Source organism: Ferrimonas sp. SCSIO 43195 (genome assembly GCF_023716685.1).
Classification (GTDB): Bacteria; Pseudomonadota; Gammaproteobacteria; order Enterobacterales; family Shewanellaceae; genus Ferrimonas; species Ferrimonas kyonanensis.
On the sequence record NZ_CP072679.1, the window covers coordinates 3,551,882 to 3,667,224 of the forward strand.

General features: G+C 57.2%; 92 protein-coding genes, 4 tRNA genes, 1 pseudogene and 1 riboswitch (2 of these 98 running past the window's edge). Of the genes and pseudogenes, 44 read left to right on the plus strand and 53 right to left on the minus strand.

The window, feature by feature from the left end; translation table 11 throughout:
* Window positions 1-1,029, minus strand: the 5' portion of a protein-coding gene (locus J8Z22_RS16460) for a DUF885 family protein (protein ID WP_252007113.1). It extends 810 nt beyond the left edge of the window; 1,029 of the gene's 1,839 nt are visible here — the first part of the coding sequence; it begins with the start codon at window positions 1,027-1,029; its stop codon lies beyond the left edge, outside the window.
* Window positions 1,030-1,163: 134 nt separating this feature from the next.
* Window positions 1,164-2,930, minus strand: a complete 1,767-nt coding sequence (locus J8Z22_RS16465; protein ID WP_252007114.1) for an alkaline phosphatase — start codon at window positions 2,928-2,930, stop codon at window positions 1,164-1,166.
* Between the two features lie 451 nt (window positions 2,931-3,381).
* Here J8Z22_RS16465 and J8Z22_RS16470 point away from each other — a divergent pair, with 451 nt between their 5' ends.
* The 3 genes from J8Z22_RS16470 to J8Z22_RS16480 are packed head-to-tail and all read left to right on the plus strand — an operon-like array spanning window position 3,382 to window position 9,070.
* The gene (locus J8Z22_RS16470) at window positions 3,382-4,527 is read left to right on the plus strand and encodes an efflux RND transporter periplasmic adaptor subunit (protein WP_245595631.1); all 1,146 of its coding nucleotides are present in this window, start codon (window positions 3,382-3,384) and stop codon (window positions 4,525-4,527) included.
* Entirely contained in the window at window positions 4,527-7,661 is a 3,135-nt protein-coding gene (locus J8Z22_RS16475) for an efflux RND transporter permease subunit (protein ID WP_028114592.1), read from the plus strand. The genes J8Z22_RS16470 and J8Z22_RS16475 overlap by 1 nt, the downstream gene beginning before the upstream one ends.
* Entirely contained in the window at window positions 7,658-9,070 is a 1,413-nt protein-coding gene (locus J8Z22_RS16480) for an efflux transporter outer membrane subunit (protein WP_252007115.1), read from the plus strand. The genes J8Z22_RS16475 and J8Z22_RS16480 overlap by 4 nt, the downstream gene beginning before the upstream one ends.
* Window position 9,071: 1 nt before the next feature.
* Here the strand turns inward: J8Z22_RS16480 and J8Z22_RS16485 are convergent, their stop codons facing one another.
* The 3 genes from J8Z22_RS16485 to J8Z22_RS16495 all read right to left on the minus strand — a co-directional run bounded on the left by J8Z22_RS16485 (window position 9,072) and on the right by J8Z22_RS16495 (window position 11,795).
* Entirely contained in the window at window positions 9,072-10,277 is a 1,206-nt protein-coding gene (locus tag J8Z22_RS16485) for an MFS transporter (RefSeq protein WP_252007116.1), read from the minus strand.
* A gap of 60 nt (window positions 10,278-10,337) precedes the next feature.
* On the minus strand, window positions 10,338-10,559 hold the full coding sequence (locus J8Z22_RS16490) for a hypothetical protein (protein WP_252007117.1): 222 nt from the start codon (window positions 10,557-10,559) through the stop codon (window positions 10,338-10,340).
* A gap of 114 nt (window positions 10,560-10,673) precedes the next feature.
* A complete protein-coding gene (locus J8Z22_RS16495; protein ID WP_252007118.1) occupies window positions 10,674-11,795 on the minus strand; it encodes an endonuclease/exonuclease/phosphatase family protein in 1,122 nt (373 codons plus the stop codon).
* Between the two features lie 667 nt (window positions 11,796-12,462).
* Between J8Z22_RS16495 and J8Z22_RS16500 the strand changes: the two genes are divergently transcribed.
* Window positions 12,463-14,031 carry an ABC-F family ATPase gene (locus tag J8Z22_RS16500; protein ID WP_371878140.1) on the plus strand — a complete coding sequence of 523 codons (1,569 nt, stop codon included), beginning with the start codon at window positions 12,463-12,465 and terminating at the stop codon, window positions 14,029-14,031.
* A 48-nt stretch (window positions 14,032-14,079) separates the two neighbouring features.
* On the opposite strand, the gene J8Z22_RS16505 is transcribed toward J8Z22_RS16500, so the two are convergent.
* Window positions 14,080-14,979, minus strand: a complete 900-nt coding sequence (locus J8Z22_RS16505) for a LysR family transcriptional regulator (RefSeq protein WP_252007120.1) — start codon at window positions 14,977-14,979, stop codon at window positions 14,080-14,082.
* A gap of 82 nt (window positions 14,980-15,061) precedes the next feature.
* Here J8Z22_RS16505 and J8Z22_RS16510 point away from each other — a divergent pair, with 82 nt between their 5' ends.
* The gene (locus J8Z22_RS16510; RefSeq protein ID WP_252007121.1) at window positions 15,062-15,487 is read left to right on the plus strand and encodes a PACE efflux transporter; all 426 of its coding nucleotides are present in this window, start codon (window positions 15,062-15,064) and stop codon (window positions 15,485-15,487) included.
* Window positions 15,488-16,091: 604 nt separating this feature from the next.
* Complete coding sequence (locus J8Z22_RS16515; RefSeq protein WP_252010489.1) at window positions 16,092-16,703, plus strand: chromophore lyase CpcT/CpeT; 612 nt, start codon at window positions 16,092-16,094, stop codon at window positions 16,701-16,703.
* 27 nt (window positions 16,704-16,730) lie between these two features.
* Here J8Z22_RS16515 and J8Z22_RS16520 read toward each other — a convergent pair whose 3' ends face one another.
* Entirely contained in the window at window positions 16,731-17,336 is a 606-nt protein-coding gene (locus tag J8Z22_RS16520; RefSeq protein WP_371878141.1) for a response regulator transcription factor, read from the minus strand.
* A 158-nt stretch (window positions 17,337-17,494) separates the two neighbouring features.
* On the opposite strand from J8Z22_RS16520, the gene J8Z22_RS16525 reads away from it, so the two are divergent.
* From J8Z22_RS16525 to J8Z22_RS16570, 10 genes are all read left to right on the plus strand, one after another.
* Entirely contained in the window at window positions 17,495-19,303 is a 1,809-nt protein-coding gene (locus tag J8Z22_RS16525) for a sensor histidine kinase (RefSeq protein ID WP_252007122.1), read from the plus strand.
* Between the two features lie 428 nt (window positions 19,304-19,731).
* Window positions 19,732-20,025, plus strand: coding sequence for a DUF3144 domain-containing protein (locus J8Z22_RS16530; RefSeq protein WP_028114602.1), 294 nt, complete (start codon window positions 19,732-19,734; stop codon window positions 20,023-20,025).
* A 475-nt stretch (window positions 20,026-20,500) separates the two neighbouring features.
* Window positions 20,501-21,052: a hypothetical protein gene (locus J8Z22_RS16535; RefSeq protein ID WP_252007123.1), complete on the plus strand. Its 552-nt coding sequence runs from the start codon at window positions 20,501-20,503 to the stop codon at window positions 21,050-21,052.
* Between the two features lie 179 nt (window positions 21,053-21,231).
* Entirely contained in the window at window positions 21,232-23,637 is a 2,406-nt protein-coding gene (locus J8Z22_RS16540) for a hypothetical protein (protein WP_252007124.1), read from the plus strand.
* 94 nt (window positions 23,638-23,731) lie between these two features.
* Entirely contained in the window at window positions 23,732-24,418 is a 687-nt protein-coding gene (locus tag J8Z22_RS16545) for a TetR/AcrR family transcriptional regulator (protein ID WP_252007125.1), read from the plus strand.
* A gap of 357 nt (window positions 24,419-24,775) precedes the next feature.
* Window positions 24,776-27,055, plus strand: a complete 2,280-nt coding sequence (gene phsA / locus J8Z22_RS16550; protein ID WP_028114605.1) for a thiosulfate reductase PhsA — start codon at window positions 24,776-24,778, stop codon at window positions 27,053-27,055.
* Between the two features lie 12 nt (window positions 27,056-27,067).
* Entirely contained in the window at window positions 27,068-27,640 is a 573-nt protein-coding gene (locus J8Z22_RS16555; protein WP_035416328.1) for a 4Fe-4S dicluster domain-containing protein, read from the plus strand.
* Window positions 27,637-28,584: an NrfD/PsrC family molybdoenzyme membrane anchor subunit gene (gene nrfD, locus J8Z22_RS16560; RefSeq protein ID WP_028114606.1), complete on the plus strand. Its 948-nt coding sequence runs from the start codon at window positions 27,637-27,639 to the stop codon at window positions 28,582-28,584. Before J8Z22_RS16555 ends, nrfD begins: the two co-directional genes overlap by 4 nt.
* 138 nt (window positions 28,585-28,722) lie before the next feature.
* The gene (locus J8Z22_RS16565; RefSeq protein WP_028114607.1) at window positions 28,723-29,031 is read left to right on the plus strand and encodes an NGG1p interacting factor 3 protein, NIF3; all 309 of its coding nucleotides are present in this window, start codon (window positions 28,723-28,725) and stop codon (window positions 29,029-29,031) included.
* Window positions 29,032-29,131: 100 nt separating this feature from the next.
* Window positions 29,132-30,511 (plus strand): FAD-binding oxidoreductase, encoded by a 1,380-nt coding sequence (locus tag J8Z22_RS16570; protein WP_252007126.1) that lies wholly within the window; start codon window positions 29,132-29,134, stop codon window positions 30,509-30,511.
* A gap of 6 nt (window positions 30,512-30,517) precedes the next feature.
* Here the strand turns inward: J8Z22_RS16570 and J8Z22_RS16575 are convergent, their stop codons facing one another.
* On the minus strand, window positions 30,518-31,018 hold the full coding sequence (locus tag J8Z22_RS16575) for a CBS domain-containing protein (RefSeq protein ID WP_028114609.1): 501 nt from the start codon (window positions 31,016-31,018) through the stop codon (window positions 30,518-30,520).
* A 233-nt stretch (window positions 31,019-31,251) separates the two neighbouring features.
* On the opposite strand from J8Z22_RS16575, the gene J8Z22_RS16580 reads away from it, so the two are divergent.
* Window positions 31,252-32,157, plus strand: coding sequence for a LysR substrate-binding domain-containing protein (locus J8Z22_RS16580; RefSeq protein WP_028114610.1), 906 nt, complete (start codon window positions 31,252-31,254; stop codon window positions 32,155-32,157).
* Window positions 32,158-32,469: 312 nt separating this feature from the next.
* Window positions 32,470-33,300 carry an ammonia-dependent NAD(+) synthetase gene (nadE, locus tag J8Z22_RS16585; protein WP_028114611.1) on the plus strand — a complete coding sequence of 277 codons (831 nt, stop codon included), beginning with the start codon at window positions 32,470-32,472 and terminating at the stop codon, window positions 33,298-33,300.
* Window positions 33,301-33,353: 53 nt separating this feature from the next.
* On the opposite strand, the gene lysA is transcribed toward nadE, so the two are convergent.
* A complete protein-coding gene (lysA, locus tag J8Z22_RS16590; RefSeq protein ID WP_252007127.1) occupies window positions 33,354-34,604 on the minus strand; it encodes a diaminopimelate decarboxylase in 1,251 nt (416 codons plus the stop codon).
* Between the two features lie 60 nt (window positions 34,605-34,664).
* Window positions 34,665-36,245, minus strand: coding sequence for a Na+/H+ antiporter NhaC family protein (locus J8Z22_RS16595; protein WP_252007128.1), 1,581 nt, complete (start codon window positions 36,243-36,245; stop codon window positions 34,665-34,667).
* Between the two features lie 80 nt (window positions 36,246-36,325).
* Window positions 36,326-36,524: riboswitch (Lysine riboswitch) on the minus strand.
* 266 nt (window positions 36,525-36,790) lie between these two features.
* On the opposite strand from J8Z22_RS16595, the gene J8Z22_RS16600 reads away from it, so the two are divergent.
* Window positions 36,791-37,735 (plus strand): YeiH family protein, encoded by a 945-nt coding sequence (locus J8Z22_RS16600; protein WP_252007129.1) that lies wholly within the window; start codon window positions 36,791-36,793, stop codon window positions 37,733-37,735.
* On the opposite strand, the gene J8Z22_RS16605 is transcribed toward J8Z22_RS16600, so the two are convergent.
* Entirely contained in the window at window positions 37,703-37,876 is a 174-nt protein-coding gene (locus tag J8Z22_RS16605) for a hypothetical protein (RefSeq protein ID WP_156897123.1), read from the minus strand. The two genes, J8Z22_RS16600 and J8Z22_RS16605, sit on opposite strands and share 33 nt — an antisense overlap.
* A 274-nt stretch (window positions 37,877-38,150) precedes the next feature.
* On the opposite strand from J8Z22_RS16605, the gene J8Z22_RS16610 reads away from it, so the two are divergent.
* Complete coding sequence (locus J8Z22_RS16610; protein ID WP_252007130.1) at window positions 38,151-39,056, plus strand: manganese-dependent inorganic pyrophosphatase; 906 nt, start codon at window positions 38,151-38,153, stop codon at window positions 39,054-39,056.
* Window positions 39,057-39,112: 56 nt separating this feature from the next.
* Here the strand turns inward: J8Z22_RS16610 and J8Z22_RS16615 are convergent, their stop codons facing one another.
* Window positions 39,113-39,973 carry a hypothetical protein gene (locus J8Z22_RS16615; protein ID WP_252007131.1) on the minus strand — a complete coding sequence of 287 codons (861 nt, stop codon included), beginning with the start codon at window positions 39,971-39,973 and terminating at the stop codon, window positions 39,113-39,115.
* A 166-nt stretch (window positions 39,974-40,139) separates the two neighbouring features.
* Between J8Z22_RS16615 and J8Z22_RS16620 the strand changes: the two genes are divergently transcribed.
* Together J8Z22_RS16620 and J8Z22_RS16625 are read left to right on the plus strand one after the other, a co-directional pair.
* Complete coding sequence (locus J8Z22_RS16620; protein ID WP_028114616.1) at window positions 40,140-40,535, plus strand: group I intron-associated PD-(D/E)XK endonuclease; 396 nt, start codon at window positions 40,140-40,142, stop codon at window positions 40,533-40,535.
* A 168-nt stretch (window positions 40,536-40,703) separates the two neighbouring features.
* On the plus strand, window positions 40,704-41,981 hold the full coding sequence (locus J8Z22_RS16625) for an O-acetylhomoserine aminocarboxypropyltransferase/cysteine synthase family protein (protein WP_252007132.1): 1,278 nt from the start codon (window positions 40,704-40,706) through the stop codon (window positions 41,979-41,981).
* A gap of 33 nt (window positions 41,982-42,014) precedes the next feature.
* On the opposite strand, the gene J8Z22_RS16630 is transcribed toward J8Z22_RS16625, so the two are convergent.
* Entirely contained in the window at window positions 42,015-42,227 is a 213-nt protein-coding gene (locus J8Z22_RS16630) for a hypothetical protein (RefSeq protein WP_028114618.1), read from the minus strand.
* A 98-nt stretch (window positions 42,228-42,325) separates the two neighbouring features.
* Window positions 42,326-43,069, minus strand: a complete 744-nt coding sequence (locus tag J8Z22_RS16635) for an outer membrane protein OmpK (RefSeq protein WP_252007133.1) — start codon at window positions 43,067-43,069, stop codon at window positions 42,326-42,328.
* A 934-nt stretch (window positions 43,070-44,003) separates the two neighbouring features.
* Here J8Z22_RS16635 and J8Z22_RS16640 point away from each other — a divergent pair.
* Both J8Z22_RS16640 and J8Z22_RS16645 read left to right on the plus strand, forming a co-directional pair.
* Complete coding sequence (locus J8Z22_RS16640; protein ID WP_252007134.1) at window positions 44,004-45,149, plus strand: efflux RND transporter periplasmic adaptor subunit; 1,146 nt, start codon at window positions 44,004-44,006, stop codon at window positions 45,147-45,149.
* A 12-nt stretch (window positions 45,150-45,161) separates the two neighbouring features.
* Window positions 45,162-48,314 (plus strand): efflux RND transporter permease subunit, encoded by a 3,153-nt coding sequence (locus J8Z22_RS16645; protein WP_252007135.1) that lies wholly within the window; start codon window positions 45,162-45,164, stop codon window positions 48,312-48,314.
* 70 nt (window positions 48,315-48,384) lie between these two features.
* Here J8Z22_RS16645 and J8Z22_RS16650 read toward each other — a convergent pair whose 3' ends face one another.
* Complete coding sequence (locus tag J8Z22_RS16650) at window positions 48,385-49,080, minus strand: tellurite resistance TerB family protein (protein WP_028114625.1); 696 nt, start codon at window positions 49,078-49,080, stop codon at window positions 48,385-48,387.
* A gap of 404 nt (window positions 49,081-49,484) precedes the next feature.
* On the opposite strand from J8Z22_RS16650, the gene J8Z22_RS16655 reads away from it, so the two are divergent.
* Window positions 49,485-51,218, plus strand: coding sequence for a hydrogenase maturation protein (locus J8Z22_RS16655; RefSeq protein ID WP_252007136.1), 1,734 nt, complete (start codon window positions 49,485-49,487; stop codon window positions 51,216-51,218).
* Between the two features lie 84 nt (window positions 51,219-51,302).
* A complete protein-coding gene (locus J8Z22_RS16660; protein WP_028114627.1) occupies window positions 51,303-51,683 on the plus strand; it encodes a DUF2127 domain-containing protein in 381 nt (126 codons plus the stop codon).
* Here the strand turns inward: J8Z22_RS16660 and J8Z22_RS16665 are convergent.
* The 6 genes from J8Z22_RS16665 to J8Z22_RS16690 all read right to left on the minus strand — a co-directional run bounded on the left by J8Z22_RS16665 (window position 51,680) and on the right by J8Z22_RS16690 (window position 59,356).
* Window positions 51,680-52,306, minus strand: coding sequence for a PolC-type DNA polymerase III (locus J8Z22_RS16665; RefSeq protein ID WP_252007137.1), 627 nt, complete (start codon window positions 52,304-52,306; stop codon window positions 51,680-51,682). The two genes, J8Z22_RS16660 and J8Z22_RS16665, sit on opposite strands and share 4 nt — an antisense overlap.
* 51 nt (window positions 52,307-52,357) lie before the next feature.
* Complete coding sequence (locus tag J8Z22_RS16670) at window positions 52,358-53,278, minus strand: YjjW family glycine radical enzyme activase (protein ID WP_252007138.1); 921 nt, start codon at window positions 53,276-53,278, stop codon at window positions 52,358-52,360.
* On the minus strand, window positions 53,269-54,819 hold the full coding sequence (locus tag J8Z22_RS16675) for a YjjI family glycine radical enzyme (RefSeq protein WP_252007139.1): 1,551 nt from the start codon (window positions 54,817-54,819) through the stop codon (window positions 53,269-53,271). The genes J8Z22_RS16670 and J8Z22_RS16675 overlap by 10 nt, the downstream gene beginning before the upstream one ends.
* Window positions 54,820-54,957: 138 nt before the next feature.
* Window positions 54,958-56,922 (minus strand): DNA topoisomerase III, encoded by a 1,965-nt coding sequence (locus J8Z22_RS16680; RefSeq protein ID WP_252007140.1) that lies wholly within the window; start codon window positions 56,920-56,922, stop codon window positions 54,958-54,960.
* A 153-nt stretch (window positions 56,923-57,075) separates the two neighbouring features.
* Entirely contained in the window at window positions 57,076-59,061 is a 1,986-nt protein-coding gene (locus tag J8Z22_RS16685; protein ID WP_252007141.1) for a hypothetical protein, read from the minus strand.
* Complete coding sequence (locus tag J8Z22_RS16690) at window positions 59,045-59,356, minus strand: LuxR C-terminal-related transcriptional regulator (protein ID WP_252007142.1); 312 nt, start codon at window positions 59,354-59,356, stop codon at window positions 59,045-59,047. The genes J8Z22_RS16685 and J8Z22_RS16690 overlap by 17 nt, the downstream gene beginning before the upstream one ends.
* A 340-nt stretch (window positions 59,357-59,696) precedes the next feature.
* Here J8Z22_RS16690 and J8Z22_RS16695 point away from each other — a divergent pair, with 340 nt between their 5' ends.
* On the plus strand, window positions 59,697-60,554 hold the full coding sequence (locus tag J8Z22_RS16695; RefSeq protein ID WP_252007143.1) for a TetR/AcrR family transcriptional regulator: 858 nt from the start codon (window positions 59,697-59,699) through the stop codon (window positions 60,552-60,554).
* A 57-nt stretch (window positions 60,555-60,611) separates the two neighbouring features.
* Here the strand turns inward: J8Z22_RS16695 and J8Z22_RS16700 are convergent, their stop codons facing one another.
* Window positions 60,612-61,382: a TetR/AcrR family transcriptional regulator gene (locus tag J8Z22_RS16700; RefSeq protein ID WP_252007144.1), complete on the minus strand. Its 771-nt coding sequence runs from the start codon at window positions 61,380-61,382 to the stop codon at window positions 60,612-60,614.
* A 257-nt stretch (window positions 61,383-61,639) separates the two neighbouring features.
* On the opposite strand from J8Z22_RS16700, the gene J8Z22_RS16705 reads away from it, so the two are divergent.
* From J8Z22_RS16705 to J8Z22_RS16720, 4 genes are all read left to right on the plus strand, one after another.
* Complete coding sequence (locus J8Z22_RS16705; RefSeq protein WP_252007145.1) at window positions 61,640-63,163, plus strand: flavocytochrome c; 1,524 nt, start codon at window positions 61,640-61,642, stop codon at window positions 63,161-63,163.
* A gap of 8 nt (window positions 63,164-63,171) precedes the next feature.
* On the plus strand, window positions 63,172-63,546 hold the full coding sequence (locus tag J8Z22_RS16710; protein ID WP_252007146.1) for a cytochrome c3 family protein: 375 nt from the start codon (window positions 63,172-63,174) through the stop codon (window positions 63,544-63,546).
* Between the two features lie 214 nt (window positions 63,547-63,760).
* Entirely contained in the window at window positions 63,761-64,477 is a 717-nt protein-coding gene (locus tag J8Z22_RS16715; protein WP_028114634.1) for a cupin domain-containing protein, read from the plus strand.
* Window positions 64,478-64,499: 22 nt separating this feature from the next.
* Window positions 64,500-65,633, plus strand: a complete 1,134-nt coding sequence (locus tag J8Z22_RS16720) for a hypothetical protein (protein WP_035416338.1) — start codon at window positions 64,500-64,502, stop codon at window positions 65,631-65,633.
* A gap of 206 nt (window positions 65,634-65,839) precedes the next feature.
* Here the strand turns inward: J8Z22_RS16720 and J8Z22_RS16725 are convergent, their stop codons facing one another.
* A complete protein-coding gene (locus J8Z22_RS16725; protein ID WP_252007147.1) occupies window positions 65,840-67,477 on the minus strand; it encodes a methyl-accepting chemotaxis protein in 1,638 nt (545 codons plus the stop codon).
* A gap of 457 nt (window positions 67,478-67,934) precedes the next feature.
* On the opposite strand from J8Z22_RS16725, the gene J8Z22_RS16730 reads away from it, so the two are divergent.
* The 3 genes from J8Z22_RS16730 to J8Z22_RS16740 all read left to right on the plus strand — a co-directional run bounded on the left by J8Z22_RS16730 (window position 67,935) and on the right by J8Z22_RS16740 (window position 72,755).
* Window positions 67,935-69,338, plus strand: coding sequence for a wax ester/triacylglycerol synthase family O-acyltransferase (locus J8Z22_RS16730; protein WP_252007148.1), 1,404 nt, complete (start codon window positions 67,935-67,937; stop codon window positions 69,336-69,338).
* 99 nt (window positions 69,339-69,437) lie between these two features.
* Complete coding sequence (locus tag J8Z22_RS16735; protein ID WP_252007149.1) at window positions 69,438-72,266, plus strand: hypothetical protein; 2,829 nt, start codon at window positions 69,438-69,440, stop codon at window positions 72,264-72,266.
* Window positions 72,267-72,305: 39 nt separating this feature from the next.
* Window positions 72,306-72,755 carry a hypothetical protein gene (locus J8Z22_RS16740; protein ID WP_252007150.1) on the plus strand — a complete coding sequence of 150 codons (450 nt, stop codon included), beginning with the start codon at window positions 72,306-72,308 and terminating at the stop codon, window positions 72,753-72,755.
* Window positions 72,756-72,794: 39 nt separating this feature from the next.
* On the opposite strand, the gene fabV is transcribed toward J8Z22_RS16740, so the two are convergent.
* The 8 genes from fabV to tig form a co-directional block, all read right to left on the minus strand.
* Entirely contained in the window at window positions 72,795-73,997 is a 1,203-nt protein-coding gene (gene fabV, locus J8Z22_RS16745; RefSeq protein ID WP_252007151.1) for an enoyl-ACP reductase FabV, read from the minus strand.
* 215 nt (window positions 73,998-74,212) lie between these two features.
* A complete protein-coding gene (locus J8Z22_RS16750; RefSeq protein ID WP_252007152.1) occupies window positions 74,213-76,072 on the minus strand; it encodes a SurA N-terminal domain-containing protein in 1,860 nt (619 codons plus the stop codon).
* Between the two features lie 99 nt (window positions 76,073-76,171).
* A tRNA-Asp gene (locus J8Z22_RS16755) sits at window positions 76,172-76,248 on the minus strand.
* Window positions 76,249-76,296: 48 nt separating this feature from the next.
* Window positions 76,297-76,569 carry a nucleoid-associated protein HU-beta gene (gene hupB, locus J8Z22_RS16760; RefSeq protein WP_028114642.1) on the minus strand — a complete coding sequence of 91 codons (273 nt, stop codon included), beginning with the start codon at window positions 76,567-76,569 and terminating at the stop codon, window positions 76,297-76,299.
* Between the two features lie 291 nt (window positions 76,570-76,860).
* Window positions 76,861-79,209, minus strand: a complete 2,349-nt coding sequence (gene lon / locus J8Z22_RS16765) for an endopeptidase La (RefSeq protein ID WP_028114643.1) — start codon at window positions 79,207-79,209, stop codon at window positions 76,861-76,863.
* A gap of 151 nt (window positions 79,210-79,360) precedes the next feature.
* Window positions 79,361-80,641, minus strand: coding sequence for an ATP-dependent protease ATP-binding subunit ClpX (clpX, locus tag J8Z22_RS16770; protein ID WP_028114644.1), 1,281 nt, complete (start codon window positions 80,639-80,641; stop codon window positions 79,361-79,363).
* 71 nt (window positions 80,642-80,712) lie between these two features.
* The gene (gene clpP / locus J8Z22_RS16775; RefSeq protein ID WP_028114645.1) at window positions 80,713-81,330 is read right to left on the minus strand and encodes an ATP-dependent Clp endopeptidase proteolytic subunit ClpP; all 618 of its coding nucleotides are present in this window, start codon (window positions 81,328-81,330) and stop codon (window positions 80,713-80,715) included.
* Between the two features lie 91 nt (window positions 81,331-81,421).
* A complete protein-coding gene (gene tig / locus J8Z22_RS16780) occupies window positions 81,422-82,732 on the minus strand; it encodes a trigger factor (protein WP_028114646.1) in 1,311 nt (436 codons plus the stop codon).
* A 408-nt stretch (window positions 82,733-83,140) separates the two neighbouring features.
* On the opposite strand from tig, the gene J8Z22_RS16785 reads away from it, so the two are divergent.
* Window positions 83,141-83,425, plus strand: coding sequence for a hypothetical protein (locus J8Z22_RS16785; RefSeq protein WP_252007153.1), 285 nt, complete (start codon window positions 83,141-83,143; stop codon window positions 83,423-83,425).
* 71 nt (window positions 83,426-83,496) lie between these two features.
* On the opposite strand, the gene J8Z22_RS16790 is transcribed toward J8Z22_RS16785, so the two are convergent.
* From J8Z22_RS16790 to J8Z22_RS16800, 3 genes are all read right to left on the minus strand, one after another.
* Window positions 83,497-83,572 (minus strand) — tRNA-His (locus J8Z22_RS16790).
* Between the two features lie 7 nt (window positions 83,573-83,579).
* Window positions 83,580-83,656: transfer RNA gene (locus J8Z22_RS16795), tRNA-Arg, on the minus strand.
* Window positions 83,657-83,731: 75 nt separating this feature from the next.
* A tRNA-Pro gene (locus tag J8Z22_RS16800) sits at window positions 83,732-83,808 on the minus strand.
* Window positions 83,809-84,224: 416 nt separating this feature from the next.
* Between J8Z22_RS16800 and folD the strand changes: the two genes are divergently transcribed.
* Both folD and J8Z22_RS16810 read left to right on the plus strand, forming a co-directional pair.
* Window positions 84,225-85,079 carry a bifunctional methylenetetrahydrofolate dehydrogenase/methenyltetrahydrofolate cyclohydrolase FolD gene (gene folD, locus J8Z22_RS16805; RefSeq protein WP_028114648.1) on the plus strand — a complete coding sequence of 285 codons (855 nt, stop codon included), beginning with the start codon at window positions 84,225-84,227 and terminating at the stop codon, window positions 85,077-85,079.
* A gap of 155 nt (window positions 85,080-85,234) precedes the next feature.
* Window positions 85,235-86,427: pseudogene (locus J8Z22_RS16810) on the plus strand (ISL3 family transposase).
* Between the two features lie 47 nt (window positions 86,428-86,474).
* Here the strand turns inward: J8Z22_RS16810 and cysS are convergent.
* Window positions 86,475-87,845: a cysteine--tRNA ligase gene (gene cysS / locus J8Z22_RS16815; RefSeq protein WP_028114649.1), complete on the minus strand. Its 1,371-nt coding sequence runs from the start codon at window positions 87,843-87,845 to the stop codon at window positions 86,475-86,477.
* A gap of 204 nt (window positions 87,846-88,049) precedes the next feature.
* On the opposite strand from cysS, the gene J8Z22_RS16820 reads away from it, so the two are divergent.
* The 3 genes from J8Z22_RS16820 to J8Z22_RS16830 all read left to right on the plus strand — a co-directional run bounded on the left by J8Z22_RS16820 (window position 88,050) and on the right by J8Z22_RS16830 (window position 90,162).
* A complete protein-coding gene (locus J8Z22_RS16820; protein WP_252007154.1) occupies window positions 88,050-88,544 on the plus strand; it encodes a peptidylprolyl isomerase in 495 nt (164 codons plus the stop codon).
* A complete protein-coding gene (locus J8Z22_RS16825; RefSeq protein ID WP_051252912.1) occupies window positions 88,534-89,292 on the plus strand; it encodes a UDP-2,3-diacylglucosamine diphosphatase in 759 nt (252 codons plus the stop codon). The genes J8Z22_RS16820 and J8Z22_RS16825 overlap by 11 nt, the downstream gene beginning before the upstream one ends.
* A 270-nt stretch (window positions 89,293-89,562) precedes the next feature.
* Window positions 89,563-90,162 carry a Yip1 family protein gene (locus J8Z22_RS16830; protein WP_028114652.1) on the plus strand — a complete coding sequence of 200 codons (600 nt, stop codon included), beginning with the start codon at window positions 89,563-89,565 and terminating at the stop codon, window positions 90,160-90,162.
* A gap of 82 nt (window positions 90,163-90,244) precedes the next feature.
* On the opposite strand, the gene purF is transcribed toward J8Z22_RS16830, so the two are convergent.
* From purF to fabB, 10 genes are all read right to left on the minus strand, one after another.
* Window positions 90,245-91,759, minus strand: a complete 1,515-nt coding sequence (purF, locus tag J8Z22_RS16835) for an amidophosphoribosyltransferase (RefSeq protein WP_028114653.1) — start codon at window positions 91,757-91,759, stop codon at window positions 90,245-90,247.
* A 54-nt stretch (window positions 91,760-91,813) separates the two neighbouring features.
* Entirely contained in the window at window positions 91,814-92,302 is a 489-nt protein-coding gene (locus J8Z22_RS16840) for a CvpA family protein (RefSeq protein WP_028114654.1), read from the minus strand.
* A gap of 135 nt (window positions 92,303-92,437) precedes the next feature.
* Complete coding sequence (locus J8Z22_RS16845) at window positions 92,438-92,977, minus strand: SPOR domain-containing protein (RefSeq protein WP_028114655.1); 540 nt, start codon at window positions 92,975-92,977, stop codon at window positions 92,438-92,440.
* Between the two features lie 3 nt (window positions 92,978-92,980).
* Entirely contained in the window at window positions 92,981-94,234 is a 1,254-nt protein-coding gene (gene folC, locus J8Z22_RS16850) for a bifunctional tetrahydrofolate synthase/dihydrofolate synthase (protein WP_252007155.1), read from the minus strand.
* The gene (gene accD / locus J8Z22_RS16855; RefSeq protein ID WP_028114657.1) at window positions 94,234-95,100 is read right to left on the minus strand and encodes an acetyl-CoA carboxylase, carboxyltransferase subunit beta; all 867 of its coding nucleotides are present in this window, start codon (window positions 95,098-95,100) and stop codon (window positions 94,234-94,236) included. The genes folC and accD overlap by 1 nt, the downstream gene beginning before the upstream one ends.
* A gap of 222 nt (window positions 95,101-95,322) precedes the next feature.
* Window positions 95,323-96,114 (minus strand): tRNA pseudouridine(38-40) synthase TruA, encoded by a 792-nt coding sequence (gene truA / locus J8Z22_RS16860; RefSeq protein WP_028114658.1) that lies wholly within the window; start codon window positions 96,112-96,114, stop codon window positions 95,323-95,325.
* A gap of 260 nt (window positions 96,115-96,374) precedes the next feature.
* Complete coding sequence (locus tag J8Z22_RS16865; RefSeq protein WP_252007156.1) at window positions 96,375-98,102, minus strand: FimV/HubP family polar landmark protein; 1,728 nt, start codon at window positions 98,100-98,102, stop codon at window positions 96,375-96,377.
* Between the two features lie 197 nt (window positions 98,103-98,299).
* Entirely contained in the window at window positions 98,300-99,316 is a 1,017-nt protein-coding gene (locus J8Z22_RS16870; protein WP_252007157.1) for an aspartate-semialdehyde dehydrogenase, read from the minus strand.
* 3 nt (window positions 99,317-99,319) lie between these two features.
* On the minus strand, window positions 99,320-100,447 hold the full coding sequence (locus J8Z22_RS16875) for a 4-phosphoerythronate dehydrogenase (RefSeq protein ID WP_252007158.1): 1,128 nt from the start codon (window positions 100,445-100,447) through the stop codon (window positions 99,320-99,322).
* A gap of 97 nt (window positions 100,448-100,544) precedes the next feature.
* The gene (gene fabB / locus J8Z22_RS16880; RefSeq protein ID WP_252010490.1) at window positions 100,545-101,759 is read right to left on the minus strand and encodes a beta-ketoacyl-ACP synthase I; all 1,215 of its coding nucleotides are present in this window, start codon (window positions 101,757-101,759) and stop codon (window positions 100,545-100,547) included.
* Window positions 101,760-101,884: 125 nt separating this feature from the next.
* Between fabB and mnmC the strand changes: the two genes are divergently transcribed.
* Window positions 101,885-103,840 carry a bifunctional tRNA (5-methylaminomethyl-2-thiouridine)(34)-methyltransferase MnmD/FAD-dependent 5-carboxymethylaminomethyl-2-thiouridine(34) oxidoreductase MnmC gene (mnmC, locus tag J8Z22_RS16885; RefSeq protein ID WP_252007159.1) on the plus strand — a complete coding sequence of 652 codons (1,956 nt, stop codon included), beginning with the start codon at window positions 101,885-101,887 and terminating at the stop codon, window positions 103,838-103,840.
* Window positions 103,841-103,866: 26 nt separating this feature from the next.
* Here mnmC and J8Z22_RS16890 read toward each other — a convergent pair whose 3' ends face one another.
* Genes J8Z22_RS16890 through prmB form a run of 7 tightly spaced genes read right to left on the minus strand, consistent with a single transcriptional unit; the run spans window position 103,867 to window position 110,249 of the window.
* Window positions 103,867-104,145 carry a YfcL family protein gene (locus J8Z22_RS16890; RefSeq protein ID WP_252007160.1) on the minus strand — a complete coding sequence of 93 codons (279 nt, stop codon included), beginning with the start codon at window positions 104,143-104,145 and terminating at the stop codon, window positions 103,867-103,869.
* A 10-nt stretch (window positions 104,146-104,155) separates the two neighbouring features.
* Entirely contained in the window at window positions 104,156-105,268 is a 1,113-nt protein-coding gene (locus tag J8Z22_RS16895) for an ATP-NAD kinase family protein (protein WP_252007161.1), read from the minus strand.
* A gap of 7 nt (window positions 105,269-105,275) precedes the next feature.
* Window positions 105,276-105,803 (minus strand): elongation factor P hydroxylase, encoded by a 528-nt coding sequence (locus tag J8Z22_RS16900; RefSeq protein WP_252007162.1) that lies wholly within the window; start codon window positions 105,801-105,803, stop codon window positions 105,276-105,278.
* Complete coding sequence (locus J8Z22_RS16905; protein ID WP_252007163.1) at window positions 105,763-106,971, minus strand: MFS transporter; 1,209 nt, start codon at window positions 106,969-106,971, stop codon at window positions 105,763-105,765. The genes J8Z22_RS16900 and J8Z22_RS16905 overlap by 41 nt, the downstream gene beginning before the upstream one ends.
* A gap of 28 nt (window positions 106,972-106,999) precedes the next feature.
* On the minus strand, window positions 107,000-108,202 hold the full coding sequence (locus J8Z22_RS16910; RefSeq protein ID WP_051252914.1) for an MFS transporter: 1,203 nt from the start codon (window positions 108,200-108,202) through the stop codon (window positions 107,000-107,002).
* The gene (aroC, locus tag J8Z22_RS16915; protein ID WP_252007164.1) at window positions 108,199-109,299 is read right to left on the minus strand and encodes a chorismate synthase; all 1,101 of its coding nucleotides are present in this window, start codon (window positions 109,297-109,299) and stop codon (window positions 108,199-108,201) included. The genes J8Z22_RS16910 and aroC overlap by 4 nt, the downstream gene beginning before the upstream one ends.
* A gap of 29 nt (window positions 109,300-109,328) precedes the next feature.
* Window positions 109,329-110,249 carry a 50S ribosomal protein L3 N(5)-glutamine methyltransferase gene (prmB, locus tag J8Z22_RS16920; RefSeq protein WP_028114668.1) on the minus strand — a complete coding sequence of 307 codons (921 nt, stop codon included), beginning with the start codon at window positions 110,247-110,249 and terminating at the stop codon, window positions 109,329-109,331.
* A gap of 121 nt (window positions 110,250-110,370) precedes the next feature.
* Here prmB and smrB point away from each other — a divergent pair, with 121 nt between their 5' ends.
* Window positions 110,371-110,898 carry an endonuclease SmrB gene (smrB, locus tag J8Z22_RS16925; protein ID WP_252007165.1) on the plus strand — a complete coding sequence of 176 codons (528 nt, stop codon included), beginning with the start codon at window positions 110,371-110,373 and terminating at the stop codon, window positions 110,896-110,898.
* Here the strand turns inward: smrB and sixA are convergent.
* On the minus strand, window positions 110,872-111,348 hold the full coding sequence (gene sixA, locus J8Z22_RS16930) for a phosphohistidine phosphatase SixA (RefSeq protein WP_028114670.1): 477 nt from the start codon (window positions 111,346-111,348) through the stop codon (window positions 110,872-110,874). The genes smrB and sixA overlap by 27 nt on opposite strands.
* A 337-nt stretch (window positions 111,349-111,685) precedes the next feature.
* Here sixA and J8Z22_RS16935 point away from each other — a divergent pair, with 337 nt between their 5' ends.
* Both J8Z22_RS16935 and J8Z22_RS16940 read left to right on the plus strand, forming a co-directional pair.
* Window positions 111,686-114,469: an insulinase family protein gene (locus J8Z22_RS16935; RefSeq protein WP_252007166.1), complete on the plus strand. Its 2,784-nt coding sequence runs from the start codon at window positions 111,686-111,688 to the stop codon at window positions 114,467-114,469.
* A gap of 155 nt (window positions 114,470-114,624) precedes the next feature.
* On the plus strand, window positions 114,625-115,343 hold the beginning of the coding sequence (locus J8Z22_RS16940; RefSeq protein WP_035416340.1) for an EAL domain-containing protein. Its footprint extends 3,586 nt past the window's final position; 719 of the gene's 4,305 nt are visible here — the first part of the coding sequence; the start codon lies at window positions 114,625-114,627; its stop codon lies beyond the right edge, outside the window.

Here is a 115,343-nt window from a genome sequence, read left to right on the forward strand (position 1 = left end):
ACGGGGATCGGCGGCCAGGGTATCGATGGCCGCGGTAAAGCCAGCGTCGGTGTCGATGCCCTGCCCGGCCAGAATACTCAACATCTGTGCCTGAATGCGGTCCACTTCCGCCAGCCCCAGCCGATGAATCTCATCGGCGCTGTAATCGGTGCTGGTAAACAGCTGCAGCGACGCCGCATAGGCCTGGTCGCCATCGGGCAGGTGCCAGAAGCCGTCGTCATTGCCAGCTTTGGGTTTGAGCGCCACAAAGTAGTCGATGAACACCTGATAAGCCGGATGCACGTAGTCACGAATGTTGGCAGCCGCCGCCGCCAGCAACCGCTGCTTCTCATTTGGCTCCAGCTCCTCCAGCGCAGACAGGCGCTCATCCAGCGAGGTATAAAGGATGTTGTCCGTGACCGGCGTAGCCACAAAATCATTCATCTCCTCCAACACCCGCTCGATCACGAACCGGGGAGGAATGATGCCCTTCTGTTCACGGAGCTTAAGCCCCTGCAAGTTCTGCTGGAATTTGCGTTCCACTTTCTGCAACCGCAACAGATAAAACTCGGCGTCCTCGACGCTGGTGATCGGGTGCTTAGCCTGCATAAAGCTGGGGTAGCCGTTCTGAATACCAAACAGCTGGTTCACCGGGTAGTTGTGATAGCGAAATTGCTGCGATTGCTCCATGAAATTCAGCAGATACAGCGCCACATCTTTAGACAGCCGCTCATCTTCGTTGAGATCGGCATCGTCGTAGCTCAGCAACACCTCCCTGGCCGCCAGCAGCTCATTGAGCATCTGGTCCCCTTTCTCGGGGCTGTCATCGTCCAGTTCGGCGTTATGGCCATTGATGCCCATCGATTCCAAGAATCCCAGCGACGTTAGGGTTTCCGGGCTGTCAAAGGCCATCTTAATCAGCGTTCGATCCAGAAACGCCCGCAGCATCACCGGCTTGTCGGCGTACCATTCGTGCGCGGCAAAGCCGCCAGCCACGACCACCAGCGACAGCACCCCAATCCCCAGGCGCTTCAAAACGGTCTTAATCATGATCATCCCTTATCAAACATAAACCAAGTCACTCCTTAGCCGCATGAAGCTACCATTGACCGTAGCCGATTAACATTCCAATAACGTTTCAAGCTGTTGCAGCCGCCTGGCTCCGGCTCAGGCGGCACCGGAATTTACACCGATTGGCGGAAAATCCATGGAAAGCCGCTGTATTTGCGGTGACGGGCCAGAGTGGTGCGGGCGCCCTCTCGGTGGTTCTTGTCGACGCAGTATGCGGTCCACTCGCAATGACTGCGCTGAAACTCGATGGTCGAGTAGCCGTGATCCTTGCTGTTAAACAGCTTCATGTGCGGGTTATTGATGATCATCGCCGCTTCCGACAAGGCATCGACAATGTCGGCCCGCTTCAGCTCCCGGTTCAACAAGTTGGCCAGACCATCGACAATGCCGGCGGAGGTCACCGACGGGGTCATGAACTCCACTCCGACCAGATTGCTGCTGCGCAGATTCAGTGACTTACTGTAATCAAGCTTTACATAGGAGCTGATGTAGCTGTGCAGATCACCGGTGAGTACCACGAAGTTATCGACGTCGGCGCCTTTCACCGCTTCGACGATCTGCTGCCGCTCCGCTTGATAACCGTCCCAGGCATCCACGTTGATCAGCGCCAACGGCTTGCCCAGCAACGTGGCCGCCATCCGTCCCATGTAGGTCTGATTACCCATCACCTTCCAGCGAGTGTCGTTGGCGGTCAGGCCGTCGATGAGCCAGCGCTTCTGAGTCTGTCCCAGCATGGTGCGATCGGCGTTGTCCATGTTGGTGCAGCCCAGCGGCACATAACGCTGCAGCGCATCCCCTTCCCCGCAGGGATGAGGGCTTCGGTAGCTGCGACTGTCGGTCATGTACAGGCTGAGCAGATCACCAAAATAGAACTCCCGGTAGATGCGGCTGTACTGGTGAGGATGACTCGCCTCAGGGTTAACGCTGACCCGGGTCGGCGTGTATTCCAGCCAGGCTCGTTGCGAGTCCAGCTTCAGCTGAGTCAGCCGCGCCGGATCATTGCCGTACTGCTCATCGGTGCTATAAGGGTGATCCGGCACCCCCAGGGTATCGCGGTCGTAATCCCAGTAGGCATCGTTGGCGGTTTCATGATCGTCGGTGGCGATGATCCAGGTGTGGTTCTCCATCGCCCGCTGCAACGAACGGTCGCTGCGGTAGCTCTGGTACAGGTGACGGTAATCATTGAGATTCATGGCCACCACACCGCCACTGGGCAGTTGAATCAGGCGGTCTTCAAAGGGCAACTCCTGAAACCTGGGGTCACCGACACTTTCGTAGATGAAGTCTCCCAGATGCACCACAAAGTCCAGGCTGTCATCATCGGCGACATGATCCAGAGCGCCGTAGTAGCCATTGGTGTAATCCTGGCAGGTCAGCACCGCCAGCTTAACCGCGTCACTGTCCACCCCTCGAGGAGCGCTGGTACGACAGCGGCCCAGTCGACTGCTGACTCCGGCATACACAAAGCGGTAGTAATACGCCCGCTCGGCCGACAAATAGCCCTGAAGATCCACCTTCAGGGTGTAGTCGCCTTCGGGGCCGAACTCGGCGGCATCCACCTCCAGCACCAACGTCAGGCTGGTCATGTTGGCATCTTCATACACCTCCACCAGCGCCGAATCACCAGGCTGATACCGGCTCGGTTCGATACGGGTCCACAGCATCACACCGCTGTCGCAAGGGTCACCCGAGGCCACCGAGAGGGGAAACACCGAGGCGGCGGCTTCGACATCGATACTGCGATTGTTCGGCTGAGGTGGCCGCTGTGCCGGCTGGCTGAACAGCGAGAAGGCATGGGCACTGTGATGGCGCACCGCAAAACTGGCCGCGACCGCGCCGCCACCGAGGGTCATAAACTGTCGACGATTGAGATTCTTCACTTCTCCATCCTTAGTTATTGAAAAATCACGCCGAAGCTAGACTGGCCCGATGACAAACAGATAACGGTTTTATGACCGCCAGGGGCAAACAGGCCTTGAGGGCAAAGTAAACCGACAACCGCTGACAGCGGCATAGGGAATTCGCCCGTCACGCTGGCCGCCACGGCCAGTCAGCCATTGAATTCGAAGGCCGTTAAGCTCTACACTACGGCTATAACTTACTCATATCGATTACTTTTGTGCCCGCAGGATGCGGCAGAAAACACCGAGCACTTGCCTCGGTAACCCGCCAGATTCTGTGTGTACACGGCTCGGTACGGATCACCGAGGCGGACGCCCTTGACGTTCGCCGCCACTGCGGATAACGACCATGCTTCACACAGCGCGTACCCCCCTGCTCTGCGGCCTCGCCGCCAGCCTGCTATTGCTTGGAGGCTGTAAACAGCCGCCCATGGAACTGACTCCCAAACTGGTGGTGGTAGAGAAGGTCGGCACCGCTACCGTGCCGCTGTACGGCAACTACGTCGGCGTGACCCGCGCCTCGCTGGATGTCGAAGTGCGCGCCCGCATCGACGGTTTTGTCGAAGACAAGACCTTTGTGGAGGGCAGCGCGGTGGAGACCGGCGAGCTGCTGTACCAGATCGACAACAAACCCTACGTTGCGGTGGTGAACCGGCTGAAGGCCAAGTTGGAGTCGCAGCAGGCGGCATTGGAAAAAGCCCAGCGCGATGTGAAGCGACTGCAACCGCTGTACGAGCAGGACGCCGCCAGTCAGCTCGATTTCGACAACGCCCTGTCGATTCTGGCCCAGGCCAAGTCCAACCGCGCAGCCAGTCAGGCGGAGTTGGAAGAAGCCGAATTGGAACTGAGCTACACCGACATCAAGGCACCCATCAACGGCCTGGTCAGCCGCTCCGAAGTGGACATCGGCGCCCTGGTGGGCAGCAAGGGGCAATCGCTGCTGACCCGGGTTAAGCAGGTGGACCCCATCTACGTCAGCTTTAACATGTCGGCACTGGACTACCTCAATGCCCGCCGCCGCATGACCAGCAGCAGCGCCAAAATCGAGGCGGAAACCGAGGGCAAGGCGGTCGAAGGCTTTGTGCAGATCACCCTGCCGGACAACAGCCAATACCGTTACTGGGGTGATGTCAGCTTCACCGACCCTTCGGTCAACCCGGAAACCGGCACCTTTGAGGTACGGGCGGTGCTGCCCAATCCAGATCGGGAACTGCTGCCAGGCCAATACACCAACGTGCGCATCAAGCTGTCTGAGATCGACAACGCCATCGTCATTCCCCAGAAAGCCACCCGGGTCGATCAGGGCGGCGTCTACGTGATGGTGGTGCTGGACGACAACAGCGTCGAGCGTCGTTTTATCGTCATCGAGCATCAAGGCAAGGAAGGTGTGGTGGTCAAAAGCGGCCTGCGCGCCGGCGAACTGGTGATCGTCGAAGGAATGCACCGGGTCAGCCACGGCCAGCTGGCGCAGCCGTTAACCGCCGAGGAGTACAAGGCCCGCGAGGACGCCAAGGAGAAAGCGGACGCGCTGGAGCAGCAGAAGATTGAGCAGCAGCAGGAACAGGAGCAAGAGTAATGGCCCAGTTCTTCGTCAATCGACCGGTCTTCGCCAGCGTCATCTCCATCGTCATCGTGCTGCTGGGGCTGATCGCCATGTTTCAACTGCCCATCGATCAGTACCCCTACATCACCCCGCCACAGGTGAAGATCTCCGCCTCCTACCCCGGAGCCAGCTCCACCACCGCCGCCGAATCGGTGGCGACGCCGTTGGAGCAGGAGGTCAACGGGGTGCCCAACATGATCTACATGAACTCCAAGAGCACCAACTCCGGCAGCACCAACGTCACCATCACCTTTGATGTCGGCACCAACCCGGATCTGGCGGCGGTGGACGTTCAAAACGCCACCCAACAGGCCTCGGGCAGTCTGCCCATCGATGTCCAGACCGAAGGGGTCTCGGTCTCCAAAGAGGCCTCGGTGGAGCTGCTGAAGCTGGCACTGACCTCCAGCGATGAGCGCTTCGACGAGATCTACCTCAGCAACTACGCCACCATTAACATCGAATCGGCGCTGCGACGGATTCCCGGCGTCGGCCGCACCCGCAACACCGGCTCTCGCAGTTACTCGATGCGAGTGTGGCTGAAACCGGACCAAATGGCCGGCCATGGCCTCACCACCAGCGACGTCATCAGCGCCATCAAGGCGCAGAATAAAGAGAGCCCCGCCGGCACCATTGGCACCCAGCCCAATGTGGACGATCTCAGCCTGACCCTGCCGATCACCGCCGCCGGCCGGCTGTCGAGCGTGCAGCAGTTTAAAGAGGTGATCGTCCGCGCCAACAGTGACGGCTCGTTGATTCGGCTACGGGACATCGCCCGCATCGAACTGGGCTCCTCGGCCTACACCCTGCAGTCGCAGCTCAATGGCCAGAACGCCACCATTTTGCAGGTCTACCTGCTGCCCGGCGCCAACGCCCTGGAGGTCACCCAGAGGGTCAAACAGACCATGGCAGAGCTGGCGCAGAAGTTCCCTCAGGGCATGGACTGGCAGGTGTTCTACGACGCGTCACTGTTTATCGAAGACTCCATCTCCGAGGTAGTGCAGACCCTGATCGAAGCGCTGATCCTGGTGGTGCTGGTGGTGTACCTGTTTCTGCAGAACCTGCGCGCCACCCTGATCCCCGCCATCGCGGTGCCGGTGTCACTGGTGGGCACCCTGGCGGCGATGCTGGCCTTCGGTTTCACCATCAATACCGTTAGCCTGCTGGCGCTGGTGCTGGCCATCGGCATCGTGGTCGACGATGCCATCGTGGTGGTGGAAAACGTCGAGCGGCTGATCAACGAGAAAGGGATGAGCGCCGCCGATGCCACCCGGGCCGCCATGAAAGAGCTGTCCGGCGCCCTGGTGGCCACCAGCCTGGTGCTGGCGGCGGTGTTTGTGCCGGTCTCCTTCCTTGCCGGCATTACCGGCATCATGTACCGGGAGTTTGCGGTGGCCATTACCGTGGCGGTGCTGATCTCCACCGTGGTGGCCCTGACCCTGAGCCCGGCGCTGTGCGCCTTGCTGCTCAAACCCGACAACGGCCAGCGACCGCGTTTTTTCCGCTGGCTCAACCACAAACTGGATGTCAGCACCAACAAGTACGTGGCGCTGGTGGGGCTCACCAACCGCAACGCCGGCCGCAGCTACCTGGTGTTTGCCGCCATGGTGGTGGCGGTGTATATGATCATGACCTCCCTGCCCGCCAGCTTTATGCCCGATGAGGATCAGGGACGGTTTTTCATCGACATGACCCTGCCGGACGGCTCGACGGTAAACCGCACCCAGGAGGTACTGAAAAAAGCCGAGCAACACGTGATGGCCCATTCGGCGGTGGCCTACTCCTTTACCCTGGCAGGCGAGAATCGCCGTTCCGGCTCCAACCAGGCCAACGGCCAGTTCGAAGTGATTCTTAAACCCTGGCCCGAGCGAAAACAAGACGGGGCCACCATCAAGCGGGTAATGCATCAGATTCAACGGGAACTCAACCAGGTGCTGGAGGCGGAGTTCAACCTGTACCTGCCGTCGGCGGTCCCCGGGCTGGGCAATGGTGCCGGCGTCGAGATGGAGTTGCAGGACACCTCGGGCACCAACTTCAAGGGGCTGATGGAGAATGCCGGCCAATTGGTGGAACAGCTGAAACAGCAACCGGAAGTGGCCCGGGCGGGTCTGTCGCTGCAGGCGGCCATTCCGCAACTGAAACTGTCGGTGGATGAAGCCAAGGCGATGGCCATCGGCGTCAACGTCTCCGACATCTATGGCACCATCAAGACCTTTACCGACTCCTCCACCGTCAATGACTTCAACCTGTTTGGTCGGGTCTACCGGGTCAAGATTCAGGCCGAAGACAGCTACCGCCAGTTCCCGAGCCAGATTAAGGACTACTACGTGCGCTCCGCCAGCGGCGCCATGGTGCCCATCGGCGTACTGGCCCATTATGATTACACCGTGGGACCGGCGGCCGTCACTCACTACAACCTGTTCTCCAGTGCCTCCATCAATGTCACCCCGGCACCCGGCTACGCCACCGGTGATGTCATCAAGGCCATCGAGCGGGTGGCCACGCCGATGCTGTCCAATGAGTTTCGCTACGAGTGGACCGGCCTGACCTATCAGGAGGTGCAATCCGCCAACCAGACCAGCATCGCCATCGCCCTGGCCATGGTGTTCGTGTTCCTGTTTCTGGCGGCGCTGTACGAAAGTTGGACCATCCCGGTGGCGGTGTTGCTGATCGCCCCCATTGCCATGCTGGGGGCGTCGCTGTCGACCCTGGTCAGTGGCATGGAGAGCAACCTGTTTTTCCAGGTGGCCTTTATCTCCCTCATCGGCATGGCGGCCAAGAACTCGATCCTGATCGTGGAGTTCGCCAACCAATTGCACCAACAGGGTCGCAGCCGTCTCGACGCGGCCATGGAGGCGGCCAATCTGAGGTTCCGGCCGATTTTGATGACCTCGATGGCCTTCATTCTCGGAGTACTGCCACTGGTACTGTCCACCGGACCGGGGGCGGTCAGCCGCCAGTCGATCTCCATTCCCATCCTCGGCGGCATGGTGTTCGCCACCACCATCGGCATCGTGCTGGTGCCACTGTTCTTCGTTACCTGTGCCGGCTGGTTTAAGGGACGGGACAGCAAGGCCCCCTCAACCGCAACGGCGGGAGAACGCTTATGACACACCTGCGCCCTTACAGCCCGCTGCTGTTGGCCTTGATCATGAGTGGCTGCGCCCTGGGGCCTGACTATCAGCGGCCCCAGTTGGACCTGCCGGCTCAGTATCACGACAACACAGATACCGTCAGCACCACTCACCTTGGTCAACAGTCCTGGCGCCAGTATTACCGGGATCCCAACCTGCAGCGGTTAATCGAGCAGGCCCTGGCTCAAAACCTGGATCTGCAGTCCACGGCCTCCAAGTTACGGGCGGCCCGCTCCCAGGTCACGGTCACCGACGCCGCCCTGTACCCCGAGCTCAGCCTCAGCGCCAGCGGAGAACGGTCTGTGGACAGCGGCCTCACCAGTACCGACCCCGACATTGAGGACACCCTGTATCTGGCCGGAGTGGTGTCGTGGGAGCTGGATCTGTGGGGAGCCAATCGCCGCCGCAGTCAGGCCAGTTACGCCAACCTGCTGTCCAGTGAACAACAGATGGCCCTGGCCACCGTCAGCCTGATCAGTGACGTCGCCAGCCGCTACTACCAGTGGCTGGATGTGGAGCAGCGCTACCGCATCTCTGCCAGCACCGTGGAGCTGCGCTTCAAGGAGCTGGAACTGGCACGGCTGCGCCGGGCCAACGGCGTCATATCCGGGCTGGAAGTCAGGCAAGCCGAGGTAGAATACCAGTCGGCGCGGGTGACGCTGCCGCAGCTGGATTTCGAACGCAAGCAGACCGCCAACCAACTGCGGATTCTGCTGGGCAGCTTTGACCAGGCGCTGCAACCGGACACCCGGGTCGATCAGCCGTTTCAACAGCTGCCGGACAACCTGTCGGTGGGCGTGCCCTCCGCTATGCTGACTCAGCGGCCAGACGTACAGGTTGCCGAACAGCAGTTGATTGCGGCCACCGCCAATGTCGGCGTTGCCAAGACCGCGTTCTTCCCTTCGTTCACCATCAGCGGCAGCTATGGCCACGAAAGCGAGCAGCTGGGAGACATTCTCGACAGCCAGGGCGTGACCTGGTCGCTGCTGGGGGGGCTGACGGCGCCGCTGTTCAATGCCGGGCGCATCAGCGCCGAGTACGACATCGCCAAGGAGAACGCCGAGCAGGCCTTGCTGGCCTACCGCGCCGTGGTGCTGACCGCCTATTTCGAGGTCAATGACGCCATCAACGCCTACCGGCGCTCACAACTGGCCATTACCGCTCAAGAGGAGTTGGTGGCCAGCTCTACCGAGTACGTGCGACTGGCACGGCTGCGCTATACCAATGGCGTCGCCACCTCGTTGGATCTGCTCGATGCCCAGCGTCAGCTGTTCAGTGCCCAACTGGCGCTGTCACAGATCAAACGGGACCGGATGCAGTCGATGGTTAACCTCTACCGGTCACTGGGTGGCGGCGCCAACTCCGCCGCCGCGCAGCAGGGATGACTCAGGCCGGCTGCAGTTGCAGCCGGGGCACGGGGCGGGCATTGATCGGCAGATGCAACACCGCCGCCAGCGCCGCCATCACTACCGTGGTCCACCAGATGGGCTGATAGCTGCCGTAATGGTCGAAAATCAATCCGCCGACCCAGGCGCCGAGAAAGCTGCCCAGTTGATGGGTAAAAAACACCAGCCCATACAGGGTAGACAGGTAACGGGCACCAAAAATCTGCCGCACCAGTCCCGAGGTCAGCGGCACGGTGCCCAGCCAGCAAAAGCCGATGGCCCCCCCAAATAGCGCTGCGGTGTGCTCGGTCACCGGCAGAGTCACAAAGGCGGCGATCACCCCGGTGCGCATGAGATACAGGCCGCTCATCACATAGCGCTTATCAAAATGATCCCCCAACAGTCCCCAGAAATAGGAACCGAAGATGTTGAAGATGCCGACGTAGGCCAGCGCCATGGCGGCCACCTGCGCCGACAAGCCCTGGTCCGCCAGATAGGCCGGCAGGTGGGTAGCAATAAACATCACATGGAAGCCGCAGACAAAGAACCCCAGGTGGATAAACCAGTAGCCACGGTGAGCAGACGCCTCTTTCAGAGCCTGTTTCAGAGTCTGCTCCGGCAACACTTCACTGGGCTGTGAAGGACAGGCAGGCTTAACGAAAGAAGCAAACGCAATCATCAAGGTACAGATCAGGGCAAACAGTTCCATGGTGAAGCGCCAGTCAAACTGGTGCAGCATCGCCTGAGCGCCGGGGATCACCGCAAACATGCCAAAGGAACCGGCGGCGGTGGTCAGGCCAAAGGCCTTGGCGGTATGCTGTGGCGGCACCGCCCGTGCCACCGCCCCCAACACAATCACATAACTGGTGGCACTCAGACCCAAGCCCACCAAGGCCCCCAGCGACACGAACAGCCAGTTGGGTTCGGTAGTCAACGCCGTCATCAGCAAGCCGCTGCCATAGGCGATGGCGCCCAGCGCCATGACCTTGCTGGCCCCATAGCGATCCGCCGCCATCCCCACCAGGGGCTGAAACAGTCCGAACAACAGGTTCTGGACGGCGATGGCCAAAGAAAAGAATTCCCGGCCGGTACCAAAACTCTCCACCATTGGGGTCAGAAAAATGCCAAAGGACTGGCGAATGCCCAGGCTGATGATCAGCACGGCGATGCCCATCCACACCAACAGAGGAAAACGGAAAATACTCAAAACAACTCCAGGGAAATGCAATGGCCATGGCGGCCACCAAGGGCGAGGTAGAACGCGGTCTTATTCGGACATAGGGGAAGGCATTCCCCGATGATGATGCGACATCGACTTTGCCTCAGCGTGCTGATGTTCGGAGCCACCGTCGCCGGCATGACAGCCCGAATCCATGGCATGATCGGACAAGGCCGCCAGCAGGCCACTGCTGTGGTGAACGCCATAGAGCACCAGGCCCAGCAGCAGGGTCATTCTCAGCAATTGAGCAAACAGGGATTGGGATCGCATCAACACGCTCAATCAAACAAATCGGGCGCCAATGCTACTCCCCATTTAGCAAGGCTACCAGAGCAAACGCAGTTGAAATAAATGCAACAGCGGTATGCGTTTGGTGCATGTCAGTCAGGGGGTCAACACCGCGTCCAGCCACACCAGACGATGATCCGACGACGCCTGGCGGTTGGCCACCAGTCGCTGCAACCGGCTTCGGCGTGTCGGCCAGAACACCCCGGACTGAATCACCCTCCAACCACAACTCGACGGCAACACGTAATCCACCCGGGCCCGCCAGGCGGCAGTATGCTGCGCCCCATAGGGATTATCCGGTGAATGGTCACGGCCACCATCGCTGCCCGGCACCGGGTCGACCTGAATCCCGGGATGATGCAACAGCTGTTCAATGGCCCCGGGGTAGCTGTCGCCCTCGACAGCCGACGCGTTGTAATCTCCGACAATCACAAAACGACTTGCCGCTGCCAAACCGCCTTTCTGACCCTTGTCGTCCTCCAGGTAAGCGCTTTTTTGCGGATCAATGTAGTCGGCCCACAGACGAATCTCGTCGTGGTTGCGCGCGGCGTTGCGCTTTTCCGGCCCATGAAACACCGGCGGCGTCGGGTGGGCGGCCAGCAGGTGCAGCGTCTGCTCCCCCACCACGATGGGCACGTCCCAGTGCGACTTGGAGGAGAGCCGCATTCCCAACCGAGTCGCCTCATCGTAAAACGGTCGACCATCCGGATGGGTGACCGGCAAAGCACCCGGCATGCGGTGCCACAGAAACTGACGAAACGTCCTCACCCGCGGGTGATCGATCGGATAGCGGGACAACACCAGCATGCCGTACTGACCCGGGTAAGCACCAAACCCATAGGCGTCCCCCAGCGTCCCCGATGCGACGCCGTCACCGTCGATGTCCAGCGGACTGGGCTCACCGGCATTGACCGGCGCACAGTAATAGTAGGGATAGTCGATGCCCGGCTGCCCTTTCTGGCCCACCTTCAGGTAGTGATGGATGAACGCCTCGGCACCGGCGCCGGGGTCATCGATGTAATCAAATTCATTCAGCAGCAGGATATCCGGACGCACCCGCTGAATGATCTCGGCGATATTGCGAATCTGCGGGTGGGCCCCGGAGGCCAGATTCCGGGCCAGCGCCGAGGGATCCAGCGGCCCGCCGTCCACGGCATAATTACCGGCTTCCATGCTGGCATTAAAGGTCGCGATACGAAGCGTACTGGAGGGAGTCATAGACGAGAGGCAACCTGCTGGCCGGTAAAACCGCCATGGTAGCAAACCCCACTCTGAGATGCCGACATTCCAGCCTGAGTCAGCGCAACAGATACCCAAAACTTGCACAAACCCTGCTGGACAGGCGCTCTGTCAGCCAACAGCGTTTTTTCCACTCTCACGGGTTGATGGCGCCCAAAACTTGCACAAACCCTGTTGGACAGGCGCTCTGTCAGCCAACAGCGTTTTTTCCACTACCACGGCCTGTTGACGCCCAAAACTTGCACAAACCCTGCTGGACAGGCGCTCTGTCAGCCAAAAGCGTTTTTTCCATTCTCACGGTCTCTTGACGCCCAAAACTTGCACAAACCCTGTTGGACAGGCGCTCTGTCTGCCAACAGCGTTTTTTCCACTCTCACGGGTTGATGGCGCCCAAAACTTGCACAAACCCTGTTGGACAGGCGCTCTGTCAGCCAACAGCGTTTTTTCCACTCTCACGGATTGATGGCGCCCAAAACTTGCACAAACCCTGTTGGACAGGCGCTCTGTCAGCCAACAGCGTTTTTTCCACTCTCACGGATTGATGGCGCCCAAAACTTGCACAAACCCCGCCGGACAGGTACTCTGCGGCGTTTTTTCCATTTTCTAGTCCGGGACCACCACCTTGATCATCAGCTCAAACATTACCATGCAGTTCGGCGCCAAGCCGTTGTTCGAAAACATCAACGCCAAGTTTGGCGGCGGCAACCGCTACGGCCTGATCGGCGCCAACGGCTGCGGCAAGTCGACCTTTATGAAGATCCTCTCCGGTGAGCTGGAGCCTTCTGCCGGTAATGTGAGCCTGGAAGCCAACACCCGCATGGCCAAACTGGGCCAGGATCAGTGGGCATTCGAAGAGTACAGCGTCATCGACACCGTGATCATGGGCCACAAAGAGATGTGGGAAGTGAAAGCGGAGCGGGATCGCATCTACAGCCTGCCAGAGATGTCGGAAGAGGAAGGCATGAAGGTGGCGGACCTGGAAGTGCAATTTGCCGAGATGGACGGCTACTCCGCCGAAGCCCGCGCCGGCGAACTGCTGATGGGGCTGGGCATTCCCGAGGAGCAGCACTTTGGCCTGATGAGTGCCGTGGCCCCGGGCCTGAAAGTGCGAGTGCTGCTGGCACAGGTGCTGTTTGCTGATCCCGACATCATGCTGCTGGACGAGCCCACCAACAACCTGGACATCCACACCATTCACTGGCTGGAAGAGGTGCTGAACGAGCGCAACTGCACCATGATCATCATCTCGCACGATCGTCACTTCCTAAACGGTGTCTGCACTCACATGGCCGACATCGACTACGGTGAGCTGCGCCTGTACCACGGCAACTACGACGAATACATGACCGCCGCCGAACAGGCCCGCGAGCGTCTGCTGGCGGACAACGCCAAGAAGAAAGCCCAGATTGCCGAACTGCAGAGCTTTGTCAGCCGCTTCTCTGCCAACGCCTCTAAGGCGCGCCAGGCCACCTCACGGGCCAAGCAGATCGATAAGATTCAGTTGGACGAAGTGAAAGCCTCCAGCCGCCAGTCGCCGTTTATCCGCTTTGAGCAAGAGAAGAAGCTGTTCCGGACTGCCCTGGAGGTGGAAGGCCTGTCTCAGGGCTACGACGAACTGCTGTTCAGCGGTCTGGATCTACGGGTGGAAGTGGGCGAGCGCATCGCCATCATCGGCCAGAACGGTGTCGGTAAATCCACCCTGCTCAACACCCTGGTGGGGCAGATGGCACCGAAAGCCGGTACCATTAAATGGTCTGAAAACAACAACATCGGCTACTACGCCCAGGATCACGCCGCCGACTTCGAACAAGATATGAACCTGTTCGACTGGATGGCACAGTGGTCCACCGAAGGCGCCGACGAACAGACCATCCGCTCCTTCCTGGGACGGATGCTGTTCTCCCAGAACGAAATCAAGAAATCCACCAAGGTGATCTCTGGCGGAGAGCAGGGCCGAATGCTGTTTGGCAAGCTGATGATGCAAAAGCCCAACATCCTGGTGATGGACGAACCCACCAACCACATGGACATGGAGTCCATTGAAGCGTTGAACCTGTCACTGGAAAACTATCCGGGCACCCTGCTGTTCGTGTCCCACGACCGTCAGTTTGTGTCCTCGGTGGCCACCCGCATCATCGAGCTGAAGGCAGACGGCATCACCGACTTCCACGGCACCTACGATGAGTACCTGCGCAGCCAGGGCCTGGAAGGTTAACCTCAACCACCAAGTAGAAAAGCCTGCAGACGCAGGCTTTTTTTATGGTCACCGCTCCGAGGCTCCTCCGGCGACCAGCAATCCTTTTAACGACAGGCTCAACCACTGCAACGCCGGGCCGAAGCCCGCTTCGGGACGGGTCACCAGATCCACCGGCACCTGCCATTGTTGAGAATCAGACGGCATATTCAGCGCCACCAGTCGCTGCGAAAAAGCCGGATCTTGAACTAAGTGGCTGGGCACATATCCCCAGCCAAAGCCGCGACAAGCCAACTCAGCGGTCATGTAGAAATTGTTGGATCCCCAGCAATCCTGACTCACCACAGGAAAATCCACCAACGGCTTGCCCTGGGTGCCCCGAACCTGCAGTTGACGATGACCACTTAGGCAACTCAGGGTCAGGTTCGACTCCCCCACCAGAGGGTGGTCCGGGGACACCACCGCCTGAAACGGCAGGCTGCCGATGTAGCTGGCATCCAACTCTGCCGGATAGGGGATCTGGGAAAACATCAGCCCCAGGTGAGCCCGCCCCTGGTCCACCAAAGACACCACATCCGGGCTGGCCACCGTCAGAAACTCCAGCGAGGTCGAGCCAAATTGCCGGGTAAACTCTACCAGGATGGACTCCAGTCCCGGCATCATCAGCACTTCGTCCAGGGCCAGCACCAGATGACTCTCCTCACCGGCACTCAGACTCAAGGCGCTGCTTTGCAGCCGCTGATGATGCAGCATCAGCATTTGGGTTTGCTCAAACAGCACTCGTCCTTCTTTAGTCAGCACCGGTGATCGCCCCTGGCGATCGAACAGGGTCAGGTTCAGATCGATCTCCAGGTTGGCAATGCCCTGACTGACCACCGATTGCGCTTTTCCCAGTTTGCGGGCCGCCGCTGAAAACGACCCCTGCTCTGCCGCCGCCACGAACATGCGCAGCTGTTCCAGGGTATACATATCTACAAAACCGATAGCTACTAACTTTTATCCATCTTAAAAGAAAATAAAATGGCCGCATAGTGATTTTTAGGAGCCGATTATGTCCACCAAAGAACGCATTTTTCATTCGCTGATGTTTGAGCTGATTGCTCTGGTTATCGTGATTAACCTTGGCAGTCTGGTTACCGGAGCCGGCCACAGCATGACCTGGGCCGCCATCGCCATGTCGCTGTTGGCCATGGCCTGGAACTATGTCTACAACCTGATGTTCGACCGCTGCTTCGGCAGCAATCGTGAGACCCGCACACCGATGATTCGTCTGGGTCATGGGCTGGGATTTGAAGTGGGCTTTATGGCGGTGTCTCTGCCAATGCTGATGTGGATTCTGCAGATGGGGTTCTGGCAGGTACTGATGCTGGATATCGGCTTTGTGCTGTTCTTCCTGGTGTACGCCATCGCGTTCAACTGGATCTATGACACACTGCGACTGCGAATGCTGGGCCCCATCCAGGCTAAGACAGCATAATTTTGTTATTGAAGTGACTCGCCATTCACGCCCAGGGAGGGGAGTGAACCGACAACGGCGGCGGATTTACAGTAGACGCTTTCCATTTCAGCCCAGAATTCCACCAAACCCCACCCCAAATAGATCACACTTATGCGCATATTTGTGACCGCCATAAGCCAGCCACTAACGCACCAACAACAAAGTTCACAGAGCCGCAAACTGGCGACTTTTCAGGCTTTTGTTTTGTTACTATCTCTACTTCGCCTTCCCTGTTTAGGCGAAAAGGAGCAATCGTTTCAGTCTCAGAGCCGTACCAAAGGCCCGATACTGGCACGAGGGTACCAGTCAACGGAATCCAGCAGTCAGTGAGCCGGACTCCGATTACTAAGACGCCATTGTACCGAATTATCGCTCGCCAACTTATCATCCAATTGGCCAGCCAACATTATCCAGGCGCTCCCCCGCACAACCCGGTTGTGCGGGGGATTTTTCTTTCTGCTCCGACGCCCTCTCCCGTGTGCGCTTTACCGCATAACGCGAAATTTTTGCCCTCGCTCAGCCCGCAAGCTTGCCACAATGTGTAACAATCCCATTTCAACTTTGATGCATGGAATTGGCCTTGATGAAGCTCCTGGTCAGCTTACTGTTGATGCTGCCACTGACCGCGAACGCCCAAACAGCGGGGGATTTGGCGACCCTAAGCCAATGGTTACAGGGCAACTTCAGCAGCGAACAGCAATCACAGCAACTGGAAAACTACTTCCACCTGCAACTGCATACCGTGTCTGTCTGGCCAAGCAGCGAGGCCCCCTGGCTGTACATGGAACAAGCGTCGGTCAAACGGCCGGAACGCCCCTATCGTCAAAGATTGCTGCGGCTGCAGCAAACCGCCCCAGGCCAGTTCACCTACACGCCCTATACCCTAAACCAGCCGCAACGCTACATGCAGGCCTGGCGCTACCCTGCCCGTTTGGCGCCCCTGACCCCTGAGCAAATTACGCCTCGAAGCGGCTGTGAGGTCTACCTGCGCTGGCAGGCTGATAAGCAGCGTTACCATGGACAGACCCGAATTGGTACCTGCACCAGCAAAATGTACGGCGCCAGCTACACCACCATCGAGATCAGCGTCTACCGCGACAGGGTGGTGAAGTGGGCCCGGGGCTACGATGCCGACCACAACTTTATCTGGGGCGGCAACCAGGGGGGCTACCGATTTGATCGTTTAAACCCATAGCCCTCCATTCGTGGGCTGAGGTTAGCTTCAGTGATGCTCTCCCTCAAGCAGCGAGGAGAACTTCAGCAACCCTGCCATATTGCTGGCATTGAGCTTTTTCATCACGTTAGAACGATGCACCTCGATGGTGCGCACCGACACAAACAGGGTATCGGCCATCTGCTTGTTGGTGTGGCCATTAATCACCAGCCGGAACACCTGCTGCTCTCGCTCGGTCAACTCATTCAGCAGCGCCAGTTGCTGCAGGTCGTGATGCAGTTTCAGGCTGTGGCCCACACCCCGTTCGATGGCTTCATACAGCGCCTTGCCCTGCACCGGTTTCTGAAAGAAATCGAAAGCGCCGTTTTTCAGCGCCTCCACCGCCATCGGCACATCACCGTGACCAGTCAGAAAAATCACCGCCAGCGGACTGTGGGCATCATTTAATTTCTGATGCAGCTCCTGCCCGCTCAGTTGAGGCATGCGGCTATCGAGAATGACGCAGCCAGGCTGAGACAAGTCCACCTGCCTCAGGAACTCGGCGCCCCGCTGAAAGCCGGTCAGTGTCACTCCGTAACCCTCCATCAGGAAACTCAGCGAATCGAGAATGGCGGCATCATCATCCACCAGGTACACCGGCGTGTCGGCACTCAAAGTCATAGATATTCCTAATACAGTTGTCTCTTATAGAGTGATATCTCAGTTCCCATCAATAAGCGAGATAAAAAGCAGTAACTTTGAATCGCTTCACATTGATTTAACCTCGACCTGCCTTATGGTTAAACCATTGTCCAGCCATTGCAAGGTCCCCTGTGAAACCGTTGCTGCCACTGTTGTTTGCCCTTACCCTCGTCAGTCTGTGTCGCATAGAGTGTGCGCTCGCCCGCCAAAGTGGCGAGGCTGAGGAGCAGCACCTACAGGTCGGTGTGCTGGCCAACTGGGGTTATCGTCAGGCCGAAGAGCGCTGGAAACCGATGATGGACTACCTGTCGGCCCGGGTCGATGGTGCCCATTTCACCGTTCGCCCCGGCTCGTTCGAGGAACTCAACACCGCCCTTGGCGCCGGCGAGATTCAGTTCATCGTCACCAACCCGGGTCAGTACCTGTTTCTGTCCAATCAATTCCCGCTGTCGTGGCTGGCCACCATGCGTTCGCGCAAACACAACGGCACCACCTATGCGATTGGCTCCACCATCATTGTTCGCGCCGACAGTGACTATCGAACGTTGTACGATCTCAAGGGCAAGGTCATTGCCGCCAGTGGCCGCCACGCACTGGGCGGCTACCAGGCCACCGTCGGCCTGATGCACAAGCTGGGGATGAATCCGGACGATTTCTTCGACGAAGTGAAGTTTCTCGGCTTTCCTCTGGGGCCACTGATCTTTCAGGTCCGAGACAAAAACATTGATGCCGCCATCACTCCGTTCTGCACCCTGGAGGAGATGGTGGAAAAAGGGGTTATCCGCATGGAGGACTTTCGCGTTATCAACCCCAGCCGTCCTCCAGGCTACGACTGCCAGGTCAGCACCCAGCTGTACCCCAACTGGTCCTTCGCCGCCAGCGAGGAGGTCAGCAGTTCGGTGACCAAGCAGATCACCGGCGCCCTGTACGCACTCACACCGGACGATCCGGCCGCCATTCAAGCCGGCACCCTGGGCTGGACCGCCCCCATCAGCCAGCTTAAAGTGATTCAGCTGTTTTCCGACCTGCATTATCAGGAGCAGGAAACCAGCAAATGGGATCTGTTTCTGTCCTGGCTGGAGGCCAATCGTAAATGGGGCATTCTGGCAGGACTGCTGTTCCTGATTGCTACCTTCTACCACCTGTGGATCGAGTACAAGTTTCGCCAAAAGAGCGACACCCTGGTGGAAACCGAGCGCCAGTTAAAACGCAAAGCCGTGCAGCTTGAGCGGTTGCACAGTGCCGCGGTGGTGGGCGAGATTGGCGCCGGACTGGCCCATGAGATCAATCAACCCATAGCCGCCATCACCAACTACAGCGAAGGGGGCATCGTTCGGCTGAAACGGCAAACTCAACCAGACACCGAGATGCTGGCTCTGCTGGACAAGATCAATCAGCAGTCGGAGCGGGCAGGCGCCGTCGTACATCGCATTCGGGGGCTACTGAAGCGCAGGGAAACCGTACTGATGAACGTCAACCTGCTGAGTCTGGTGGATGAAAGCCTGTCGCTGTTGAAGCTGGAACTGGAGCGTCACCACATCGACGTTCGCACTCAGGTCAAAGGTGAACCCTACTTCGTACAGGCCGATAAAGTCGGCATGCAACAGGTACTGATCAACCTGATAAAAAACAGCATCGATGCCCTGTCTGAAATGGAAACCGATCATCACGGTCAGATTGAGGTCCGGCTGGAGTTCAGCGATGATGAGGCCTGGCTGCTGGTGATCGATAACGGCCCAGGCTTTGCTCAGGATCCCGACTCGATGATCGCCTCATTCAGTACCACCAAATCCGATGGCCTGGGGCTGGGGCTGGCCATCTGCTCGGATTTGGTAAAGGAACAACACGGCCAATTCCAGATTCGCAACAACGAGCAGCACCAGGGCGGCTGTACCGCGAAGATCACTCTGCCCCGACGCCCGGCAGAGCCTAAGCCGTAAAGGAGAGTTCCCCATCGATAAACATCTCAAAGCACAGTTGGCACAGCGGATTCAAGAGCAGATCGCTGCTCTGGAGTACGAGCTGCACCGTTGCAGCCCGGCCGATGCAAGTGGCTGTCGCCTGCGCATCGAGCGACTGCAGACCGCTTTGATGCGCATCCCCTGCCAACACTTTGGCCTGTGTTTCAAATGCGAACAACCGATCCCAATCGCTGTTCTCCTGGGCTCGCCAGAGCGCAGTATCTGCCCGGCCTGCCTAAAGGCCGCCCCATCGTCTGATACGGAAAAACCACCGGCTTAAGCAGGAATAGACGAACGCCAACACATCGATTATTGTGAACGTCATTACGGTTTCCTGCGGGCAAACGCCCTAGTGTTAGAAACCTGATTGCGAACCCCGATCCGCACAACAACAGCGAGAACGAACAATGTCCGATTCCAACAACAGCTTCTACGACCGCGCCAACGCCCACATCCACCTGGCCAACGACCACAATAAAGACCCCAAGGTGGAAGCCGGCGAGGTCAGTGCCTCCTTTATGTGGGGCGTGGCCCGTTACAACGCCTGGTTTGGCGCCGCCGGTTTTAAAACCAAAGAGGAGATGGCGGTGCGTAAGGTCGAAATGATGGAATACTACATCGAAGAGTACCGCAAGATGTTGGAAGCCAACATGGACGACTACATCGAGAACTTCGACCGCTACATGAAGCCGCAAAACTGATTGCTCACCAAGGCGGCTTTCTGCCGGAAAGCCGCTCGCCCCAGCCCGCCTTACCACAGCTCGCCTACCCGCACGCCGCCGCACTGTTGCTATCGCCGATAGCGCCTAAGACCACGCCTGTCGATGGCAGGGTGCTGCGGATCACAACGGCTACTCGAGCCAAAAATCGAATATAAGACCCATATATTCAATAGCTTAAAATTTTAGGCGGCCTTGCTACCGCTCAATACTGACACTTTCTCAAAAACCGTCGAATGACCAAGCGCCGTCCTCAGACAGATTGGGACTCCGATCCCGTGGCGGACGCGGGCAAGCGAAAAAATTTACTCCGAAATCACTCGGAACGTGCACCAGACGCCGAGCCGGCTTACCGCTCGATGTCGTAAGCGAAGGTGTTAGCTGCATTCACAAAGGCCAAGGCGCTTATCTGTATCATTTTCACCAACGAGGTTTAATAACGAAAACAGGTGAAAGTGTGGACTGGATTATTTTCAAAAACGAAAACACCTGTTCTCATTCTGATTTTGAATTGAATAAACAATCCATTACTCAATTCAACATGGATTTTTTAAAAAGCAGCCATTACTGGGTCTCTAACAAAGATCTAAGAAAATACGCCATTAGGCTAATGACACTTTTCGGAGCCCAGGGACAATCGCGACACTTAGAACAAACCGTGCGTTCTCTCGGGGTTAATTGCCTTTATTTAATTACTAACGGTGTTAGCGATGAATCCTGCGGTCTGATGCTGTGTATCAACCACTCAAGCCAGCGGCGGGCATGGCAAGTTGTGAATAGCTTATGGGCTGAAGCGCATCCAGTTCCTGAAAACAAAAGAAAAATAAGCACCAAGACAAAAATGGTAATCCAACTCACGGCACTGGGTCTTAATACCAGCGAAATATCGGACGTTCTTTACCTGACAACCCGAGGAGTTGATTACCACCTGGATATTGCCAAAAAGTATTTTGGTGCCATTAACAAACCAAATTTAATTTGGTCTGCGGCACAAGAAGGCTGGCTCTAATACCAACAACACTCACCACACTGTTATCTGTCATACCAATAATAGCAACCTAATATAGGTACCATGTCATTATGAAACGTAAACAATCAGCCCTGGCTCTCGCCGGGATACTGTCTTTGACTCTTAATGGTTGCGGCAGCGATTCCGACTCGCAAGCTGCAACACCGGAACTTCCACCCGTGGTAATACCGCCCTCGAACGCCGCCGGTCCCGATAATCCGGCCTGGAAGCACGTCGATCAGGGCTATATCGATCTCAATGGCAAGAGCGAGTCTACCGGCATCGTCACCATCTCTCTGGGTCGAAGAATCAACAGCGTTCAGCAATGGATGTACGCCTGCGCCATCGACGCCAATGGCAACCCGGTGACCAAGGTGGCCGAAAACGGAGCCATTACCCAACTCTACCCCAAAGATCCCGATGGCACCTTTGCCATCAGGGCGGCAAAGCAGTTGGGCAAGTCGGTCGACGACCTGACCGAGCAGGATAAAGGGCGCTTCTTTGGCACCGATTGCGTCAGCAATAATACCCTCATCGACGTTGACGGCGTCCAGTATCCCAAGTTGCTGCAGATACGCGCCCGAGCCAGCGGCGCCGAGCCGGATTCCGATTTTGCCGATGTAAACAACGACGGCATTATCATCAATTATGATGCCGCGGCACAGGGCATCGCCACTCACGAACCCAGCATCAATTCAAAATACCCAACCACTTTTGAGATCAATCTGGATGACGTAGAACTTTGGCTAAATAACGTTGGTGACGCACTGACCAAAGGCACTTCCAGGCCGGACCTGTTTCAACAAGGGCACTTCTCTGCCTTCGATGTGTTCCGCTACGTCGATTACCTTCGTTCCGATCTCGAGATCACCATTACCGCCGTACCTTATAACTTTGAGGGCAACGATTACCCCCTGTCTGAGCTCAACACCTATGAATTCACGGTGAACTGGGACGTCAATGGCGACGGCATCTTCGATGCGTCCGACAACCAATTCTCAACCTCTGAGATAGACGATGCCACTCCGGCATTGGAACAACGCTATGATCGCCAGTACCCGGCGTATTACAACAGCGATCGCTGGCATTTCAAATTCAACAACAGTCGAGGTTACGGCAAGGGTGACCGCACCACCCTCAACGGCCAGAATTACATTCAAATCGACCGTTTCCTGGCCCGGGAAGATCAGGAACTGAGATTCTTCCCTGAGCTTGCCGGTTACACCGAACGGCGCGAGTGGCTGATGAAACACGACATCAAACGCCACCTCGCCAATGGCGGAAAAATCAATGTGCCGAATGATCAGGCCTACCCTATCGATGAACAAGGGCGTCCCTACACCTTTATGGAACTGCCCTATTTCCTCGACGGTGACGTATACGATCCCAACAACCTGCCAACCCCAATTCCTTATGCCGCTCACATGAAGGTGACGCCGCATAATTTGCGCAGTGACATGTATCAGCCCGGTGTCATCACCCTGATGGACATCTTTCTGTCGGCCAACGATCACATCGCCAACGACGACGGCACCGTTCTGGTTGACGACCCGGACACTCCGACCTTTGCCTTCTCGTTCTGGCCGGTTCTCTCCTCCGGTGCCATCGTCAATCAATTTGGCCTGGATAAAGCTCCGCTGTTTGGCCAATCCGCCGGCGGCATTCCCGGTGGCGGCATCATGATCAGCTTTGGCAGCTTTTTCTCCTCCGGCGAGTTCGGTGCCAACGTACAGGATTGTCGCAAATTCAATATCGACGGCGAGCAGCGCCTGGCTGGCAATGGTACTCCCATTCCCGGGGTTGATCAGTCCATCCCCTATCAGGCCGACCGCCTGTGCCTGCTCAACTTTAAAAACAACGGCAGCGGCGGCTACTTTGTCCCTGATATGCTCAGCGCCTACCAGATGCCCTATGGCATGGAACGCTTCTCCATCATGCCCTATCCGATCGGCCGCGATCCTGATGTCAAAGACTTCCTGTTCTACCTCAACGAGTCCTACGATTTTAACTTCAACCGCTATGAGTCACGAATTGCCAATAACATTCCAGGCTCTGAAGGCAGCATTGCCGCCGATACCGCCACGGTTCGTCGTCTGGAGATTCCACCGAAGAATCACTCGACCGGCAACGCCCCGCTGCTGAATCAAACCCACTTTGGCTGGAAGATCGCCGACTGCACTCAGTGTCACAACGCCCAGAAAGATCCTAAAGGTCATGGCGGCTCCTCCTGGCCGGTCAACTCTGTCGAGGGCTTTGACAACGTCCAGCCCTACTACTGTGCCTCCTGTCACGGCAACAACGGCGCCCCACAAGGGCATGGAGCTATTGCCACCTGCTATTGGTGCCATTCACCGGACTCCGGCTTGAAAAACCACGGTGCCGCCAGCAGCAACCGCTTGCTGCACGAGCAAGACTGGATTGCCAACATCATTGATGGTGGCACCCGCAACCCCAATGACTGGGGCAACTTCTCCCCTTACGGCGCCCGTCACGTGTCCACCAACAGCTACTACGACACCGACAAAACCTGGCCAGATCCCTGGGCCTGCGGCACTTGCCACCAAGACCAGAGTCACACAGACTAACATTGACTGACTCGCTGCCGGTGTTCCCCTGCCTAAAGGCCGACACCGGCAGTGAGCGTCCCCGCTCACCCGATTGACCAGAGGAAAACCAGGCATGAGCAAAGCAGATAAAAAAGACCTGATTGCCCGTACCGCACTGACCGCGATTCGGGAAGAGGGGGTATTTCGTTTCTCTCTCGGTGGCGTCGCACAACGTGCAGGGGTGTCGGTCGGCACCATCTACAACAACTTCGGCTCAAAAGAGGAGCTGCTGGCCTACTTGCATAACCAGGCCATTAACTCCGTGTTTGAACTGGTTCTGAAACTGGAGCATGAACCTCTGAATCTTCGTGAGGTGATCATCTGCACCACCTGTTTTCAGTTTTACATTCGTTCCCTGCACAAGGACAACTCCGGCATCGACCTCGTCAGCACCAATAGACAGCTGTTTGGTGCCCCGGATTCAGAGTCCGCTCAAGCCATGAAAGCCTCCATGACCCGCATCATTGGCTACCGTCGGGAGCAGTTTTTGCAGGGGATCGCAGCCGGGAAGATCCTTTCCAGCCAAGAGCACGCCCTGAGTGTTTTTCGAAAAATGACCGTGATCTCCCGTGGCACCATGATCTTTTCCAACCACGTATTTGTCCCCTGGGGCGCCCTGCCGCTGACGGAAGCCTTTGAGTTGTGCGACCTGGTGTTGTCCACTCTGGAGTGGAACGCCGACTGCCAGCAAGCCGACCACACCAAAATGAAAATCGCGCTGCGCTCTATTATCGACACCGGTGCCAGTTTTCCCTACTGATCCCCCACGCCATTGCCGGCGACGCACTCGCGAGTGACTCAAGCCGCAAATCCGCCGAAAACTGTTCCTGATACCACTAAATTGGCCACCATGTGGTTTCCCACAATAGACGCGTCAACGCCGATTAATTAGGCACTCGAAGCCGCTGTGGCCAAGCTCACACTCCCGTCACCCACGGCGGCGATATGTGGTTTACCACAATACCCCCCTGGCCGTTCCCGGCTTAAAACTGATGCTGACAACGAATTGTGGCACCGACCTGAGACACACAGTAGCCACAGCACAATGACCTATCCATCCGGCTCAGCCGGACACGACTGACGCCCGTTGGGCTCAGCATCGAAAAGGGGAATGAAGATGAAACTCGATCGGCGAACCTTTATCAAAGGTGCCGGTGCCAGCACCGCAGGCTGCGCCTTGGCCAGCATGCTGCCAGGTACTCTCGGCGCCTTTGAACAGCCCATGCTCAAAGGCTCCGACAAGGCCATTCACAGCATCTGTGAGATGTGCTCCACCCGCTGCCCGATTTCCGCCCGTATCGTCAACGGTAAGAACGTGTCGATTCTGGGCAACAGCAACGCCAAGTCCTTCGGTGGTGCCGTCTGCGCCCGTGGCGGCGCCGGACACAGCCTGCTGTACGATAAGCAGCGCCTGGTCAAACCCATTAAACGGGTGGGCGCCCGCGGCGAAGGCAAGTGGCAGGAGATCGAGTGGGATGAAGCCTATGCCATGATGGCGGACAAGCTGGGCCGCATCAAACAGCAGTATGGCCCAGAAGCCGTGGCCTTCTCCTCTAAGTCCGGCTCCAACCACAAGCACCTGTTCCACCTGGCCAAAGCCTTTGGCAGCCCCAATACCTTCACCCATGGCTCCACCTGTCCGTCCGGCTACAAGATTGCCGCCCTGGCCATGTTTGGCACCAAGATGAAGCGGGATCTGAGCAACTCCAAATACATCATCAACTTCGGCCATAACCTGTACGAAGGCATCAACATGTCCGAGACCCGCGGACTGATGAAGGCCCAGGCCGACCGCGGTGCCAAACTGGTGGTATTTGAACCCCGATTCTCCATCGTCGCCGATAAAGCCAGCGAATGGCACGCCATTAAACCAGGCACCGACGTCACCGTAGCCCTGGCCCTGTGTCATGTGCTGATTTACGACAACCTGTACGACAAAGCCTTCATCGAACGCTACGTCAATGGCTTCGACGCGTTCGCCAAAGAGATGAAGGCCTACACCCCGGAATGGGCCGAATCCATCAGTGACGTGCCGGCCGAGGACATTCGCCGCATCGCCCATGAATACGCCGCAGCGGCCCCCCATGCCGTGGTCGATTTCGGCCACCGTGCCAGCTTCACCACCGAAGAGTTTGAACTGCGCCGGGCGCTGTTCGCCGCCAACGTGCTGATCGGCAACATCGAACGCAAAGGTGGCCTGTACGCCGGCAAGAAAGCCAAGACCTATAACAAGTTCGCCGGTGGCGACGTCACACCTGGCCTGGCCAAGCCCAAGGTCAACGGCATGCCTAAGCCCACCGCGGCCCGCATCGACTCGGTGGACAAGCAGTTCGCCATGCTGTGGTCCAACGGCGGCATCTATCAAAGCATCCTCGATGCCACGCTGGAAAACCAGCCCTATAAGATTCATGGCTGGGTGATGAGCCGCACCAACCCAATGCAGACCATGACCGACCGCGCCCGAGTGGTCAAAGCCATCGAAGCGATGGAGTTTGTGGTCTGCTGTGATGTCTACGTCAGCGAAACCGCCGCCTACGCCGATCTGGTGTTGCCCGAGTCCACCTATCTGGAGCGGGACGAAGAGATCTTCGACAAGTCCGGCAAAAACCCGGCCTACTACGTGCGTCAGCCCGTGGTTGAAACCATTGGTGACACTCGTCCCTCCTGGTTGATTTGGAAACAGGCCGCCGATGCACTGGGCCTGGGCCAGTTCTTCCCCTGGGAGAACATGGACACCCTGCAGTTGCTGCAGGTGAAAAAGGACGTGCCGCTGCTGCAAAAAATCAAGCAGGAAGGCTACGTCAGCTTCGGCACCCCGCTGATGCTGCGTGAACCGTCAATGGTCGCCAAGTTCGCCGCCGCCTACCCCAACGCCCACGCCGTGGACGCCGACGGCACCTACGCCAGCGCCATGAAGTTCAAGACCCCCAGCGGCAAGATTGAACTCTCCTCCGACAAGGTGGAAACCATGGCACCAGGACGAGGGGTGATCAAATACCGCGAGGTTACCCTCAAGAAAGCCGACGAGCTGTTCTTCATTCAGGGAAAAACCGCCATCCACACCAACGGCGCTACCCACAATGTGCCCTTCCTGTCCAACCTGATGTCCGACAACGCCGTGTGGCTGCATCCACTGACTGCCGGTCTGCTGGGGATTCAGAGTGGCGATGCCATTCGACTGCACAACGACATCGGCAGTGAAGAGGGCACCGCGCTGGTGACCCCGGGCATTCGTCCGGACACCGTGTTTGCCTACATGGGCTTTGGCTCCAAGAACAAAGAGCTGGCCCGGGCTTACGGCAAAGGGGTGCATTGCGGCAACCTGCTGCCACACGTTACCGCTCCGGTTGTGGGAATGAACCTGCACACCACCGGCGTGAAAGTGGAAAAGATCTAATCGGAGTTGGTCATGAAAAAACGTTACGTAATGGTGCACGACGAAAACAAGTGCATCGGTTGTCAGGCTTGCAACGTGGCCTGCCGCAGCGAAAACAGCATTCCGGATTCAGTCACCCGGCTGCAGGTACGCATTGAGGGGCCTATGGGCAACTTCCCCAACCTGCATTACAACTACAGCCGCGTTTCTTGTCAGCAATGCGAAGACGCCCCGTGCGTCAAGGTATGCCCCACCGGAGCCGCCTACGTCGGCGACGATGGCATCATCACCATCAACAAGGATAAGTGCGTCGGCTGCCAGTACTGCATCGCCGCCTGCCCCTATAAGGTGCGCTTCATCAACCCCGAAACGCGAGTGCCGGACAAGTGCAACTTCTGTAAGGACACCCGCCTGGCCCGGGGCGAACAGCCGGCCTGTGTCAGTGTCTGTCCGACCCAGGCACTGGTGTTTGGCGATGCCGCCGATGCCAACAGTGAAGTCAGCCAGTTACTGGATACCCGTCCGAATTACCAAGAGAAGGCTCACCTGGGCACCAAGCCTCGGGTTTACCGCATTCCCGGCACTAAGGGAGGAATCAAAGCATGAACAACGTCTGGGGCTCTATGGAGCAATACGATCCGGTCGTCTGGAACTGGATCATCGCCGTCTATCTGTTTATGGCCGGCTTGTCCGCCGGCTCCATGCTGGTTGCCATCGGCCTGCGCTGGTACAAACAAAGCCGCGGCCTGCCGGTCGATGGCCTGCCGGTGATCAAGGCATCGGCCATCATCGGTCCCGCCGCCATCTGTGCTGGCATGGCCTTGTTAGTGCTGGACCTGACCAAGCCGTTTGAGTTCTATCTGATTCTGCTCAACTACAACCTCACCTCGGTGATGGCCTGGGGGGTGTTGGTGCTGCTGGTGTACATTCCACTGGTGTTCATCTACGCGGCGCTGGTGTTTGAAAAACCGTTGCTGTCGGTGATGCCGTCCCTGAAAGGACTGTTGGGCTTCTGCCGCTCCATGGAGAATGGGCTCAATAAGTTGATTTTCGCCCTGGCCATCGGCGTCGGCGTCTACACCGGCTTCCTGCTGTCAGCAATGATCAGCTACCCGATCCTCAACACCGCGGTGTTGCCGGCGCTGTTCCTGGCTTCGGCACTGTCGGTGGGCTCGGCGGGCAACATTCTGGTGGCCACCCTGTTCTTTAGCAAAAAACCGTCGGACTGCATCGAGCAGGTGCACCGCATCGAGTACCCGGTGGCGTTCAACGAAGCCCTGTGCCTGGTGCTGCTGTTTGTTGGCCTGAACTTCTCCGGCCCGGCGGCACAGGCGGCCACCGCCGCCATCAGTCACGGTGTCTGGGCTCAGGTGTTCTGGATTGGTGTCGTCGGTCTGGGACTGGCGGTACCGGTAGTGGCCAACACCTTTGCCCCCAAATCCTGGAAACACACCAAGCCGTTTCTGATCACCGTTTCCTGCTGCACCATCATGGGCGTGCTGGCCCTGCGCCACTTCGTGGTGTACGCCGGCCAGACTTACATCAGCTAACCCAATCATCCTTGCAAACCCAAGGGAGGCCTCGGCCTCCCTTTTTTATTGCCAGTGGCAAAGACCCGCTAAACCCGCATCGCCGCGATCGAAGAAGTAAGCTACAGTACACTCAGGTCACTGCAGGAGAGAGAGCCTATGAAAAAGCTGGAGTTTTACGTGCCTAAGCCCCATCTCAACCAGGTGCTGGAGGCGCTGTTTCATGCCGGTGCCGGCCGCATCGGCGACTACGACAGCTGCTGCTGGTTTACCGAGGGCCAGGGACAATTTCGCCCCCTCGCCGGCAGCCAGCCCTTCCTCGGCCAACAGGATGCGGTGCACCGGGAGCCGGAATACAAGGTGGAACTGGTGTTTCAGGCGGCCCTGCAACCGGACATCATCGCCGCCCTGAAGCAAGCCCACCCCTATGAAACTCCGGCCTATCAGGTACTCAGCATCGAGGTCTGAATTTTCATAGCCCGCGGCTCAATCCTTATATCGAACTAGACTAAGGGCTCCCCCTACGACTCCTAGACTTGGGAAAGGCTCGCTTCCCGAGGAACACCCCATGCCAACCGCCAGTGACATCACTGACTTCGAAGCCGGATTACGTGGCCGCCTGCTGCACCCTGGTCACCCGGAGTACCACGATGCCAGGACTCTGTATAACGCCATGATCGACAAGCATCCTGCGGTCATCGTTCAATGTCGCAACGCCGCCGACGTCATCGCCTCGGTGCAGTTTGCCCGCAATCACGATCTGCTCATCGCCATTCGCGGTGGCGGGCATAATGGCCCCGGGCTGGGCAGTTGCGACGGTGGATTGGTCATCGACCTGCGGCTGATGCAGTCGGTGCAGGTGCACCCCGATGAAGCCACCGTCACCGTAGAGCCCGGTTGCAGTCAGGGCGACATGGACCATGCCAGCCACGCCTTTGGCCTGGCCGTTCCAGCAGGGATCGTTTCCACCACCGGCGTGGCTGGGCTCACCTTGGGGGGCGGTCACGGCTATCTGAGTCGCCAGTATGGGCTCACCGTCGATCACCTGCTGGAAGCCGATGTGGTGTTGGCCGACGGCAGTATGATTACCGCCAGTGCCGATCGACACCCTGATCTGTTCTGGGCCCTGCGCGGGGGAGGAGGCAATTTCGGAGTGGTGGTTCGATTCAAGTTTCAGGCCAGGCCGGTGCAGATGATCTACGGCGGTCCGGTGTTCTGGGCCGTAGAGCACGCTCGAACCATTATGCAGTGGTATCGCGACTTCCTGCCATCGGCACCACCGACGCTGTGTACTTTTCTGGGACTGAAAACGGTACCGCCGTCCCCGCCATTTCCAGAGGCAATCTGGAACCGAAAGATCTGCGCCCTGATCTCCTGTTTCAACGGCCCGGAAGCCGCGGCCAAAGCCGCTTTGGCCCCCATGCTGAGCGATCTGCCCGAGCCACTGTTCCAGCACATGGGCAGCATGCCATTCCCGGCAATCCAGGCCCTGTTTGACCCCCTGCTGCCGCCGGGATTGCAGTGGTATTGGAAGGGCGACTTTTTCAATCAGCTCAGTGACGACGCCATCGACATCCACCTGCACCATGCCGCCAAAGCCCCGTCGGCGCTGTCTCTGATGCACCTGTACCCCATCGATGGTGCCGTCCACGACGTCGCCCCCGAGGACACCGCCTGGGCCAACCGCAGTGCCACCTGGTCAATGGTGATCGCCGGCATCGATGCCGATCCGGCCAAAGCCGCCGAGCTCAAACAGTGGGCCCGGGACTACTGGCAAGCCCTGCACCCTCACTCCAGTGGCGGCGCCTACATCAACTTTATGATGGAGGAGGGACAGGAGCGCATCGAGGCCACCTACGGCCTCAATCACCCGCGACTGAGGCAGGTTAAGCGCCGCTACGACCCGGATAACGTTTTCCGGGTCAACCAGAACATTCGACCCGGTTGACCCGATTCAGGCACACCCGGCGTACAGCGGTCTCAGCGCCTGCATCAGATCCCGGCGGCTGACCATTCCCACCAGTTGGCCCTGGTCCACTACCGGGTAGTGGTGGGGCCGCCACTGGCGACTGCGCCGGGCCCGTTCACGCAGAGGCAAGGCGCACAGAGAGGTGGCGCTGCCGCCATCGGAGGTGGGGAACACCGAGCCCACATCCACACAGATGGTCTCCGCCAGCTGCATCAAGTTGTCCCCGGGCGCCAGGGCATCCACCTCGGCCTGCATCAACTCGGCCACCGTCAGCGGCTGGTCCGGCTGGTAGTCACAACACCAGAGGTCGATCAGCAGATCATGCTCCGACAAAAAACCAAGCAGGCGACCATCGTTGCCCACCACCGGGGCGGCGGAGATACCGGCCGCCAGCAGGGCGTCCAGGGCCTCGGTGACCGATTGCTGCGGGGATAACACCAAATTCGGGGTGTGCATTACCTGGGATACGGTCATCTGTGCGTGCATAGGCCACCTCATCAAGGTCGGGATGACGACGGATCTGCGTCCGCGTGCAAACGTCATCTCTGTGGGTACGTGGAAAAGGTTTTATTTTTTTCTACGGTTACAGTTTATTAGGTCTCATCGTGGCGAGATAATTGATATTTCTTCCAGTTTTGTTCAGAAAAATTTATAACTCGACTCAGCTGTGCTTCAATGCAGAATGAACCTCATTAACTCTCAAATCTGGAGCAGCAACGGTGCGCTTTTCCCTTAAGCAACTGGCCGTTTTTAACGCCGTCGCCGATCATGGCAGCGTCAGCAAAGCCGCCAACACCCTGTCACTGACACAATCAGCGACCAGTATGTCTCTGTCTCAATTGGAGAAGTCTTTGGGCCGGCCGCTGTTTGAGCGCCAGGGCAAACGCATGGTGCTGTCCCACTGGGGCTGCTGGCTGCGGCCAAAAGCGAAACAGCTACTGCATGACGCCCGCCAGATTGAGCTGGGCCTGTACGATCAGCACCTGATCAGCGGTGAGATTCAACTGGCCGCCAGCCAAACCGCCGCCGAGCACCTGGTGCCAGAACTGATCAGCAAAATTGACAACGATTTTCCGGAAATACGCATCGATCTTGCGGTTAAAAACACCGAAAAGGTGATCAATGGTGTTTTGGATTACCAGTTCGACCTGGGCATCATCGAAGGCCGCTGCGACGACAGTCGTATCTGCCATGAGGTCTGGTGCGACGACCACCTGGTGATCGTCGCCGCCAAGCACCACCCCTTCGCCCGTCAGAAACAGATCAGTGCGGCGCAACTGGAACAGGCCAAGTGGATTCTGCGTGAACCCGGCGCCGGCACCCGGCGGATTTTCGACAGCGCCATCCACGGGCTGGTATCGGATCTGGACGTGTGGCGAGAGTATGAGCACGTGGCAGTGCTGAGAACCATGGTCACCAAGGGCTATTACCTGAGTTGCCTACCCTACCTGGATGTCGCGACTCAGATTGAAAGCGGTGAACTGGTGGCATTGGAAGTTCCCGGCTTGAACATGGCCCGAACCCTGTCGTTCGTCTGGCGCGCAGACTCCTCCGATAACCCGGTGCGTGAGTGCATTCGACATGAAGCCAGGCAATTAATCGCCAAGAAGCCGGTCACTCGATAATGCATCAGGGTTAATGATGACCCCCATCAACAACCCTGATGCACCACCCCAAGCAAATGAGAGCTCAATCACAAACCCAGCAACACTCAAAATTACACGGATCACACCTTTTCCAGAAACGCGACACTCACCCACCCTGACAGGTTGGGCATGCAGTCGCCAGCGTCAGCGAATGAGCGGCATTTCAACGCTGGATCACAGCATCAGCAGCGGCCACTTCGGCGCCCACAGCCACCGCCGCGCTTTTCCCTTATCACGTCCGATGTTAGATTAACGACTTTGACATCGGCAGCGTCCAACGGGAGTAACACAGTGAAAGGACAGATCCTCAGAGAGATGAAAGTACTGACCGCCATCGAACCAGAGTTTGAGGTTCAGCGCCGGGTTGCCTTCATTCAAACCAAACTCAAAGAAGCCAGGTGCCACACCCTGGTTCTGGGGATCAGCGGTGGTGTCGACTCCAGCGTCACCGGCCGCCTGTGTCAACTGGCCGTCGATGGCCTCAATCAGGACCGGGAACAGGCGGACTATCAATTTGTCGCGGTTCGCCTGCCCTACGGCATCCAGCAGGATGAAGAGGAGGCACAGATGGCCTGCCGCTTCATTCAGCCCTCGAAGCAGATCAGCGTCAATGTGAAGTCCGGGGTGGATGGCATTCACGCCGACACTCTGGCGGCCATGAGCGACGCCGGATTGCTGACCGACGACCAGAGCAAGCTGGATTTCGTCAAGGGCAACGTCAAGGCCCGTATGCGGATGGTCGCCCAGTATGAAATTGCCGGTCTGCTGGGCGGCTTGGTCGCTGGCACAGACCACAGCGCCGAAAACGTCACTGGCTTCTACACCAAGCACGGCGATGGTGCCTGCGATCTGGCGCCGCTGTTTGGCCTGAACAAGCGCCAGGTACGGCAGCTGGCTGGCTACCTGGGAGCACCAGAGCGGCTGGTGGTCAAGGCGCCAACGGCGGATCTCGAAGAGGACCGTCCCCAACTGGAAGACGAAGTGGCCTTGGGACTGAGTTATGATCAGATTGATGACTTCCTGGAAGGCAAAGCCATCGACGCCAGCGCCGAGGCACGCATCATCAGCATCTACAAAGCGACTCAGCACAAACGCCAGCCGATCCCCACCATCTACGACTGACTTTTGCCAGCGTAAAACTGAACACGCCCGCGAACGCGGGCGTGCTGCTTGGCTCAGGCCTCGGGCAAGCAATGCTCTCCCCGCCACAGCTGCTCCGGCTGCTCCCGCTCTCGAATCAGGTGCATCCGGTCACCGTCCGCCATCACCTCTGCGGCTCGAGGACGGCTGTTGTAGTTGGACGACATGGTAAAGCCGTAAGCCCCGGCGCCACGCACCGCCAGATAGTCTCCGGCGGCAATAGCCAACTTCCGGTTTTTACCCAGAAAATCGCCGGTCTCACACACCGGGCCAACCACGTCATAGGCACGCGGCGACGCCGGGCTGGCGGTCACCGGCACTATCTCCTGCCAGGCGTTGTACAGACTGGGACGCAACAGATCGTTCATGGCCGCATCGACAATGGCGAAGTCCCGGTCTTCCCCCTGTTTCAGGTATTCCACCTTAGTCACCAGAATGCCGGCATTGGCCATGATCGCCCGTCCCGGCTCCAGAATCAGCTTCAGCTTTCGCTGTCCCAGAGTGGGCAACAACGCTTGCACGTATTCGGTGGGCAACGGCGGGGTCTCCTGACCGTAGCTGACACCCAAACCACCGCCCAGATCCAGGTGTGCCAGCTCAATCCCCTCCTCAGCCAGGGTGTCCATGAGCGCCAACAGCCGCTCCAACGCCTCCACAAACGGCCGCGACTCGGTTAACTGAGAGCCGATATGGCAATCCATGCCCAGCACCTGAATGTGGTCCATGGCCGCCGCCCGCCGATACACCGGTAACGCCTGGCTGGTAGGAATGCCAAACTTATTCTGCTTCAGTCCAGTGGAGATGTAGGGGTGACTGTTGGCATCGATGTCCGGGTTGATGCGCAGCGACACCGGCGCCACCAGGCCGAGTCGAGCCGCCACCTGCTGCAGCCGCTCCAGTTCAGGTTCCGACTCCAGATTAAAGCAGTGAATGCCGGCCTTGAGGGCATACTCCATCTCCGCCTCGGTCTTGCCAACACCGGAAAACACCACCTTGGTGGCATCGCCACCGGCGGCGATGACCCGCGCCAGCTCACCACCAGAGACGATGTCAAAACCGCTGCCCAGCCTCGCCATCAGGTTTAAAATGGCCAGGTTGCTGTTGGCCTTGACCGCATAGCAGATCAAATGGTCCCGTCCGGCCATGGCATCGGTAAAAGCCTGCCAGTGGCGCTCAATGGTGGCTCGGGAATACAGGTACAGCGGCGTACCATAAGCTTCGGCAGCCTCAGTGACCGAAACCCGCTCTGCCATCAATTGGCCATTGTCGACGTTAAAATAATCCATAACCCTCTCTCTGCGTTATTCGGCCAGACTGCGTAGCCCGGCCCCTCTCCATGCGTGGTTTCAGGCCAGCGCCACCTGGCCTCGATCAGCGGCCCGCCGCTTAAGCAGCACCACCGTCACCACCAACAAGGTGGCAGACACCAACAACCCGGCCAGAACTGACCCGGTGACTCCCAGAGTCAGATACCCCAGTACCGAAATGATCGCCGCCATCACCGCGTACGGCAACTGGGTGGCCACGTGGTCGATGTGGTGGCAGCCGGATCCGGTGGATGACAGGATGGTGGTATCTGAAATCGGGGAACAGTGATCGCCAAACACGCCACCAGCCAGCACCGAGGCCATCGCCGGCAGCATCAACGACGGTTCCAGCACCGCCGCCAGGTTGGCGGCGATGGGCAGCATGATGGCAAAGGTGCCATAGCTGGTGCCGGTGGAAAACGCCGCCAGCGCCGACAGAATGAAAATCAGTGCCGGCACCATGGCCACGGGCAATGCCCCATCCGCCAGGCTGGCCAGGTAGTGGCCGGTCTGCAGGTCCGAGATCACCCCGGCGATGGTCCAGGCCATCAGCAGGATGTACACCGCCGGCGCCATGGAGCGAACCCCTTTCGCCATCGCCTGCAGCAACACCGACACAGGCACGCCCTGGGCGATCATCGCCAGGCTGGTGATCACCACGGTAATGGTGCCGGCGGTGAACATCGACCAGGAGCCGGCGGCATTTTCCAGCGCTCCGATCAGGGTAAAGTCCAGCCCCTGGGCCGCCAGCGCCATGTCACCGGACAACAACATCAGGCACACCACCAATGAGATCAACAATGCCAATGGCCCCATCAGGTTCATCACCCGGCCACGGCGAGCATCCGGTAGCCCCAGGTCTTCCCCCGCCGGCATGCCCTTGGCCGGATCCCACAATTGCCCCTGGGCCGCGCGCCGTTCGGCCACCGCCATGGCGCCGAGATCCAGATTAAACCAGAGCACGCACAGTAATAGCAGCAGCGAAAACAGGGCATAGAAATTCATTGGAATCATCTGCACAAACACCGACAGGGCGCTGACGTCTCCCATGCCATGGGTCACCAGCAGTCCCGCCAGCAGCGACATGATGTAGGCGCCCCAGGTGGAGATGGGCGACACCACGCACACCGGAGCCGATGTGGAATCGATGCAATAGGCCAACTTTTCCCTGGAGATGCCGTACTGATCGGTCACCGGGCGGGCCACGTTGCCGACCAGCAGGGCATTGAAGTAGTCATCGATAAAGATAATGGCACCGAGAAACACCGTCATCAGTTTGGCATCCCGACCGTGGCGAATGCGCCCCCTGGCCCATTTGGCAAAGGCACGGGTGCCGCCGGAAACCGAGATCAAGGCCATCAGTATGCCCATGGTCAGCAGGAAGCCGATGGTGTACAGGTTCCAACTGCTGAAACTGCCGTCCTCCCATACCAGGGCCGTTGCCCGCCGGGCCACCTCTGACACCATGGTGGTTACCGAGAAGTCCGCCAACATCAGGATGCCGGTGAGAATGCCCAGTCCCAGTGACAACAGCACGCGTCGACTGATGATCGCCAGGCCAATGGCCACCACAGGAGGAACAATTGATAATGCCGATTCGGCGTAACTTACTAAAGCCATCGTTTTTTAATCTTATAGGTACGATGGAGGCTGCTGACGCGACGACAGGTCGCGGACGGGCCACAGGACGTGACTCGTCTTCCTTCAGTAGCGCTCCACAGTAAATTTAATCCCCAAACTCCTTTTGGGATTTACTATGGCAGTGCCGCACCTGTTGAATGCGGCCCCAGCAAAGCGGGATGACGCCCGTTTCACTTCGGCATCGACTCCTTTCAACCAGGGTCATCGGGGGTCACCCTCGACTGGTTTACTGATAGGCGATGCGCCTCTACGTGTTGTCCGGGAGGACAACCTGTTTATCTAAGCATGCAGAGTAACCAAGGCGACCGCGGGAATCCAGACAATTGTGATAAAAATCTCAACTTGGATTCAAAAGTCAGTCCAAAAGGCCAAAAAAACATCGTTGCTCGGATTGGCGCACCGCGTCGATGCCAACAACGGTTAAAATGCGCCCATAATCTGCCAAAACTGTGATCCCGCGCTTATCTCTTGGTGACGACGGCTCTATACTGTGCCCCCTCCAAAGATTGCTCGAGTGTCGTTTCATGCCAACCCGCTTTGCTTCGCTGTTCTCTCGTCCCACCGACTGGCTGTTCTGGCTGGTGGCGGCCCTGTGCCTGCTGCCTGCCATCAGTTCACCGCTGGCACTGATCTTTGGCGTGGTCATGGCCAGCCTGGGCTGGATTCCAGAAGGCCTGAAGACCGGTCCGTTGGCCAAGAAACTGCTGGCGGGGTCCATTGTGGCGCTGGGATTCGGTATCCACCTGGAGCAAGCCATCGCCGCCAGCAAAGCCGGACTGGGGATCATCGTGATTTCAATTTTCGGCACCCTGATTCTGGGGTGGCTGCTGACCCGAGCCCTGAAGCTGGAGCACAAAACCGGTTACCTGATCTCTGCCGGCACCGCCATCTGTGGCGGCAGCGCCATCGCAGCCGTCGCCCCGGCCATCAACGCCAAAGATCACCACACCTCCATCGCTCTGGGCACGGTGTTTGTCCTGAATTCGGTGGCCCTGTTCCTGTTTCCCGCCATTGGCCACCTGCTGAACATGAGCCAGGAACAGTTTGGGATCTGGAGTGCCATCGCCATTCATGACACCTCATCGGTGGTCGGTGCCGCCCAGGCGTACGGCGATCAGGCGTTAATGACCGCCACCACCCTGAAACTGGCTCGGGCGCTGTGGATCATTCCGGTGGCCTTTATCAGCGCCCTGTTGTTTCGCAGCAGCGAGCGACGCATTGCGGTGCCGGGATTCATTGTGCTGTATTGCGTGGCCATCGCCATCGCCTACCTGCTGCCTCAGGGCGCGCCGCTGTATGAACTGACGTTTCAAACCGGCAAGCGGGTGCTGGTGCTGTGTCTGTTCCTGATCGGCTGCGGCATCTCTGCCAAACGGCTGAAAGAGGCCGGGCCCAAGCCTCTGCTGTTGGGGATTGGCCTGTGGCTGACCATCAGCTCACTGTCCCTCATCTACCTGTTGAATCGCTGAGGTTGCGGGGCGGCACAACAGCAGCCCCAGCACCAGCACAAAAGCCACCAGCTCCAGGGTGGCCCTGACGCCACCTTCGGTGGTCAGCGCCACCAGCACCATCAGCGGCAGCAAAGCCAGCAGCAGTCCATTCCTCATCATCCGCACTTCCTCTTAGTTCGAAGGCTAATCATCGGAATAAAAAGCACTTTCATCAAAAGCGTTTTCAACTAACCCATGCTCAATCAGACTAAGAGGCTCGTGTTCCGTCAGCGCCGAACGGCGGTCACCGTTGTCGAACAGGCACCGGAAGCGACCAAATTGAGGGGAAATCCACCGCCAAGGCTTTACACAGACCGTCGGGATTTTTATAGTAGCCGCCTTCTGTCCGAAACTGGGCCACAGCTGCGCCCGCGGTAGTTTTAAGGAATCCCCAATGATCAACGTATTTGGCCACAAGAGCCCTGATAGCGATTGCGTTTGCTCCGCAGTCATCGCCACCCACTGGTTGGGCGCCCGCGGCAAGCAAGCCACCCCTTTCCGCCTGGGTGAAATCAGCCGCGAAACCCAGTTCATCTTCGATTTTGCCGGTGTCGAAGTGCCACCGCTGCTGGAGAAGCCGCTGAAGGGCGAGCAGGTGTACCTGGTCGACTACAGTGAAGCGGAGCAAGCCCCGGACGACATCAACGACGCCGATCTGGTGGGCATTGTCGACCATCACCGTCTGGGTACCCTCACCAGCGCCGCACCGCTGGAAGCCTGGCTGATGCCTCTGGGCTCCTCCGCCTCGGTGCTGTTTGAACTGTGTGGCATTCACAACGTCGAGATTCCTCAGCCGATGGCCCGGCTGATGATTGGCGCCCTGCTGTCCGACACCGTTGGCCTGAAGTCGCCCACCACCACCGAGCGCGACGCCGAGATCGTTGAACTGCTGGCACCGCTGGCCGGGGTCGAAGTCGAGCCCTTCCTGGCGGATCTGCTGGCGGCCAAAACCAACGTCGAAGGCCTGAGCACCGAAGCGCTGCTGGACAAAGACGTCAAAGGCTACGAGATTGCCGGCAAGTCCACCAACCTCGGTCAGCTGGAGCTGGCGGATTACGGCCAGGTTGAGCACGAACTGGCTAACCTGCAGGCATTGATGGATCAGCGCGTAACCGACAAAGGCCTGGACCTGATCGCCCTGATGCTGACCAACATCCGCACCGAAGAGACCACCCTGATGGTGGCCGGTCCATTGTCCGACACCATCAAGAACGCCAACAATGGCAGCCTGGTGTTCGAAGGCTTCCTGAGCCGCAAGAAACAGATGTTGCCCTGGGTTACTCAGGTTCTGGCTGGTTGAGACACCGTGCCAACCCCATAAAAAAAACCGGCCATGGCCGGTTTTTTTTGTCCCTGTCAGTCACCACTGATGGTAAAAGTCTGGTAATCGTAGTGCCCATCCGGCAACACCGTTGCCAGCCCGTACTCACCATTGGTCAACAGGGTATACACCGCCGAATCCCCCAGCTTGACCTTATCCGGGGTATTGAGTTTCCACTCGTGCTCAATCTCTTGCAAACGCCCCGGGTGGCTCTGGCCGCCCAACAATGAGGTCAGCGCCCAGTAGGTGTACTCGGTCACCATACAGCTGTAATCGCAGCTTTCATCGTCGTAGGTGTACCAGGCGCCATCGGGGTAGCTGGCCGGAATCGACTCAAAACGGCCACCGCGGGCCTGATCCATGGCATCGGCGATCTGCGATTCCGCCACTTCGCCGAAGATTTTCGGATACACCGAGGCATAGCCCTCATGGGTGATCAGGTGCAGCACCTCCTCCAGGGTGGCGTCAAACTGGCCCGGCGTCGATCCTTGCGGATGCACCTCTGAACCATACAGATCCTGAAACGCTCCCCCTTGCGGTAGCCCTTCCCCGACCGTTTCCAGGTCCGCTTCATCTGGCACCATGATCAGGGTGGCCCGCTTGTTGACCAGAGCCTCTACCACCGCCTGATTGTCTGCCAGACCATTTTCATCATTATCCAGGTACTGAGCCATCACATTGGCCGCATGCAGCATCTTGGCTTTATCGATGTTGCTGGTGGCCCGAATGCTCACCCCAAACACACTGGTATGCAGCGGAAACGCTTTTTCCAGCGCGGCGTTCCCCTTATCCGGAGTCGGGGTGGGAGCGGGGGTGCTCGAGTTACTGCTGCTGTTGCAGCCGCCCAGAGTCAGTACTGCCAGGGCGGTCAACACAGCCCAAGGTTGTGCGCTCATAGCGCCTCCTGTTGTGCCTTTAGGTAAACAAAGTGTTATCGGCAGTATCTCAACCTGCGGAGACTGCCGGGGTAAGGCCCAGCAAGCGCAAGTAAGCCTTTGTAAGCTCTTTGTTTGGCCATTGGCTATGCTAACTGCAGCGATTGTCACCGTCACAGGAGTCGGCATGCCCATTCGAACTACCGCCACCAAGGCCGGTACCCACCAGGCCCTGATCAACACCTCGTTTGAAAGCCGGGTAATTTCATGGCTGATGCAGGATGGCTGGCAGGTGTTTACTCCGGTGCTGGACAACGGTCACGCCACCGACATCCTGATCTCGGACGGCCCCCATTTTCATCGGATTCAGGTGAAAACTGCCGAGGCCAAAGGGGATGATCACGTGATAGAAAATCGTTGGCGGGACAGCCACGTCAATGTGGTGGTGTACTTTGCCCGCAACTCAAACTGGGGCTACGTGATGCCGGCGTTTGACGACCCCAGGCGGCCAATGAATCATCCCCAGCATCAGAAATTTGAGCAGGGTAAGAACGCCTTCCTAAAGGCATTTCACAAGCTGTGACCCCCTTGAACGGCAGCGACCCAGCAAAACCGACCGCCCCCTGCCACTGCAGCAGGGCGATGACGTCATAACCAATTCCGGGTAGTTATTTACCATTTTTGACTATTTATTGGCCTCCATTGGGTGGTATGTTTAAAGGTTCCACTAGTAGAAACAGGAAGTAAGAGCATGAAGCTGGAGTCCCTTGCCCTGCACCACGGCTATGAATCTGAAGCCACCACCAAGGCGGCGGCGGTGCCGATCTATCAAACCACCTCCTACACCTTTGACGACACCCAGCACGGGGCTGACCTGTTTGACCTGAAGGTCGCAGGCAATATCTACACCCGCATCATGAACCCGACCACCGCGGTGCTGGAACAGCGTGTGGCAGCCATGGAAGGCGGCATTGGCGCCCTGGCACTGGCATCAGGCATGGCGGCCATTACTTATGCGATTCAGTGCTTGTGCGAAGTGGGCTCCAACATCGTCAGCACCAGCCAACTTTATGGTGGCACTTACAACCTGTTTGCCCACACCCTGCCAAAACAGGGGATTGAAACCCGAATGGTGTCGGCGGACGATTTCGATGGCTTTGAGGCCGCCATCGATGCCAATACCAAGGCGATTTTCTGCGAGTCCATCGGCAACCCTGCCGGTAATGTGGTTGACCTGAAAAAGCTGGCGGAGATTGCCAATCGCCACGGCGTGCCACTGATCGTCGACAACACCGTCGCCACGCCCTTCCTGTGCCGCCCCTTTGAACTGGGTGCCCACATCGTGATTCACTCACTGACCAAATACATCGGCGGTCACGGCACCGCAGTGGGGGGCATCATTGTCGATTCCGGTAAATTTGACTGGGTGGCCAACAAGGCCCGCTTCCCGATTCTCAATGAGCCGGATCCCTCCTACCATGGCGTGGTGTACACCGAAGCCTTAGGGGAAGCCGCCTTTATCGGCCGCTGCCGAGTGGTGCCGCTGCGCAATACCGGCGCCGCCATCTCGCCCCACAATGCCTTTCTGATCCTGCAAGGACTGGAAACCCTGGGGCTAAGAATGGAGCGCCACTGCAAAAATGCCGAAAAACTGGCGGCCTACCTGACCGATCATTTCAAGGTAAAATGGGTCAACTACGCCGCCCTGCCCAACAGCCCCTATTTCGAGACCTGTAACAGCATCTGTGGCGGCAAGGCCTCAGGCATTCTGAGTTTCGGCATCAAGGGCGGACGTCAGGCCGGTGCCCAATTCATCGATGCCCTGAAGATGATCCTGAGATTGGTCAACATCGGCGACGCCAAATCCCTGGCTTGCCACCCGGCCACCACCACTCACCGACAACTCAATCCGCAGGAACTGGCGGCCGCCGGAGTCAGTGAAGATCTGGTGCGCATCTCTGTGGGCATCGAGAACATCGACGACATCATCGCCGACGTCAGCCAGGCCCTGGACGCCGTGGAGTCATAACCCGGCCCCGGCCCGCTCCGGCAACGGGGCGGGCTAGAGGCGGCGTACCGACGGATGGCGAGGACTGGCTCGCTCATGAAACACGTCATCCAGATACCGTCCCAGCTCCGCCTCGGTCAACTGCGGTGGAATCACCACCTCGTACACCCGCGCCCGAGCGCCGGTGTCGGAGTCGCGAAACAGCCACCACTCGCCCTCTTTCCTGAGCACCGACATTGGCGTTCCAAACACATCAAACCTGAGCACGGCAGTCTCCTCCTGTGGACGCAACACCAGTATCGAGCAGTGACCACCACACAGGCAACAAAAAGGGGCCCTGTGGCCCCTTTTGTCATCGCTACCGGTTACAGGTGATACTTCACAATGAACGAGTAGGTGTTTTGATCGATGCCGTCGACACCGTATTTGTTCTGCCAGTAATCGTACTCAATACCCACAAACAGGGTATTGGATTTGGCTTCTCCAAACAGCGAACGGCCCAGGTCGTACTTGATCTGTGGGTTAAAATGCAGGTTCTCTTCGTAACCGTCATTATCGGCGGCCACCACCCAATCGATGAAACCGTCGACCACCAGGTTGGCATCGCCAACCGGAATGTCGACCCGGAATACCGGCGTCAACTGCCAACCGTCACTGATATTGTCGTCATTGATGGCATCACGCTTATAGGCATTAAGCTGAAAGTAGGTGAAACCAGGCAGGGTCAAATCGGCACCGACACCATAGAGGAAGCTCTCCACCGGGCCTTTGCCGGTTTCATAGGTCAACGCCAATGACAGATCGGTCACCGGCCCCATGCTCAGATCCTTCCCCAGCATCTTTCCAAAGCTGAAGCGAGGCGAGATTTCGCCGTAAGAGGCCGATTCACTGGTGCCGTTAAAGTCGATGAAATCGTAGAAGGCAAACCAGTCGCCATAGCTCCACGCACCAGCTGTTTCCAGAGTCAAGGTGGTCTGGCGATGTGATGGAGCCAGATCATAGTCTTCACCGTGCAGCACGGTGGCACTGGCGTCCCACCATTGGATTGGGCTTTCGGCGTACGCAGACGTGGACGCCAGCAAAGCCAGCGCCAGGGTGATTTTCTTCATTGTAGGGTCTACCTTGTTATTGCCGCCGGCCTGCATGGGCACCGCGGTCTCATTATTGTTGGGTGTACAGAGTCGCCGACGGTGGCTGCATAGACGCACCGGAACGGCAGTAAAACCCGCGCAATATAGAGAAGAATCCCCTCAGACACAAAAATTTTCACACAATCGCAGTAAAGAGTGTCCGCCAGCGCCAACTCTGGCCATTTCTGAGACCGGGATCCTATTGCACGTTTACCTCTTTGTAACATTGCGCTTTCGGGGACAGTGATAGCACCTGCCCTAAGGTCGCCAGGCCACCTCTATGACCAAGGGGCGATAACGGTCCCCGGGGCGTCAAAGACGCAACCACGACCACTTTGAGGATTGAAAGCGCCCGGAGACCTCGAACGGTCGGTCCTGATCAAGGAAGCAACAGTGGAATGAAAACGGATAAAGAGTGATGAAATCCCCATAGACAGATTGGCAGGAAAAAACTAATGCCAAATATGTCGAGTCTAAATAATACTGAATGAGGCCTGAATATATTGGCAATTCCACACCGATATTATTTTCACTAAAGTTGCCATTTAGCAAAGCTTTTTGTTGACAATATATAGTTTCTATGAGCACTCAAATCGGCTATCGATCATCGCCAAGAAAAAATAAACCACTGAAAATAAACAATATTCATTTACTGGAATATCAAGATGCAGAATATGAACGAGATTTCCCGAGCCGAAGAAAACCAAATTTTCTGACTATTCAACAAAACCGCAACAGTGATGAATTTACCCTGTGTGGTTATTTTATCTGTTTACACTTTTCCTGTTCTCTTCAGCTTGTTTCATCCCCAGCAAATATGAGATAAATGCACCATCACCAAAAATACTTTCAAATTTTTGCGCCCTCGGCTGTGCCTTGGGCGCAGAGTGCACCGTTCTGTTTAGGAGTCCTGATGCGGCAAACGCTGAAAATGGCTGCAGTTATCTCTGCAGCATTATGGGTAACGGCTTGTAACTCCGAGGGCAAGGGCCCTCAAGGCCCAGCTGGCCCACGCACTACCGAAGTTAATGTCATTACCGTCGAGCCGCAGTCGCAGGAGATCACCGTTGAACTGCCCGGACGTACCCGTGCCTTTATGAAAGCTGAGGTCCGTCCCCAGGTCAGTGGCGTCATTGAAGCCCGTAGCTTTACCGAAGGCGGTAATGTCACTGCCGGCCAGTCTCTGTACCAGATCGATGCCGCCCCTTATCAAGCCGCACTGATCAGCGCCAAGGCCGACCTGGAACGAGCCAAGGCCAATGAAATCTCCACTCGGGCAACCGCCGAGCGCTACCGCGAGTTGATTGGCTCCAACTCCATCAGCAAGCAGGACTTCGATCTCGCCGAAGCCGCCTACCTGGAAGCCAAGGCCAGCGTCGAGATGGCCAAAGCGGCCATCAACCAGGCAGAAATCAACCTGGCTTACACCAAGGTGGAAGCTCCCATCTCCGGTCATATCAGCCGCTCCGGCGTAACACCGGGTGCTCTGGTCACTGCCAACCAGTCTCAGGCCCTGGCCCAGATCTCTCAGCTGGACCCCATCAACATCGACATCGTTCAGTCCAGTACTGAAATGCTCAAGTTGAAAACCCAACTGGCCTCCGGCGCCCTGCAGCAATCTGCAACCACTGAAGTAACCTTGATCCTCGAGGATGGCAGTGAATACCGCCACCCTGGCAGCCTCAAGTTTGCCGAAGTCACCGTCGATGAAGGTACCGGCTCCGTTACCATGCGGGCCGAGTTCCCGAACCCTGACGGCGTTCTGCTGCCAGGCATGTTCGTTCGGACTCGCATGACCGTCGGCACCGATCCCAGTGCCATCCTGGTTCCACAGAAAGCCATCAGCCGTACCCCTCGGGGAGAAGGCCGAGCCATGGTGGTCACCGCCGACAACAAAGTCGAAGCCCGCAACGTGACCACCGCTCAGGCGATTGATCACCAATGGCGTATCCTCGACGGCCTGCAGGCCGGTGACAAGGTGATCACCGAAGGGTTGCAACGTGTACGTCCCGGAGCCTCGGTGACGATTCAGGAAATCACTGCTCACGCAGCTAACTAACGGGAACGATACATGGCTCGTTTTTTCATCGATCGCCCCATCTTTGCCTGGGTGATCGCCATCATCGTGATGCTGGCGGGTGCGCTGGCCATCACCACTTTGCCGGTGTCTCAGTACCCCAGCATTGCGCCGCCGACCATTGAGATCAATGCCACCTACCCGGGTGCCTCGGCCAAGACGGTGGAAGATACGGTTACCCAGGTGATCGAGCAGCGGATGACCGGTCTCGACCATCTGCGCTACATCGCCTCTCAAAGTGACAGCTTTGGTAACGCCACCATCACCCTGACCTTTAACGCCGAAGCCGATGCCGACATCGCTCAGGTTCAGGTTCAGAATAAGTTGCAACTGGCGATGCCGTTGCTGCCCCAGGAGGTTCAGGCCCAGGGCATCAGCGTCAACAAAACCAGCAGTGGCTTCCTGATGGTTCTGGGCTTCGTGTCCCAGGATGGCTCCATGGATAAGGCGGACATCGCCGACTACGTGGCCGCCAACATTCAGGATCCCATGAGCCGGGTCGCCGGTGTGGGTGACATCACCCTGTTTGGCTCTCAGTACGCCATGCGCATCTGGTTGGATCCGCTGAAACTGAACCAGTTCAGCCTCTCCACCAATGACGTGGTCGCCGCCATCCGAGAGCAGAATGCTCAGGTTTCCGCCGGTCAGCTGGGCGGTACCCCCTCGGTACAGGGCCAGGAGCTCAATGCCACGGTGTCGGCGCAATCTCGCCTGCAGACGCCACAAGAGTTCCGCGACATCGTGCTGAAGTCCGACTCCAGCGGTGCCAAGGTGTTCCTGGGTGACGTTGCCCGGGTGGAAGTGGGCGCCGAAAGCTACTCGGTGACCTCGTTCTACAACGGCCAGCCGGCCTCCGGCCTGGCGATTCAATTGGCCACCGGCGCCAACGCCCTGGATACCGCCGAACGAGTCATGAGCCAGATCGAGGAGATGAAGCCATTCTTCCCTCAGGGGCTGGATGTGGTACTGCCGTTTGATACCACGCCGTTCGTCGGCAAATCCATCGAAGGCGTGGTCCACACCCTGCTGGAAGCCATCGTCCTGGTCTTTTTGATCATGTACCTGTTCCTGCAGAACTTCCGTGCCACCCTGATCCCGATGATTGCGGTACCGGTAGTACTGCTGGGTACCTTCGGCATTCTGGCCGTCACCGGTTTTTCCATCAACACCCTGACCATGTTCGCCATGGTGTTGGCCATCGGCCTGTTGGTGGACGACGCCATCGTGGTGGTGGAAAACGTCGAACGGGTGATGTCCGAGGAGGGCTGCAGCCCGCTGGAAGCCACCCGTAAATCCATGGATCAGATCACCGGCGCCCTGGTAGGCATCGGCCTGACCCTGTCGGCGGTGTTTGTGCCCATGGCCTTCATGTCCGGCTCCACCGGCGTGATCTACCGTCAGTTCTCCATCACCATCGTCTCCGCCATGGCGTTGTCGGTGCTGGTGGCGATCATCCTGACACCGGCCCTGTGTGCCACCATGCTCAAGCCGATCAAAAAAGGCCATGCGCATACCGATAAAGGCTTCTTTGGTTGGTTTAACCGCACCTTCGATCGCTGGACCAATCGTTACGAAGGCACCGTGGGTGGCATTCTGAAACGCACCGGCCGAGTGTTCTTCATCTATCTGGCCCTGGTGGTTGCCACCGCCTGGATCTTCATGCGGATGCCGACCGCCTTCCTGCCTGATGAAGATCAGGGGGTGATGTTTGTGCAGGCGATTCTGCCACCAAACTCCACCCAGGAAAGCACCCTGCACGTCCTGGAGAAGGTCGAAGACTATCTGCTGGAGCAGGAAGGCGACTCGGTGGAATCGGTATTCACCGTCTCCGGCTTCTCATTTGCCGGTATGGGCCAGAACATGGGCCTGGCGTTCGTCAACATGAAGCCATGGGAAGAGCGCACTGCCACTGGCAGCGATGTCCAGTCGGTCGCCAACCGGGCCATGGGCGCATTCTCTCAGATCAAAGAGGCGATGGTGTTTGCCTTCGTGCCTCCGGCGGTTCTGGAACTGGGTACCGCCAACGGTTTTGATCTCTATCTGCAAGATAAAAACGGTCAAGGTCACGAAGCGCTGATGGCCGCCCGTAACCAGCTACTGGGCCTGGCGGCGCAAAATCCCAACCTGGTGGGCGTTCGCCCCAATGGTCAGGAAGACGCGCCCCAATACCAGCTGCACATTGACCACGCCAAACTGCGGGCACTGAGCCTGAACATCAACGACGTCAATGCCTCCCTGGCCACCGCCTGGGGTAGCTCCTACGTCAACGACTTCATCGATCGCGGTCGAGTGAAGAAGGTGTTTGTTCAGGGCGAACCGGAATACCGGATGCAGCCGGACGATCTCAACGCCTGGTACGTACGCAACAGCCTTGGTGAGATGGTGCCTTTCTCCGCCTTTGCCACCGGCAGCTGGGAGTACGGCTCGCCACGCCTGGAACGCTTTGGCGGCCTGCCGGCACTGAACATTCAGGGGGCCACCGCGCCCGGCTTCAGTACCGGTGCAGCCATGGACATTATGGAAGACCTGGCCAAACAGTTGCCTCCGGGCTTTGGCATCGAGTGGAACGGCCTCTCCTATGAAGAGCGCTTGTCCGGCAACCAGGCGCCAGCCTTGTATGCCCTGTCCATTCTGGTTGTGTTCCTGGTTCTGGCGGCGCTGTATGAAAGCTGGTCGGTGCCTTTTGCGGTGATACTGGTGGTGCCATTGGGCGTTATCGGCGCACTGCTGGCAACCTATGGCCGCGGATTGTCCAACGACGTATTCTTCCAGGTGGGGCTGCTGACCACCGTCGGTCTGGCCACCAAGAACGCCATTCTGATCGTGGAGTTTGCCAAGGAGTACTACGAAAAAGGCGCCGGCCTGATCGAAGCAACCCTGCATGCGGTCAGAGTCCGTCTGCGGCCGATTCTGATGACCTCTCTGGCCTTTGGCCTGGGGGTAGTACCGCTGGCCATCAGTACCGGTGTTGGCTCCGGGGCTCAGAACGCCATTGGTACCGGCGTACTGGGCGGAATGATGAGCTCCACCTTCCTGGGGATCTTCTTTATTCCGTTGTTCTTCGTCATTATTGAGCGCCTGTTCAGTAAGCGAGAGCGCCAGGCCAAACACGCCATTGGTGAAGCAAAAACCGAGTCTGAAATCTGACACTGACTGCAGACAACAAAAAGCCCGGCACAGATGCCGGGCTTTTTTATGGATGAGTACCGCTGTGGAGTTACGCTACCTGGGCCTCCAATTGAGCCACCAACTCCGGTGGCAACTGCAGCTGTTTCGCCAGTTCCTTCAGATAGGCCTGCTCCATGAAGTTCTGCTCATCCACCATCAACACCGAGGCCAGGTACACTTCCGACGCCTCCTGGGGAGAGCCAACAGCAGCGGCAATCTCGACCGGATCCAGCGGCTTATCCAGCTCTTGCTGCACAAAGGCGCTGACGTCAGCACTGGCTCCTATGGCCTGTACCGCCTGGAAAATGCGACTCTTTTCATCGTCATCCACATGACCATCGGACTTGGCCGCAGCGATCATCGCCTTAAGCACCACCATCGAATGCTGCTCCGTTTGTGGCGGTAATGCCGCCGTGGGCTGAGACGGCACCGCTTCAGGAGTCGAGGCAGACTGGGACTGTGGCTGCTGATTGGATTGCCAGTCGTTGAAAACCTTAAAGGCCAACGCCCCCAGCGCCGCCGCCCCGCCCAGTTTGGCGGCCTTTTTTCCCATCTTGCGGCCCTTTTTCGACCCCACTAACATGGTCAACAGGCTGCCTCCCACGGCTCCACCGATGGCCCCCTTGGTCATGTCCGACATGCCGCTACCACCACTGGAACTGCTCTGCCCCATGCTGGTTTTCGCCTGTTGAGCCAGATCGCCGCCAGACGCCATCACCTGATTGAGTAGGCCTTTGAAATCCATTCTATTCCCCTTGTTTTTGTCACCTGTGCCATTAGAACCTGCCGGGCAGGCAAAGGTTCACCCATTCCACCTGCTCACCATCGAGACATTGAGCTTAAACGAGACCGAATGGGGCTGTTAAGCAGACAGTTGTAACCGAACATTGACACCGACACAGCTCGCCGGGTATCGACAGGCTCGAAGCTGAAGCAGGAGACAGTTCACAATTTCCCATCACAACCACAACAAAAGGATCATCAAAAATGCCACATTTGTGATCCCTGTGGGCTTTTGTCCATACCCAAGCGCACAGGAATGGGTCACTATGTCGACCAGACTGCGGCAACGACTGCAACGCCAGTGCCGATTTCAGCCCAGGGCACCCATCGTGCTTTAGCACCACCTGTAACAACCAATGAGACAGCATGCGAATTTTACTGTTGGTCACCGCCTTTAATGGCCTCTCACAACGAATTCATCAGCAGCTTAGCCAGGAAGGGCACTGCGTCAGCGTGGTGTTTGCGACCCACGAACGGGAGCTTAGAAAGACCCTGAATCAGTTCCAGCCCGAACTGATCCTGTGCCCATTCCTGAAACATCGGATTGCCGATGACATCTGGCAAAACTACCTGTGCATCATTATTCATCCCGGCATCACCGGCGACCGGGGCCCATCGTCCCTGGACTGGTCGATTCTCGAGCAACAGCCGAGTTGGGGCGTTACCGCCTTGCAGGCGGACCAGGAGATGGACGCCGGTGACATCTGGGGCAGCCAGCCGTTTCCCATGCGCTCGGCCCCCAAGGCCAGTCTCTACCGTCAGGAGGTCAGCACCGCCGCCGCCCTGTTGGTCACCGAATTAATGCAGCATCTGCGCCAGGGAGGGTTTGCTCCTCGCCCTTTGAACTACGCCGATCCCAGCGTCAAAGGCGAGCTGAAACCGCTGATTAAACAAGCACAGCGCCGCATCGACTGGCTCAAAGACGACACCGACACCGTCCTTCGCAAAATCCACGCCGCCGACAGCGTACCCGGTGTGCTGGATGAGTTCTGCGGCCTGGCGGTGCACCTGTATGGCGCCCACCGGGAGACGCAACTTACCGGGCCAAAGCCGAAATCGATCCTCGCCACCCGTCACGGTGCCATCTGCGTGGCCACCAAGGACGGTGCCATCTGGATCTCTCACCTTAAACTGCAAAAGACCGACGACACCCTGTTCATCAAGCTGCCCGCCACCTGGGTGCTGCAATCGCGCCTGCCCGATGTACCCGAAGCCGAACTGCCGCTGCTGCCGGACTACGATCCGAATCGTTTCAGCGAGATCAGCTACCTTCAGCAGGATGAAGTCGGCTATCTGTGGTTCAATTTTCACAACGGCGCCATGGGCACCGAGCAATGCCAGCGCCTGCTTAAAGCCTATCAACAGGCCTGTCAGCGGGACATTCGAGTGTTGGTGCTGATGGGAGGGGATGACTTCTGGAGCAACGGCATTCACCTCAATCACATTGAAGCCGCCGCCGACCCGGCGGCCGAGTCATGGCAGAACATCAACGCCATCAACGATGTCGTCGAAGCCATTCTGCTCACGGACGACAAGCTGACGGTGGCTGCGGTCGGCAACAACGCCGGTGCCGGTGGGGTAATGATGGCGCTGGCCTGCGACACCGTGGTGGCCCGGGATGGCGTGGTGCTCAACCCTCACTACCAGTCGATGGGGCTGTATGGCTCAGAATACTGGACCTACACCCTGCCCAAGCGGGTTGGCGAAGCGGTGGCACAGCAGTTGACCCAGGCCTGCTTGCCGGTGGGCAGCGCGCAGGCCCGGCAACTGGGATTGGTGGATCAGGTGTTGCCTGGCCAGATGGCTGAATTTCAGCGGCAGCTGGCTGACTACGCGGTCACCATGGCAAGGTCCGAGCAGTATCACAGCCGACTGCAGGCCAAGCGCCAGACTCGCCACCTCGATGAACAGCAGCGTCCCCTGGCCGATTTCCGGCGCCAGGAACTGGAGCAGATGCACCAATGCTTCCATGGTTTTTTAAGCGACTATCACCGCCTGCGCTATGGTTTTGTCTATAAAATGTGCCCTCGGGTCACCCCGCCGAGGTTAGTCCATCCGCTCGCTCGCAAACGGCCGACCTCGACGGTCCGCAGTCGCTGACGGCTCTCGACTTCGACAGCCGCATTCCGATCCACACGCGCAACATGCTAGGGTAACAGGCTGGTTAGCTTAAGGAGTTCACCCTTGCTTCTGCCCCGTTTTTTGGCCCTGTGCACCGGCCTTTATGCCGGTATCGGCCTGGCGATAACAGTGGCCGGTACGGCCAGCCTGGCACCGGCTCTGGTCTATGCCACCCTGTATGGAGGACTGCCGCTGCTGGCCGCCATCGGCCTCTGGCGACAGCAACGCTGGGCGATGATCATGGCGCTGCTGCTGTTTGCCAGCCAGATCATCCGCCCGCTGGGGGCCGGGCTGGGACTGGCTTACTCCCCCCCGATCTCATTGGGCATTCCCATCTGGAGCACCACTCTGGCGCGAGGTTGGCTGCTGGATCTGTTAGCGCTGTTACTGACGCTGGCCCTTGGCTGGCTGCTGCGCCGCAGCGCACCGCAACCAGCGCCTTAACGCGCCAACGAAGCCAGGTAGTGGTCGATTTTGGCCTTCGGGGTTTTAGCCAGCTTCTGCAACTGAGAGAATTGAAGTCCTGCCAGGCGGTGCCGCTGTTGCATCTCGTTGACCATCATCATCCACAAGCGGGCGGTCATTTCGGAATCGGCCAAGGCTCGGTGAAACACGCCATCGTTTTCGATCTGCCGGTAGGCCACCAGCGACCCCAGCTTATGGTTTGGCGCCTGCGGGTACCAGCGCCGGGCAATCAACATCGAGCAGGCAAACCCACCTTGATAGTTCCGCCCAATGGCGGCCAGTTCGGCATCGAGAAAACGCTGGTCAAACGAGGCGTTGTGGGCCACCAGATTGGCTCCGGCAATAAAATCGGCAAACCGATCCATCACTTCAGCGCAACCTGGAGCAGCGGAGAGCATGGCATTACTGATGCCGGTGTAACTCTCGATGAAGCCACTGACCCGAAAGCCCGGGTTCATCAATTGCTGAAATCGATCCACCACCTGGCCCTGATGCAGCTTAACCGCGCCAATCTCGATGGCACGATCTCCCTGGCCCGGTGACAACCCGGTGGTCTCGAAATCCAGGACCACCACGGAATCGGCAGATTCAGCCGTAACCATACACACTCATCCAATCAACGTCGTTAAAGCCGGTCAGGATACCGGAGCCGGTCACTGGATCCCAGTTCTTCTGACCTCAATCCCGGCCTGAGTCAGTTGAGCGTCCAGCTGATCCAGCCGAGAAGCCGGGGTCGGAGGGTGGGTTTCAGCAAACTCCGGGCGCACTCCATGATGCTGAAAGCCGTTGAGGCGGATCGGAACCGGACTCTGTAGCTGCCGATGCAGCCGAATCAGTGCGGCAACTTCGGCGTCAGTATCATTGCAGCCGGCGATCACCAGCCAGCGCAACTCCTCGAGTTTATTGGCCTCGGCCAGCAAGCGAGCGGACGCCAATACCTGGTGGTTACTGCGTCCGGTTAAGCGGCGGTGCAGGCCATTATCCAGCGCCTTGATGTCCAGCATGACCCCGTCCACCCGCTGCAGCAGCGCCGGCCAGTGTTCGGCGGCCAGCAAGCCATTGGAGTCCAGCAACCGGGTCAAGGATCGACAGGAGGGTGTTAACGCCATGGCGTCACACAACCCCTGAATCCAGCGTCGCTGCAACGTGGCCTCGCCACCGGAAAAGGTTACCCCATCGAGCAGAAGCGCATTGGCGCTGATGCGGGCCAGCATTTGCGAATGAGTGAATCGCAGCGCCGCCGGATTGCCGCCTCTGGGGCAATGCGGCAGACAATCGTCGCACTGTTGGCACAGCGCAGGGTCGCAGCGCAGCGCCTTCCTTTGCCCCGAGCCGCGCACCAGAGTCAGCGCATCCTGGGGGCAGTGTGACACACAGTCGCCACAGTGATTGCACAGGCCGATGGTCTGGGGATTGTGGCAGCTGCCACAATCCATGTTACAACCCTGGAAGAACAACACCATGCGACTGCCGGGGCCATCGACACAACTGAAATCCAGCACCTTGCTCAGCAGCGCCGTCGCCGGCTTTGGCTTTGGGGCCGGTGCCAGCGGTGCCAATGCGGTTATTTCCACAGTGCCGCCGGGTGCTGCTCGTGGCTGATCACCCCCGCCTGACGCTCGAGAATTCCCACCACATCCACGGCCTCCGCCCCCAGGCAGGTGGAGTGGTGCCGCTCCGCCTGCTGACGGAACTTGTCGATGTCGGATTTCTTCACCATAAAACCGGTGACCCGAACCAAATCGTTATCGCTGAGGTTGGCGGTAAACATTCTCAGCCCCAGCCCCAGCCCCCCTTGGACCAGCCGGGTCAATGCGGTCGGATTGTGGCGTATGGTGGGATCAATGGCGAAGATGTCACTGATGCCGCCATCGAAGTAACGATGCATGGGGGCGCACACCTTGATGTGATTAAGGGTATCGGGTTCACTGCCGACCGGAATCCGGGTGCCGGCGGTTTCATCGGCGTCGCAGGAGATCCCGGACTGAGAGTGGAACACCAGCTTGCCACCGGCGCAATGGATCATGTCGATGGCGTCCACCTGCAATTGATAGGCGGCCACGATGCGCTGCCCAATCTCGGTGGCCTCGGCATCCAGCCCATAGCGCCCCGGCTTACCCTGATGATCCATCAATTGGTTCACCAACTCCGCCAGGCCATAGATACCAAACATGGCGGTAAAGCGATCCAGTCGCACCAGCCCCTCCCGACACAGGAAATGAGACTGGAAGAAGCTAGACTCCTCCACCAGGAAGCGGATTCTGTGGGCCATGGCCTCGGCCATCTGCTCGGCACACTCAGGCACCACCCGGCCAAGATAATCCTCGACACTGCCGTCACAACGCGCAAAGGAGGCACGCAGATTCAACCGCATCAGGGTATGAGAGCCACCGCCGATGGGCAGGGAGTTATAGCAGCTCACCACGCCGTAGTCGCCGTCAAAGTCGGCACCGATAAGCGGATGATTGGCGATGTGAGGTTTATTGCAGGCGATGATGTTGTCCACCACCTGCTGCAGTAACTGCGGGGGCGTACACTGAGGGTCGTAGCGAAAGGTCAGGTTGGGCACCGACTGCTTGAGGCTGGCGTCCACCTTGAGGATCGCCCTGCCAACCCGGCTGTCTTCGGGGCCGATATTGGCATGCACAAAGGAGTCTGGCAGGGTGCGGTCGATCATTTGCCAGAACAGCCTCAGCTTCTTCTCCAGCTGGACATCGGTCAGCGCTGAATCCACGAAAGGTTCCAACAACTGGTCCAACTGCCCCAGGAACACTGGGTAGCTGGTTACGGAAGGGACATGCTGATACAGGATAGTGAGAAAATTGATCGCTTCGTCCAGATCTTGCGGCGGCTCCAGCTCGAGAAACTCGCAGCCCTGGCGCATCGCCATGGCGTAATCTGGCAGGACGTAGCGAGGCTTATAAGGGGCGCTGCTTTCAAACATGTCGTGAAACACCCCCTGCTCCAGTCCTTGCTGAATCTCGGTCGAAAACGCCGGTTCCGGCAGCATCGACTCCGCCAGCTGAGACAGGGCCAATTGCTTCTGGCTCTGAGTCAGATTGGATTGACGAATAAGGGAGAGGGCTTGCTGCTGAAACTGTTGGAGTTGCACCATGATTGGACCACTGCTTGTTGATTGTGACAGGACGGAGCTTTCGGTAGCGCCCGGACGACGATACCGACGTTCTCTAGCAGCATTCTGACCCTTTTCCAATGCGATTAGGAGTGCTCAGCTCACAAAGCCGGCACCGGACTAGGCCTTTCTTTTGCTGGCTGGCGAACGGCCCGAGGCCTTGCTTCGCCCACCCCGGCCCGCGGGAGATTTCCGCTTGCGTCGGGGTTTAGGCGCCTGCACGCCCCTTAACGACTCCGGCACATGCTGGCGCGCCTGCTCGACCAGGCGCTGCAGCTGTTGCTGCAACGGGTTCATAAAGCCCTGATAGCTTTGCTGACGCTCCCGTATCGCTTCCAGAGCCGCTTCCCATTGCGCGGTCATGTCCGGTGTGGTTGCCAGTTCAGGTAAACTGTCGATCAGGGCGCGACCGGCATCGGAGGCCTGAATCTGCTTACCTTGACGGATCAGAAACCCGCGCCGGAACAACAGCTCAATAATGCCTGCCCGGGTGGCTTCGGTACCCAAACCGTCGGTCTCCTTCAAGATGGCCTTGATGTTCGGGTCGGCCACATGGCGGGCGATGTTGGTCATGGCCGCCAGCAGGGTAGCATCGGTGAAGTGCTTGGGGGCTTGAGTATGCTTCTCCACCACCTCCCCCTGCCGGCAGTGCAGCGACTGGCCCTGCTGCAGCACCGGCAACGATGCAGCCTGGTGTTCCTCTTCGGTCTCCGCCTTGCCTTCTTTGGCCGGAAACAGCGCCTTCCAGCCGGCCTCTACCGGCACCTTAGCGGCGGCCGTAAACACCCCGGTGCCGATGGTCACCGTTACCTTGGTCTCATCGAAGCGGTAATCCGGGTAAAACTGCAGCAGGTACTGGCGAGCAATCTGCTGGTAGATCTTCGCTTCGTCGGCACTGATGCGGGCACTGCCCTGCTTGCCGGTGGGAATAATGGCATGGTGGGCGTCGACCTTAGCATCGTTCCAGGCCCGGCTTTTGCGGTTCAAATCGGCGCCGGTCACCGCCTCCGCCAGTTCGTCACAGTGATGGGCCACCGCCTGACACACCTTGGGGGCATCCCGGTGTTGCTGTTTAGGCAGGTAGCGACTGTCGGACCTGGGGTAGGTAATGAGTTGATGGCGTTCATACAGGCTCTGACACAGATCCAGCACCTTTTGGGCGCTGAAGCCAAACCGCTTAGCGGCATCGATCTGCAGTGCCGACAGGTTATAGGGCAAGGGAGCCGACTGAGATTTGCGCTTCTTCTCCGCCTTGGTCACCACCGCCGGCTGATCGGTAATGCGTTCGGCCACATTCTCCGCCAACCGCTTCGACAGCACCCGCCCCTCTTCATCCTGATAGGGCTGACAGGCCTCACTGGGTTGCCATTTGGCGGTAAACGGCTGTTGCTCCTCGGTCACCAGCTTTGCCAGCACGTCGTAAAAAGGGCGCAATACGAAATCGGCAATCGCCTTATCCCGGCGAACGACCAGCCCCAGCAGCGGCGTTTGCACCCGCCCCACCGACAACACGCCCTGATAGTGGACCTTTCGCCCCTGCAGGGTATAGGCCCGGGTCATGTTGATGCCGTACAGCCAATCGGCTCGCGACCTCGCCAGTGCCGATACCGACAGGGGCACAAACTCACGGTTTGGGCGCAACTGCCCCAGCGCCCGGGTCACCGCCGCCGGCGTTAAATCGCTGACCAGCAGGCGCTGAACCTGCTGCTGCTTGGTGCGACTGACCTTGCAGTGATGAATCACCTCATCCACCAGCAACTGCCCTTCTCGGTCCGGGTCACCGGCATGAATGAGCTGCTGCGCCTGCTTCATCAACTTACGCAACACCGTCAACTGTTTTTGGCACCCCTTGCGGGTTTTCAGCTGCCACTCCTCCGGCACAATCGGCAGATGCTGCTCCTGCCAGGATTGCCAGTGCGCCTGGTAATCACCGGGCTCAGCTTGCTCAAGCAAGTGGCCAACGCACCAACTGACGCAATCGCCATTACCCAGCTCGATGTAGCCTTCATGGTTTTTGTGCGGTTTGGGCAGCACCGCCGCAATGGCGCGCCCCAGGCTGGGTTTTTCGGCAATGTAGAGTTTCATGGCGACACAGTAACTGTATGAATGAACAGTAGTGTAGCGAAAGGAGGAGGAAGTGTGAACCGACATTGCCTTTCTGTAGCTTCATTACGAGTCCGCAAAATAGAAAAGGCCACCTTTACAGGTGGCCTTGATGCGATTGCTGTCGCTTAACTCTTATTCATTGGGGTGGCAGGTCTGGCAACTGGCCGGCTCCGGAAAGCTGCTGTGCAGACCGAAGTACTCTGCCGGTTTCTTGTTGTAGCCAAACGACTTATGTTCTGCAATGGCTTCGTTCCAGCCCTGTTCAGGTACCTGGTCACCGCTGTAGACGTCTCCATGGCGAGTGATGGTCTTGGCATGACAGAAACCGCAAGTGGTGACCTCTCCATGGCCCTTGGGCGCCCCATTACTGCCATGACACTCAGCACACTCAAATGGCGCTTTATCATCCACCACATGGCCCTTATTGGTGTCACTGTCGTGACAGGTGGCGCAGTTGGGTTGCTTCCAACCGAAGTGGCTTTCGGTTAATGGCGCCTTGGCCTTACTGATGTCAAACGGCTGGAAATCCAGTTCCGGTGGCAGCGGGCTGGCCAATTCATTGCCCTTGATGTCTTCGCCCTTGGTGATCAGTTGATCCAAAAACTCGTCGGTGGCGTTGAAGCTAGCCCGGGAAAAGCTCACGTACTCAGGGCTGACGATAACCACCATGTCACTCAGGGCGTGAACGTCGTTGCCACCAAACACATAGTGGAAATAGGAGCGCTTTTTGCCATTCTCATCTCTGCCAAAGGGGGCCACTGGCACCTTGTCACCGAGGTAAGGGGGCTTCCAGCCAGGTTGACCCAACTCGGTTTCACGCCAGCTGCCGCCGGTACATTCTGTGGTCGGCATGGTCCAGTATTCACTGCCAGTAAATTCAACGTTACACATGATGTCCTTATACAGCACCCCGGTCATACCAGAGTCGTTAGCACGTTCAAGCTCGCCGTTGTGGAATACAAAGCCAGAGGTGCCGGACGCCGCATGCTCGACACTGAACACATGACCTTCGTCATCGACGCCATCAATCTTCATCCAGTTCATTACATAGGAGTTACTGGTTACGCCGGTACTCAGATCCGGCCACCAGTTAAAGTGTACATCCACCTCGGGGCGGCTTTCCGCCAGAGACAGCATCACATCCATCACGGTATAGACACCAGGTTTGAGCACGTCGGTACGCATGTTGTGAGGCGTCACCTCTACGTCGTAGAAAATGGCGTCCTTGTCCCAGTCCCACTCGATGATCACCTCAGGAATAATGACCTTGCCACCATTCTGTTTAAGGCGTTGCTGCTCCTTACGGTAAATCTCCTTGCGTAGCTCTATTTCCTCCTTACAAGCAGGAATAAAGAAGGCTTTGCCATTATTATTAATCGGTTTTCTATCTATCTGCTTGTAGTCTTCTTCGGTATGAAAGACGTTGACGCCGTTTTGAGGCCAAGGCGCCACTGCGTACTGGAACTTCCAGCCACCGGGCTCGGTACAAGGCCCGTAAGGAGCGGTCAGAGGGGTGGTGGGGTGATTGGTCAGTTTGTCCACCTGTTCACCACTAAAGCCAGTGACGCCATTGATGGACTCGATCCAATAGGTATCCAACTCCTCGTCGTAGAAGTACTCCACATCCAGGTCGTATTTCTTAGCGGCGAACAGCAACAGATCCAGTACCGAGCCTTGTCCGTCCTGGAACCATTCAGGACGAATGCTGGTCCACTCCTCGGAAGTAAGGTCGATCTCCACATCTTTGAGAATGTAGTCGTACTCAAACATGTAGGTGGTGGTGTACATCAGCGAGATGTCACGATCGGAAAATCCCGCCGCCGGTGGGGTGCCGTCATTGCAGAAGCGCTTCTTCTGCGGATTGAATTCACAATCATAGATGGGATGACCCCATTTGGGGTTCTGGCGAATAATGTCGCTGGCGATGGACAGAGTGACGGTTCTGGGCAAAGTCACCTCAGGATCAATGCGTCCAAACACATTGTCCGCAGGCTGACTCTCTCCCGGCTCATCAATCGGTGGCTGAACCACCGGATCATCATCGGAATCCCCACAGCCGGGCAGGGTTAAGCAGGCGAACGGAACCAGCGCCAACAGCAGTTTATTTGATCTCATCATTACTCTCACTTGCGTTTTTTATGCATCCATTTTGCGTGGCAAGAAAAACCAGGTTGGACTTATTGGTGGCGCCAAACTTAGTTTTTGCAATATCCAGGTGATACTCGACTCCTCGGCGTGTTAAAAACAACGCCTCAGCAATCTCTTTAGTGCTGTATCCATGTGCTGTCATTTCAATGATTTTTATTGTTTTGTCTTTAATTTTTATATTCAGCTTACGGCATAATCCCGGCAGTGGTACCGAGTCATGTTGCTGACCTGGACTCATATTAAGGACGCCATTAATCTCTCTCATAACAACCTCAGGGATAAATCGAGATAATGAAAATGGTAATTTATGCACTAAACCAAGATTTTGAATTCCCCTCCAGATAAACTAAAAATGGAATAATTTGCCTACCGAGACCACCAATCCTGACCCAGTTCACGTCAACCCAGCAACCATGAGAACAACAATTACCACCACACCCCGAAAAACCCAACCACGATCACACCAGAAAACCCACTTCTTGCCAGGCCAGAGGAGAAAAAGGAAACCTCGCCAATCAATGTCACACTACCAGAAAAAATACCGTCGCCACTCCTGTACCCCGGCGTCAGCAACGCGCCATAATAGGCGTGGAGCCCTGACTGCAATGCAAGCCATGGTGGTGTTCCCCCCCGCAGAGAACTGGCGTCTACGCTGCATTGCAGGACAGAGTCTTAACAATCGCGCGCCAGGTGTTGCCTCCATCAACGCCCTTCCCAACGGCACTGCAGGGGGGGTAATTTGGCAACTCGGACACAGAGAGAGTCAGGCAGTCAAAATGAAACCAGATAAAGACACCATGCTCAATACGGCGGAAAGACTGATTGCCAATACTGGGCAGCACTATTTCAGCATGTCTAAACTGAGCCAGGAACTCGACGTTTCCAGTGGTTACCTTTATCGTGTCTTTCCATCCAAAGAAGACCTGCTCATCTGCATACTGATAAAGCGACTAAAACGATTAAATAACATAGCCATTTACTTAACTGAACACTCAAGCAGCCCAAAAGAGTGCATCGTGTGTCTCAATGTGTTGTTGGTTTATTTTTTCCGAGTTCAAAATAAAAACGATGGTATTGATTTCATGGGAGTGAACGGTTTTGCCATTAACAAAATTCAGGAACACCACCTTGAGAGTCTGAGCAGACAATTTAAGAAGCTGTTTTCTCTTTATAAAACGTTCACTTTATCGCAAATAAAGACCGGCAGGTTATTAGAATCTGAAGCCAATGCCAGTAAGCTGATGCTGCGCCTGTGGATGTTCTCCAGAGGCGCTTCCATGACCATGAGTCACTCTTTTGTTCCCTCCAGCATCATCTCGATGGAGGGTGTGCTCGAACACTGCATTGAAATTGCCCAACAATTTGCCTGGCATGACTCAGAGTACCACCGCAAAGTCGAGCACCACGAAGTCATGACTCAAATCAGAACTGCCTGCGATACCGCAACTTTCGACACCGACTGAGTGGATCCGACAGCAACTTGGGCATCGACACCACCCTAAGTGCATGCTCTTCGGGCATCAGGACCGGCGGCGGATTTTGAGATTGGCGTCGAGGCATTTCTTACAGGACAACTTGGATTTTATCCCCTTTTCAATAAAACGAGCCACCCGCTCCCTCAATTGACGATACTGGTTTACCGTCACTTTTTCATTCCAGTTAAAGGAGTTAACAATGGCCAAAATGCACTCCATCTCAACATTTTCTCGCTGGTGCTCGACCATTTTATCAATCAACTTACTTTCATAGGCGGTCGATTGACCATACAGCTGAAAATAGATCATCTGCGCCAGTAACAGTGTCCGCTCCGGCGTTTCATCCAGAGCCCCGTTGGCCTGAGCATCCAATGCCAACTCATGGATTAAATCAAAAAATCGATTGGCCCTGAGTTTAAAGCGATCCACTTTTTCGCAACTGGCCAGAGTCCAGACTTTGCTGTTTACCGACACCGATCTAAGTGACATGAAACTGCTGCTTTTAGCTACGGTTTCATAGGTGGTTAATATGGGGACAAGAAAGCGTTCCTGATAGCTAAGTGATTGTTCAGAATCTAAAATATCTGGGATATTATTGGACGTGGCGCTGCGAAGAAACAAACACAACAACACATCCTCCTTACTTTCAAAAAACTTGTATACCGAACCGGTAGAGCAGTTGGCCACCTTGGCAATATCTGAAAATTTAAACGAAATAATTCCTTGCTCTTCAATTAGTTGCTCCGCAGCATCCAACAGAATCTGGCATTTAATTTCCGCTTGTTGCGTATTGGGACAGTGCATAGTCAATGGCATTCCTGATTCAGTAATTCAAAATTACCTTTTCTTCAGAAATTTTGTTGTGACTCCTATCAACAATCCCCGTGGCCCAATTTTGTTTTAAAACAGAGCTCCACAAAACCCACCATTACTCACAAAAGAGAAAAGTTCACGAGGGCAGTCATGAAACTCTTTTTCACCTCAGGCCTGGTGTGAGTCAGATCTCACTAACCCCATCACCGCATCGCCATAGTGACCGAAAAATTCGGATGACACACCGGGAGACCACCACAATGACCACCGATACCACCAAGCGAACAACGCTGAAAGCCCTGGGGGCGTTGTCTCTGGGCGCCACTCTGCCTTTTACCAGCCAGGCAGCCAGCTGCAGCGCCACTGACTCCACTCGCTGGGATGCCAGCTACGACATCATCTGCGTCGGCTCCGGCTTTACCGGACTGGCGGCCGCCATCGAAGCCAAGCGCCGCGGCGCTCAATCGGTATTGGTCATCGAGAAAATGCCATATTGCGGTGGCAACGGCGTGATCAACGCCGGCCAGGCCTGTTTCGCTAACACCCCGCTGCAAAACAAACTTGGCATCGAAGACTCTGCCGAGCTGATGGTCAGTGACCAGTTAAAAGCCGGCCGGGGCATCGCCGACCGGGCCCTGCTGGAGCACAATGCCAAGCTGGGTCCATATGCATTTCAGATGACTAAGGAATGCGGTGCCGTGTACCTGGACTTCTGCCAGCAACCAGGGGGCCACTCGGCACCACGAAGCCATCAGGTGGTTGAGCGTTCCGGAGCAGGCATTATTCGGCCCATGCTGGCCGAATGTGAAAAACAGGGCATCATCGTTAAAACCCGAGTCAAATTTGACGACCTGGTGTTCAACGAGCAAGGCCGGGTCAGTGGCATTCGAGTGATGGAAGGCCACTATCATGACCGTCCAGGTCTTGGCAAACCCGCCACTCTGCAAGCCACCAAGGGGGTGGTCATGGCCACCGGCGGCTTCACTCAGAACATCCGTCTGCGCATGGCTCAGGATCCAACGCTCACCGAAGAGGTGGTCAGCACCAACGCTCCGGGCGCAACCGGTGATGGCCTGATCGCCATGATGAAAGGCGGCGCCAATCCGGTGCACCTGGCCCACATTCAATCCGGGCCCTGGGCATCACCGGATGAAGGCGGCTTCGGCTACGCCCCCAACTACGCCATTTTCAACTTCCCCCACTCCATCGCCATCGATCTGATGACCGGTCGACGCTTCATGAGCGAACTGGCAGATCGGAAGACTCGCGCCGACGCCGAGTTGCAACGAAGAGATGCCGACGGCAATCCACTGCCGGCCATTTTGCTGACCGCCAAAGCCCACTCCAGCCAGAATCAACACAGCCTGGACAACGTACTGGAAGCCAAAGTGGGCTGGGAGTTTGACTCTTTGGAAGCCGTCGCCAGCCACTTCAACATTCCACTGGCACCTTTGAAAGCCCAGGTAAAGGAGTGGAACGACTACGTCACCCAAGGTAAGGATGCCCAGTTTGGCAAGCCGATGAACCTGACCCAGGGCAAGCAGATGTCCGCGCCCTACAGCGTCATCCGTCTGTGGCCCAAGGTGCATTACTGCATGGGCGGTGTGCAGATCAACACCCAGGCCGAGGTGATTGCCGCGGCCACCGGCGCACCGATCCCTGGCCTGTACGCCGGCGGCGAAGTGGCTGGTGGGGTTCACGGCGTCAGCCGCCTCGGCGGTTGCTCCATTCCCGATTGTCTGGCCATGGGCATCACCGCCGCCCGCTCCATTATGAAAGCATGAGGTTATCCATGAACCGTTCCATTGTTGTTACTGCCGCCCTGGCCCTATCGCTGGCCACTGGCGTCCATGCCGGTACTCTGACCAAAGCCGGCGCCAAGCAGGGCCGAAGCTACCACCTGAGCAACTACGAGATGGGCTGCAAGACCTGCCATGACCAGGGAATGCGCAAGCCGCCCTCCGATAGCCTATGTCAGGACTGTCACGATCTGGACGAGTTGATAAACCAAACTTCCAACCATGAAAAACCGTGGAAGAACCCGCACAACAATATGCATTACGGCAAAAAAGTCCCCTGCATCGAATGTCACGGTGAACATCAACCTAAACAGCCGCTGTGCAGCAATTGTCACAACTTTGAGTTTAACAATTTCAAAGAAAATTAATCTCGATACATCTTTATTTACGGCCCCATTAAGGGGCCTTTTTATTTGTTGGCAAGAGGCATTTAATTTCGTTGCCAATTCTCATTTTTTCGTAGCATTTGAACTGGATCATGAAACTTTCTTCCTACAAAAACCACCCGTGATCCATCCCGCATTTTAGCCGCCAGCAACATTGAATAATTAAATCGAACTAATTAATCAAACAAGGAAACAGATGATGAAAACAACACTCGCAATTGCAATCTCGACCCTGCTTATTGGCGCCCCGTTATCGGCGCTGGCCAAAGATCACAGTCCGGTTCCAACCCCACTGACCAGCTCCACCTATGCCCCTCAGTGGACCATTCCTGCCGAGTGTAAAGATCCTCTGGCCGAAAAATACATTGCCGGACTGCAGTCAGGCAAGTTCACCCTGGCCAACATTAAGGCCGACGACACCATCGCCAAAGATAAGCGTAACTGGCTAACCTTCGATGACAGCGGCAAAAACGTGGTTGAATGCAAAGACGGTGACATTAAAAACTCCCCCTCCAACTACTGCTGGAAAGAGCTGTCCGACTCGCCATCGGTAATGGGCATTGTCTCCATGGGTAAAACCGACCACGCGCCCCACTTCCATCCTCAAGGCGAATGTTACTACATTGCCGATGGCAAGACCGAAACGCTAGCTCAGAATCAGATGCAGACAATCGAAAAGGGACAGTACTTCTTCATTAATGATTACGCCATTCATAATATTCCAAATCTAAATGACGAAAAACTTACCATATTTTATTGGTACCCCGGCGATGCCAACTGGGGTTCATTTAAATATTACTGGAAAAGTGACGTTGAGAATCATCAGCCGGCAGAGGCCGCTTTTGACAAAGTGGATGTGATTCGACAAGCCGCCTGGGGCTTTGGTCCATACGGTACTGAAAACCTCAAATAACTGAATTATTCTGGATAATAAAATGACTGTATTTAAATTAACCCGGTCAGCCTTAATTATTTCCCTGGCTCTGGGCTCCCTGTCTGCCACCTCCGCTCAGGCCGAGGATGGCATCAGTGTCGGCGGCGCCGTTCGGGTCAACTATGGCCTCAAGATGTACAGCGACGCCTCCAAAGACAAAGGCGGCGACCTGAACTTCGACATCCTGGCGCTGAAGTTTAATGGCCAGAAAGGCGACTGGGGCCTGGCGGCCGAATACCGCTTCAACGCCTCCACCAACTTCATCAAATACGGCTACGCCTACTACGACCTGGATCCGGAGTGGCAACTGCAATTTGGTGTGGCCAAGGTGCCGTTCGGCAACCCCGGCTTTATTTCAAACAGTTGGTGGTTTGGCCTGCCGTATTACCTGGGCTTCGAAGACGACTACGATGTGGGGGCCAAGGCGGTCTACCGCAGCGGTGACTGGCAGACCGACATCGCCTTCTTTAAGAACGGCGAGTACAACTCCAGCAACAACAAGGCCTACACCCCAGATCTGTTCAGTGGCACGGTCAATGGCACCGATTACCATAACGAAGAGATCAACCAGATCAACCTGCGTCAGGTGTACCACTACGCCCAGGGCGATCTGCTCGTTAAGGCCGGTGGCTCGGCGGAGTTTGGCCAAATCTACAACAGCAAGACCACCGATACCGGTGATCGCTACGGCATCGCTCTGCACCTGGATGCCAGCTATCAGGGCTGGAACCTGCAGATGCAGGCGATGCAATATGAATTTGATGCCGAAAACCCTGCCGGTATGGATGGCAACAAAATCGGTGTCGCCGGTGCCGGCTGGCAGTGGGAAGTGGCCTCCAAGGGGCAGATCTACTCCTTCAATGTTGCCAAGAGCTTCACCACCAGCTTTGGCAGCATCAAAGTCTACAACGACTTTGGCCTATTAACCCCGGATGTGGACGATGCCAGCTTCGATGACAGCTTCCAGAACGTCACCGGCATGGCCATTGCTGCCGGTCCGCTCTACATCATGGCTGACTTTATTCAGGGTAAGAACATGACCTTCTCCACCGAGTTGGATGACCATGTCGGCCTGCCTGAAGCCGGTGACGGCTGGGATCAGCGAATCAACCTCAACTTTGGCTACTACTTCTAAGCCAATCCGGGCCAGGGAAGCGGCGGACATCCATCACCGCCGCTGCGTATCAACCCACAGCCTTTCCTGACCTTGCCAGCTCCCCGTGAGCTGGCTTTTTTCAGCCCTTACTCCGTGGCATTGCTTGCACAAAAAAGCCAGCTGTCACTGACAACTGGCTTAGTCAAAAACCGTCTAGCTATGTTTAAGACGGGTCCAACCTGCCGTCAGGACAGCCGGTACCGAGACACCAGTTGATGCAACTCATCGGCATGGCTGAGGATCTGCTCCCCCACCGCCAGCGCCTGACTGGCGTTGGCTTCCACCGACTCTCCGACTTCCTTGACCCGCAACACGCTCTGGCTGATCTCCTCGCTGACCCGGCTCTGCTCCTCGGCCGCAGCCGCGATCTCCATATTCATCTGACTGATGTGACTCACTTCGCCGGTTACCTGGGTCAGCATGTCATCCACTTCCTGCGCCTGTCCGGCACAGACATCGGCATACTGCTGGCCATGACGGATAGAGGAAACCGCCTCTTCAGTCTCCTTCTGCAGACGCTCGATCATGGTCTGAATCTGCTGGGTCGACTCCTGGGTCCGGGATGCCAGAGACCGAACTTCATCGGCTACCACCGCAAATCCCCGTCCCTGCTCACCGGCCCGGGCGGCTTCGATGGCCGCATTCAGAGCCAATAGGTTGGTCTGATCGGCGATGTTACGAATCACATCGAGGATGGCGCCGATCTCCTGACTTTCGTGTTCCAACCGCTGCATCACCTCACCGGACTGGCTCACGGCCCCCTGCAGTTCGATGATGTTGCGTTTGGTCTCATCCAGGCCGGCTTTACTTTGCCCCAGACGACCATTGGTCTCTGCCACATTGTCGGCTGCCACCTGAGCGCTGTTGCTGACCTGAGTCACCGACGCCACCATCTCGGTCATGGCACTGGCCATCTGGTCGGTCTGGGTATTCTGCTCATGGATCTCCGCTCCGCTGGCGCTCATCTCCTGTTTCAGAGTCTCGGACTGAGCCCCTAGGGCATTAGACACCTTGACCAGGTTCTGCACGATCACCACCAACTGTTGCTGCAGGTCACGGGCATCCTCAGCCAACTGCCCCACCTCATCGCGTTGCTGCAGGGTCAGCGAAGCGGCAAAGTTGCCCGACGCCAGCTGCCGTAGAAACGCACCCAGCTCCCGGGTCGGCCTGACAACCGCCGCATTGCCCACTGCCATTCCCATTGGGATGGCAATAATGATGGCCGCAATCAAGGCGATGATGCCCACCAATAGCTGCTCTTCGGCATGCTGTTGGTTCTCGTCAATTAACCGGGTCTGATGCGCCGTCATCTCGTTCACAATCTGTTCCAACAGCGTCGACGGGGCCCGATCAATGCCACGCAATTGCTGATCCGTAGCCACCGCGTCAAACTGGTTGTCCTTCAGGAACTGGTGCCCCTGCCGGTATTGCCGGTTCAGGCTCTGCAGTTCGGTGAGAAACGCCTGCATTTTGGATGCCTGAGCACTCTGAAGCTGCTGCAACAGCGCCAGAGTCTCCTGGGCATGCTCAAGCACCTTGGCTTCCGCCTTCTGATACTTGCCCCAGTACTTATCCTGGTCTGCCTGGGAACCGGTTCGAATCAGCACGTTTTTCCACGCCTGCACCTGATTCTTAAACTCCACTTCAACCACCAGCACCTCTTCACGGGCACGGATGTCGTTGTGCAACATATCCTGGTAATAGCCCACCACGGACAGCTGGCTGGACAGGGCAAAGCCGGCGCCCACCAGGATCAACACAATGCCGATGAGGTTGGCAGCCACTAATTTTGTTTTGATACTCAAGTTTTGCAGATAAGTCATTCAGACATCCCAAAGACGGTACCCGGACGCGGGCAAGAAGGGTCGTAGCGTACGCAGTCGCTGCTAGTGGCGACTTTCAACCCTCGAATAGTAACAAAGGGTAAATTAAGTATTTGTACTTTTATCCGTTAACCGAACTACATTTCTCTGTAGTAACAAAGAATAAGTACATTTTATGGTCGACAAAGGCACCAGAAACCTGGCTAAAAGCAGTGGAATCAGCTGATTTATTTGAGTTTTAGCCCAGCGGTCGCTTTTTGAGACCATCAACAGGTACGACCTTCACAAAAAGTGATAAACATCAAATATCAGCCGTAATTAACTAAAACCGCATTTCAATGACTACTTAAACTAAGTCATTGACCCACAAGCGCTATGAGCTTAATTTAAAGTTCCGGCCTGAAACGGATTGGTGCCGGTTACAATTTGCCCTACGAAGTAGATGGAGTTTGCTGATATGGCCCGCTTGTCATTGATCGATGCCTCGTTTGTCCTGTTCGAGTCTGCCCACACCCCGATGCACGTGGGGGGGCTGTTTATGCTCGAACCCGACGACCGCAATTTCGCGACCGAGCTGTTTCAGCACTTGCTTCAATGCCATATCGCCAACCCGCCCTTTAACCGAATCCTGAAAGTCGGTGCCGGCGGCTGGCCTTACTGGAAAACCACCTCCAGCCTCAATATTGAACAACACGTCTTTCTGCACCAGGCTCCGCAGCAAGGAGACGAACTGGCACTGCAGCGCATGTTGGCTCAGCTGCACAGCCAGTTGATGGATCGGCGTAAACCGCTGTGGGAGTGCCACATTGTCGAGGGGATTAAAGGCGGCCAGGTGGCGCTATACATCAAGATTCATCACGCCTGTGCCGATGGCATGAAGCTCAGTGCCATGGTAGACCAGTTGCTGTCCAAGGTGCCGGATACCAACATCAGCCCGGCCTTCTGGCAATTCAACAGCCCACGGCGAGCACGGCAGAACAACACCCTGAAACAGGCCTACGACTTTGGCAGCGCCCTGTATCACCAAATTGTGGAACTGCCCAACCTGGCCAAGCTGACCGGCAAACTGTTTTCCCGGGCTTTCTACCCCACCATCAGTCGCATGCCAATCCCGTTCACCGCCGAAAAAACCTTTTTCAATCAGCGTCCGATCAACGACCGGGTCATCGCCCAAGGCAGCCTGCCCATCAGCTCCATCAAGCGGATCAGCAAATTCACCGGCGCCTCGGTCAATGAAGTGGTTCTGGCGGTGTGCGACGCGGCGCTGCATCAATATTTGATCGACCACAAACGTCCCAGTGACAAGCCTCTGGTGGCCATTATGCCGGTCAATATGAAGGTGGATGCCAACGACAAGGACAACCACTTTTCCCCCGCCCTGATTGAGCTGGGTAAACGCCAGAACCAACCCACCGAACGACTGAAGGAGATCATGATCTCCAGCCGTCAGATCAAGCATGAGGCCAAAGCCTTTTCACCCACGGCATTCATGAACCTCTCGGTGGCCACCAATGCGCTGATGCTGCTGATTGGCAAGCTGAAGCTGGACAATCGACTGCCCACCATCAGCAACCTGGTGATCTCCAATGTACCGGGCCCGCGGGAGACCCGTTACCTGTTCGGCGCGCCGATTCGCTCCATCACCCCCTACTCGGTGCTACTGCCGGATCAGAGCCTCAATATCACCTTGTTCAGCTACGATCAGATGCTGCACGTAGGCATTACCGCCTGCGAGCGCGCTCTGGGCGACATTGAACTGCTGGTGCCCTACATCAGCAAAGCCCTGACGGCACTGGAACTGGATCTGCTGAGCGTGACTCTGGAGAAAGTGGAAGCCCAACTGGAACAGCAGCGCCACTGAACCGGCTTAGATACACGTGCGGTTACGTTTTGATTTTGATAAATAAAATCAAATCTGGCTACAGTACTCTTATGTCTTCACCAAGGAAGTGAACCGCCCGTGTCTCTCAAACCCATGCTGTCGTTGCTGGTCCTGGCTTTGCTGGCGCTACCGGCGCAGGCCGAACGTCCCAGCGACGACTGGCACACCCTGGAAACCGATCTCTACCGCATCCACTTCACTCCGGAATACGAACTCTGGGCCAGGCAGTTGGCGGCGGACGCCGATACCATTCAGCGCCACGTCGGCGACCAGATAGGCCATCATCTGGATGAAAAAGTCGACATCGTGGTGCGCGATCCCCTCAATGCAGCCAACGGCTTTGCATTGCCGTTGATCGGACGCAGCCGCACCGTGTTCTATACCACTGCGCCCCTGTCCGATTCGGTGCTGTCCTACATGGACGACTGGCGAACTTTACTGCTGGTCCATGAACAGGCTCACCTGAATCACCTGTCCCGTCCCTCCCGCTCCTCCCTGACTCAACTGTGGCAAGCACTGTACGTCGACTTCCTGCAGATGCCGCGCTGGGCCTCAGAGGGCTACGCCACCGTTATTGAGCATCAGCACAACGGCAAAGGGCGGCCAGCCAACCACCTGGTCAACGCCATTCTGCAGCAGTGGGCTCGTGAAGGGGCCCTGCCGAGCTATCAGCAACTGTCCGGCGATAACGACGCCTACCTGGGCATGAGCATGGCCTACCTGATGGGCTCCAGCTACCTGCTGTGGCTAGAGTCCGAGTATGGGACCGACAGCCTGCCCGCGGTCTGGACTCGCATGGCCGCCAAGCAAGGCCGCGATTTTGAGCAGGCCTTCCAAGGGGTCTTTGGCCAATCTCCCCAGCGCCTGTATCGCCGTTTTGTGGCCGAGACCACCTACCAGGCTCTGGCCGCGGAAACCCACATGAGTGACCCACAGGCCAGTCTGTGGCTTGAGCATCAATGGGGACTGTCGCGACCCGCCCTGTCCGCCGACGGCAGCAAGCTGGCACTGCTGTTGAAAGAGCAACACAGCGACGGCCAACGACTGGTGATCTACCCCACCGCCGATGACCCAAAGGCCAGACAACAGTGGCAACAGCGCCAACAGGCGCGGCTGAAGCAAGATCCCGAAGACATTGCCGACATCGAGCCCAGGGTGTTTAACCCTACCCCCCTGCACCAGTTGCCAACCCGAAGCTGGCGCATGACCGCACCGAGGTGGCTCGACGACCACACCCTGATTTTCAGCCAGGCCCAACAGGATGCCGCCTACAACTGGCATTTCGATCTGTTCACCTGGCACCCCGACAGCAATAGAGTGCGGCGCCTGACCCACAACCAAAACCTGGTGCGCGTAGCTCCCCATCCGGACGGCACCCGGGCACTGGCGCTGCAGCGTCAATATGGCCACAACCGCATCGTCGAGATTGACCTGAGCAGCGGCACTCTGACGCCGGTCGTAGAAGCCCAGGGCAATGACCTGCTGGACTTCCCCGCCTATCGCCCCGACAGCGATCAAATCAGCTTCCTGAGGCACCGTCACGGCCAGTGGCAACTGATACTGGACCAGGGCGGTCAACAACAGCTGTTGGCGCTGAGCCAGGTTAATCAGGGCAACTTCGTCAGCTACCCTCAGTGGCTCGATAGCCAGACGCTGCTGCTGACTCTGGGCCAGGCGAACGGCGTTGCCAACTACCGCCTTGATCTTCACCAGCACCAACTCGAGCGACTCACCAGCCACAAGCTGCTGGCTACCGCAGCCACTGCCGATGACCAGCGGCTCTACTTTGTGGTCACCGACAGCCAGGGACAGAGCCTGTACCGACAACCCCTGGATCAGCGGATTGGTAACACCATCGCCCTGGCCGCCCCAAGCCAGCCTGCCGATGCGACACCACAGCCACACCTGAGCCAGGATGCCCACCCCTACGGCACTGGCCCGCAATACCGCGCGCTGGCGTTTGGCGCCAACCTGTCGTCCTGGCAACAAGGGTTGGAGTTTGGCCTCAAAGGCGGCGACCCCATCAACCGCCTGCGTTGGCAACTGATGGCACACTGGGACCCCGATGGCCACCAGCAGGGGCTGATCGCCAGCCTGCGCTGGCAAGGCTGGCCCATACAGGTCCACGGCGATCTGTACTATCTGCAACAGGACTTTCAGGGTCTTGACGGCAGCCTGACGCCTCAGCTGGATGAGCGGCGCAGCGGTGCCCACCTGGGCGTGGCGTGGCAACAACGCTGGAGCGATCTGATGTCGCTGCAGCTGAGCACCGGGGTCACCCTCAGCCAGATAGACGATCAGTCCCTGGGCCGCAACGGCATCGATCAGCGCAGCGTCTATGGCGATGTGGCGGTTAACGGCCGCTGGCAGCGTGGTCGCTGGAATAGCCACTATCAGCTCGCTGGCCGTGCCAGCAGTGGTGAAACCGACCAGCAACAATGGCACCGTTATGACACGGGAGTGGCAGCGGCGCTGGGCTATGGTGACTGGCAGCTGTCCGGAGGCTATCAGCGCCTCAGCCTGCTCGGGGATCCCAGTCACTATGATCTGCTCCGCCTCGGTGGCAGCGACACCAGCCTGACCCCTTCCTGGCTGCCCTGGGGCCAGCACAGCAACCCCGCCCTGCCCCTGTCTGCCCTGGTGGGTCAGGAGCTGCAGCAGTGGCAAGCCGGATTGGGCTACCAGGCCATACGTGGCTTCTATCAGCGCTATCAGATGGACGATGGCGACAGCCTGCCGGTATACGGCATCGAGTATCAACTGCAGGGGCTGGGGCCCTACCTGGACGATGCCCTACCGGAGCTGGATGGGCTCAACCTGCGTTTAGGCACCGGCTGGGCCGGAGACAACGGCGTCGACGATCCCCTCGGCTGGAGCGCCTGGGTCAACCTGTTCTACCAACTGTAGCCTTCACAGCCAAGCCCTGGGGTTTCTCAGGGCTTGGTCATGAAAGAGGTTGGCGCACCGCCCCGGTCAGGCTACTCTGTGCAGGCGATGCAACCACAGGTTCGAACCATGACGCCTTTTTCTCCGGACGATCTGCTTAATCACTTGATTGCCCTGCCGACTCAAACTCTTTCGTCCGAGCGCTTGAGTCAGGTGGTCGCCAGCCTGCTCGATCATCACAACCAGCCATGGCAACTGAAACTCGGTCATCAGCGCCACCTTGGCGATACCCCGCACTACTGGGTCGAGTGGCAACACCTGGTGGTGGACTTTCGCTATCCTGGCCTCAGCCAGCCAGAGCAAGGGATTCGGCCTATCGCCGAGGTCGAAAGCGATTATCGACCGCTCCATACCGAATCCTTTACGCCTGTGCCCCTGGTGCTGCTGGCCAGCTTCTGCCGCAACGATCACGCCCACTTCGATCACCTTGCCGCCAAACCGCAGCCATAAAAAAACCGCCTGGCGGCGGTTTTTTCACTTGGATTCGACTTAGATATCGATGACGTCGAACTCCACCAGCGGGTTGACGTCAGCCTCGTAGTCGACACCGTCAATGCCGAAGCCAAACAGGTTGAGGAACTCCTCCTTGTACTGAACGTAGTCCGTCAGTTCGGCCAAGTTCTCATCCGTCAGCTTGCTCCACAAATCACGGCAGTGGGCCTGAATGTCTTCACGCAGCTCCAGGTCATCCAGGCGCAGGCGATTGGAGTCATCCACCTCGGCAGCGCTGCCATCCGCTTTATACAGGCGTTCACTGAACATGCGATAGATCTGCTCCATGCAGCCTTCATGGACCCCCTCTTCGCGCATCTTCTTAAACACCATGGCGATGTACAAAGGCATCACCGGAATGGCGGAGCTGGCCTGGGTCACCACCGACTTCAGTACCGCCACATTGGCGCTGCCGCCAATGCTGCTCAACTGGCTGTCCAGCGCGTGCGCGGCACGGTCGAGATCCTTTTTGGCATCGCCCAAGGCACCATCCCAGTAGATGGGCCAGGTGATCTCGGTACCGATGTAACTGTAGGCAACGGTCTTACAACCCGGTGCCAGAACGCCAGCGTCGGACAAGGCGTTGATCCACAACTCCCAGTCTTCACCGCCCATCACGGTTTTGGTGGCGGCAATCTCTTCGTCGGTCGCCGGCTCGATGGACGCTTCAAACAGGGTATCTTTGTTGGTGTCTACGGCGGTGGCGGTGTAGGTCTCACCCTTTGGCTTGAGCACCGAACGAACCACTTCACCGGTATCGGGCATCTTGCGCACCGGTGACGCCAGGGAGTAAACCACCATGTCGACTTGACCCAGGTCCGCCTTGATCAGGTCGATGGTCTTCTGCTTGGCCTCGTGGCTAAAGGCATCGCCGTTGAGGCTCTTGGCGTACAAGCCCGCCTCGTGGGCCAGCTTGTCGAAGGCGGCGGCATTGTGCCAGCCTGCGGTTCCTGGCTTTCTCTCGGTGGCCGGCTTTTCAAAGAACACCCCGATGGTGGCGGCATTGCTACCGAACGCGGCAGCGATTCGAGAAGAGAGGCCGTAGCCACTGGAGGAGCCGATGACCAAAACCCGCTTCGGGCCGTTGGCGATGGCGCCCTTGGCCTGGGTGTAAGCGATCTGCTCTTGTACATTGCGCTCACAGCCAACCGGGTGAGTGGTGGTACAGATAAAACCGCGAATTTTTGGCTTGATGATCATCCGATATTCCTTTGGTTTGTTCCTGCACATTGGCAGGCGATCGCGCCCCGTTCGGGCCACAGTAGAAAATTTTTCAGGCAAGCTTATCCAAAAGCGATGATAACGAAAAGGAAAAGCTGGCACATCCGACCATCCGCGCTGACCCGCAAACGAAAAGCGCAGCCGAGGCTGCGCTTTGTGGTTAACGGATAACCGGCATCGCCGGGCCGCAAGGCTTACTCAGCTACAGGATAGCTGATATCGGCATTGGCACGCAGTGCCGCCACCAGAGCCTGGTAGCTGCCCTGGCCCATCATGCTGGCCATACGCAGCTTCAGGTTTTCGGCCACCTGAGTGTCGGCATCGCCGGCACTGACCTTATCCAGGGCCACAACGGCGTAATCACCACTGCTCATCTGTAGCGCAGCGTAGGAGCTGTCTCCGGCTGGCTTAGCCATGGCAAACACCTGCTGAACCAGCTGGCCATCCACCTCGGCATTGCCCATGCGGCCCATGGCATCGACCGCCACCATGCCGTCCAGCTCGGTGCCAGACTTCAGCTCCGCCAACTTGGCTTCGGCGGCAATCTTGGCCTGGGCTGAGGCTTGTTCCGCCACCAGCTGAGCCTGAATCTGGTCACGAACTTCGGCCAGAGGCTGGGTACCCGCCGGCTTGTAGTCCTTGGCACGCACCACCAGCACGTGGCCACTCTCCAGCTCGATGATGTCGCTGTTCATGTTGTCCAGCACCACCGCATCGGAAAACGCCGCGTTCAGCACTTTCGGGTCGTTAAACGGCGCCGGGGCGTTGAAACGATTGAACAGCTCGGTGCTCTTCACCTCACCACCCACTTCCATCGCGGCATCTTCCAGGTTTTCAGGAACCTGGAAGCTGACGTCGGCCAGCAGTTGTTGCAGCTCGTAGAAACGGTCCTGGGCTTGCTCGGACTTAACCGCGGTCTCGATGTCACCACGCACTTCGTCCAGAGGCGCCACCGCACCGGTTTCTACGTCTTTTGTCAGCACGATCTGATAACCATAGTCGGTCTTCAGAACCTCGGAAACCTGACCCTTATCCTGACCAAACAGGGCCTGGTCAAATTCCGGATCCATCACCCCTTGTTCAAACCAGTCCAGCTCACCGCCATTGTCGGCAGAGAAGTCGTCGGAGACGGCCTTCGCCACCTCAGCGAAGCTCTCACCGCCGCGAATGCGAGCCAGGGCGTCATCCGCCTTCGCCTTAGCGGCGTCATCGTCACCTTCGATCAGGATGTGAGCCGCCAGACGGCGCTCCGGCTTCTGGTACAGGTTCTGGTGACCGTCATAGTAGGCCTGAACCGCTGCATCAGACGCTTGCACGTCTTTCATCAGCTGTTCAACCGTCAGCTCGACGTACTCCAGGCTCACCTGCTCGGCGGTGGCAAAGCGGTCAAGGTTCTTGTCGTAGAACGCCTGAATCTGCTCATCGGTGATGGCAACATCGGCTTCGAAGTCGGCCTTGGCGATGGTCAGATAACGGAAATCGCGCTGCTGCTGTTGCAGTGATACCAGGCTCAGTGCCTGCTCGGTGGTCACAATTTCACTGCCCAGCAGGGTGCGCAGCAGTTGGTTACGAACCATGTCGCGACCGATCATGGTGGCCAGCTGATCCGGCGTCATGTTGACCTGACGCAATACCGCCTGGTAACGATCGTTGTTGAATACCCCGTCCTGCTGGAACTCTGGCATGGCAACAATGGCTTGCTTAATCTGCTCATCAGAAACGCGCAGACCCAGGTCTTTGGCTTTTTGATCAATCAGACGTTCGGCAATCATCCGCTCCAGCACCGACTGGCGCACACTGGCCATCCAGTTGGCGTCGGCAGACAAGGTATCAAACATCTCGCCCATCTGCTGGCGCAGACGGCCCTGCTCGTTCTGCAGCGCCTTATCCAAATCATAACGGGTAATATCTTCGCCGTTGACGGTCACAGCGTTGACCTGGCCATTGGAGCCTAGGTAGCTGTAAATGCCTGACAACGCGAATGAGAGAATCACAGCGCCCAAAATAATCTTGGCGGCGCCACCCTGTGACCCTTCACGAATTTTCTCTAACATCTGATGTCTCTTCTGGATCGAGCTAGAACGGGTAATACCAAATCGCAGCTTGGTACCTATAAAAAAAGCGCATCGTTGATGCGCCTTTTAATAAAAAACTGGCGGAGTAGACGGGACTCGAACCCGCGACCCCCGGCGTGACAGGCCGGTATTCTAACCAACTGAACTACCACTCCGAAACTAAAAAACGCTCACGATGTTGTCGTTGAGCGCTTTCTGGTTATTTAGTTTACCGCGTCTTTTAGCGCTTTACCGGCTTTAAATGCAGGGATCTTCGCCGCAGCGATCTTGATCTCTTCACCAGTTTGTGGGTTACGACCAGTACGCTCTGCGCGCTCACGTACTTCAAAAGTACCGAAACCTACCAGAGAGATTTTGTCGCCCTCTTTCAGAGTGTCGGTGATTGCTTCAATGAAAGAGTCCAAAGCACGGCTGGCTGCTGCTTTTGAGATATCAGCACCAGAAGCAATTTGATCGATCAATTGAGATTTGTTCATTTCATCCCCTTCAATTCTAATTTTGCGCCGTCGCCATTCCATCGCTAGCGCGGTCTGCGGAGAGTTTTATATCAAGCCTAAATTCAAAGTTCAAGCATTCAGAGAACCGCAATTTCCTAATCAGGATACCGCTCAAAGCCAGTCATGCCGCGCGTTATAGCGCACTGAGCCTTGGTTCAAAACATACACTACACATGCAAATCGAGATTGAAAAGCCCTTTTTTCGGTTTTTCGACCTAAAACAAAAATGCGCCCATAAAAAAGCGCATTTTTGTTGATTAATGGCCAAGATTACGCCACTGAAACAAAGCCTTCCGGCGGATTCTCCAGTGCCAGATTGAGAACTTCGTCAATCCACTGCACCGGATGGATAGCCAGATCCTTCTTCACGTTGTCTGGAATCTCTTCCAGATCACGCTCATTTTCCTTAGGAATCAGTACGGTTTTTATTCCACCGCGGTGTGCAGCCAACAGTTTTTCCTTCAAGCCACCAATGGGCAACACCTCACCCCGCAGGGTAATTTCCCCGGTCATGGCCACGTCGGCTTTGACTGGATTTCCGGTCAGACTGGACACCAGAGAGGTGCACATGGCGATGCCTGCGGACGGCCCGTCTTTCGGCGTCGCCCCTTCAGGAACGTGAACGTGGATGTCCCGTTTTTCATAGAAATCCGGGTTAATCCGCAGCTTCTCAGCTCGGGAGCGCACCACGGTCATTGCCGCCTGAATCGATTCCTGCATCACGTCACCCAGGGAACCGGTGTAAGCCAGCTTGCCTTTGCCCGGCACCGAGGTCGCCTCGATGGTCAACAGGTCGCCGCCCACTTCGGTCCAGGCCAATCCAACCACCTGACCGACCTGGTTATTTTGCTCGGCTTTTCCATAATCAAAGCGCTGAACACCCAGATATTCCTTGATATTATCGCCGTCCACCGTGACCGATTTCAGCTTCTTATCCAACAACAACTGCTTCACCGCCTTACGGCACACCTTAGAGATTTCACGCTCCAGGCTACGCACCCCGGCTTCACGGGTGTAGTAACGGATAATGCCGATGATGGCACCGTCATCGATGGTCAACTCACCCGGCTTAAGGCCGTTGCGCTTCAACTGTTTGGCCAGCAGATGCTGCTTGGCAATGTTGAGCTTTTCATCTTCGGTGTAACCGGACAGACGAATCACTTCCATGCGGTCCAGCAGTGGGCCCGGAATGTTCATGGAGTTAGAGGTGGCCACAAACATCACGTCTGACAGGTCGTAATCCACCTCCAGGTAATGGTCGTTAAAGGCGTTGTTCTGCTCCGGATCCAACACCTCAAGCAGTGCCGAGGCCGGATCGCCACGCATGTCGGAGCTCATCTTGTCGATCTCATCCAACAGGAACAACGGGTTTTTCACTTCAACCTTGGCCATCTTCTGAATCAGCTTGCCCGGCAGCGACCCGATGTAGGTACGACGGTGACCGCGAATCTCCGCTTCATCACGCACGCCCCCCAGTGCCATGCGAACGTATTTGCGTCCGGTGGCACGGGCAATGGATTGCCCCAATGAGGTCTTGCCCACCCCTGGAGGCCCTACCAGGCACAGAATCGGCCCTTTCAATTGCCGCACTCTGGACTGCACCGCCAGGTACTCGAGAATCCGGTCTTTGACCTTCTCCAGTCCATAGTGGTCGGCATCCAGAATCTGCTGAGCGCGGGCGATGTCTTTTTTGACCTTGCTGCGCTTGGTCCAGGGCACGCTGATCATCCAGTCGATGTAGCTGCGTACCACGGTGGCCTCGGCAGACATCGGCGACATCATCTTCAGCTTATTCAGCTCCGCCTCGGTTTTCTCCTTGGCTTCGGCCGGCATACCGGCTTCATCTATCTTTTTCGACAGCGCTTCGAACTCGTCGGGCACGTCATCCAGCTCACCCAGCTCTTTCTGGATCGCTTTCATCTGCTCGTTGAGGTAGTACTCGCGCTGGCTCTTCTCCATCTGCTTCTTGACGCGGCTGCGAATCTTCTTCTCCACCTGGAGAATGTCGATCTCAGACTCCATCATCGCCATCAGGTATTCCAGCCGCTCGGTGACGTTGCCCATCTCCAGAACGGCCTGCTTCTCTTCCAGCTTCAGCGGCATATGCGCCGCCATGGTGTCCGCCAGGCGGGCCGCTTCGTCGATGCCGTTCAGCGAGGTCAACACCTCGGGCGGAATCTTCTTGTTGAGCTTGATGTAGCCTTCAAACTGACCGATGGCGGTGCGAACCAGCACCTCCTCTTCCTTTTCATCCATCTGGTCGGTTGCCACGTAACGGGCATTGGCCACCAGAAACGGCTCTTCGTCGGTAAAGGTCTCGACTTCCGCACGCTGGCTGCCTTCCACCAACACCTTGACGGTGCCGTCGGGCAGTTTCAGCAACTGCAGGATGGAAGCCACGGTACCCATGCGGTACACGTCCTCGATGCTGGGTTCGTCCAGCTCCGCTTCTTTCTGAGCCACCAGCAGGACCTGCTTGTCCTGCTCCATTGCCGCTTCCAGACAGCTGATCGATTTTTCACGACCAACAAATAAAGGGATCACCATATGGGGGTAGACCACCACATCCCGCAATGGCAGAACCGGGATATGGATAAGGTCGGAGCGCTCTATTGTCATGGCTCTATTCCATTTCAGCTACCAGCCTGTGGGAAACAGGCTTCTGTAATTCAGTATATGGGGGCGTTACAGCCAGTTTCAATCGTTAATTAATACGTAAGGCATAAAAAAAAGGAGCCAAAATGGCTCCTTTTTTCAATGTGCTACCGACTTATTCGGCGGAGGCCGCCTGGGCGTCTGAGCCATCGTAAATCAGAATGGGTGCCGATTCGCCTTTAATCACAGACTCATCGATCACCACCTTGCTGACGTTTTCAGTGGACGGCAGGTCGTACATGGTGTCCAGCAACACCCCTTCCACGATGGAGCGCAGGCCACGGGCGCCGGTCTTACGAATCATCGCCTTGGCGGCAATGGCACGCAGCGCGTCGTCGCGGAACTCCAATTCGACGTCTTCCAGTGCCAGCAAAGCGCCATACTGTTTCGTCAATGAGTTCTTCGGCTCCTGCAGAATCTGGATCAAGGCTTCTTCATCCAGCTCACCCAGGGTTGCCACCACAGGCAGACGACCGATGAACTCAGGAATCAAACCGTATTTCACCAGATCTTCCGGTTCAACCTGCTGGAAGGTTTCGGTCAACGACTGGGTGTCGTTCTTGCCGCGAACCTCGGCACCAAAACCGATACCGGTTCCGGTCAGCGCACGCTGCTCGATCACCTTATCCAGGCCGGCGAAAGCGCCACCGCAGATAAACAGAATCTTGGAGGTGTCCACCTGCAGGAACTCTTGCTGAGGATGCTTGCGGCCACCCTGAGGCGGTACCGCCGCCACGGTGCCTTCGATCAGCTTCAGCAGCGCCTGCTGCACACCCTCTCCGGAAACATCTCGAGTGATGGATGGGTTGTCAGACTTACGGGAGATCTTATCAATCTCATCGATGTAGACGATGCCGCGCTGGGCTTTCTCTACGTCGTAGTCGCACTTCTGCAGCAATTTCTGGATGATGTTTTCCACATCTTCACCCACATAACCGGCTTCGGTCAGGGTGGTGGCATCGGCCATGGTGAACGGCACATCCAGCAAGCGAGCCAAGGTTTCCGCCAACAGCGTCTTACCGGAACCGGTAGGACCAATCAGCAGAATGTTACTCTTACCCAGCTCCACTTCGGCGTTGTCGCCGCCATGGCGCAGTCGCTTGTAGTGGTTGTATACGGCAACCGACAGCACTTTTTTAGCCTGTCCCTGCCCAATAACATAATCATCCAGGTGAGCGCGGATCTCATGGGGCGTCGGCAGGCGATCACTGTCCCGCTTCGGCACCAACTCCTTGACCTCTTCACGAATAATATCGTTACACAGGTCCACACACTCGTCACAGATGTAAACAGAAGGGCCGGCAATCAGCTTGCGCACTTCGTGCTGACTCTTTCCACAAAAAGAGCAGTACAAAAGTTTGCTGTTTTCACCGTCTCCCTTGGAGATATCACTCATTCAGCTACCTCATCACTGTGCCTGTCGCCCTGCCATACCCTTCAGTGTATGCCACCGGCGACCGCTTTGCTTTACTCTACGCCGCGCTTAGTCAATACCGAATCGACCAAGCCATATTCAACGGCGTCATTGGCACTCATGAAGTTATCACGGTCGGTATCACGTTCGATGATCTCCAGCGGCTGACCGGTATGTTCGGCCAACAGGGAGTTCAACTTCTGCTTGATACCAATGATCTCTTGAGCGTGGATTGCGATGTCAGAGGCTTGCCCCTGGAAACCACCCAATGGCTGGTGAATCATCACCCGGGAGTTTGGCAGTACATGCCGCTTGCCCTTGGCTCCACCGGCCAGCAGAAACGCGCCCATGGAAGCCGCCTGTCCCATGCACACCGTGCTCACGTCCGGCTTGATAAACTGCATGGTGTCGTAAATCGACATCCCTGCGGTTACCGAGCCACCGGGTGAGTTGATGTACAGATAGATATCTTTATCCGGGTTTTCGGACTCCAGAAACAGTAACTGGGCCACCACCAGGTTGGCCATATGATCCTCAACCTGACCGGTCAAAAAAATCACACGCTCTTTCAGCAGGCGGGAGTAGATATCGTATGAACGCTCCCCTTTCGCGGTTTGTTCAACCACCATAGGGACCAGTGCATTGAGTGGAGATTCGAGCAAATGCTGCATATTCAATCCGTTTCCTAACAAAATGGCTCGCATGAGAACAACCCCATACGAGCCATAATATGATTGGCCTGACAGGCCAAGTCAAATCAACTTAAGCGCTAGGCTGTTGTTGATTCATGAACTCTTGGAAGTTCACTTCCTTATCAGAAACTTTAGCATCCGCCATCAGGGCGTCAACCGCTTGCTCTTCCAGAGCAACGTTGCGCATGTTCTGCATCATCTCCTGGTTGTTGTTGTAGTACTCAACAACTTCCTGAGGATCTTCATAGGCAGATGCCATGGAAGCGATCAGGGCGTTTACGCGCTCATCTTCCACTTTCAGTTCTTTTTGCTTGATCACTTCACCCAGCAGCAGACCGACGCGAACGCGACGCTCGGCTTGCTCGGTGAACAGCTCAGCTGGCAGTTCAGGCATGTTCTGCGCCTGCTGGTTGCCAAAACGCTGCATCGCTTGCTGACGCAGAACGTTGATTTCACCTTCAACCAATGGCTTAGGTACGTCAATCTCGTTGGCCTTCAGCAGACCGTCCAGAGCTTGCTCTTTTACCTTCGCTTTCAGAGCCTGAGTCAGTTCACGCTCCATGTTCTTGCGGATTTCCGCTTTCAGCGCGTCCAGACCGCCTTCTTCGATGCCGAACTTGGCAACGAACTCGTCGTTCAGCTCAGGCAGAACCTGGGCATCGACGCTGTGCAGCTTGATAGCAAACTGAGCCACTTTACCTTTCAGGTTTTCAGCGTGGTACTCTTCAGGGAAGGTCACATCGATGCTGAACTCTTCGCCGGCTTTCTTGCCCAGAATGCCGTCTTCGAAACCAGGGATCATGCGGCCGGAACCCAGAACCAGTTCAAAGCCTTCAGACTTGCCACCTTCGAACGCTTCACCGTCGATGGAGCCTTCAAAGTCCAGCTTCACCTTGTCAGAATCCGCCGCTTCGCGCTCAGCCGCTTCAAAGGTCGCGTGCTGGGTGCGCAGAGTTTCGATCATGGTGTCAACGTCGGCGTCGGTCACCTCGCAGACTGGCTTTTCGATTTCGATGTCGCTCAGACCCTGAAGTTCAACTTCTGGGTACACTTCAAACAAAGCGGCAAACTGCAGGTCTTCACCTTCGTTGCTGGCAATCACCTCAAAACGAGGGGCGCCCGCAGGGTTCAGCTTCTGCTCAACAATGGCTTCAAAGAACTTCTGCTGCATCAGTTCGCCCATGGTTTCCTGGCGAATTGCGGCACCGTAGCGCTTCTTAAATACAGAAACTGGCACCTTGCCAGGACGGAAACCGTCCAGACGTACGCGCTTGGCTTCGGCCTTCATTTTTTCGGTTACTTTAGGCTCGAATTCAGCGGCCTCAACGGTAATAGTCAGGCGGCGTTCCAGGCCTTCAAGGGTTTCAAAAGAAACTTGCATTACGTTACCTCAAGTACTCGTGTTCTTGGTGACCAGCCGTGTCGTCAGCTGGCAAAAAATATGCCGCGGTATAGTCAATGTAAACCGCGCGTATCAGGAGTGCTTGCAGACGCAATGATTGAAAAACCAGTGATTGCATAGAAACGGCTTTAAAATCGACTCGGAAACTCCGAAAACGCCTGCCACTACCTGCCTAAGCCAATAGTAGGACGCGCCATTATAGCCATAGGTATTGACGGAGTCGAGATGGCATTGTTAAAGGCGGGATAAGATCCCTTTCCTGCCACCATTTGCTCATTTGTTGTGCAACACTTACCGAAGCAGACTGCCACGGAAGGGCGTTCATAGGGAAGGCAGAATGCCGGCATCAACCCGAATCGAAAGGCAGCCCAGCAAAGGAGCTCCGCAATGAAAGCTCAATACTGTCACATCGGCCAGCAGATGATAGAAGTCACCTGGTCGAACGGGGTAATGACCATCAAGGGCCACGGCGCCCTGTCCGACAAGACCGTCGACATCCCTTATGAAGAGGCACTTCAGGCGGCGACGGCTTACGTTGAACAACACGGCGGAGAGTTGCCAACCCTGTACCGCGCCGGTTGGATCTCAGCAGAAAACCGAATCAGCCAAAAGGGCATCTACTCCAGCAACCCCGATTTGCAGGTCCGTCAGGACAGGGGCGAAACACCTTAGGGCTCTGTATCGGTGCCGAAGCCCGGTGCTGAAACGAAAAAAGCCCCTGCAAAGCAGGGGCTTTTTAAAGATGGGGTGGCTGATGGGGATTGAACCCACGACAACCGGAATCACAATCCGGGACTCTACCAACTGAGCTACAGCCACCATTATATGGCGCACCCGGCAGGATTCGAACCTGCGACCAGCTGCTTAGAAGGCAGCTGCTCTATCCAACTGAGCTACGGGCGCAAGATACAACCTTACCGGTGTATATTATTGTGTTTGATGCCGACAAACCAGATCGTTCATCCCACACATATAGAGTGGTCGGTGATAGAGGATTCGAACCTCTGACCCTCTGGTCCCAAACCAGATGCGCTACCAGGCTGCGCTAATCACCGACAAATTCTTTTCTTCTTTCGGGAAAGAGTCTGTTTGAAACCAGAGTCTGGTCCTGCTCTTACCCAAAACCGGGGACGCGCTACCAAGCTGCGCTAATCACCGACAAATTCTTTTCTTCTTTTGGGTAAGAGTCTGTTTGGAACCAGAGTCTGGTCCTGCTCTTACCCAAAACCGGGGATGCGCTACCAGGCTGCGCTAATCACCGACAAAGTGTTGTTGTTTCGAGGCTGAGCCCCGTCAACGGAGGCGAATATTAGCGGCGGCTCCCAGTCAGGTCAATCACTTTTTTGCAAATGCCGCCGCGATTGGACAAATGCTGTACGTGAGACACACTAATACCATGACAGTGATCCGTTTTGCTGGCAAAATGCGCACCAGCGTCACTTAATCTCAACTACAAGGGAAGTTTGTAGGGATGACAGCATCACTAATAGACGGCAAAGCCATTGCCGCATCAATTCGACAGAACATCGCCTCTCAAGTCCAACACCGAACCAGCCAGGGGCTACGTGCGCCCGGGCTGGCCGTCATCCTGGTCGGCAGCGATGCCGCCTCTCAGGTCTATGTCGGCAACAAGCGCAAAGCCTGCGAACAGGTTGGCTTTGTCTCCAAAAGTTTTGACCTGCCAGCGGATACCACCCAGGACCAGTTGCTGACCCAGATTGACCAGCTCAATGCCGATGCCAGCATTGATGGCATCTTGGTGCAGTTGCCGCTTCCGGATCACATCGACAGTGCTACCGTGATTGAACGGATTCAGCCAAACAAAGACGTCGACGGCTTTCACCCCTATAACGTCGGCCGCTTGGCTCAGCGTATTCCGGTGCTGCGCCCCTGCACGCCTTTGGGCATCATGCAGTTGATCAAATCCACCGGCGTCAAAACCCATGGCCTGCACGCTGTGGTGGTCGGCGCCTCCAATATCGTCGGTCGGCCGATGACGCTGGAGTTGCTGCTTCGCGGCTGCACCACCACCACCTGTCACCGCTTTACCGACAATCTGCGCCACCACGTCGCTCAGGCCGACCTGCTGGTGGTCGCGGTGGGCAAGCCAAACTTCATTCCCGGTGAATGGGTTAAACCCGGAGCCATCGTCATCGATGTCGGCATCAATCGTCAGGCCGACGGTAAACTGGTGGGAGACGTCGAGTTTGACGCTGCCAGCCAGCGCGCCTCGCACATTACGCCGGTTCCCGGCGGAGTGGGACCGATGACCATCGCCTGCTTGCTGCAAAACACCCTGTTCGCCTGCGAGCAGTACCACAGTTAACCGGGGGCTGAATGTCGGCACCGCTGACACCATCCAGACCTGGTTCAGCCAATAAAAAAGGTTCTTCGCAGATTAGCGGGAACTAGATACGAGAACGGCTGGAAAGGTTATTGTGTAGTCGCCAAACAAACCCAATAACCAACCAGCCGTTCTCGATGCCGAAGCTTACCTTGCCTGTCTCATTGTGGGAAGGGTTTTCCCCCACTCATACTGAGCTCCACCACGACACTCTTACCATCCATTTGACCCCTACGAACCCCGGTCGATGTCACTGTGGCCAGACAGTCACTCAGGTCCATGATGTTTCCTCGCGCACTGTCCAGGAGCGAGACATTCTTGGCTACCGCACCCTGCTATCGCTGCCGCTACGCCGACTTCGCTGCTCTGGTTGTGGAGTAACTACCGAGAGCCTCTCCTGGCTTGAACCCCATGCGCGGCAGACCAATCTGCTGATTCATTACATCGAGCACTTGCTTAAGCTGATGCCCATCAAGCACGTTAACGAGCTGACTGGTTTGCACTGGCACACCCTCAAGCGCCTGGATATGCGTCGCCTGACCCGAGAGGTGATAGAGCCTGACTGGAGCCAGGTGCGGCGGTTGGTCATGGACGAGTTTGCCCTGTTCAAGGGCCACCGCTACGCCACGGTCATCGCTGATGCCGATACCCATCAGGTGCTGTGGGTCGGCGAGGGCCGTAGTCGAGAAGCGATACGGCCGTTCTTCCTACAGTTGGGGGAGCACTGCCAGTACATCGAGGCGGTGGCCATGGATATGAATACCGCCTTCGACCTGGAGGTAGCGATGCACTGCCCAAACGCCGAAGTGGTCTATGACCTGTTCCATGTGGTGGCCAAGTATGGCCGGGAAGTGGTGGACCGGGTTCGGGTAGACCGAGCCAACGAGCTGAAGCAGGACAAACCGGCCAGAAGAAGGGTGAAGCGAGGTCGTTGGGTGTGCTGAAGAATCGGGAGAACATGACCGGCAAGCAACATGCCTATCTGGAGGAGTTGCTAGCCGAGAACCGGTCGCTGATGGTGGTGTACCTGATGCGAGAGCAACTGAAGGAGTTGTGGTATGCCGACAGTCCCGATGTTGCTCTGAACCAGTGGCAGTTGTGGTGGCAGCAGGTCACCGAGAGCGGTATAGAGCCGCTAATCCGCTTCGCCAGGAAGCTCAAACCTTACCTCAAGGGCATCGTCGCCTCAGCCACTTATCGTCTGCATACCTGCAAGCTGGAGGGGATGAACAACAAGATAAAGGTCATCAAACGCATGGCCTACGGATACCGGGACAGCGACTACTTCTTCTTGAAGATACGAGCCGCTTTTCCCGGTAATGCGCGATGAACCATAAAAAAGCCCGCTTTCGCGGGCTTTTTTTTGCGGGTGAGTGGTTACTTACGGCGCCATGAAGTCCCACCAGCACCATCTTCCAGCACGATCCCCATGGCGGTCAGGGCATCCCGGGCCTCATCGGCCTTTCCCCAGTCTTTGGCCGCTCTGGCGTCATTGCGCTGCTGAATCAGTGCCTCAATCTGAGCCACTTCGTCATCGTCACCGCCCCCCTGCAGGAACTGCTCCGGCGGCTGCTGCAAAATGCCCAGCACCCCGCCCAAGTTACGCAGGGTAGCCGCCAGCCCGGCAGCGTCACCGGATTGCTCTTTGGCGATATTCAGTTCACGGGCCAGCTCGAACAATACCGATACCGCTTCTGCGGTATTGAGGTCATCGTCCATGGCAGTACGGAAACGGGCCAGGTACTCTGGCAACACCTCACCCTGCTGCGGTGCATCCCGCAGCGCCGTGTACAGACGCTCCAGAGAGGCATGGGCCTGATTCAGGTTCTCTTCCGAATAGTTCAGCTGACTGCGGTAATGGCTGGATAGCAGGAAGAAACGCACCGCTTCGTGGTCGTACTGCTTGAGCACATCACGAATGGTAAAGAAGTTGCCCAGGGACTTGGACATCTTTTCTTTATCAACCTGCACCATGCCACCGTGCATCCAGTAGTTGACGTAGTTGTTATCATGAGCGCAGCAACTCTGCGCCACTTCATTCTCGTGGTGGGGGAACATCAGATCCGAGCCTCCACCGTGAATGTCGAACACCTTACCCAGATGCTTGCCGTTCATGGCGGAACATTCGATGTGCCAACCGGGTCGGCCCTGGCCCCATGGTGACGACCAGCTTGGTTCACCTGGCTTGGCGCTTTTCCACAGTGCGAAGTCCATGGGGTTGCGCTTGTCCTCTTCCACATCCACTCGGGCGCCGGCCTGCAGTTGCTCCAGATCCTGACGGGACAACTTGCCGTAATCGGCAAAGGTCTTCACCTCAAACCAGACGTCGCCCTTGTCGGAAACGTAGGCATGGCCCTTGTGCACCAGCACGGCGATCATGTCGATGATCTCCTGCATGTGGCCGGTTACCGTGGGTTCGATATCGGGGCGCAGCAGACCCAGGGCATCAAAATCCTCATGCATCGCCTGAGTGAAACGCTCAACCAGCGCTTCGCAGCTTTCACCATTTTCGGCGGCACGACGAATGATCTTATCGTCCACGTCGGTGATGTTACGCACGTATGTCACGTCCATGCCCAGCGAGCGCAAATACCGCACCGCGATGTCAAACGCCACATAGGTACGCCCATGACCGATGTGACAGTAGTCGTAGATGGTTACCCCACACACGTACAGGCCCACTTTGTTAGGCTCGATAGGGGTAAAGGTCTCTTTCTGTCGGGTCAGCGTATTAAATATCTTTAGCATTGTGGCGCTCGTTATACTGTTTGACGGTACGTAAAAATCAAAGGCCCAAGTCTATCACGAGTTCAGGGCTTACGGAGCGGGTTTTTGTTATCACTCAGATCGATGGCCAGCATGAACAAGAGTTGGTCGACTCGCCCTCACCGGCTTCCTAGTCCCTTGTGGATAAGGTAAAATTTGCCAACCATAACTGAAGAGGTCCCAATCATGGTGACACTGACTACCAATTTCGGCGACATCAAGCTGGAACTGTTTGCCGACAAGGCGCCCATTACTGTTGAGAACTTCCTGTCTTACGTAAAAGACGGTTTCTACGACAACACCATCTTCCACCGCGTCATCGACGGCTTCATGGTTCAAGGTGGTGGTTTCACCCCAGACATGCAGCAGAAAGAGAATGGCGGCGGCATTCAGAACGAAGCCAGCAACGGCCTGTCCAACAAGACCGGCACCATTGCCATGGCCCGTACTCCGGATCCACACTCCGCAACGGCTCAGTTCTTCATCAACGTCAATGACAACACCTTCCTGGATTTCAAGAGCGAAACCTCTCAGGGTTGGGGTTACTGCGTATTCGGTCAAGTGGTTGAAGGCATGGACGTGGTCGAGAAGATCAAGGCGGTGAAAACCGGCAACCACGGCATGCACCAGGACGTGCCGCTGGAGTCCGTGGTTATCAAGAGCGCCAAGCTTGAAGACTGATAACCTTCAGAGGGTCGCTGCCAGCGGCCCTCGCACCCTGTTTATCGGCGACCTTCACCTGAGCGCCGAGCGGCCGGACATCACTCACGCCTTCGCCCGCTTCCTGGCCAAAGAGCTGCCAGGAGCCGATGCCCTGTATATTTTGGGGGATCTGTTCGAAGCCTGGATTGGCGATGATGACCTGACTGAATTCAACCTCGAAGTGGCCTCACTGCTGCATCAGGCTCGCCAGTTTGCGCCCATCTACTACATTCACGGCAACCGGGACTTCCTCATTGGACCGGCTTTTGCCAAACGAGCCGGCCTGATACTGCTACCTGAAGTGGATACCCTCAACCTCTATGGGGTACCGACGGTGATTCTGCACGGCGACAGCCTGTGCACCGCCGACATCGAGTATCAGAAATTTCGCCGCCTGCGCAACAAACCCTGGTTCCGGCTGATGCTGCTGTCTCTGCCATTGAAGTTAAGACGAGCACTGGCACGGCGAGCCCGGGCGAAAAGCAAAGCCGCCACCTCGAGCAAGGATCAGAGTATCATGGACGTCTCCCCAGGGGCGGTCGACAAACTGATGCAACAGACTCAGACCCGCCGCATGATTCACGGCCATACTCACCGCCCCGCGGTCCATCAGCTCAATGAAGCCCGGCAGCGACTGGTGGTCGGTGACTGGTATCAGCAGGACAGCGTGTTGCTGGTCACTCCGGAACAGTGTCAGCTGTCCAGTCAGGCCCTGCCCGCCACCTGATCGACTCGCAGGCTATTGAATCAAACTCATAAGCGGTCGCCAACAAGCGAGACTTTTCGTGATCCAAGTCAAATTCTTGCTTGACTCAAACGCCGCAATCCCTAATAACTAGTACTACCTGCTCTAAAATTGATCAGTCCATCCGCGGTTGACGCCACTGGCAATGGCCGCACCCGGTCGACGATCACCGACAGAGCGAGTACGCAGTAGTTGTATCGTCTGAAGTTCCGACGACTAACGCACATTGACGTTTAGCAGGGGATAATAACTATGATACTCAATCATTTATGGGGACTGTATACCCATCCACGCGAAGAGTGGCAGAGCATTGAACGCACCCATGAAGGGATAGGTGCCAGCCTCACTCACATCCTGGTCATTGCACTGATCCCCGCCATCTGTGGCTTTTTCGCCAGCAGTTACATTGGCTGGAGCATCGGTGCCGGCGAACCCATCAAGTTAACTCAAGCCAGTGCGGTGAAAATGGCCTTCGCCATGTATTTCGCCCTGATCGCCGGCGTATTTCTGCTGGCCTATCTGGCGCACTGGATGGCCAAAACCTTTGGCGCTGACCCCACCACCACCCAGGCGGTGGAACTGGCCGCCTACACCGCCACCCCGTTGTTCATGGTTGGCTTTGCCACCCTGTACCCGGAGCTGTGGTTTGTGATGATGGTCGGCTTGGCGGGCATCGCTTACTCGGTTTACCTGCTCTATTCCGGGGTGCCCATCATCATGAACATTCCCGAAGAGCGCGGCTTTATCTATGCCAGTTCGCTGGTAACCTGCGGGCTGGTGTTACTGGTGGCAATACTCGCCGCCTCGGTGATCATGTGGAATCTGGGCTTTGGCCCTTCCTACGTCGCCTGACCCGGCAACGACGGTATAAAAAAACGCGCCTGCAGGGCGCGTTTTTTCGTTGTCGCCCCGGCAGGGGCACGGCCATCGCCACCTAGGGGTGGCAGACGTTATGAATTTCCAGGTTGCTGCTCTGCTCCGAGTCTCGCAGGGCTTTGGCGTCGTCACTGCGAGAGGCGGTGAGCTGATCCAGGTAGCTCTGATCCACATCCTGAGTCACGTATTCACCATTAAACACCGAGGTGTCGAACCGATTCACGGTCGGGTTTTCCTCGCTTACCGCCGCCACCAGGTCGTCCAGATCCTGATAGATCAGGCCGTCGGCTTTAATCAGGCTGCACACCTCTTCCACATCCCGGCCATAGGCGATCAGCTCCTGTGGACTCGGCATATCGATGCCATAGACATTGGGGAAACGAATCTCCGGTGCGGCCGAGGCGAAGTACACCTTACGGGCGCCAGATTCACGAGCCATTTCGATGATCTGCTGTGAGGTGGTGCCTCGCACCACGGAGTCATCCACCAGCAGAACATTCTTGCCCTTAAACTCCTGAGCAATGGCATTGAGCTTACGACGTACCGACTTCTTACGCTCCGCCTGCCCCGGCATGATAAAGGTGCGACCCACGTAGCGGTTTTTCACAAACCCCTGCCGGTAAGGCAGATCCAGTTCATTGGCAATCTGCAGCGCGATGTCACAGGAGGTTTCCGGGATCGGAATCACCACATCAATGTCATGATCTTCCCACTCCCGGGCGATCTTAGCCCCCAGTTTTCGGCCCATATTGACTCGGCTGGCGTACACCGAGATGCCGTCAATGGTCGAGTCCGGACGCGCAAAGTACACAAACTCAAAGATGCACGGACTCAGCAGCGGTTGCTCGGCACATTGTTTGGTAAACAGGTGGCCCTCGACGTCAACGTAAATCGCCTCGCCGGGCGCCACATCCCGAATGTACTCAAAGCCCACCGCATCCAGAGCCACACTCTCCGAGGCCACCATGAATTCCTGACCCTTCTCCGATTGACGCTTGCCCAGCACCAGCGGGCGAATGCCGTTGGGGTCACGGAATGCCACCATCCCCTGCCCGACAATCAGGGCCACGCAAGCGTAAGCGCCGCGCACCTTCTTATGCAGTTGGCTAACGGCGCTGAACACCTGCTCGGCATCCAGTTGATAACCTGGCATCTGCTGAATCTCGTGCGCCAGTACATTCAGCAACAGCTCGGAGTCCGAGTTGGTGTTGATGTGGCGACGCATCTTGGCCATGGAATCGCTCAGCTCATGGGCATTGGTCAGGTTGCCGTTGTGAGCCAGTGTGATGCCAAAGGGGGAGTTGACGTAAAACGGCTGCGCCTCGGAGGAGCTTGAGGATCCCGCCGTCGGGTAACGCACATGGCCGATGCCCACGTTTCCCTGCAGCCGCAGCATGTGTTTACTTTCAAAGACGTCCTTAACCAGACCGTTGGCCTTGCGCAACCGGAACGCTTCCGCATCCACGGTGACGATACCGGCCGCATCCTGGCCGCGATGCTGTAACACAGTCAGCGCGTCATAGATGGTCTGGTTGACGGAGGAATGAGCAACAATTCCGACGATACCACACATTATTGTTGATCCTTATTCGGTAAGATGTTCATAGTTAGTAGGGTCATGGTTTTATTATATTTTTGGTAAAAAACTGGAGCTTTGCTCCAGGTATTGGAAGAACCATTGAATGACGACTTTGAATTCGGGAATCAACACCGAATCGTGCCACCAGCCCGAGGACGCCGCCCCGGTAAAACTATCGAGGAAAAACAGTACCGCAGCCACCACCAGGGCGCCACGGGCAGCACCAAACACCGCACCCAGCACCCGGTCGGTTCCGGTCAAGCCGGTTCGGTCGACCATCTGGCCAATAAGGTAATTCAGCAGGCCACCGAGAATCAGTGTTGCTACAAACAGAATTGAGATGGCGGCGCCATTTCTCAACATGGGGTCGTCTATCTGGCTCAGGTAAACCGCAAGGTCTTCATAGAAGCGGCTGGAGACCAGAAAGGCCAGCACCCACACCACCAAAGACATCGCTTCGCGGGCAAAGCCGCGAACCAGACTAATAAGGACAGAAAGTCCAATGACAGCCAGTATGGCGTAATCAATCCAAACCATCACAGCGAGTATCGCCTCCGAATCTACGTTTGGGCGGCAATTTTAACAGAGCGCCCGCCCTTTCACATCTAAATTTGATCGACTGTTACTTGCACTAAAAAGCCCGCATAAATGCGGGCTCTGTGCTGAATCAGACTAAATATCGGTGGCCTTGTATCGCACCAGGCTGCCATTGAGCTCGGTCAATTTGGCCAGGCGCGCCTTTTCTTTCATCAAGGCGTCTTTGGAGATGTCCGGCCCGACGAAGACCCGGTTCAAACGCCCTTCCACCGGTCTGGCCGGCACCGTATAGGCTCGAAACCCCTGGTCACGGAGTTGATTCACCAGGTTATTAACGTTCTTAGCGTTCTTAAAGGTACCCAGTTGAATGGTCCAACCCTGGCGAATCTCGGTGGCCGCCGGTTTCGCGGCAGGCTTGCTGGCCGGCTCAGCCGCCGGGGCATTGCTCGGCGTCGGTTTAACCGCCTCTTTTTGCACCTTGGTGTCACTCAGAGCCACGTCATCGAACGCCTGCTCCGGCACTGGCTCGGGCAGCGACACCGGTCGCAGTGGAATAGTGGCAAAATTCTCCTGCACCCGCTGTTTTTCACCACTGAGGAGATCGGGAAGAAAGATCACCGCCAGTGCGGTCAGCACCAAAGTGCCAACAATCCGGTTCTTTAACTGAGCAGACAAGCCCTATTCTCCTGCGATTGCGTGTTGCGCCTGAGCCACAGTGTAAAAGGAGCCAAACACAATGACTAGATCTAATTGTTGCTGCTGCGCCCGGGCCGCCGTCATCGCCTCGGCAACCGAGGCATAGAGCGGCGCCCCGCCGACGGCCCTGGCGATGCGCTCACCATCACTGCCCCTTGGCACCGCCAACGGAGCGGCGAACCAGCCATCCACCACCGTCATCAGGGGCGCCAGCGACGCTTCGATCTCCTTGTCCTCCAGCATGGCGCACACCGCCAATACCCGTCCCGGCCCCTTCATCGACGCCAACCGTTGCGCCAGATAACGCGCCGCATGAGGGTTATGGGCCACGTCGGCGTAGACCGGCGGTGACAGGCTCAGAGGCTGCAGCCTTCCCGGCAGAGACGCTGCCGATAAGCCGGCCGCCATCGCTTCGGGGCCAATGTTAGGCATCAGGCGATCGATGGCCGCCACCGCCGTAGCGGCATTCATGGCCGGCAGCGCTGGCAGCGGCAACTGTTCCAGGTGACGACCGGGACGACGAAATTGCCAATGGTCAGCCTGATAGTCGGCGTGAAACTCGTGCCCGACTCGTATCAGTGGCGTCCCCAATTTACGGGCGTATTCGGTCACCGAAGCCGGCAGTTCCGGTTCACCAATCACCGCAGCGACTCCGGATCGAAAGATTCCGGCCTTTTCGCGGCCGACGGATTCACGACTGTCGCCAAGGTACTCTTGATGGTCGAGATCGATGGAGGTGATCACCGCCAGATCGGCATCAATCAGGTTGGTGGCATCCAGCCTCCCTCCCAGACCCACTTCCAGCAACACCACCTGCGGCTTGTGCCGGGCAAACAGATACAGGGCGCCAAGCGCGGAAAACTCGAAGAAAGTCAGCTGGGTTGAGCCTCGGGCCAGCTCAATGGCTGCAAAGGCATCCCGATGAGACTGATCGCCCAGTTCGTTGCCATTGAGGCGAACCCGCTCGTTGTAGCGATGAAGATGAGGGGAACTGAAGACACCGGTGCTGACACCGGCCTGGTGCAGTATCGATTCCATCATGGCGCAGGTGGAACCTTTGCCATTGGTACCGGCAACGGTGACGACGGTGGAATCGGGCAAGGCATCCAGCCCCATGGCCTCGGCCACCTTACGCAACCGGCTCAATCCCATGTCAATGTCAGACGGGTGAACCGCCAGAATAAAATCAAGCCAGTCCTGCAAGGACTGGCTTGAGAAGGGTGCCGCATTGGCCATTATTCGGTCTCTTGAGGCGCCGCGTGGGTGAACTTGCCCAGAATTCGAGCCAGGGTATCGCGCATTTCACGACGATCGACGATCATGTCGATGGCCCCTTTCTCCAACAGGAATTCACTGCGTTGAAAGCCTTCCGGCAACTGCTCGCGAACGGTTTGCTCAATCACTCGGGGGCCGGCAAAGCCGATCAGAGCCTTAGGTTCAGCCACATTGATGTCACCCAGCATCGCCAGGCTGGCAGAAACCCCACCCATAGTAGGATCGGTTAATACCGAGATGTACGGCAGGCCTCGCTCGCTCATCTTCGCCAATGCCGCCGAGGTTTTGGCCATCTGCATCAGCGAAAACAACGCCTCCTGCATACGGGCGCCACCACTGGCCGAGAAACACACCAAGGGCAGATTTTTGTCCAGACAAACCTCAACCGCGCGCACGAATCTGGCGCCGACCACGGAGGCCATGGAGCCGCCCATAAAGGCAAACTCAAACGAACAGGCCACCACAGGCTGGCCTTTCAGCATGCCTTCTGCCGCGATCAACGCATCGGATTCACCACTGGCTTTCTCGCCCTGGCTGATGCGGTCTTTGTACTTTTTCGAATCCCGGAACTTCAATACATCCTGAGGCGCCAGATCGGCACCGATCTCGTGCATGGTCTCTGCATCAAAGAACCCTTCCAGCCGCGCTCGGGCCCCAATTCGCATGTGGTGGTCACACTTAGGACACACTTCCAGATTACGCTCTAACTCTGCTCGGTAGAGGATCTGGTCACAGTTACCACACTTGCTCCATACCCCCTCTGGTACGGAGTGGCGACGGGCCGCGACTGTTTTACTTTTCGGCAGGATTTTCTCTAACCAACTCATCGTCGCTAGTCCTGTAAATGAATGGCCTGATTAGGCCGTTATCTGCTGCAAACAGGCCATTATCTGAATAATAGTAGCCTGTTTTCGAATTCTTTTTTTGGCACCTGGGCTCAAACTGAACAAATTAAACCACAAAGGTCACACTGACGATACTGAAAACTGGTCTAACCCGATAATTCTCAGGGAAAATGCGGCTAAATTCACTGTCTGGTGGTTAACTCGCTACAACGGGTCGGGTAAAAAAAGTGGTCCCGGTTCGCTCACCGGAATCGCAAATTCCTCCGGGTAGTCCACCTGAACCAGATACAACCCCTCAGCCTTTGAGGTCGCCGAGGCCAAGTTCCGATCTTTGGCCGCCAGTAACTCGGCAATCCACTCTACCGGCTGCTCTTTTTTCCCAACGGTCATCAGCGATCCGACAATGTTGCGCACCATATGGTGAACAAAGGCATTGGCCTTAATGTCGACAATCACATAGCGGTTACGACGGCTGACGCTGAGGTGGTGCACGTTCCGCCACGGCGACTTTGACTGACACTGAATCGCCCTGAAAGAGCTGAAATCCTGTTCACCCAGTAACAATTGACCCGCCTGGTGCATTAAGGTTTCATCCAGTTCGTGGTAATAGTGACTCACGCCACTGCCCAGAATGGCCGGTCGATAGCGGTGGTTATAGATGATATAGCGGTAGCGTCGGGCCGTTGCTGAAAAACGAGCATGAAATTCATCGCTGACCGGCTTAGCCCAGCGCACGGCAACATCGCCGGGAAGGTTGGCGTTCAGCCCCAGGGTCCAGGCTCGCTCGGGGCGAACCGCGTCGGTATCGAAGTGCACCACCTGGCCGGTACCATGCACCCCGGCATCGGTCCTGCCGGCACAGAACACCTCCACCGGATGATTGGCAACAACCGACAGGGCTTCCTCCAGTCGCTGCTGAACGCCAACCACTTCCCGCTGGCGTTGCCAGCCAAAATAGCGACTGCCGTCATACTCAATTCCCAGTGCGACTCTCATACCCGTACTACCTGCTGTTCAAAAAGGGGCGCATTATACCAAATTACGGCAATTTTACCGCTGCCACCGTGCGGCCGAGCATTGTAATACCAAACCCGGGTTCGATCTGGTCTGCGTTGCTGAAATTTGTCGTCATCCAATACCGGCACACACCCTAGGCGACCGACCCGCCAGCCCAGTGCCAAACTGTGAATCGGCCCTCATGCCAATGCCCCAAAAAAAACGGTGGCCAGCGCCACCGTTGTTGATCATTCGGTCACTTACAGGCGGTCCAGCAACTCCTGGGCTTCCCCCTGCTGAGCGCTGGCGCCTTTTTCGATCACTTCCCTCAGCAACGCCTTGGCACTGTCCTTGTCATCGATCTCGATGTAGGCGCGGGCCAGATCCAGTTTGGCGCTGTAGCCACTGACCTCGTCATCCACGTCTACCCCGGACTGTTCGCCAATCAGACTGGTCAAATCCGGGTCTCCGATATCCAGATCCAGCCCGTTATAAGGCTCGACCGGCGCCTCCTCGCTGTGAGATTCATCCAGCAGTTTGTCGATGTCGATAAACTCTTCGTCCCCGGGTGGGTCCAATGACACTTCCGGCGCGTTATCCAGGCTGAGATCCAGACCGCGATCCAGCGGCTCGGGCTCTGCCGACACCGAAGGGGCCGGCTCCTCAGCCTTGGGCTGTGGCGCGCTATCCACCGGCGAATGGTCCTTGAGCAAGGCCTCAATGTCGTCTTCCGCCATGGCCATGCCATTGTCGTCGGCCTCGTTCATCAACTCGACCATGTCGGCGCTGTCATCCAGGGCCACCCCAAGCTCAGACATCACGGTGTCTACGTCAGGCTCAAGTTCGTTGATGGCCATGTTGGCCAGCAACTCATCATTGAAATCCGGCTCCTGAGGCTGAGCATCGCCACTTTCCATGGCCTGATGCTCCTGCAATAACTCCTCCAGCGACTGCACCGGCTCTTCGGCCTCGGTGGCAGAAGGCTCCAGTTGAATCGCCGCCGCCTCCTGAGTGTCCGTCGGTACCGACGCTGCAACGCTCGACTCCGGCTGGGCTGCGGCGGTGGCTGGCTGAACCGGATCCGAAACCTGAGCAATGCTGCCATCAGGCTCCGGTGCCCGGCGACGGATGTACAACCACACCAGTGCCAGCAGGAACAGGGTGGGGACCACGGCGGCGATGCCTACCAGCCAGGGTTTGGCCCATAGCTGCTGCCAGATACCACTCTCTTCAATATCCTGAACCGGCTCCACCACCTCGGCGGAATTGGTGCTGGTCATGGGAGAAACCAGTTGCTGCTCCAGTTGCCGATTGACCGTCTGCTGATCATCCAGGGCACTCTGCAGAGTCAGCACCTGCTGATTCAGCTCGTCCAGGCGAGCCTTCAACAGCTCATTCTGCTCCAGCATGGCCGCCATCTCATCGATGGATTGACCCAACTCCTGTCGCAGACGCCCAATCTGTTCCGCCGATTGCTGTTTTTGCAGATTCAGTTCATCGTTCAGACGAGCCAGTTCTTTATTGACTGCCGGAGCCGCAGCCGCTTGCGGCGCCGGCAATGGCGTAACGGTGGGTGTCGGCGACGCCTTGGCTTTGGCTTTGGGTGCCACAGGTGCCGAGCCCCAACGCTTGTCATCGGCAGACGCTCGCCCCTTTGCCTCAACGGGATCGATGGCAAGAATCACCGACTCATCCGGTAGGGTAAGGATCATCCCTTTTTCAAGGGCATTGAGGTTCTGACTGCTGAACGCCTGAGGATTGGCCTGGTACAGCGCCAACATGGTCTGATAGACAGTGGCGCCTTCCGGTTGATGAGCTTTGGCCAGACGCCATAAAGTATCGCTGGGGGAGGTCGGCCCAATGGTAACCTGTTTCAGTTCACCCTGAGGTCCGGCAACGGCCAATCCTTCGCCAACGGCATGTAATGAGTACGAGCAGGCCATGGCCCCACTCAACAGGGCAACCAATACCCTTTGCTTTCCAGTCATATTGCAGGCCCGCATATCTCTGTCTATGGTTTGATTTTTAAATGCTGCGATCTCAACACTATATCTCATCTGTCATAAGGACGACAGCAGTTGCTTGGCTGGCAGCAGCCCGAAGTGATCAAGGCCTCGCTGCCCCCCGCCATAGCAAACAGCCGCCCCGAATTCGGAGCGGCTGCGGCGGGCATTACCGGTAGTGGTTACAGATAATCGCTGATCAGCGTTTCGGCAATCTGCACCGCATTGAGGGCGGCACCTTTACGAATGTTGTCTGCCACCACCCACAGGTTCAGGCCACAAGGATGGCTGATGTCCTGGCGCACCCGTCCTACAAACACCTCGTCCTGGCCAGTGGCATTGCCGACCTGAGTAGGGTAATCCTGGTCTTCTTCCATCAACACCAGTCCTGGAGCCTGGCTCAGCAGCGCCTTGACCTCATCCACCGATGTCGGCTGACGGGTCTCCAGATGAATCGCTTCACCATGACCGTGGAATACCGGTACCCGCACCGCGGTGGCATTCACCGCAATGCTGGCGTCACCAAAGATTTTCTGAGTTTCCCAGACCATCTTCATCTCTTCTTTGGTGTAGCCGTTGTCCATGAAATCGTCGATTTTCGGCAGCACGTTAAAAGCTATCTGATTATCGAACACCTCATTTTTCGCCGGCAGGCCGTTCAGCAACTGAGCACACTGCTTGGCCAGTTCCTCGATGGCGCGGCGCCCGGCACCGGAGACCGACTGGTAGGTGGCCACGTTAATCCGGTCGATGCCGTAGTGCTGATGAATCGGATGCAGCGCCATCAGCATCTGAATGGTGGAACAGTTTGGGTTGGCAATGATGTTGCGATTGCGAAACTCCGCCAGCGCGTGGGCATTGATCTCTGGTACCACCAGGGGGACATCCGGCTCATTGCGGAAGTGAGAGGTGTTGTCGATGACCACGCAGCCGGCCTCGGCCGCCAGCGGAGCATACTGAGCCGACACCTCGCCACCGGCGGAGAAAAAGGCCAGCTCTACCTGGCTCCAGTCAAACTCCGCCACATCGGTAACCGTCAGGCTCTTGCCTTTAAACGCCAGGGTGTTGCCGGCACTGTTGGCACTGGCCAGCAGATGCAGCTCGGCAATAGGAAACTCCCGCTCTTCCAGAATCTGGATAAGGGCTTCACCAACGGCGCCGGTAGCGCCCAAAATTGCGACATTAAATGCCTGTGCCATGGGTTATCTCTCTTTATTAAAACCGAGTTCAGACCACAGGTCCGGGGCCGCTTGCCCCGAGTGACCCACGGTTAAGGATAGAAATTCTCTGCGATTGAGGTGGGCTTTTCGCTGCCGATCAAAGCCACCGGCTTGGGTCTGCCACTGCCGAAAACGGCGATCTTCGCTGTCGATGTCGTACACCAGCCGGGCAACACGCGCCAGCAGAGACTGATTCACCGGCGTGCTCAACCGCAGCGAAGCAATCTCGGCAGTCGGCACAAACTGAGTAAAGTCTGCCACCGGCCCCAGGTCCAACTGCTTTGCCAGCACCTGAAGCAACATCCAATTGCCCCGCAGTTTGGCCTCGACGCTGTAGCCGGCGATGTGCGGAGTGGCGATGTCGGTAACCTCCACCAGCGCCGTCATCGGCGATGGTTCTCCCTCCCACACATCGAGAATCAACTTAAGATCCGGTCGCCGTTGTTTCACCGCCAGCAAGGCCTGGTTGTCCACCACCTCACCCCGGCAAGCATTCACCAGCCAGGTGTCCGGCTTAAGCGCCGTCAAACGCGCCTCATCCAGCAGATGCCAGGTGGGGTACTCGCCATCCCGAATCAAAGGCACATGGCAGCTGACGATGTCTGCCTCGGCCAGTGCCGCCTCCAATGACACAAACTGGCGGGGGTCCCCCGCCGCCTGCAGCGGCGGGTCACACAAAAGAACCCGCATCCCCAACGCTTGCGCACGCCGGGCCGTGGCAGAGCCGGTATTGCCGGCGCCGATCACCGCCAGGGTCTTGCCCTCAAGGCTAACCGACAACCGCTGCGCCAGGGTCAGCAGTGCCGTCAGCACATACTCGCCCACCGCCTCGGCGTTGCAGCCAGGGGCATTGCTCCAGGGAATGCCCCTGGCTTCCAATGCTGCCACGTCGATGTGGTCAAAGCCGATGGTGGCGGTGCCGACAAATTTCAGTGTCTTGGCGGCGTCAATCAACGCCTGATTGACCTGAGTGACACTGCGCACCAGCAGGATATCGGCGTCGCGCACCTGCTCAGGGCCAATCGCCCGTCCGGGATAACAACGAATCTCTGCCAGATGGCCAAACATGGCATCCAGAGCCGGCATATTCTCATCAGCTACGATAATCATCGGGGTAGGAGGAGTTGCGGTAACAGGAGGGGGAGTGTAACAAAAGCAGAGCCGGGACGCAGTATCCCGGCTCTTAAGATGATGGGATTATGGACGCTTAATCCTGGTATTTACGCATGATCAGCGTGGCGTTAGTGCCACCAAAACCAAAGCTGTTGCTCATGACGGTGGTCAGCTCGCGCTCCTCGGTCTCGGTGATAATGTTCAGTCCCTTGGCATCCTCATCGAGGTTGTCGACATTGATGCTGGGTGCCACAAAGCCATTCTCCATCATCAGCAGGCTGTAGATGGCCTCGTGCACACCGGCGGCGCCCAGGGCATGACCGGTCATCGCCTTGGTGGCACTGATGGCCGGGCTGTTGCTGCCGAACACCTCTTGAATAGCGCCCAGTTCACGGGTATCGCCAACCGGTGTACTGGTGCCATGGGTGTTGATGTAATCGATGTCGCCACCGGCCTGGTCCAGGGCCAGCTTCATGCAACGCACCGCCCCTTCACCGCTGGGCGCAACCATGTCATAGCCATCGGAGTTAGCGCCGTAACCAACGATTTCAGCATAGATTTTGGCACCACGGGCCAAAGCGTGTTCCAGCTCTTCCACCACCACCATGCCACCGCCACCGGAGATCACAAAGCCGTCACGGTCTGCATCGTAGGTACGGGAGGCCTTGGTCGGATCGTCGTTGTACTTGGTGGACAGCGCGCCCATGCCATCAAAGCCCATCGCCAGAGTCCAGTGCAGCTCCTCGGAGCCCCCGGCAAACACGATGTCCTGCTTACCCAGTTGAATCTGCTCGACGGCATGGCCAATGCAGTGAGCACTGGTGGCACAAGCGGAGCTGATGGAGTAGTTAATGCCCTTGATCTTAAACGGGGTCGCCAGACACGCTGAGGCGGTAGAGGACATGATCCGCGGCACCAGGTAAGGGCCCACACGGCGCACACCTTTGCTGCGCAGCGTATCGGCAGCCTGCACCTGGTTCAGGGAAGAGGCACCGCCACAGCCGGCAACGATGCCGGTGCGAAGGTTGCTGACCTGGTCTTCTGGAAGGTCGGCGTCTTTGATCGCCTCTTCCATGGCAATGTAGGCGTAGGCCGCCGCATCACCCATGAAACGCAATTTCTTGCGATCGATGTGTTCAGCCGGGTCGATCTTCAGATCACCCCAGACGCGGCTACGAAGACCCAGCTCTTCAAACTGATCTGAATAGCTCAGGCCACTTTTGCCGGCCTTCAGGGCTGCCGTTACTTCTTCGGCGTTATTGCCAATACTGGAAACAATACCCAGTCCGGTAATTACAGCTCGCTTCATCATTTTTTCCTGTGTATGAAGATCCGTTAAACTGACGCCATCTTAGCCTGTTTTGTTTGCGAAACTGGTCGGCTTTCCCTATACAGCGTTACAATGGCGACAAAAGAGCGACAGTGAGACCCAGCGTGACTCCCATCCTTCCCGCCAAACTGGATTGGCGCGATTCCGACACTCCGGTATCGATCGAATACGACGATGTGTACTTCTCCACCGTGGACGGCATCGACGAAACTCAGTATGTGTTCCTGAAACATAACGGGTTTCCCGAGAGATTTATAGCCCACCCCCACACCACTCTGGTGGTGGCGGAAACCGGCTTTGGCACCGGCCTGAACCTGTGCCTGCTGTGGCAGGCCTTTCGCCAATTCCGTCAGGCACACCCACAGGCCCGCTGCCGACGGCTGCATTTTGTCAGCATGGAGAAACACCCGGTCACCGACGCCGACCTGCGCCGGGCCCACAAATACTGGCCACAGTTGCAGCATCAGACCCGACAACTGCAGCAGGCCTACCCCGCCCCGATCGGCGGATGTCATCGCATGGAGTTCGACCAGGGCGAGGTGGTGGTCGACCTGTGGCTGGGGGACGTCAACGAGATTCTGCCATCGATGGTAACGGACGACAGCGGCCTGTTCGATGCCTGGTTTCTCGATGGCTTCACGCCGAGCAAAAATCCCGCCATGTGGCAGCCCGAACTGTACACTCAGATGGCCAGGCTCAGCCGCCACCAGGCCACCTACGCCACCTTTACCGCTGCCGGGCACGTACGCCGCGGGCTGGAACGCGTTGGCTTTTCGGTCACCAAGGACCATGGCTACGGCGTCAAGCGCGAGATGATCAGCGGCCAGCTATTGAACGCCAAGCCCGTCGCCAAAACCGTCTCTGAAGTGGCCATCGTCGGTGCCGGAGTGGCGGCGGCGCACCTGGCCCTCAGCCTGGTTCAGCGAGGCATTCGTGTCACCCTGTACAGCCAGGGCCAGGCCAGTGCCGATGGCGCCTCGGGCAACCGTCAGGGGGCCATCTATCCACTGATGAACCTGGCCGAGGATGGGCTAAGTCAGCTGTACCAACAAGGCTTCCTCCTCAGCCGCCAGCGCCTCAACCGCACCGTGGCGGCCGGGCATAGCATCGACCATGACTGGTGCGGTGTGGTTCAGCTAGGTCAGAACGACAAAGATCAGGCCAAACTGGCCAAAGTAGCGACCGCGGGCTTTCCGCCAGAACTGGTGCACGGCATCGACCGCCAGCAAGCCAGCCACATTGCCGATCTACCGCTGGACCGGGGCGGGCTGTTCTTTCCCTTTGGCGGCTGGGTCGCTCCAAACCAGTTGATTCCGGCACTGCTCGCGCAGGCCGGTCAACTGGGACAACTGCAGTGCCACTATGACCACCCATTGAAATCGCTGACCGCCAGCGACAACGGCTGGCAACTGGATTTTCACAATGGCCAGCAAACCCATCATGACCAGGTCGTGATCGCCATGGGGCACCAGAGCCACCAGTTGGCACAAACTGCGCCACTGCCCATTCAGGCGGTTCGAGGCCAGATCAGTGCTCCCCAAACCACCCCAAGGCTGAACCAGCTAAAAACCGTGCTGTGCGCCGACGGCTACCTGATCCCACAACTGCAGGGACGGCTCACCAGTGGCGCCAGTTTCGTTAAGCGCAATAGTGATAGCCGTTGGCAGCAACAGGATGTGGCGGAGATTCGCCAGCGCATGCACGCCAGTTTTGGTCAGTGCGGCTGGGCCCAAGAGTTGATGTTTGATGACAGCGGCCGCGCCGCCGTACGCGGCTCGGTACGGGACCACTTTCCTCTGGCCGGCCCGGTTCCGGATTGGCCGCAGATCATCGACCGACAGTCACAACTGCGCCAGCAGCCACTGCCCTCCCAGCCCGGGCTGCACCTGCTGGCCGGACTGGGCTCACGAGGACTGTGCAGTGCCGCGCTGATGGCCGAATCGGTGGTTTCCAGCCTGTGCGCCGAACCCAGGCCCATCGATCAGGCACTGCTGGCGCGCGTGGTTCCGGGACGCTTCTGGCAGCGGCGGCTGAACAAAGGCCATCCGGTTCCGGAATAAAAAAAGGAGGCGCCGGCCTCCTTTTTTCAGTGTCCGAGTTGCTGCAACCGCTGCAGCAACTGAAGCCAGGCCTGGCGCACCAAATTCAGATCATCCGGCGCCAGTTCTGTGCTGGCTGCGCTGATGCGCTTCTCCATGTCTTCCGACAACAGGCTAAGCAACTGCGACTGCTGTTCATCCAGCTCATTGAGGCTCAGTGCCAAGTGCCCCTGCAGGTAGCCACTGGCAAACACCTGGTCGTCGGTGCCTTGCTCGACCATTTCGGTCATCCACTGGTCGGCCTGTTGTTCTAACCTGTCTAACATTCACCCTATCCTACGTTAACCGGTACAGTACTTCATCGTGAAAGCCGGTGATGATGGGATACCAACCGGCCAGCTGAGCGTCCAGCTCAGGGTCGCCAGTATCTGCGATCATCGGCCTTCCCTCAAGCGCTTTCAGCTTCGATTTGGTGGCCAGAATTAGAATGTTGTCGCGACCGATGGCGCGTATTACCTCGGGGCTGAGCTGCTGGTTGCCCCGGCCAAACAGGTGGCCCTGGCCCCCGATCAGAGTCACCACCAGTCGACTGGGCACCTCAGCAACCAACTTAAGTAACTGAGCAGCTGTCAGATCCCGGCCAATAAGCTGGCCATCGCGCACCACATCAACCCCGAGCAGAGTGTTGTCCAACCCCTGCATCGCCATGGCGGCGGCCACCGTGGAACCGGAGCCCATCACAAACTGTCCCCCCTCCTCCATCCGCTCCTGCAAATCAGCACAGATGTCATCCAGTACCAGTTCATCCACCTCGACGCCCCCCATTTTCACCGCCTGAACAAACTGCAGTGCTTCGGGAATCCGCATCTCACCATAATGACGAGCCTGCACCCGCCCCTGACGAAATGCCGCTTCATCGATGTCACGCACTTCGGCCATCATGGTGCTCACCAGCTCGCCCCGGCTCATCATCGCCACCACCTCGCCGCTGGCTTTGGGAGTAATGCCGTAAACGCCGGAATGAATCTTCACCCCCGCCGGCACCCCCAGTACCGGCTGCCGCTCGCCCACCACCGAACAGATGTCGCGGGCGGTGCCGTCACCGCCGGCAAACAACAGCAAGTCGACGCCGTGTTCCATCATCGCCCGCGTGGCCGCTTGGGTATCCGCCGCCTCACTGTCATCACCACTGCGATAAAGGCAATGGTGGGGAATCCCCAGCCCGGTAAGCAGGTCTCCCCCCATGGCCCCGCCGGCGGCGACCCAGTCAATGGCGGGCCACTGCGACTGGCACGCGTTCAGTGCCGCGGCCATTCGCTGCTGTGCCTTGGGGATCGCCCCCAGGGCCAGCGCCTGTTGACTTAAATTGTCGCTGCCTTTCAGGGCGACACTGCCCCCCAGGCCAGCCAGGGGATTGATAATGACTCCGAGTCGAAATGGTCGATTCATCCTTGCCTCAAAACTCAAACCGCTGTGTTGACAGCGGCGGTGTACGGTAGTGACGACGAACGTCTTCGATTAACACTCCCGCCCGTGGCGGAAATCCCTGAACCAGATAGCGGCGCGCCTGCGTCTGCACCCGCAGCTGAAAGGCGCGGCGATCCACCTCTATGCCTCCCAGGTTGTCGACACTGACATTGAATCGGCGTCCCGCCGCCAGATGCAGGGCCCACTCGATGGCCTGAGGCTTCACCTCGACTCGCTCAAACTCCGCTTGCTGCTGTGCATCACGACCATCGGGGTGATACCAGTAGCCGTAATCCAGCCGCAGTCGGCGCGTTGGCCCAGCCAGGGTCCAGTGCGCCAGTTCGTGCAGGGCACTGGAGAAGAAACCATGAGCAAAAAAGATACGGTGGAAAGGACACTGCTCGTCGGCTGGCAGGTAGAGGGGTTCGCTACCCTGATCGATAAGCCGGGTATTAAACTGCTTACCCAGGCCCTGATTAAACAGTCGAATCAGCACCTGGTTCTGATTGTTGCTCACCTCGCGATTCCATCCTCTTGTTGTCGTGCAATCCCTTAAACCCCAGCGCAACCAGCAAAGCCGTCGTGGCCAGCCCCATGGCCAGCCACCAGATCTGCTCGGGTTGGCGCAACCACAACTGACCACTGAAATACACCCCCAAAGCCCCGCCGCCACTGAAGGACAGGCTGCGATAGAGCGCTTGCACCCGCCCCTGAATACCGGGACGGAACTCATGGTGAATAAACTGCATGGCGCAGACATGGGCCAGAGAGAAACTGGCCGCATGCAGCAAGTTAGCTGGCAATTGACCCAAGGGAGAACTCATTTCGGCAGTCAGGTACCAACGCAGTATTGCCAGCATACCACAGGCGATCATCAGCCATTCCAATGACACTCGCTTTAGTAACCGAGGGGTCAGTGTGAACAGCGCCATCTCTGCCACAACACCGGAAGCCACCAGCATGCCTGCGACCCCCTCGCCGATCCCCAAGGATTGCAAATAGAGCACATAGAAGCCGTAAAAGGCGCCATGGCTGGCATTGAGACAGAAGGCAAACAGCATAAAGGTGCCGACCCGAAGCCAGTTGACGCCACCCCAGTTATCGATGTGGGCCTGGCGAGCCTCCTCGTCACTGCCCCTGAGCGGCAGGGCAAAGAGCAGCATGACCACCAGCAGTCCACAACCGACCCAGGGCATCAGGGTGACACTCCAGCGCTCGAACAAGCCGCCGGCCAACATCACCATCAGCAGAAATCCCAAACTGCCCCAGGTCCTGATTCGGCTGTAGAACTCGACCCGGGGGCGAAGGGCGCTGAGGGTCAATACCTCCAACTGGGCCAGGATGCCACTCCAACTGGCACCAAACAGCAACAGGGCGACGGCCGTGGGCCAGAAGCCGTCGGCAACAAACAGGCCGGCAAATCCCAGCAGTGACACCCCCACGCCCAGCTTGATCATCAGGGTGCGTCGCCCATACCGATCGGCCAGTGTGGCCCACAAATAGGGGGCAATCATGGCAATGGCCATCTTTGCCGCCATCAGGGTGCCAATGTCAGAAACGGAGAAGCCTCTGAGCTTCAGAAACACCGCCATAAAGGGCACGGTCAACGCCTGCATGGCAAAATAGAACAGGTAGTTGGCTGCCAGGAACCGCCGTTGAGGCAGCCAGAATCCGTCGTTTCTCATTCTCACAGGCAATGGTTACCGACCAGGATTAGGCCGTGGACTCGGTGCAGGACTGCGGTTGCTGCTGTTGGTCTTCCGCGATCCGCTTATTGTACCCCAGGCTTTGAGACAGCAGCGCCATCACCAACGACAGCGCCGCCAAGGCCATCGCCAGTTGCCACACCCGTTCCGGGTGCTGTTGCCACAAATGGCCACTGAGGTAGATTCCCAGGGCGCCACCACCACTAAAGGCCAGGCTGCCGTACAGCGCCTGCATTCGCCCCTGAATGCCGGGCTTGAACTCGTGATGAATAAACTGCATGGCACAGGCATGGGCCAGGGCAAAACTGGCGGCATGCAGCAGTTGCGCCGGCAACTGCCCGGCGACCGTGGTCATCTGCGAAGTCAGATACCAACGCAACAGGGCCAGGGCTCCACAGAGGATCATCAGCCGATCCAAGGCAATTCGTCGCAACAACCGCGGCATCAAGGCAAACAGCGCCACTTCCGCCATCACCCCACACGCCAACAGCACCCCGGCCATGGACTCGCTGATCCCCAGGGTCTGAAGGTACAGCACGTAAAACCCGTAGTAGCCGCCATGGCTGGCATTGAGGCTGAAGGCAAACGCCAGATAGAGGCCGACTCTGGGCCAGTGAATGCCGGACCAGTCCGCAGACTGACGCTGCGGTTGTTCTCCGGCACCACGCAAAGCCAGGGTAAAACCGATCATCGCCGCCAGCAGCGCCACCCCCAGCCAGGGCAACAATCCGGCATCCCAGCGTTCGAACGCCCAACCGGCGGCAACCACCATCAACAGGTAGCCGACACTGCCCCAGCTGCGAATCTTACTGTAGAGTTCGGTTCGAGGTTTCAGAGAGCTGAGCGTCAGCACCTCCAATTGAGCCAGAATGCCACTCCAGCTAAAGCTGAATGCCATCAAGGCCAGCGCCGTCTGCCAAAATCCCTGGGCAATAAACAGTGCGGCGAAACCGGCCAACGCCAGAGCCACCCCCAGCTTGGCCACTAAGGCACGGCGACCGCTGTAGTCGGCCAACGATGCCCACAGGTAGGGGGACACCATGGCGGTGGTCATCTGTGCCGCCATCAGGGTGCCGATCTCCGGCGCCGAGAAACCACGCAGATCCAGGTAGATGCCCATGAAGGGCACAGTCAGCCCCTGCATGGCGAAATAGAACAGGTAGTTTGCAGCCAACAGCTGTCGCTGTGGCTGCCAGAAGTTCAAGGTCATTGATCGTTCATCGACAGAGTCGGGGTAGACACGGTCACGGCACCATTCTGGCCGCGTTGACGCAGGGCGTGATCCATCAGGGTGATCGCCATCATCGCCTCGGCGATGGGTACCGCACGAATGCCGACACAGGGATCGTGACGGCCCTTGGTCACCATCTCGGTGGCCTTACCCTCGACGTCGATGCTGTTACCCGGCACCATGATCGAGGAGGTAGGCTTCAGAGCCAGGTGGGCGATCAGCGGCTGGCCGCTGCTGATCCCCCCCAGTACACCACCGGCATGGTTGCTGGCAAACCCCTCCGGCGTCATCTCGTCCCGGTGCTCGCTGCCCTGCTGCTCAACCACGTCAAAACCATCGCCAATGGCGACCGCCTTAACCGCATTGATGCTCATCAGGCTGTGGGCCAGATCCGCATCCAAGCGGTCAAACACCGGCTCACCCAGCCCGACCGGTACCCCGGTGGCCACCACCGTCACCTTGGCTCCGATGGAATCTCCCCGCTTCTTCAGCTCCCGCATATACTGATCCAGCTCATCCAGCTTGGTCACATCCGGAAAGAAGAACGGGTTGTTTTCCACCTGGGTCAGGTCCACCTGCTGCGCCTTAATCGGTCCTAGCTGTGACAGGTAGGCCCGCACCTCGATGCCGTACGCCTGAGCCAGGTACTTCTTGGCAATGGCCCCGGCCGCGACCCGCATGGCGGTCTCCCGCGCCGAACTGCGGCCCCCGCCGCGATAGTCACGGACACCGTACTTGTGATGGTAGGTGTAGTCGGCATGACCCGGACGGAACACCTGGGAGATGGCCGAATAGTCTTTGCTGCGCTGATCGGTGTTTTCGATGACCAGGCCGATGGGGGTACCCGTGGTCTTGCCTTCAAAGACCCCGGATTGAATCTTAACCTCGTCGGCTTCCCGGCGGGCGGTGGTATAACGGGAGCTGCCCGGGCGACGGCGATCCAGATCCAGTTGCAGATCCGCTTCGCTCAGTTCAATCCCCGGGGGGCAACCATCAACAATGGCCCCCAACGCCAGCCCATGGCTCTCACCATAGGTGGTTACGGTAAACAGTTTTCCTATTGTATTGCCAGCCATCGCGTTGGGGCTCTCCCTCTTGTCAGTAATTAAAAGCTGTCCTGGTGCTCCACCAGTTGTTCCCGAGTCAGGGCGAATACGCCGTCGCCGCCATTTTCAAACTCGAGCCAGGTAAAGGGGACGCTGCTCATCTCTTGCGCCAGCGCCACCCAGGAGTTGCCCACCTCAACGATCAGGACACCGTTGTCGTTCAGGTGGTCGGCCGCTTCCCGCAAGATTCGACGGGTGAGATCCAGACCATCAACGCCGGACGCCAGGCCCAGCTCCGGTTCATGGTGGAACTCTTCGGGAAGATCCGACATATCCTCGCTGTCCACATAGGGTGGATTGGACACAATAAGGTCATATTTCTGACCTGGCAAGGCATCAAAACAGTCAGACTGAATCGGGAAAACACTGTGCAGGGCGCCGTGGCGCTCAATATTGATCTGAGCCACATCCAACGCATCGCTGCTGATGTCGACCGCGTCCACTTCCGCTTCCGGGAACGCGTAGGCACAGGCGATGGCGATGCAGCCCGAACCGGTGCACATATCCAGGATCCGGTTAACCGGCTTGTTGTACATCCAGGGGGTAAACTGCTTATCAATCAGTTCGGCGATGGGCGACCGCGGCACCAACACTCGCTCGTCGCAGTAGAACTCCAGGCCGGCAAACCAGGCACTGTTGGTCAGATAAGGCACCGGAGTGCGCTCATGCACACGGCGAATCACCATTTCGGCAATCTTCTGCTTTTCACTGCTGGTCAGGCGGGCCCGGCGAACTTCGTGGCCCAGCTCCAACGGCAGGTGCAGGGCATGCAGCACCAAGGCCACCGCCTCATCCCAGGGATTGTCGGTACCGTGGCCATAATAGATGCCGGCATCATTGAAACGGCTGACCGACCAACGCAACATGTCTTCGATGGTATGCAGCTCGGTGACCGCTTCATCAATAAAAATTTTATCCACCAGATAAATCCTGTCTGTCTCTACTGCGCCACATTGTAAACCCTATCGTGTTAAAGATCTGATCTATCTGTTCCCTGCCCTGCATCGCTTTTGCCACGATGATTGGGTTAAAATGCCGTCCATGAGTAAAGACAATCCAAAAGGGTCGTTTGCCGAGATGATGTCGGGGGTCAAGCCCCTGAGTCAGGACAAACACCATCACCCCAAAGCCGCCCCGAAACGCATTCAGGTGGAGGAGAAGCAGCAGCGGCAGCTTGCCGACAACTACTTTTCTGATGAATTCCAACCGGCCATGCCCGACAGTGGTCCGGTCCGCTATCTGCGCCAGGGCGAAGACCCGTTCGAACTGAAAAAGCTGAGACGGGGCGATTACCCCCCGGAGATGATGCTGGATCTGCACGGCTACCGTGCACAGGAAGCCCGGTTTGAGTTAATCGCCTTGATTGAAGAGTGCAAAAAACACCACGTGCATTGTGCCTGCATTATGCATGGCATCGGCAGCGGTGTGCTCAAGCAGCAAATCCCAAGCTGGCTGGCCCAGCACCCGGAGGTGATCGGCTATCACCAGGCACCACTGGAGTGGGGAGGCAATGGCGCCTTACTGGTACTGGTGGATATCGGCTCAGAGGACGGCGGGCACCGTCGGTGACTGCAGAGCCAGCAAACGGCCACTGCCGTCACTGACCTCCACCGAGGCCACCGCGGCAGTGGCAAACAGCGGCGGCTCAATGCCGGCAACGAACTCGCGCAGTAGATAAGCCAGCAGGGGCATATGGGCCACCACCAGCACCGCATCGGTGGCACTCAGTTCGGCATGTGCCGCAATCACATCATGGCTCACGCCGGGATCGGCATTGGGCACCAGTTCATCCAGAGTGATCACCTCGACGTCCTCGGGCAGCGACGCTTGCAGACAGCGCCAACTTTGCTGGGCACGGACATAGGGGCTGACCAGCACCAACCGGCAGTCACCAAGCTCTCTGGCCAGTCGGGCCCCCATGTGCAGAACCTCTCTCTGACCGAGGTCGGTCAGGTTCCGCTGACTGTCTACCGTGGCGTCAAATCCGGCTTCGCCATGACGCATCAAATAAAAACGCATGCTAACCCCAAAAAGTCATCCATTCCGTCGGCTTAACCCGGCGGCTGTATCTTGCCGAAACGATCCGATTCGATGTTCTGGAAGCGGGCATTGTATAGAAAGCCCGCAGCAAAGTTAACCACCCTTCGGCAGGGCCGGCTATCGGAAAAAAGACATCACGTAACAAAGTGATATCTTTTGGTTTTCACCGCAAAAAAGGTTTAAGCTAACAAAAATCATACGTACGCAGCCAGCTTTAACTAGGCTTATAACTACCACAAAAAGCACCTAGATTGCCCAACGTTGTCTCCGGCGCAATACCCAAAGCTCGGCCGTACGCCTATAGGATTCAACATTGATGCCAGAACTGATCGTCAGCCCCAACGATAACAAAAAATACGCTCAGGTCACGCTAGACAATGGCTTAAGGGCCTTACTGATCGCCGATTCCACGGCCACCAAGTCCGCCGCCGCACTGGCCGTTAATGTCGGCCACTTCGACGATCCCGACGATCGGGAAGGAATGGCCCACTTCCTCGAGCACATGCTGTTTCTCGGCACCGAAAAGTTTCCCCACCCGGGAGAATACCAGCAGTTCATCAGCCAGAACGGCGGCAACCACAACGCCTGGACCGGGCCGGAGTTCACCAGCTACTTTTTCGACATCAACCACGACCGCTTTCAAGAGGGGTTATTGCGCTTCAGCCAGTTCTTTACCGCGCCGCTGTTCGATGCTCACCTGGCGGACAAAGAGCGCCAGTCGGTGGATTCTGAGTTTAAGATGAAACTGCGGGATGACGTGCGCCGCCTGTATCAGGTGCATAAACAGACCGTAAATCCGGCCCACCCCTTCAGTAAGTTCTCCGTCGGCAACCTGGACACCCTGGCGGATCGTAACCAGCGTCCGGTTCGGGAGGAGTTGCTGGAGTTCTACCGCACCCAGTATTCCGCCAACCTGATGACCCTGGTGTTGGTGAGCAATGCCGACCTCGAGCAGATGCAGGATTGGCTGCAGCAGTACTTCAGCGCCATCGTCAACCGGGACATTCACAAGTGCTACCCGGACATTCCGCTGTACACCGACAAAGAGATGAACATCGAGGTGCAGGCCACGCCCCTGAAAGCGCAGCGGCGACTCACGGTGACCTTTCCGCTTCCCGGAGTGGACAAATGGTATCACCTCAAACCACTGACTTTTTTAGCGCACATGTTGGGTTACGAAGGTCGGGGCAGCCTGCTATCACTGCTGAAACGTCAGGGACTGGCCACCAACCTGTCTGCCGGCGGCGGCATCAATGGCTACAACTTTAAAGACTTCAACATCAGCTTTCAGCTGACAGAGAAAGGGATTGGCGAACAAGACACCATCATCGGACTGATGTTTCAGTTCATCGAAGTGGTGCGCCAACAATGCCTCGAAGATTGGCGCTATGAAGAGCGCAAAACCCTGTTGGATTTGGCGTTCAAGTATCAGGAAGCCAATAAACCGCTGGATCTGGCCAGCCACCTGGCCATCAACCTGCAGCACTACCCCGCCGAGGACGTGATTTTTGGCGACTACCGCATGGACGCCCTGGATCATCAGCTGACCGCCTCACTGCTGGACACCATGGTGCCCGATCAGTTGCGGATTCAACTGGTATTGCCAGAGCTCGATACCGACCGGCACGCCAAGTGGTACAACACCCCCTATCGCATCACTCCGATCACCGCCGCTCGCCGGCAGCGCTGGGCCAGTGTCCCCCGCTCCCATGAGCTGGGGTTACCCGGCCCCAACCCCTACATCCTGAACAACATTCGACCTCGACAGGAGCAGCCGCAAAGCGCCGGTCCCGAAGTGGTTTTCAATCAACAGGGGTTTCGTCTCTGGCACTACAAAGACAATGAGTTCAATGTGCCCAAAGGCCACCTGTTTATCGCCCTGGACAGTGAACAAGCTCACCGCACCACACGAGCAGCGGCTCTGACCCGACTGTACATCGCCATGCTGCTGGACGATCTCAGCGAGCGAACCTATCCAGCTGAGATCGCCGGTATGTCCTATAACATCTACCCCCATCAGGGTGGGCTGACCCTGCACCTGACCGGCTTTACCGGCAAGCAGCAGGCACTGCTGACGCTGCTGTTGACCCAGGCCAGAAAGCGGAACTTTCTGCCCAGACGCTTCAATGACACCAAAGCCAGGCTGATGCGCAACTGGCATGCGGTTCGCAACGCCCGGCCTATCTCAAAGTTGTTTAACAGCCTCACCGCCACGCTGCAGCACCGCAGCTATGAGCCCCTGAGGCTGGCCGCCGGACTGGAAACCGTCACTCTGGAGGAGCTGCACGGTCACATCAGTAAAATCTATCAGCAGATCAACGTGGAAGCCTTCGTCTACGGAGACTGGTTGAAAGACGAAGCCGTGGCCCTGGCCCAGGACCTGAATCGCCAGCTGGCGCTGGTCAGCCAACCCGGAGAGGAGGTGGCCAGGGAGTTGGTGCGCATCGACAACAAGGGCACCATCCTCAGGGAACTGCCCGCCGAGCATCAGGACAGCGCCATATTGGTGTACTACCAATCCAGGCAGCACAGCACCGACAAGGCCGCCATGTTCAGCCTGCTCAACCACGCCATGTCATCGACCTTCTTCCACGAACTGCGAACCAAGCAACAACTGGGCTACATGGTCGGCACCAGTTACGTGCCGCTGAACCACTACCCGGGACTGATGTTCTACATTCAAAGTCCGGTTGCCAGCCCGCTGAAACTGATTGAAGCCATCGACCAGTTCATTGCCGATTTCAGCTACGCGCTGATGCAGATCACGCATGAACAGTGGCAAGCCACCAAACAGGGATTGATTCAACAGATTCTCGAGCCGGATGCCAACATCAATGCCAGGGCCCAGCGCCTGTGGACCAGCATCGGCAACCACGACTGCGACTTCGATCAGCGGCAGAGAATCGCCGACAAGATCGCCTTGCTGGAGCGCGCTGACATGATTCGCTTTATCGTCAATCGAATGAAAGCCAAGACCCCGGACAGGCTGATTCTCTTTAGTTGTGGCAACCAGCATCAGGATAACTCTCCCATTACCGGCTCCAGCAGCATCGAAGACCTGAATCAATTTAAATCGGAAGCCGGTCGCTTTTCTATGTAATCCGCTCTGTGATGCCGCTGTAATTCAACAGCTTAACCGCAGTATCTGCGGTTGCTGTCACCTCGTAACAGATGCTATTGTAAAATAGTTGTATACAGTGTTAGGCGGTCCAAATAGGGCCGTTTTCTATATCATAAGAACGTATAAATACAGATATGAAGCTAAAACTGGTCGTCGCCCTTATCCTATCCCTTGCCCTGAGTTCCATGGCGAGTATGGCGGCTTCATTGCAACCGGTCACCAAACTCCAGCACCTGTCGATGGCGAAAGGGCTGAGCCAGTCGGTGGTCACCGCCATTACCCAAGACAACCAGGGCATGATGTGGTTTGCCACTCTCGATGGCCTAAACCGCTTCGATGGCAACGAATTCAAGGTGTTCCGTCATGAGGAGGGCAATCCCAACAGCCTCAGCTCCAACACCATTCACGACCTGGTGTACGTCGCCAAGCAGAACGCGCTCTACATCGCGACCCAAACCGCCATCAGCCGCTATGACATCACCTCTCAGCAATTTTCCACCATCGACATTCCCTCGGGGCTGACCACCAATCACCTGACACTGTACAAAAACCACATCTGGCTCTCCAACACTCAGGGACTGTTTTCACTGAACATCCACTCCGGCGTCATCGAGCAACTCAGCGCCGGCGAAGCGATCAAAAAAAGCCTCCCCGGAAAAACGCTGAACCTGGCCCTGACCGCCTCCGGCCAGGTCAAATCGAATCAACCGGGCGGCAACGAGCAATGGACGCCGCTGACGGATGGCAACTTAAACGTTATCGACATCGATCGCGCCATCAATGAGTGGTTCCTGTTAACCGCCAACCAGGTTTTCAGCTTAAGCCGCAGTGGCGAATTAACGGAAATATTGAC

Bases quoted from the DNA above. Each gene is read 5' to 3' on its own strand.
- J8Z22_RS16505 (WP_252007120.1), bottom strand. From the start codon at position 14,979: ATGTATACCCTGGAACAGCTGCGCATGTTCGTGGCGGCGGCAGAGCAG.
- truA (WP_028114658.1), bottom strand. From the start codon at position 96,114: ATGAGAGTCGCACTGGGAATTGAGTATGACGGCAGTCGCTATTTTGGC.
- J8Z22_RS16495 (WP_252007118.1), bottom strand. From the start codon at position 11,795: ATGACTCCCTCCAGTACGCTTCGTATCGCGACCTTTAATGCCAGCATG.
- J8Z22_RS16570 (WP_252007126.1), top strand. From the start codon at position 29,132: ATGCCAACCGCCAGTGACATCACTGACTTCGAAGCCGGATTACGTGGC.
- aroC (WP_252007164.1), bottom strand. From the start codon at position 109,299: ATGGCTGGCAATACAATAGGAAAACTGTTTACCGTAACCACCTATGGT.
- J8Z22_RS16575 (WP_028114609.1), bottom strand. From the start codon at position 31,018: ATGCACGCACAGATGACCGTATCCCAGGTAATGCACACCCCGAATTTG.
- J8Z22_RS16635 (WP_252007133.1), bottom strand. From the start codon at position 43,069: ATGAAGAAAATCACCCTGGCGCTGGCTTTGCTGGCGTCCACGTCTGCG.
- J8Z22_RS16655 (WP_252007136.1), top strand. From the start codon at position 49,485: ATGCGAATTTTACTGTTGGTCACCGCCTTTAATGGCCTCTCACAACGA.
- J8Z22_RS16715 (WP_028114634.1), top strand. From the start codon at position 63,761: ATGATGAAAACAACACTCGCAATTGCAATCTCGACCCTGCTTATTGGC.
- J8Z22_RS16680 (WP_252007140.1), bottom strand. From the start codon at position 56,922: ATGAAACTCTACATTGCCGAAAAACCCAGCCTGGGGCGCGCCATTGCG.
- J8Z22_RS16740 (WP_252007150.1), top strand. From the start codon at position 72,306: ATGAAAGAGGTTGGCGCACCGCCCCGGTCAGGCTACTCTGTGCAGGCG.
- J8Z22_RS16820 (WP_252007154.1), top strand. From the start codon at position 88,050: ATGGTGACACTGACTACCAATTTCGGCGACATCAAGCTGGAACTGTTT.
- J8Z22_RS16710 (WP_252007146.1), top strand. From the start codon at position 63,172: ATGAACCGTTCCATTGTTGTTACTGCCGCCCTGGCCCTATCGCTGGCC.
- purF (WP_028114653.1), bottom strand. From the start codon at position 91,759: ATGTGTGGTATCGTCGGAATTGTTGCTCATTCCTCCGTCAACCAGACC.
- hupB (WP_028114642.1), bottom strand. From the start codon at position 76,569: ATGAACAAATCTCAATTGATCGATCAAATTGCTTCTGGTGCTGATATC.
- J8Z22_RS16500 (WP_371878140.1), top strand. From the start codon at position 12,463: ATGCAGTTCGGCGCCAAGCCGTTGTTCGAAAACATCAACGCCAAGTTT.
- J8Z22_RS16665 (WP_252007137.1), bottom strand. From the start codon at position 52,306: ATGGTTACGGCTGAATCTGCCGATTCCGTGGTGGTCCTGGATTTCGAG.
- J8Z22_RS16475 (WP_028114592.1), top strand. From the start codon at position 4,527: ATGGCCCAGTTCTTCGTCAATCGACCGGTCTTCGCCAGCGTCATCTCC.
- J8Z22_RS16595 (WP_252007128.1), bottom strand. From the start codon at position 36,245: ATGGCTTTAGTAAGTTACGCCGAATCGGCATTATCAATTGTTCCTCCT.
- J8Z22_RS16640 (WP_252007134.1), top strand. From the start codon at position 44,004: ATGCGGCAAACGCTGAAAATGGCTGCAGTTATCTCTGCAGCATTATGG.
- J8Z22_RS16865 (WP_252007156.1), bottom strand. From the start codon at position 98,102: ATGACTGGAAAGCAAAGGGTATTGGTTGCCCTGTTGAGTGGGGCCATG.
- J8Z22_RS16565 (WP_028114607.1), top strand. From the start codon at position 28,723: ATGAAAAAGCTGGAGTTTTACGTGCCTAAGCCCCATCTCAACCAGGTG.
- J8Z22_RS16690 (WP_252007142.1), bottom strand. From the start codon at position 59,356: ATGAGAGAGATTAATGGCGTCCTTAATATGAGTCCAGGTCAGCAACAT.
- J8Z22_RS16620 (WP_028114616.1), top strand. From the start codon at position 40,140: ATGCCCATTCGAACTACCGCCACCAAGGCCGGTACCCACCAGGCCCTG.
- J8Z22_RS16905 (WP_252007163.1), bottom strand. From the start codon at position 106,971: ATGAGAAACGACGGATTCTGGCTGCCTCAACGGCGGTTCCTGGCAGCC.
- J8Z22_RS16840 (WP_028114654.1), bottom strand. From the start codon at position 92,302: ATGGTTTGGATTGATTACGCCATACTGGCTGTCATTGGACTTTCTGTC.
- J8Z22_RS16910 (WP_051252914.1), bottom strand. From the start codon at position 108,202: ATGACCTTGAACTTCTGGCAGCCACAGCGACAGCTGTTGGCTGCAAAC.
- clpX (WP_028114644.1), bottom strand. From the start codon at position 80,641: ATGAGTGATATCTCCAAGGGAGACGGTGAAAACAGCAAACTTTTGTAC.
- J8Z22_RS16555 (WP_035416328.1), top strand. From the start codon at position 27,068: ATGAAAAAACGTTACGTAATGGTGCACGACGAAAACAAGTGCATCGGT.
- phsA (WP_028114605.1), top strand. From the start codon at position 24,776: ATGAAACTCGATCGGCGAACCTTTATCAAAGGTGCCGGTGCCAGCACC.
- lon (WP_028114643.1), bottom strand. From the start codon at position 79,209: ATGACAATAGAGCGCTCCGACCTTATCCATATCCCGGTTCTGCCATTG.
- J8Z22_RS16830 (WP_028114652.1), top strand. From the start codon at position 89,563: ATGATACTCAATCATTTATGGGGACTGTATACCCATCCACGCGAAGAG.
- clpP (WP_028114645.1), bottom strand. From the start codon at position 81,330: ATGCAGCATTTGCTCGAATCTCCACTCAATGCACTGGTCCCTATGGTG.
- J8Z22_RS16645 (WP_252007135.1), top strand. From the start codon at position 45,162: ATGGCTCGTTTTTTCATCGATCGCCCCATCTTTGCCTGGGTGATCGCC.
- J8Z22_RS16470 (WP_245595631.1), top strand. From the start codon at position 3,382: ATGGAACTGACTCCCAAACTGGTGGTGGTAGAGAAGGTCGGCACCGCT.
- sixA (WP_028114670.1), bottom strand. From the start codon at position 111,348: ATGCGTTTTTATTTGATGCGTCATGGCGAAGCCGGATTTGACGCCACG.
- J8Z22_RS16625 (WP_252007132.1), top strand. From the start codon at position 40,704: ATGAAGCTGGAGTCCCTTGCCCTGCACCACGGCTATGAATCTGAAGCC.
- J8Z22_RS16545 (WP_252007125.1), top strand. From the start codon at position 23,732: ATGAGCAAAGCAGATAAAAAAGACCTGATTGCCCGTACCGCACTGACC.
- J8Z22_RS16895 (WP_252007161.1), bottom strand. From the start codon at position 105,268: ATGAATCGACCATTTCGACTCGGAGTCATTATCAATCCCCTGGCTGGC.
- J8Z22_RS16870 (WP_252007157.1), bottom strand. From the start codon at position 99,316: ATGGCACAGGCATTTAATGTCGCAATTTTGGGCGCTACCGGCGCCGTT.
- J8Z22_RS16725 (WP_252007147.1), bottom strand. From the start codon at position 67,477: ATGACTTATCTGCAAAACTTGAGTATCAAAACAAAATTAGTGGCTGCC.
- J8Z22_RS16675 (WP_252007139.1), bottom strand. From the start codon at position 54,819: ATGGTGCAACTCCAACAGTTTCAGCAGCAAGCCCTCTCCCTTATTCGT.
- J8Z22_RS16510 (WP_252007121.1), top strand. From the start codon at position 15,062: ATGTCCACCAAAGAACGCATTTTTCATTCGCTGATGTTTGAGCTGATT.
- J8Z22_RS16935 (WP_252007166.1), top strand. From the start codon at position 111,686: ATGCCAGAACTGATCGTCAGCCCCAACGATAACAAAAAATACGCTCAG.
- J8Z22_RS16700 (WP_252007144.1), bottom strand. From the start codon at position 61,382: ATGCCATTGACTATGCACTGTCCCAATACGCAACAAGCGGAAATTAAA.
- fabB (WP_252010490.1), bottom strand. From the start codon at position 101,759: ATGAAGCGAGCTGTAATTACCGGACTGGGTATTGTTTCCAGTATTGGC.
- J8Z22_RS16685 (WP_252007141.1), bottom strand. From the start codon at position 59,061: ATGATGAGATCAAATAAACTGCTGTTGGCGCTGGTTCCGTTCGCCTGC.
- J8Z22_RS16600 (WP_252007129.1), top strand. From the start codon at position 36,791: ATGCCAACCCGCTTTGCTTCGCTGTTCTCTCGTCCCACCGACTGGCTG.
- smrB (WP_252007165.1), top strand. From the start codon at position 110,371: ATGAGTAAAGACAATCCAAAAGGGTCGTTTGCCGAGATGATGTCGGGG.
- lysA (WP_252007127.1), bottom strand. From the start codon at position 34,604: ATGGATTATTTTAACGTCGACAATGGCCAATTGATGGCAGAGCGGGTT.
- J8Z22_RS16650 (WP_028114625.1), bottom strand. From the start codon at position 49,080: ATGGATTTCAAAGGCCTACTCAATCAGGTGATGGCGTCTGGCGGCGAT.
- J8Z22_RS16890 (WP_252007160.1), bottom strand. From the start codon at position 104,145: ATGTTAGACAGGTTAGAACAACAGGCCGACCAGTGGATGACCGAAATG.
- J8Z22_RS16730 (WP_252007148.1), top strand. From the start codon at position 67,935: ATGGCCCGCTTGTCATTGATCGATGCCTCGTTTGTCCTGTTCGAGTCT.
- folC (WP_252007155.1), bottom strand. From the start codon at position 94,234: ATGGCCAATGCGGCACCCTTCTCAAGCCAGTCCTTGCAGGACTGGCTT.
- J8Z22_RS16785 (WP_252007153.1), top strand. From the start codon at position 83,141: ATGAAAGCTCAATACTGTCACATCGGCCAGCAGATGATAGAAGTCACC.
- J8Z22_RS16615 (WP_252007131.1), bottom strand. From the start codon at position 39,973: ATGAGCGCACAACCTTGGGCTGTGTTGACCGCCCTGGCAGTACTGACT.
- J8Z22_RS16750 (WP_252007152.1), bottom strand. From the start codon at position 76,072: ATGTTAGAGAAAATTCGTGAAGGGTCACAGGGTGGCGCCGCCAAGATT.
- J8Z22_RS16605 (WP_156897123.1), bottom strand. From the start codon at position 37,876: ATGATGAGGAATGGACTGCTGCTGGCTTTGCTGCCGCTGATGGTGCTG.
- J8Z22_RS16530 (WP_028114602.1), top strand. From the start codon at position 19,732: ATGTCCGATTCCAACAACAGCTTCTACGACCGCGCCAACGCCCACATC.
- J8Z22_RS16480 (WP_252007115.1), top strand. From the start codon at position 7,658: ATGACACACCTGCGCCCTTACAGCCCGCTGCTGTTGGCCTTGATCATG.
- J8Z22_RS16875 (WP_252007158.1), bottom strand. From the start codon at position 100,447: ATGATTATCGTAGCTGATGAGAATATGCCGGCTCTGGATGCCATGTTT.
- J8Z22_RS16515 (WP_252010489.1), top strand. From the start codon at position 16,092: ATGAAGCTCCTGGTCAGCTTACTGTTGATGCTGCCACTGACCGCGAAC.
- accD (WP_028114657.1), bottom strand. From the start codon at position 95,100: ATGAGTTGGTTAGAGAAAATCCTGCCGAAAAGTAAAACAGTCGCGGCC.
- fabV (WP_252007151.1), bottom strand. From the start codon at position 73,997: ATGATCATCAAGCCAAAAATTCGCGGTTTTATCTGTACCACCACTCAC.
- J8Z22_RS16705 (WP_252007145.1), top strand. From the start codon at position 61,640: ATGACCACCGATACCACCAAGCGAACAACGCTGAAAGCCCTGGGGGCG.
- J8Z22_RS16695 (WP_252007143.1), top strand. From the start codon at position 59,697: ATGCAAGCCATGGTGGTGTTCCCCCCCGCAGAGAACTGGCGTCTACGC.
- tig (WP_028114646.1), bottom strand. From the start codon at position 82,732: ATGCAAGTTTCTTTTGAAACCCTTGAAGGCCTGGAACGCCGCCTGACT.
- J8Z22_RS16490 (WP_252007117.1), bottom strand. From the start codon at position 10,559: ATGCGATCCCAATCCCTGTTTGCTCAATTGCTGAGAATGACCCTGCTG.
- J8Z22_RS16610 (WP_252007130.1), top strand. From the start codon at position 38,151: ATGATCAACGTATTTGGCCACAAGAGCCCTGATAGCGATTGCGTTTGC.
- nrfD (WP_028114606.1), top strand. From the start codon at position 27,637: ATGAACAACGTCTGGGGCTCTATGGAGCAATACGATCCGGTCGTCTGG.
- J8Z22_RS16720 (WP_035416338.1), top strand. From the start codon at position 64,500: ATGACTGTATTTAAATTAACCCGGTCAGCCTTAATTATTTCCCTGGCT.
- cysS (WP_028114649.1), bottom strand. From the start codon at position 87,845: ATGCTAAAGATATTTAATACGCTGACCCGACAGAAAGAGACCTTTACC.
- folD (WP_028114648.1), top strand. From the start codon at position 84,225: ATGACAGCATCACTAATAGACGGCAAAGCCATTGCCGCATCAATTCGA.